Source organism: uncultured Streptococcus sp. (genome assembly GCF_963456385.1).
Lineage (GTDB): Bacteria > Bacillota > Bacilli > Lactobacillales > Streptococcaceae > Streptococcus.
This window is the reverse complement of sequence record NZ_CAUOLF010000001.1, coordinates 1-115343: the sequence shown is the minus strand read 5'-3', so window position 1 is coordinate 115343 and position 115343 is coordinate 1. Positions and strand designations below refer to the sequence as shown.

Sequence of the window (115343 nt, the reverse complement as noted above, 5' to 3'; positions counted from 1 at the left end):
CGGCCTTGAGACTGCGCTTGGACAAGAACATCTTTTCGATACGATCTCCGCTGGAGCCTGATACGTAGTTGACACTGACCGTTGACCCTTCTGTAATCTTTAAATCCCGACGAACGATGACAAAAGGTACATTAAGTACATTGGCTACTGCATTGGCCAAAGGAACACCCTTAGTCGCAACCGTCATGACCGCATCAATCTGTTGATCCTTAAAACTTTTGGCAATGATTCGGCCGATATTATTCAAAATGGATGGAGTGCTGAGCAGATCAGATAGGTAAATGTAGCCCCCCGGAAGAATCCGATTGCTTTCAGACAGCTGATCACAAAGACCTTGTACAATGGTCTTAGCTTCTGTATCGGAGATGGATGGGCTAAAAATGACTCCTCCACCAGCACCAGTAATCGTTTCGATAGTCCCAATTTCAATCTCTTCAAATGCACGCTTAATAATGACAATATCTTCTGAAATAGAAGATTTGGCAGATTCATATTTTTCTGCAAATGTATTTAAGCTCGTTAATTCATAAGGATGGTTAATCAAATAATTAGAAATAACCACCATACGCTCACTTCTTCTTAATTTCATTTTTTCACCAATTAAAGTTATTTTATTCATTATACCATAACAGAAACAAAAAAACGAACATTCTTTTCCAAGTAATGTCCATTTTTCGTATTTTACTGTTCAAGTTTTGGTTTGTAGAAAGAACGGCCTTCAAGAGCGAATATTTTATTGCTCATTTCACCTGGATCAACAAGTCCTAAGGCAGCAGTCATCATCATCATCTCCGCATCCAGATTATCAATCATGTGCAGAATTTCTGCCTCCATAATCTTAGGCCGTACAGGACTGCCATATTCCAAGAGACCGTGGTGGCTGAGAAGGACATGCCGCAGGACAATAACCTCTTCCTTACTATCGTCAATTTTCAGCTCCATCAGGGTCTTGGTCAACTCTTCATCAATCAAAGCAATGTGCCCAATCAGATTGCCTCGCACAGTGTACTCTGTATTTTCCGGACCAGTGAGTTCAATAACCTTGGCCAAGTCATGAAGCATGATCCCAGCAAAGAGCAAGCTTTTATTAAGCTGAGGATAAATGTCTCCGATAGCATCGGCCAGCTTGACCATAGTAGCGGTGTGAAAGGCCAGACCAGACTCAAAAGCATGGTGATTGGTCTTGGCAGCTGGATAAGAATAAAACTCCTTGTCGTACTTGCTATAAAGCGAGCGGACCACGCGCTGCCAGACCGAATTCTCAATCTTAAAAATCATCTGAGATAAATAGTCTCGAATTTCTTTCTGGTCAACTGGCGGTTTTTCCTTGAAATCCGCTGGATCATTGGGCTCTCCAGCCTTAGGAAGACGCAGGGTCAGTTGATTTACCTGGGGTGTGTTATTGTAGACTTCTCGTCGGCCTTGCATGTGCACGACCTTGCCAGCAGTGAATTCTTCAACATTATGTGGCTGAGCATCCCAGAGTTTGCCTTCAATTACCCCTGTATCATCTTGGAACGTAAAGGCCAGATAATTTTTTCCAGCCCTTGTCTGACGGACTTCTGCTGACTTGATCAGATAGAAACCTTCAAACAGTTCATCTTTTTTCATTTGATTAATCTTCATTGTTTTCCCTTTCTTCTGAAAAATCAAGTAAGTTCAAATCGAGGTCTCGATCAGACAGCTCAATATGGCGTAAGGTTCTTTCGATAGCTCCTGTCCGCCGGGTTAAGAGTTCATCAATGTTACCCGAAGCATGTTGCAAGTGTTTTTGTGCCTTGGTCAGAATGCCACCGAACTTGTTAAACTCGGATTTGACTGAGCCCAGAACCTTGCTGATGTCGTCCGCACTTTTTTGGATATTGAGCGTTTTAAATCCGACAGACAGTGAATTAAGCAAGGCAGAAAGGGTCGACGGACCCGCCACCACAATCTGCTCCTCCCGTCGCAAACTGTCAAAAAAGGCTGGATTGCGGACAACTTCCGAATAGAGACCTTCCGTTGGCAGAAACATAATTCCAAAATTGGTCGTAGCCGGCGGTGCCAGATATTTACTCTTAATATCCTTGGCAAAGCGCTTGACACTTGCTAAGAGAGACTTGCGGTAGAACTCAATCTCTTCCTTGCTGCCAGACTCATAAGCATCTTCCAAACGGTAGTAATCAGCCAGAGGGAACTTAGAATCAATGGGCAGATAGACATATTCATGCTCCGTCTGTCCCGGCAGTTTAATAGCATATTCGACACGCTCACTGGAGCCGGCCACTGTCACAAACTCTCGCTCATACTGACTGGCCGTCATGATGTCCTCAATAATCTGCCCCAGCTGCAGTTCCCCTAGAATCCCTCGTGTCTTGGTGTTGGAAAGAACTTTATTCAGCGTGCCGACATCTCGAGCAACACTCTGCATTTCTCCCAGACCGCGATTGACAGACTCCAACTGCTTAGAGACGGTTTCAAAAGAGGTCTGAAGACGAGTCTGAAGTGTTTTTTCCAATTTTTCTTCAACGGTCTGCCGCATCTGCTCTAGACGAGTTTCATTGGACTCTTGGATTTGCCGCATACGCTCGTCAGTTTTATCCCGATTCTTGGTCAGGTTATCGCTGATTTCCAAGCGCAGCTCTGTCAAGTTGCGGTGCAAATCTGTCCTGACCTCGCTCAAACGGTCTCCCAGAGCTAATTCCAGCTCTTTCTGAGCCGTTTGCTTTTTCTGGCTTTCCTGCTCCAAGCGATAGTCCAGCTGATCCGATAGATGATCTGCCTGATTTTCCAAGGCTTGCTTTAGCGTCTCAGTCTGCTGACTAAGCTTTTGCCATAGGAAAAAGGTCAGCACTAGATTTCCCAAAAGAATGAGGATGATTATAAACTCCATATCAGCTCCTGTCTTTGCTGTAAATGACGACTGTATAGCCGCTATCAAAGTCCAAATAAATGGGCTTATCTATAAATTCGTTAGAAGCATACACTTTTTTGAAAAAAAAGTTATCTTTATTGAGCGGATATTTAGCGCCCTCAATCGTTAAGGCAGCATCATCTGACGGCAGAAAGGCTAGATAGCGCATGCCAGCTACTGGTTTGATTTCATGACACCCCTTAGGAACATAGGTCAGCAGATTCTGCTCATCTTCCAAAAAAATCTTTTCCATATAAGGTGCAATTTTTTCATTACTGGGCAGGAAGACATTGGCCAAGGCATGATCCAGACGGCCGCCAAAGGCTCCAAAAATAGTTAGACAAGCATCTGGATACCGCTCAAAACAAGCCAGAACAGCTAACTCTAGGTCTGTATCATCCTTTTCAGGATGGGCCTGAACGACTTCCTTGGCTCTATCTGTTATACGCAGCAATTCTTCCTTGCTCACAGAGTCAAAATCCCCGACAGCCAAGTCAGGACAAACTCCTTGCTCAAGCAGAAAGAGGCTTCCTCGGTCTACTCCGACCAAAAGATCAAAATCTAAGCTAAAATGCTCCAAGTTCCCGCCAGCAAACAGTGCAACCTTAATCATGCAGGGCATCCCGTAAGGTCTGAACTTGATGGTTGACATCGCCTTTGAAGACATAGCTGCCAGCCACGAAGACGTTGGCACCGGCTTCTTTAGCAATTCCAATGGTCTTGTCGTCAATACCGCCATCCACTTCAATATCAAAATTCAGCTGATTGACTTCGCGCAAAACGACCAGTTCACGAATCTTATCCATGGTTTCTGGCAGAAAGGCCTGACCGCCAAAGCCTGGATTCACTGTCATCACAAGGACTTGGTCAACCAGATTTAAGACATTTTTGACTGCTTCGACTGGTGTTCCTGGATTAATCACAACACTAGGCTTGACTCCTGCTGCCCGAATCTTCTGCAGCGCTCCGTGGATATGAGGTGTCGCTTCGGCATGGATGCTGATAATATCTGCACCAGCACGAGCGAATTCTTCGATATGGTGCTCAGGGTTGGAAACCATCAGATGGCAGTCAAAGACTAGCTTGCTGTGAGGACGCATACTGGCAACAACCCCAGCCCCAAAGCTGATATTGGGTACAAAATGACCATCCATAATATCAATATGGGCATACTCAGCGCCTGTTGCTTCTAACTTTTTCAATTCTGCTTCAAAATTAGCATAGTCCGCACTTAGAATTGAAGGGGCAATTTTGAATGAAGTCATAGTTCTTCTCCTTATTTAGAATTTTTTTTGGCAACTTTTTTATAGGTTTCCCGACGATTCTCAATCTCACTGAGAAATTGCAGGTAATTATCAAAGCGGAATGACGCTATCTGGCCGGCCTCAACTTCTGGCTTGACTGCACAAGCTGGCTCGTGGGTATGAGTGCAAGTACGAAACTTACAGGACTGGCTGACCTCAGCAATCTCTGGAAAAGCTTGATTGAGATCTTCAGCTGTAGTCACCTCGTAATCCAAAGACGAAAACCCTGGTGTATCAGCAATCTTCCCACCGTTTAGATTGTAAAAGCTGACAGCCCTTGTCGTATGGCGGCCACGGCCAAGACTTTCAGAAATCTCTCCTGTTTCAAGCTGCAAGTCCGGGGCAATCTTATTGAGCAGAGTGGACTTTCCAACCCCTGTCTGTCCCATGAAAACAGTAATTTTCCCTGTCAGCAGCGGTAGCAACTCCTCAGTGGTTTTAACGACCTCATAACCGATGGCCTGATAGGACTGCACATAGACATCCAAACTCTGCTCATCCTCAAGCAGGTCTAACTTGCTGATGTAGATAATAGGATGAATCCTCTTATGCTCTAAAAGCACCAGAAAGCGATCCAACAGATTGGCATTGAAATCTGGCTCTTTCGCGCTCATGATTACAACTGCCTGGTCAATGTTGACAATGGGAGGTCGAACCAGGCTGTTTTTACGCTCTGCTATTTTTAAAATATAGCCTTCCGAGTCTTTTTCTGCTGAAAATTCGACTTCATCACCGACATAAGGTGTCTGCCCTTTTTTGCGAAAATTACCCCGCGCTCTGGTTTGATAAACCTGTCCATCCGACTCTACATAATAGAAACCAGCCAGAGCCTTAATGATTTTTCCTTGCAAGATTGCTCCTTAAAAGTTAATACACTCATTATAACAAAAAAAGCGAGATTTAGCTTGCTTGTTTTGCATAGAAGGCATTTCTTAAGGTTGGGGTCATTTTTCATAGAAATCAACTGCTTTAAAATACTTGAAAATAAAACTAACATGATAAAAGCGAACAAGTCCAAAAGAACCTGTTCGCTTTTTTATATCGAATGAGATGCTCACTTTATTTTTCAGTAAGTCACAAAACTGATTAGCTGCGTTTCGCCTTAGCCATCAGCATGCCTCCTGCGAGAAGCGCTGCTAGGAAGCCAAGAATAGTAACAAGAAGACTTTCTTCCTGTCCAGTACGAGGAAGAGCTTTTCCTCCGCCTTTCGGAGCTTGACCGCCTGGCTTATTAGTTGAAACCTTATCTTCAACACTCTCTTTCTTAGCAGGGATATGACTGAAGGTCAGCTGAGTACCGTTGATCTCAAGCTTGTAGCCATCTACTGGATCAGCAGCAACGCTATAGATAATTTCCTTACCGTCCTTGTACTTAGGAAGGCCGCTAAAGTCATACTGCCAACCATTTTCTCCTGACACAACCTCTTCTTTGATTGGTTTGCCATCTGCCAAGAGGCGAACAGTAACCTTAGAAGGTCGCACCTTATCTTGATTTTCAGCATCTGACCATACCGCAGTTCCCTTAACAGCAATCTGTGTTGGTTTATAGCTGTTAGTCAAAGTGAAGCTGCCATCTGTTGCTTGTTCTTGGCTGCTGCTATAACCCTCAACCGTCACTTCTTCAAGGACTGTATAGTTGATTTTCTTGCCCTTCTTATTCTTAGGCAAATCCTTGGACTCAAACTTCCAATCAGTAGCAGCTGTCACTTCCAGCTCGTCTACCACCTTGTCTCCGTCCAAAATCTTTACCTTGATAGATGCTGGGCGCTTGCCATCTTGATTATTAGCATCATCCCAAACCTTTTGACCAGAGACTTTAACAGTTTCTGGAGTGTAGGAGTTGGTAACAGTGAACTTATCAATCTTAGTTTCATACTGAGCAACAGCATCTTCCTTAAGTGTGTAGGCAATCTCTTGACCATTTCTATATTTAGGCAGGTCTTTAGATTCAAACTTCCATCCGTTAGCAGCTGTTACTTCAAGCGTATCAACAATAGTGCTTCCATCCATTACCTTAACTGTAATAGATGTTGGGCGTTTGCCGTCTTGATCGTCTGCATCATCCCAGACTTTCTGACCAGAAACTTTAACCTGCTCTGGAGTATGAGAATTGGTAATCGTCTGACCTTCTACTTTCGGACTGTAACCTTTTTCTTTCAAAGCGGCTACTGTTGCATCATCCTCTTTGACAGAGTAAGTAATCTCCTGCCCCTTATCAAACTGAGGCAGATTGGTGAAGCTTGCTTTCCAAGTGTTAGCAGCTGTCTTATTATCAGCCGTCAAGGTTAATGTCTTACCTGCGACAGCAACTGGCTCTTGACCATTTATTGAGCTATACAGTTGCACTGTGATAGAAGCCGGACGCTTACCGTCTTGGTTATCAGCATCTTCCCAAACCTTAGTCACAGCATATTCTGTACTTTGAGGAGTGTAAGAATTAGTAATGGTAAACTTATCAATCTTAGTTTGATAGTCCGCAACTGCTTCTTCAGTAACAGTATAGGCAATCTCTTGACCTGCTGCATACTTAGGAAGGGCTTTCGACTCAAACTTCCAATCGTTAGCAGCTGTTACTTCCAGCTCATCTACGACAGTATCGCCATTTTTTACCTTAACCTTAACAGAAGCTGGACGCTTGCCATCTTGGTTATCAGCGTCATCCCAGACTTTTTGACCGGAAATCTTAATCATCTCTGGAGTGTAAGAGTTGGTAACTGTGAAATCTTTGATTTCTTTAGTGTAGCCAGCCACATCATCTTCCTCGATAGAGTAATCAATCTTCTGACCATTTTCATAAACTGGTAGATTTTCAAATTTGGTTTGCCATTGATCAGCAGCTGTCACTTCCTTGCTAGCGACTTCTGTCTTGACACCGCCGACGGTCTTCATCAGCTTAATGCTAATCTTAGTTGGACGTTTGCCGTCTTGATTGTCGCTGTCATTCCAAGTCTTGCTGGCAGTGATTTCTGTCTTCTCTGGTGTATAAGAGTTGGTGATATTGTAGCCATTAAGATTGGTTGAATAACCTGGTACAGCTTCTTCCGTTACTGTATAGGTAATTCGTTGGCCATTCTTGTAGACTGGCAAGCCAGTAAAGTTGTAAGACCAGCCTTCTGCCTCTCCGACTGTTTGAGTATTGACTTTTTGACCGTCAGCTAGCAGATTAACTGTGATAGAAGCTGGACGTTTGCCATCTTGGTTATCGCCATCTTCCCAAGTCTTGCTTCCAGACACAGTCGTTGTCTCTGGAGTGTAAGAATTGGTGATGTTGTAACCATCCACTTTGCTAGTATAACCTGGTACAGCTTCCTCACTTACGGTATAAGTGATTTCTTGACCTGCTGCATACTTAGGCAAAGCCTTAGACTCATACTTCCATTCGTTAGCGGAAGTCACATTTTGCTCATCAACAACCGTATCACCATTCAGAATTTTAACCTTAACAGAAGCTGGACGCTTACCATCTTGGTTTTCCGCATCATCCCAGACTTTCTGACCAGAAACCTTGACCGTTTCTGGAGTGTAAGAGTTGGTGATGTTGTAGCCGTCCACCTTGCTCGTGTAGCCCGGTACAGCTTCTTCTGCAACAGTATAAGCAATTTCTTGACCTGACGCATATTTAGGAAGAGGATTAGATTCATATTTCCAACCGTTAGCAGCCGTCACTTCCTGCACATCGACAATATCTTGGCCTTTCAAGATCTTGACTCTAGCAGCATTTGGACGCTTGCCATCTTGGTTATCCGCATCATCCCACTTCTTCTGACCGGAAATCTTGATGGTTTCTGGCTTGTAAGTGTTGGTCACTACAAAGCCGTCAGCAGCATTGCCAGTTACCTGAGATTGATAGTGAGGGACCGCGTCTTCTTCCAGAGAATAAACAACTTCTTCGCCCTTTTCATATTTGTTCAAGTTGGTGAACTCGGTTGACCACTGGTCAGCTTCGGTCAGAGTTCGGTTCGCAACTTGAGATTTTTGACCACCGACTTCTTTATAAAGTTTTACAACAACATTGGCAGGACGTTTGCCGTCTTGATTTTCAGCGTCATCCCATTTCTTGCTAGCTTTGATAGCGATTTTCTCTGGCGTACGACTATTGGTCACAGTGAGATTTTCCTGATCTACTTCTGGAGCATCGTAACCATCAAGCTGATCTTCACCGATTGTATAGGTGATTTTTTGACCATTTGCATCAAAGATTGGTAAATCAGTTGTCTGAGCTGTCCACTCCGCATCTGTACTGCCACCAGTTACAGTCACTGTCTTATCAGCCAGCTTTTGACCGTTAGCGTAGACATCTACAGCAATAGAAGCTGGACGCTTGCCATCCTGATTGTTTTCATCTTTCCAAACTTTCTTGACTGTCAGCCTTTTGCTGGCATTTGGATCTACCGTATTCTTGACTGTTTTGACTGCACCATCAGCCTTGATGGTCACTTTCATCGGATTGCTGTCCAGTACATAGCCTTCCGGAGCTGTTACTTCTTCTACAGTGAATTGACCTTTCTTGATTTCTTCACTTGAGAAAGGTTGTGTAGAAACCCGACCGTTAGCATCTGTTGGCGGCAGAGTAATCTCTTCACCGCTAGGAGTTGTCACCTTAAAGACAGCACCTTCCAGCATTTTGCCAGTCTTAGAATCTTGCTTGTAGAGAACCAGACTGTTGCTGATATCAGCTGTGATGACACCGCCCTCTGTAATCCGGCTGCTGCGCTCTATCGTAGAACTCGTCTGACTAGGACGATCGTCTCTGAATGGCAGTTTTGTATTATCAACTTCCATCTCAGCCGTATTGGATACTAAAGAACCATCAGCTGGTGAAGTAGTCATATAGTTCAACATAAAGGCACGATTGCCTGGGTTATTGATGGTTAGAGTAAACTCTGTATAAGTGTCATTATAGGCAACTGTATAATCTTGACCTTCTTTCAAGATAACAGAATTCGCAATACTTGATAAACTCTGCGTGTACTCCCCTTGGCGAAGGACAAATTGCTCCGGAACGAATTGCATTGGCGCACTGCTATCTGGAATGACATCCTTGATAACAATCGGAGAATTATAAGTCTTTTGCTGAGTATTGATACGAACAGTCCAGTTATGGGAGTAGTCTCCGCTCTTGCCAAGAATAGCCGAATTATATGGCTTCTTAGCAATGACCCCTCCAATCTTAGCGTAGTTTTCACCGGCTGTTGAAAAACTGCTTTGTTTGCGCTCGTTAATGGTTACCTTATGGCTCATCGCGCCTTGAGTTTCCTCGGGATTATAATTCCAGTCCTGATCAGCGCCTACTGTCGTCGCCTGAAAGTCAAAGAAGAAGCTCCCTCTTACTCCACTAGCAGTTGTCTTAGACTTGTAATCTGCCAAATTCTGAATAGTAACTGTGATCAGACCGCCCTTACCTGAACCATTCGATGTCATCTTAGCAGCTCCGAGCTGGACCTGCGTTTCATTATCCGTCAGAGTAAAAGTTGTACCATCAGCAATGGTTGCACCGTTCGGTACTGTAAAGGTAAAGGTATCCCCATCCTTGAGCTGGTTATCGTAAGCAGACAAATCAAAAACTAACTCATAGCGATAATTTCCCCCTTGAACCAAATTGTAAGCACCGTTAACCTTGGTTGCTTCGCGGCCATTAGAGTGGTCCCAGATTTTAATATCTGTGATTGCATTCTTCAAAGCATCCGCTTGAGCAGTTGCTGTAAACAGCTTCAAATCCAGCAAAAACAGAAGGGGCAGCATCAAAAATAGCAGCCATTTTTTCAGTTTCATAACATTCTCCTTTTTTATTTCGTTACCTAAATAAGTAATTAATCTAATTGTAACAAATACTTGCTATAATGGCAATATTATAGAACTATTTTAGTAAAGAAAAAATAGAAATTTTTCTGCTTTTTTCATACAGTGAAAAAAACTGATATTCTCTATTGGCATTTTCACAAAAATAAGTTATAATAGAATCTCAAGCGGAGGTGGTGGAACGGCAGACACGCATGCTTCAGGCGCATGTGCCCGTACGGGTGTGAGGGTTCAAATCCCTTCCTCCGCATAAAAAGCAATCCTATCATGATTGATAGGATTTTTTGTTATTATGAAGTAGAATTACACTGCAGAGAAAAGCCAGAAATTTTACTTTCATATGTACCTCATTAGCAAAATAGAAGACCAGCTATATAGAGCAGATCTTCTATTTTTTTATAATCCCTCAGACTTCAAAGCGTCTGCCAAGCGAGCAAATTCTTCTAAACTCAGAGCTTCTCCCCGAACACTTGGAGATAACTCCGCTCGTTCTAAAGCAGCTGTTAACTTGTCTTTGGTCTCCTCTGACTTCCCAAAACAACTGGTCAGGTTATTCCAGAGAGTCTTTCGGCGATGGACAAAGCTGGCCTTGGAGACCTTGAAAAAGAATTTCTCGTCCTGTACCGCAACAGCTGGCTGGTCTCTGCGCACCATCTTGAGAATAGCCGAATCCACATTTGGCGCTGGCACAAAGACTGTCCTCGGCACAATAAAGGCAACCTTAGCTGTCATGTAATACTGGACCGCAATTGACAAACTGCCGTAGGCCTTGGTATTCGGCTGAGCCGAAATCCGATCTGCCACTTCTCTCTGCATCATCACGACAAACTCACTAAAAGGAATCCCGCTCTCAATCAAATGCATGAGAATCGGCGTCGTGATGTAGTATGGTAAGTTAGCCACTACCTTGATAGGCAGGTCTGGATTCTTAAACTCTGCTATGTACTGAGCCAGATTAACCTTGAGAATATCCTGATTAACCACTGTCACATTGTCAAAATCGCGCAGAGTATCCGCCAAAATCGGCACCAGCCGATCATCAATTTCAAAGGCCATGACCTCTGCAGCACTTTCGGCCAAAAATTCTGTCAAAGCCCCAATACCAGGCCCAATCTCGATGACATTGACATTTTTGTCAATCTCGGCTGTATCCACAATCTTCTGGAGAATGTTGGTATCTGTCAGGAAATTCTGACCGAAAGATTTTTTAAAAGTGAAACCGTGACGCTCCAGAATGGCACGGGTCACACTATGATCTGCAATACGCATGTATCGTCTCCAATTCTGTATATCCCTATAGAAATGCAAAATATTTTCTGTATATATTTGTTAAATAAACAATTTTACTTAAATATTCTGTTTTTTTCTAGTATTTTATACTATTTTTCCTATACCAGAATCAATATTTTTGATTCTACAAACTATATAACAGGATTAATCATTAATATTCTGATAATCTAAAATATTATTTCTTATGCCGTCTAGCAATGGAATAAACTCAGTAAAATCAAATTCCTTATAATTCTTCAGAACATGCTTTGAAAGAATTTCTTTTCCATAATAGTCGCCTCCTCCATTTTTATCAAATTTCTTCCCTTTTAAAACAGGAACTGTATTTTGAGATAATAATAAATCTTCAATATCAGAGGACTCACCGTTATTCATCTTAGGTACTAAAGGTGTTGCAATTATATATAAGCTATCCCTTTTATTAATGCGACAAGGTTTCTCTCTTCTAACTTTTTCTAAATTATCTGAAATTTCCGATTCTAAAACCTTTGAAGTCTTCGAGACTTCATTTTGAGGAATCATCAAGTCTTTTGCATGCTTTGCAAAAGAAAATAAGGGAGATTGATCTTTATCCTTTCTATTATTCGGTTCGTTATCAAACAAAAATATAGTAGGATTTTTGGGCTTTCTTGATGCTAATTTAGAAAAATACTCCATATAATTAGGGTAAAATGGCTTTATAGCTTCATTCATTTGATATTTAATATCAGAGAAATAATTATACCAATATTTAAAACCTTCTCCCCCTTCTGGAACATTAAAAAGATACTCTATCGTATTAGTATGATTTAGAAATTTAATTTTAAATACAAAATTATTCCCTACTTTTTCAATAAGTTCTGGATATTTTTGATAAAGGTTTTTTAAAGCTGCTTTAATATATCGTGGATCGGTCTTTCCCTCCGTTACAATTATAGGTTTGTCATTTTCGAAAAAATATTTATAAAATAGAAATTTCTTGTACTCTTTTTCTCTAGAATTAAATAGAGACATGTACATTTTCTTTTGTTCCTTACCTATGCTGTAAAATTCTCTAGGTAAATTATATGTATTATGTTCTGTATTATCGAATAATTCTTTTCGTAAATCTTTATTATAAAAGATATATTTCCAAAAATATTTCGATTCAGATTTTTTTGATGAATTTCTTCCTAATAAGTATTTTTGGGAATCTAGATTATTTTGTATCAGGGATTTTTTATAAAGTAGGTAGTTGTTGTATTGATCTATTTGAAAAATAAAAGCAAATCTTCCCGTTAATTGATTGAGTGTTCCTGGTTTTGTATCTATTTCAAAAGCTCCATCTTTATATAATTGAAAAGCCATTGCTCGAGTATTTTTTACGTATTCTCTTTTCACATTTATCTTCTTGTTTACAACTAGTCCAGTAACTTCTTGGCGTTGCATGTTATTACTCAATCGTGTTTTTTTAGGATTGATTTCAAAACCAGATGAGATGATTACCTCCTCTAATTCAGCTAAAAAGTTTTTTAGCTCTTTGCTTGTTCTCAATTTATTAGAGTTTAATTCACGATTTGTTGAAAAAGTCATATCATCAGCATATCTAGAATATGTAAAACGATATTTTTTAGCAATTTTGACAATCCGATAATCTAAAATTCTAGTAATTAAGTTTGTGATGATGGGAGAAGATGGAGCTCCTTGCGGTAGCTTACCTTGATAACATGCAATTTGTGTGATTACAGTAGCAATTTCTGGTGAAACGGCAAAATCCCTATCTTTTATAAAGAAGCCTCTTACTCTTCCAAAATTAAAAGAATCAAAAAAGTTTTTCAAGTCAATGTTCAGAATGTATTTCTTGTTTCGATGCATCTGAGAGTTGGTAATAATGCTTTTCCCCTTTTCAAATGCATGAGACAGAACAGGTGTTTTAAAGTTCTTGTCCTTAGATTTAGATTCTATGCTTTCAAGGTAACATTCCCATAAAACATTAGACAGTTTTTTCTGAAGGAACTTCAACTCTTTTTTGGGGGCATGTATAACTCTTTCTCCACCATTCTTTTTAGGGATAGTGAAAGAGTTATATAAATTATCAGTTTGTATATTGTACAATAAATAATTGATGTATTTAGCACTTTTCAAACCAAGTAGCTTAGCAAAATCATCTTTTGTCTGTAGTTGATTAAATTTAGTCATCATTTTTCCTCATAAAAAAAGCGTATGATAACTCTTACGCGAACAAGATTGTCAGTAGAAATTCTAATGTATCCTGAAGCTATTAACACCAGGTGAAGCCAAACATTCCTATAACATTGTTGTTAATACTTGCGAACACACAAGTCAAAAATCTAATCATACGCCTCTATATATTACCATAAAAGCTTTGCGTTTACCAATAATTATATCATTAGTACGTTGTGCAATCTCAATATCGACAAAAACATAACTCTAACGCATGTTTTCTCACAGGCTTGCTCAGCTGCTTCTTTCCGACGGCAAAATAGGGTCACTGACCAACCTTTCTCAGCTAACTGTTTTGCAGTCTGATAGCCAATCCCACTATTGCCGCCCGTAATAATTACTTTTTTCATTTCTTACTCCGTTAGACTGAATATTTGAGCATGGCTTCTTCCACTTCCGCCAAAGTCACCCCAAACAATTCCAAGCGTTTAAGCAGCTGCTTGCCGTTAGAATAGCCGATGCGGAGCTCTTCACCCAAATACTCTCGACGCTGACGGCTGTCACTTCCCATAAGCAGACCTAGTCGCACAAGATCGCTTTTGGTGATGTCAAAATTATCCTCATCATCAAAATATCCGACCAGCCCAGCCAGAGCCTGCTGTAAATCATCAAATGATGCATGCTCTACTCCAAGCGATTTACCTTTGTTTTTAGACTTAGGAGCCGCCTCATCTCGACGGAGAAAGGCATGCTGAGCAGTTGGTACTGCCTCCATAATCATTCGACGGATACGCTCGCCATTGTAGTCTGGATCGGTAAAGACAATAACCCCACGCAGCTGGTGCAGTTTCGCTATCCGCTCTAGGTCTTTTTCATTGATAGCGGAACCTCTCGTCTCGTAAGTGTCAACATCGTAAAATCGCTGCAAATTGGCTGTGTCATCCTTTCCCTCAACGACGATTACCTGAGGGATTTTTATCTTCTCAGTCAAGCCCAAACACCTTCTTTGCATTTTCATAGGTCGCTTGCGCTACTTCTTCGACAGTCAACTCACGAAGCTCAGCAATTTTCTCTACCACATAGCGAGTATAGGCTGTTTTATTTTCTCGGCCACGCTTGGGAACAGGCGCCAGATAAGGTGCATCAGTCTCGACAAGGATTTTATCCAAAGGCAAGTTCTGCGCAGCCTCCTGAATATCTGTCGCTTTCTTAAAGGTGACAACTCCAGAAAAGGAAATCATCATTCCTAGCTCGATAAAGCGCTCTGCCATTTCCAAAGAACCGGAATAAGAGTGCATGATACCACCACGAGGACTGACACCTTCACTCTTGATAATCTCATAGGTATCCTCCAGCGCATCTCGCGTGTGTACGACAAAGGGTAGGTCTAGTTCTTTAGAGAGTTGGATTTGGCGTCGAAACACCCGCTCCTGAACATCCTTTGGCGCTGTCATCCAGTGATAATCCAGCCCAATCTCGCCCAGAGCTACAACCTTGGGGTGACAAAGCTTATCCAGCAGATAGGCTTCTACCGCCTCATCATAAGTCCCCGCCTCAGTCGGATGCCAGCCAATCGTAGCATAAAGCTGATCATAGTTGTCCGCCAACTCCAAGGCGCGCTCAATGGTCGGTCGGTCAAAACCGACAATATTGTGTGCAACAACACTCATTTCTTTGGCTAATTGGAGCTCCTCTGCCTCTCGACCAGCAAATTCTTCCACATTTAAATGCGTGTGTGTATCAAAAATTTTCATACTTTACTTCCTTGTATTTCCTGTCCTTTATTATACCAAAAATGACCTGAAAAATCAGAAGTCTCTTTAAAGCAGAAAAAATAAGATAGCTGCCATTCAACAGCTATCCGAATCTGCCTTCAAGTTCTCCATTGGAATAATCAAGTAGAAAGACAGTGCCAGCATTAACACAAGCGGGAGGAGAATATAAATAACCCCCAAACTGCTAGCAAGAGCTATTAACAGCATGGATAAAACACTCGGAACAGCCATGCTAAATAGATTAATAGCTGACTGGATGGCTCCCATCGCTTCTTCTGGAATCATACTGAATACAGATTTCTGCAATCTTGGACTCAGAAGACCGACTGTAACTGAGCAAGCAAAGCTTGCTATCAGTACAAGTAAAAAGTTTTGCCAGAAAAAACCGCAAAGAATAAAAGCTTCAAATACTTGGCTTGCATACATAGCAAGCTTAGTCGAAATTTTTTTCAGCAAACTGCCACTCAAAATATTCCCTAAGATCAGACCAGCGGAACTTAGAATAACTAACACGGCAATGGACTGACCGATCTGCAGATTCCAAAAAGGCTTTTTCAGCAATAAAAGAGTCGCTACTGGCGTCAAAATATTCAGAGTGACCTGCTCAAAGGTTAAAACCAATAACAACCTCACAACGTTTTTCAATCCCAGCAAGACTTTAAGAGAATCCAATAAATGCTGCCAATAATTCTCTTTATTTAGCTCCTTGGCACTGCTAAACTCCGGTTCTAAGTTCTGTAAGCTTTTACTAATATGCCAAAAACCAAGGTAAGCTAGCAAGAATGTCAGAGCATTCAGACCTGCCAAAGCTCCGATACTCATCCAAGCGATGAGAAAACCGCCAGCTAGATTCCCCAAAATATGAACCAGACTTATACTAGCCTGCCGAAAGCCCATAGCAGAGGTCATATCTTGCTCAATCACTTTTACATAAATTGGGGTCAGCATGGCACCTGAAAAATAACTCAGACTATCCGACAGAAAGTTAATCAAGCAAATCATAAGCAGAGTCAAGAAAGAGAAGTCTTGTCCAAGCAGCAAAAACGTTACCAAGATATATAAGAGCACCTTACTAAACTGTATAAACAGGTATTTATGAATGCGATTCTTCTGAAAATCCGCCGCGACTCCAGTAAAAACTTGAATTAACTGAGGCAGCGTTTCAGAAAGAGAAATCAATAAAATCGCAAGTGGAGCAAAAGAATAAACAGAAACATAATTCATCAAAGCCAAATAAAAAACTATGTCCCCAAAACCTGAAATCCATTGATTGATGAGCAACTGGCGAAAATTTTTATTTTTTGCAAAAACGATCATACGACATCCCCTTTACTCTTGTTAGATTTTTGTTTAACAAATCATAACAACAAATTAGGTGTTTGTCAAATTTTTATTAGATTTTAATTTTACAAAAAGAAAGACCTAGAATGAATCCAGGTCTTCTGAAACTATATTAGGTCCTGTTTGAACTTCTCTATAATCTTTCGAATCAGTTCTTTATTGACCGTGTATTTTACAGAATCGTCATCCACCACAAGCTCCAGCAAGCCAGAATTTAGCAGCTTCTGCGTATGGAATGAGATAGAGGCTCTTGTAAGCCCCAGTTTTTTAGCTATATCTTTATTCTTGGCATGCGGCTGAATCAATTCAATCAATACTTTATAGCGGGTTTCATCTCCAAGAGTTTTTAAGGTCACAGCCAATGTTTCATCGTTAAGCTCCGATTCCGCCTTTGATAACTGGGAACTTCTCGTCGAAAGGACTAAGGAATAGGAGGTGAAATCAGGAACCTTTTCGAGAAAAGAGTCAATAAACATAGGTGACAGAACAAAGACTTGTGTGTCCTTTTCAAGAAGCTTGGCATTCTGTTCTTCATCATCCATCGCATCAGATAGGCTAAATTCTTGTTCAAAAGCTAGAACTTCCTGCTCAAACTGCTCATAAATAGGCTGATAGAGCTCGAACACTCTTTCCAGCAAGGAAACTAATTGGTCCCGAAGCTTCTCTGGATGCTGAATAGCTTGGTACCAGTACCATTTATTTTCCGGAGACTTGTCACTATTCTCTATAAAAGCCAGCAGATCTTCAGGATGTCCCTTGATGACTTCCCCTTTAGAAAGCTTAAGTGATAAGCAATAGATGATTTGCTCTGCATCTAGTTTTTTCAGACATTCTAACAAGTCATGCGGATTGGCCGGATCTTCTCCTTTTTCTAGCAAGTAGAGGTAGAGGAGCGGAGCCAGTCCCACCGTAGCTCCTTCAAACAAACTAACCGCAACAAGCTCGCTTTTCAAAGGAAGTAAATCCTGATAAAGCTTATCATAGTGCGGCTGTACATCAAGAAGCAGCTCCTTTTGATTCTGCCGTAAATCCCTCCACATATGTTTATCATCCCTTGAAACGATGGCAGGTACCATGAGAAATTCATATAACTTACTACGATAATGGACAAGCTTTACACCCACAGATTCTTCCCTCCTTACACATACTCCGCTTCTGACCAGAAAGAGTATACAATTCCTGTTTTTCATTATACCAAAAATCAAGCGAAATATTCATCCCATTCCACTCTGTTTATCTCCTGACAAGAAATCCATCTCTATAAAATAAGAACTTTTTAGAAAATTTCACCTAGTCCTTAAGACTGATTTTATCATTTTTCAATATTTTCTTATTGATTATCGATAAGATTCGTGCTATAGTTACTAAGAAATGAAACGTTAGTCGGAGGAAATTATGACAGACAAAATGAAAAAGACTGCTGAAGATATGAGCATCACTCTTACAAAAATCAGTATCAGCCTTTTATTTATTGCTTCCATTATCTTGATAGCCCTAGGACCTTGGGTCGTCAACCTAGTTATCGAATTTCCCTCTCCTTTCTTTCAAGGAGAGACGCGCTTTTGGATCTTGCTACTGCTTGGCTATGTCCTAGGCTGCCTGGCTCTGGCCTGCATTGTCCATCTCTATCGACTCCTTAGCCGCATCGGTAAAAATCAGGTTTTTATCACACAAAATGTTCAGTACATGCGCTATCTTGGCTGGGAAGTCGGCACTGTCGCTCTTATCTCCCTCTTTATGGGGCTGACAGCTTACTTGCCCATGCTCTTAGTCACTGTTTCTTGCAGTATCTTGACCCTGATTATCCGTGTCATCCGCAACGCCTTTGGCAAGGCCATTGAGCTACAGGATCAAGTGGACTACACTATTTAGGAGGTCTTATGATTCAGATAAATTTAGACCTTGTCATGGCGCAAAAGCGCATCAGCGCTGGACGTTTAGCAGAGTTGATTGACCTAACACCAGCCAATCTATCTATCCTAAAAAATAATCGAGCCAAGGCTGTCCGTTTTTCAACACTCAACGCTCTCTGCCGTGAATTAGACTGCCAGCCTGGCGATATTTTGGAGTATATCCCTGACGAGGAGGAGAAATAATTATGGAATATCCAGCACAAGAAGAGATGAATGTCCAGCCTTGTCTGCCCGCAGAAGCAGAACGACAGACTATCTTCACAGGCCTAGAGGACAAGCAACTGCGATTCTTTAAAATCAGCTATCTAATCCTCTATCTCTTAACCTACTTTTACTCTGCTGTATTTTTTAATTATCAAACTGCATCCTTTTTCCCTTTTGCAATTGGTCTTATATTGCTAAGCGAAGCCCTAATCAGGAAATTGGCCTATCCATCACTGCAGATAAAAAATCTTGGCAGCAGATTAGAGGCTAGAAGCTTTCTGATCATGACGCTAGCTCAAGCTCTGGCTTTAAGTCTCTGGGGGCTTCATCGTCAGCTAGAATTGTTCCAATTTCTAGCCATCCACATCTCATTCGCTTTCTATATTCTGTCCCGCACAGGCTGGTTAAGCCAGGGACGTTTGGGAATCCTGGTCTGGTTTGATGCCATTCAAGCCTTCTGCATCCTGCCCTTTAAAAATTTCATTGCTGCTATTCTAGTCTTTATAGAAGGCAAGCAGCAGGACTATTCCGCCAGCTCTGACAGTATGTCTTCGAAGAAAGCCCAACAGCTCGCGATTATCGTCAGCAGCTTCTTTGTCGCAGGAATCTTGGTCTACTTTGTCTGGTCCCAGCTGAGTCAGGTTTCAGACAGCTTCGCCTCTTTCTTCAGCAATACCGCTGATTTCATTGAGAATCTACTTGACTCCCTCTTTTCAAGTCTTGATAGTAGCATGATTCTATTCAAGGCCTGCCTGGCTATCCCTGTCAGTCTCTACTTGTACGGCCTCCTAGCCGGCAGTCTGTTAGGCAAAAAAGATACTAAACTTAACTACAAAAAATTTCAAGCAAGTATCCGCCCTTTGCGAGTAGCACCCGCTTTCACAGCCTACATTATCATCGGCAGCCTCTGCCTGACCTACGCACTCTTCTTCCTGACGGGGCTAGGTGAACTCGGTCAGCTCCTGAGCGCCGGAACAGTAGCTCAGTCTATTTCTCCCCAGAATGCTTCGACTGTTGCCGTAGCTGGCTTCTGGCAGCTGGTTCGGGTCTCTATCCTTAACTTTGCAGTCCTAGGCGTCTTCTATCTGATTGCCAAAAAGCCACTCTGGGATCAGAAAGGAACGCGATTCGCAGCTACTATCCTCTTTATCTTTACTGGTTTGCTGGCCTTGCTAGCTGGCTGGAAATTATTTGGTATCTACATCTACCTTTACGGACCAACACCGCTGCGCTTGATTTCAGCATGGTTCATCCTAGTCCTCTTGGTTTGGTGCCTACTGACCCTAATTCGTTTCTATAAACCTATCCAAGCTATTCGCATCGGTATCTTTTACGCCCTGATGAGCTTTACCTTGCTCTGCTATCTGTATCCAATGCTTTTACCAGTAGCAAAATAAGCAACTGTACTTAACTATACACAAAAAAACCAGAAAGAAACTGATTTTCTTTCTGGTTTTATTCTCCTTTTTATATCATTTACCGGCATTCAATAATAGACTGCTCACCTTTCTCGTTCAAAGGAAAAATAATTATATTCTAAAATCACAGGTCAGCAAATGATCATTGACCATGCCAATTGACTGCATAAAGGCATATACAGTCGTAGAACCAACAAAAGAAAAACCTTTCTTTTTGAGTTCTTTACTAATTTTATCGGATAGATCCGTTCGAGCGGGCACCTCTTCAATACTGGACCATGAATTGACAATCGGGTCATTCTTTACAAAAGACCAAATATAAGAATCCAAACTACCATATTCTTCTTTTAGTTTTAAATAGGCTTTAGCATTTTTTATAACTGCCTTTATTTTTAGCCTATTTCGTATCACTCTTTGATCACTAAGCAATTCTTCAATCTTTCGCTCGTCATAATTGGAGAGTATTTCAGGATCGAAGTTTTCATAAGCATCTGTCATAGCATCCATTTTTGACAAAATAGTTTGCCAGCTCAAGCCCGCCTGCTGACCTTCTAAAATCAACATTTTAAAGAGTTTATACTCGTCATGCACAGGTCGCCCCCAGTCATGGTCATGATAATTTCTCTCAAGCTCACTATTTTCAGCCCAATCGCATCTTTTCATCTCAACCATCTATTTTCTCCTTATAGTTTGATTTTCTCAACTTGATTATTATCTAAAACCAAGAAAGCATCAGAAAAAGAGACTTCAAAAAGTTGCAAGGAGTTGCTATGCTGTTCAATAATATCTTGATAATAAGGATACTTCTGGATAAAAACGCTTCTTATATCCTCAATAGAAAGCTGGCTTTCTTTGACTCTCCCTTGAATTCGGATATACCTCCCATCACCTTTCGGAATTGTTGTAAGAGCTATACGATTATTGATTGCCAGCTCTTGGATTTTATGACTATTTTTAAATGAGATAAAGAACAAATTCTTTGTCTCCTCATCATAGTAAAAATTTACAATTCTTACATTTGGGGTATCTTTTACAGAAGTAGCTAGGGCCATTTCTGTCTGTTCTGCCAAAAAGGCCTTAAAATATTGATTCATATTTGACTCCTTTATTATTTTCTCTAAAACTAGTATAATATAAAAAGGTATCATTTTTTGAAACCATTTAATAAAAATATGGAGTTTGGCATGAATAAATCTCAAAGAATTAACGATATGCTTATTTTTCTCAATAAGAAAAGACAATTCAATCTAAAAGATATTATGAATCGATATCATATTTCAAAAAGCACTGCCCTTCGTGATATTGCCAGCCTTGAAACGCTGGGAATTCCAATTTATTCTGACTTAGGCCGGAATGGCAGTTATAAAATTCTTAGCAACGACTTGTTATCTCCTATTATTTTCTCCATAGATGAAATTTCTGCCTTGTATTTTTCCATGCTGACTCTGGAAAACTACAATATGTGCCCTTTTGATATTGACCTGCAAAAATTAAAAGAAAAATTTGAAAACTCGATTTCAGAACAGCAGTTAAGCAAGATCACAAAAATTGAGAAAATCCTTCAACCAGAAGTCAGGAAAACAATCAACAACTCTCAGTTGCGAATCATTCTTGATATTTTATTGCACAGGCAGGGAGAATTTTTTCCAATTAAGTATGAACAGCAGTCTCTTCTGGTTCAATTTATCAAACTATTTAGCCACAAAGGGGACTGGTATGTTGAGGTCATAAATAAAGACACTGGACAAAGAGAGGAACTTTCCTGCCAATCTATCGACTTTAGTCAATAAATTTAAGACAAAAAAACCAGCGGTCTCGAGTCTCCGCTGGTTTCTTGATAAATCGTTTGGATTAAGCAGCCAAAACTTTGCGTCCTTTACGACGGCGAGCTGCCAATACACGACGACCGTTTTTAGTTGACATACGGTGGCGGAAACCATGTTTACGCGCACGACGGATTTTACTTGGTTGATAAGTACGTTTCACGATGAATACCTCCTCTTAGATTCTTGTATTCGTTTAGCCGGCTAGTTGTGATCAGTTACTAAACATACTTTACTATTCTATATGATTCTGGGGCTTTTGTCAATACTTACTTAAATAACTTTCTCTTTGTAAACGTAATCATATAACCCGAGTCGCTTCATAAAAGGGAATCAAGGCTGTCATGGCCTCCTGCAGCTGGGACAGCACTTGCTCTCTTGAAGCAGCCTGAGAAAGGGGAATATCGTATTTGACTAAGACCTTACGAACCTGACCGGCCGCTAACTGCCGAGTAAGGAACTGGCGATTTTCCTCTGTTCCTTCAAAGCGCTGACTCACACCATCTATCTGAGCAAAATAGTAAGCTGGCGACTGAATAGGCAACTCCAAGACCCGATTTTGCTTGCTGAGGCTGTGCTCATCTTTCTTGCGCTCCATGAAGCTCACCTCCAGCGATACCCCAAAATCTTCTGCAGTTCCATACAAGCGCAGAGCAAACATCGGTTCTGTGATTTCTCCATAGCCTTTAAGATAATTCCAAAAATGGGGCCGCAGTATCTGCGCTTGATTCATCCACTGGCTGGTTCGCTCCAAGGTCAGCTTAGGATAGAGGCTCTGAAAATCCTTGACCAAATCCGCAAATTCCTTGCGTGCCGCCTGGCCCTTAGCTCTTAGCTCCAACATAGACTCACGCAACTGCTCTGCCTTGTCTGGAGATATATACTTAGCCCCTTGATGAGGCAGATAACTTTCAATAGCTGGAAAAAGTGACATAAAAAATCCTTTCTTTTTTACTCTTTATAATAGAATACTTCTGACTTATTAACGTTAACACTTTGCGTGATAAGAATCCTGTCCCTCTTACGATTAGAAGCATCCATTATTTTTTGATTATCCAAAGTCATAGTCATATCTACACCAGCAGGAATAAATAATATTGCTGCACCCGGACCACCATAGGATACACCACCCTCTAAATAGGAGTTGACCATTTTAAACTGATTTCCTAATTTTAGCCCATTAGTCACCAAACCATTTTTATCAAAGGTCAGCTCTTCTCCATTTCCATTTTTCCACGTACCTTCAATACTTGAGAAATCACCGTTTTGAATGCTCGATAAATCCATTTGATTTGAAATTTCTGGATTGTCCTCTGCTCCTATGGAGCTTTTTGATTGATAAGATTCAATATCTTTCCAAGTTAACGAAGATAGATCAACTTCTTTTTTAGAAGCTAACCCAAAAACTGAATCTACGCTTTTTTCAGAATTTGAATCTACACCTGCTATTTGAAAATCTGCTTCTTTTAGCACATCTATACCACTATTATCAGATCTCAGTCGATAAAGATAACCCTTAGCATCAGGACTTAGAGAGTGCCATTGAGCATAAAAGACTGTTCCATCTGTATATATTGTGGCGCTTTCTCGACTTCCACCTGCTGAAGCTACTTTTGATTGAGCTAAATAAGTTGATGTTCCTTGATTCAAATAATAAATAGCCGCTAAATAATAAGCCCCGTCAGAATGATGTCCTGTGATTAGTTCATTCGTCCCATTTTTATCAATATCATAGAATGTGTATATCTGCGCACGGCCTTCAGAAGTATCTTTTGTTAATTTATCCAAAGTCGAAGCATATAATTTTTCATCTTGTTCTACTGAAATCGAAGAACTCTTTTGCTCTTTGTCCAATGCACTCTTACTCGAATCAGGAGTATTATCCTGATTCTCTATTTTCTTTTGACCACAGGCAGCAAGTAATGCTAACCCTAAAATAATTAGAAAAACTCTCTTCTTCATAATTCTTTCTCCTAGTTTATTACTACAAAAACCAGCATCTCTGCTGGCTTTCTTTTTATTCGCTGTCAATATCCACAACGACATAGCGGTTTGGCTCGTCGCCTTCGGAATAGCTAGTCACGCCATCGATGCGAGATATGATGCGGTGGATAATTTTGCGCTCGCTGTTAGACATAGGGTCTGTGTGCTGACCGCGTCGGTCTTCCAAAGCCCGCTGTGCCAGTTTCTGCGCATAGCTTTGCAGCACTTCAGCCCGATGCTCAACATAGTCATTGACATTAATGGAAATATAAAAGCTCTTAGAGTATCGGTTATAAAGATAGTTTTGCGCTAATAGCTGCAGAGCTTTCAAGACTTTTCCGTGGTAGCCAATCACGCGCCCCGGTTCATTGGTATCAATCTGCATGTTAATGGTACGGCGGTTGTGGCTGCTGGAAATGCCCGCTTCAACATCCATCTCATCAACAATTTTCTGAACATAGTTCGTTACGTTGTCAACCACTTCTTCAATATCGTAGTCTGCTTCGACTTGGATGCCTAAGTCAGCAAAAGAGCTTTCTTCTGTTTCTGTCGGCTCAGCCTTGTCTTTAGCCGCTTGTTCAAAAGAGATAACCTTGCTATCGTCCGCTTCTGCTTGAGCAACTGCCTCATCAATAGCTTGATTGGTCTTGAGAAGATCAATGGTGCCCGTCTCTTCTAAAATCGTATTAGCTTGCTTGTCATTTTTGAGAATTTCAGCCTTGACCTCATCTGAGATAACTTCGCCTTCTCCTTCGACCTTCTTGATAGCAGCTACCACACGGCCCAAATCAACCGTCGCTTCACTGACAGACTGCACAGGTTCATTCTGAGCGTTAATCTCTTCGGGAACACCTTTTACAGCCTTTTGATTGGCCTTAACAACTGTCGTCTCAGCAATCGGCTCGACATCCACCTGAGCTGGCTTCTTGCCAAACAAGCCTAAAAAGCCTTTTTTCTCACGTGAAATAACAGTGATATGCGCTCTCATACGTGGAATATCCAACGTTTTCAAACCATTTTGAATGGCTTCTTCAACACTTGCTCCTGTAAAAATAACCATTGCAAGAGTCCTCCTTCTTACTTACTTTTTCTTTTTCTGTGCTTTTTTCAGGGCACGTTTCTTTTTCTGTTCCAATTGACGCTCTGATCGTTCCTTAGCTTCCCGCTCAGCAATGATTTTAAAAGGATTGCTCAGCAGCAAGGTCTGAACCACCTGATAAGCATTTGAGACCGCCCAGTAGAGGGCTACCCCGCTCGCCGCATAAAGGGCAAAAAAGAAAATCATCACTGGCATCAGGTACATCATGACTGTCATCCCGCCATTTCTCTCAGGCAAGGCCTTGTTTGAAAGCCACGTACTGAAGAAAGTGAAGAGAGCTGCCAACAGCGGAAGAATAAAGGTCGGATCTGTCGCTCCTAGATTGAGCCAGAGGAAGTGACCTGTTTTCATAAATTCAACCCGAGTCAGGGCTTGAAACAGAGCCAAGAGCACTGGCATCTGGATAAAGAGCGGAATGAATGAGGCATAAGGATTGACACCCTTTTCTTTGTAGAGCTTTTGAGTTTCCTCAGCCAAGGCTGTTCTGCTCTCCATATCCTTACCAGGATACTTTTCCTGCAGTTGTTTAATATGCGGCTGTACTTCCTGCAGCTTGCGTGAAGAAGTGGTCTGGAATTGGAAGACTGGCAGGAGAACTGTCCGGATAATCAAGGTAAAGAGAATAATCCCAATCCCCTTGCTTCCACCAAAGGATAGAAAACGAATGGTGTCCGCAAAGAAGTAGACCAGCTTCTCCCAGAAACCATGTGAATCGGCCGTTACTTGACTAGTTCCGCAGGCTGTGAGAAAGAGCAGCGAGGCAACCAGCAAAATCCCTAATTTACTTTTCTGTTTCACAAATGAATCCTTCCTGATAAAGTTTAGCAATTTTTAATACATGCAATAAATTTTGTTCAACTTGGTGGTAGTCCAACTCTTCCACTCCTTTGCGAGCAATAACGACGAAGTCTGCCTGGACTAACTGTTTTTGATGCTGCATCAAGACATGGCGAATTTTTCTTTTAATACGATTACGAACTACTGCATTCCCTAGCTTTTTACTGACGGAAATTCCAACTCGAAAATGCTTTTGCTCTTTTTCTAACATGTAAACGACAAATTTTCGATTAGCAAAACTCTGCCCTTTTTTAAAAATCGCATTAAAATCTTTTTCGCTCTTGACGCGATAGTTTTTTCTCAAAACTCAACTCCATCCACCAAAATTATATCTATTATACCATATTTTTCGAAAATGCCAATAAGAGCCGCTATGACGCCGTTTTTGCAAATATTTAAAAGGTCGATTCACTTAAAAAACACCGCAATTCCCTTACGATGTTCCCTATATCTTATCCCTTTTCCAGCTGTTTCTTCGCTCTTTCCAACTCCTGACGGATCTGTGCAAATCCAGTTCCGCCAAGGGAATTCCGCTTTTGTACAGCAGTCTGCGACTCAAGCGCTTGATAAATATCCTCCTCAATCAGCGACGACACTTCCTGATAACGGCTCAGCGGGATATCCTGTAGATAATAGCCTGCCTTGCTGCATTCCAGCACCAACTTTCCGACAATCTCATGGGCTTCCCGGAAAGGCAGTCCTTTTTTGGCCAGATAATCAGCCAACTCCGTCGCATTGGAGAAATCCTGCTGAGTTGAAACCAGCATTTTTTCTTTGTTTACTGTCATACTAGACAGCATACCCGCCATAATATCCAGCGATTTTTGGATGGTATCTACTGTATCAAACATGCCTTCCTTGTCTTCCTGCAGGTCCTTATTATAGGCCAAGGGCAGGGATTTCATAACCGTCAGAAGACTGAAGAGATGGCCATAGACCCTGCCGCTCTTGCCCCGAATCAGCTCCGCCATGTCCGGATTTTTCTTTTGCGGCATGATGGAAGATCCAGTACTAAAGGTATCTGATAAGCTGACAAAACCATATTCATAGCTGCACCAATTAATCAGCTCCTCGCAGAGACGAGACAGATGCATGATGAGAATGCTGCTGTTAGATAGAAACTCCAAGATAAAATCTCGATCACTGACCGCATCCAAGGAATTGTGGTAAAGTCCTTTAAAGCCCAACAAATCAGCCGTCAGCTCCCTGTCAATCGGAAATGTTGTCCCCGCCAGAGCCGCTGCTCCCAAAGGAGATAAATCGGTATGCTCTAGATTAAAAGCAAAGCGCTGACTATCCCGGCTGAACATCTGATAATAGGCCAACAGATGATGGGCAAAGCTAATCGGCTGAGCATGCTGCAGATGGGTATAGCCTGGCATGATAGTCTCTACATGCTCTTCTGCCAAGTCCAGCAACACCTGACGCAAATTCAAGAGTTTATCCGCAATCTGACCGAGCTGATCCTTGAGATAAAGGTGCATATCTGTCGCCACCTGGTCATTACGGGAGCGAGCCGTATGGAGCTTACCAGCTACTGGCCCAATCTCCTCGGTCAGAAGAGCCTCCATATTCATATGAATATCTTCATTACGCACATCAAACTCAAGTTCTCCAGACTCATAACTTGCCAGCAGCGTTTCCAAGCCTGCCTGAATAGCAGCCGCTTCCTCTGGAGCAATGATTCCTGTCTGCCCCAACATTTTGACATGGGCTAGGCTGCCCTGCAGATCATAAGGAGCCAGACGATAGTCAAAGCCAATGCTAGCGCCAAACTCTTCTACCCATCCCTCCAGAGAGGCTTCAAAACGTCCGCCCCACAGTTTATGATTCGCCATAGGAAAGCCCCTTTCTATTCGTCCTTGTGAGCCTGAACCTCTGCGTGAACCTTAGATGGAAGCCCCCACAGCTTGATAAAGCCAATCGCGGCATCCTGATCAAAAGTATCTGCACTGGTATAGGTAGCCAGACTTTCGTCGTAGAGAGAATTCTCAGACTTACGTGCTACGACTGTCGCAGACCCCTTATAAAGCTTCACCTTAGCTGTGCCATTGACCACCTGCTGGGTGGACTTGAGATAGGCAATCAAGGCTTCTGTCGCTGGATTAAACCAGAGACCATTATAGATGAGATTAGACAGCTCATTTTCGATAATCGGCTTGAAATGAGCCAATTCTCTGACTAGAGTCAGATCCTCGATTTCCTTGTGGGCAGCCAAGAGAGTCACCGCCCCAGGGCATTCATAGATTTCCCGAGACTTAATCCCTACCAGACGATTTTCCACATGGTCAATCCGCCCAACACCGTGTTGTCCTGCCAAGTCATTCAGCTCAAGAATCAAGTCCGCCAACTTCATCTTTTTACCGTCTAAAGCAACTGGCACGCCAGCCTCAAAGTCAATATTTACATAGACTGGGCTGTCTGGCGCTGCTTCTGGCGCAACCGTCAAATCATAGGCGTCTTCCGGTGCTTCATTCCAAGGGTTTTCCAAGACACCACACTCATTGGCCCGTCCCCAAAGGTTTTGATCGACTGAGTAAGGACTATCCAGATCTGCAGGAATTGGCACACCATTAGCTTTGGCATAATTGATTTCTTCTTCCCGAGACCATTTCCACTCCCGAACAGGAGCAATGACCTTGAGGCTGGGATCTAAGGATGCGATAGCGACTTCAAAACGTACCTGATCGTTTCCTTTTCCCGTACAGCCATGGGCAATGGTCGTCGCTCCTGTCTTGTGGGCAATTTCAACCAATTTCTTAGAAATCAAAGGGCGGCTCAGAGCGGACACTAGAGGATATTTTCGTTCGTAGAAGGTGTGTCCTTGCAGAGCAACCAAGACGTAGTCTTCCGCAAACTCGTCTTTAACATCAATAACATGTGATTCGATAGCGCCAACTTTCAGCGCCTTGTCATGAATGAAATCCAAATCATTTCCTTCACCTACGTCCATACAGACCGCGATCACATCATAATCCTTGTCCAGCCAAGTAATGGCCACCGAAGTGTCCAAGCCGCCGGAATACGCTAAAATGACTTTCTCTTTAACCATGCGATTACCTCTATCCTTCTACATTTTATTTTTAAACATTCTACTGTATGAAAATGCGAATGTCAAGAGTAAATTTAATATTTATTAAAATAAAAGCGTTTTATCGATTTTTATTCAAAATCAATATATTATATACTGGACTCAAAACAAGAAAAAAAGAGTCCGTCAAGACTCCTTATTTTACACGGTAAAAAACATCGGGATGTTCGGAAACGCTCTGGGTGATGATGAAACGATCTTGACTGGTATCAGTCGGATCAGTTCCATTGACAGTCTCCCCTGCTGGCAGACTCTTTCCTGCTGGAATTATAAGAAAGGCAGCACCGGTTTGGTTTTTCCAACGAATTCCTGCTCGAAAAATCCCATTTTCATCTGGCCCAGCGTAATCTCCTGTCTCAAGCTTGGCAACATCTGACTCAATACCAGATGCATCGAATGTATAGCTGTTCCCTTTGGCATCCTGCCAAGTACCAATCATGCTGGAAAAATCTCCAGAAGCAATAGCCTTCATATCCAAACTAGAAGTTGATGCCGTCTCTTTCTCTTCTTTGCTGGCTCCCTTGGTAGACTTTTTGCTTTCTGTTTCCGAATTCTGCTGAGGGCCTGTATCAGAAGCTGCTTGACTATCTGCGTCGCTAGAAAGTACGCTCGAACTGGCCCCTCTTTCAGACTTTTTAGAAGATGCAGAACTAGTCGAACTTACTTTAGAATTGTTGGAAGCAGGATTCGTCTGCTCTTTCTTTTGGTTACAGGTTACTAGCACGAGTAAGGCTACTAGCCCTCCAATCAAGATAATGATCCATTTTTTCATTTTTATCGCCTTAAGGTATTTTATTATTACAATTGTGACATAAAAACAAAAATTTGCAAAGTAAAAACCAGCTCGAAAGCTGGTTTATCTTATTGAATTTGATTCAGCATGTTTTCGATATGCTGGATGGATTTTTCGCGGCCCAGCAGGTAAATCGTATCTGGCAGCTCTGGTCCATGCATTTCACCAGAAACGGCAATCCGAATCGGCATAAAGAGGTTTTTGCCTTTGATTCCTGTTTCTTTTTGGACAGCCTTGATCTGTGGGAAGATATTCTCCGTCACAAAATCTGCATCAGACATGGCTTCTAGCTTTTCTTTGAAGGCTGTCAACACGGTCGGTACCGTTTCACCAGCCATGACCTCACGCTCCGCATCTGTCAACTCTGGGAAGTCCGCAAAGAAGAGGTCTGTCAGCGGCACGATTTCGTCTACAGACTTCATTTGTGGTTTGTAGAGCTCCACAAGCTTTTCTGCCTTATCTGTCAAACGGCCCGCTTCTTCCAGGTATGGCTTAGCCAGAGCGAATATTGTGTCAAAATCTGCATTCTTGATGTATTCGTTGTTCATCCAGTCCAGCTTCTTCTGGTCAAAGGCAGCTGGGGACTTACTGAGACGTTTTTCATCAAAGAGCTCAATCAATTCTTGGCGAGAGAAAATCTCATGCTCGCCACCAGGATTCCAGCCCAGCAGTGCAATAAAGTTAAAGACTGCTTCTGGTAGGTAGCCTTTCTTGCGGTAATCCTCGATGAACTGGAGGGTATTGGTATCGCGCTTGGACAGCTTCTTACCTGTTTCAGAGTTGATAATCAGGGTCATGTGCCCAAATTCTGGAGCTTCCCAGCCTAGAGCTTCATAAACCATGAGTTGCTTAGGCGTGTTGGCAATGTGGTCATCTCCACGAATAACATGTGAAATTTCCATCAGATGGTCATCAATAACCACAGCAAAGTTATAGGTTGGGTAGCCGTCTTTCTTCTGGATAACCCAGTCACCACCGATATTGCCGCCCTCGAACTCAATTTCGCCCTTGACCATGTCAGTCCACTTGTAGACACCAGCTTCATTGACAGCCAGACGAACCGTCGGAATGATCCCCGCTGCTTCTCGCTCAGCGATATAGGCTGCCTTTTCTTCCTCTGACATACCTAGAAACTCATTGATATAACGCGGTGTTTCACCAGCTGCTTCCTGACGTTCACGTTCAGCCGCTAATTCTTCCTCAGTCACATAGGACTTGTAAGCCAAACCCTTTTCCAAGAGTTCATTGACGTATTTTTGGTAAATATCCAAGCGCTCAGACTGGCGGTAGTTTTCGTGAGTCTCAGGACTTTCATTCCAGTCAATACCCAACCAGCGTAAGTTTTCAAGCTGTGAGCGTTCCCCGTCTTCTACATGGCGCTTGCGGTCTGTATCCTCGATACGGATAATGAAGGTCCCGCCATAGTGACGAGCATAGAGGTAGTTAAAGAGCGCAGTCCGCGCATTTCCGATGTGTAAAAGTCCAGTCGGACTTGGTGCATAACGCACTCGAATCGCTTTTGTCAAAGTTCCATTCTCCTATTTGTATTTCGGGGAATTATTCCCACTCCGATTTTCAAACGTAATCATTATATCATACTCTGAAGGCATAATACGACTTTACAGTCTATTTTTAAGACAGGCGCTCTTCCAGCTGGAAGTCAATAGGAAGCCAAGCCAGCACATTCTCCATCTGCTTTTCCCAGTAATACCACTCGTGCTTACCTGGACTGTGGCTGTAAGTAATATCCAAGCCCAAGTCTTGCAGGTTTTTTACTGCCTCCTGATTAGCCTCGTAGAGAAAATCCTCTTCGCCGCACCATGCCCAAAGCTTGGTCTTTTTATCAGATTGCTTGGCTATGCTTTCCAGCGAATGAGGGCTACTGGTCCAGTCTTTATAGTCTCCAAAGACTCCCCGCCAATAGGCTGGTGTTGCCATTTCAGCATTATCTGGTCGAGCATCAAGAAAACTCAAAGCGCCAGAAAGGCTAGCCGCGTATGAAAAGCGGTTAGACTTGAGAGCCAGCTTAAAGGCTCCGTATCCGCCCATGGAAAGACCAGCAATGAAATTCTTCTCCCGCTTATCTGACATATTTGGGAAAAAGCGCTTGAGTACCCGAGGCAGCTCCTCAGCGATGGCTTCGTAATAGTTAAAGCCGTACTGAGTATCGGTGTACCAGCCGTTGCTGGTATTAGGCATGACAACAATCAGGTTAGTCGAGCGAACCAGACGTTCAATATTTGAGCGCTTGAGCCAGCTATTGTGATTCCCGTTCATACCATGAAGCAGGTACAAAACAGGAATGTCCTTATCATCCGGCTTGTCCACACGAGCTGCGTCCGGATAGAGGATATTGACACCCCATTCCATCTCCAAAGCCTCAGAATAATACTCTATTTTCATCACTGCCATTCGCATTTCTCCTTCGTATCTTCCTGACAAGAAAAAGCCGAAGCCCGACTTTTCTTGTATTTGTGTTCAGATTTTTACCGCACTTCCATAACGACCGGCAAAATAGCTGGGCGACGCTTGGTTTGGTCAAAGAGATATTTGGCCAGACTGTCACGGACAGCACCCTTCAGCTCACCCCAGTCAAAGCTATCCTGCGCCAGATAATCTTCCACTGTTTTATTGATAATATCAGAGCTTTCGCGCAAAATATCTCTGCTCTTCTTCACATAGACAAATCCACGGGTGTGTACTTTAGCCTTGGAAATGATTTTCTTTTCCTTACGGTTAACCGTGAGTGCCACGATGAAAATACCGTCTTCAGACAAGACCTTGCGATCACGCAGGACGATATTTCCCACATCGCCAATCGCATTTCCATCAATCATGACATCTCCAGCTGATACTGCACCAGCAGGCACAAAATCACCATGGTCGTATTCCATGATGCTGCCCCGCTTAGGAATGAAGATATTTTCCGGCAGCATGCCAACTTCCATGGCAGCCTTGGCATGAGCATCCAAGCCGCGGTACTCACCCTGAATCGGGAATAGGTACTTAGGCTGCAGCAGGTTAATCATGAGCTGCAAATCACGCGCATTTGCGTGACCTGAAACCCGCAGGTTTTGGGTAATCAGCTTGACAATGCCACCCGCTTGATAAATCATATTTTCCACGCGAGCCACGACCGCTTCCTTGGCAATTGACGGCGTCGTTACGATGTAAATCAAATCGCCTTCCTTGATTTCCACATAGCGGTGACGTCCGATCGACATCTTGCGCAGGCCATTGATAGGCTCACCCATCCGGCCAGTCTCCAAGATAATCAGCTCATGATCTTCAAACTTAGACATTTCCTTGGGCTTGATCAAGAGGCGTTCGTCCACCAAGGACAGCTTCTTGAGGCGGATAGCCGTACGAACGATATTTTCAATATCAAAGCCTGTCAAAACTACTCGGCGGCCAGTCTCAGCAGCTGCATCAAAGACCTGCTGGATACGAGACAAGTTGCTGGCAACCGCCGCCACAATCACGCGGCCATCCCAGTCGGCAATCGTATCTTCGATTTCCTTGCCAACCTCGCTCTCGCTAGCCACCTGAACACTACTGTCCGCATTAGCTGAATCACTGAGCAAGGCCAGAACACCCTCGCGGCCAATCTCAGCCAGACGGCCAAAATCTGTCGCATAGGACGGACTGGCAGACTGGTCAAACTTGAAATCACCTGTATAAACGATACTGCCTTTTCTGGTCTTGATGACAACTCCCAAACTCTCAGGAATCGAGTGAGTCGTCCGGAAGAAAGAAACCACGGTTTTGCCAAATTCAATCTCGGTATTTTCATCAATCACATGGAAATCATTGAACTTCTTAACCGCATCATTGTTTTTGACAAACAGCTTAGCTAGCTCAATCGTCAACTCTGATCCGAAAACCGGCACCTTAGCATCTGCTAAAAGATTAGGCAGAGCGCCAATCGCATCTGCGTGGCCGTGCGTCAGAAAGACACCCGCAATCCGCTTCTTGTTTTCAAACAAATAGTCCATGTTGGGAACGACATAATCCACACCCAACTGCTCATTTTCTGGGTACTTCAACCCAACATCCAATACAAAAATGGAATCATCCACTTCGGCAACGTAGAGGTTTTTACCATTTTCACGTACGCCGCCTAAAGCAATCAGTTTAATATTGCTCTTGCTCATTTTTTCTCCTATTCAATTTTCAGAACCTCACTTTTATCAAAGATTCTTTATTTTATTACTAACGGTCCTTGGCTAGCCAAGTCGAATTACAGTCTTGCAAACCTAAGGTTCGCATATCTAACCTATTATAGCATTTTTTCATGTTTTTTCAAAACAAAGAAAAATTGTTTTTCCATTGTCACTTAGAATGAAGCTATTTTTCTAACCACGAAAAAACACACCGACAGCAAAAAAGAAACAGCCGCAAACTGTCCCTTTTTAGGGTTAGGCTTTGCCAGTCAGATTAAAACGGACAAAATAAACCATTATCGCAGCTGTAACCAAGAAAGCCAGCCCGACCGTTGCCAGAGCATGAGCAGAAAAGAACAGCAGGCTAGCTATCAAGCTTAGAATCGGAAGCGCTACCTCTATAAGCAGAAACCTCATTGAAAATCTACGTTCTAGCTTATTACAAGGAGTGTAGGGCAGAAGGACAGACAGGGGGGAGAAATTTTCATTTCCGAAATACTCGGAAAGCCCAATCAACTTCTACCCAAAAGTGATAATGTCCAGAAGAAACAGCCGCTCAATCAAATGAGGAAAATCGATGGGGCTGAGATCAGCCGAAACAAAATCATGATTGGGATTACTGAGAAAGTCGGGCAGGATTTAGGTCGCCAAAATTCCAATCACTGCTACCCAAAGACCGATATGGCAAGGAAAGATCAGAGGCAGAAAGAGGCAGGCCGTACAAATGACATAGTCGGCTTCATAGTCAAACAGTTGGTGGCGGCATTTTGTTTTTTTCATATCTACTCTCTTTCCTGAATCCTAAAATCGATTAACCCGTATAGCCAAGCGCTGGTAGAAAAAGAGCCAGCAGTCTGCAAGAAAATTAAGGCCCAGCACAATGTAGAGGCCGCGAAGATTTTCCTTAGCATAGACCGCGCTAGCGTAAATCAGTTCCTGACCACCTAAGTGATAATTCAACAAGTCCATCTGTTCTAAATAAATAAGCTTACTCCAAAATTCACTGCCTAGATAAATTAACAGAATATAATTTGCTACTCTGATTACTGGATACAGATATGATGCCAAATAGTAATGTGCATGCTTTTGAAGATGCCAGCGTCTCAGCCATTCTCGTCTATCAAGCTGAGGTCCTGCAAGAATAAAAGTGAGGACGGCCGCTGTCTCTACAACATCTTTGAAGGGGTAGAAGCTCCATTTGAGAATAGGCTCAAAAGAATCAATACCTGTAATCCCGTAGCTTTTAATCACTAAACTATCCAAGAATTGATAATTGAAGATAATGAATAACATTAAAAATAATATTAAAAACAAGAAAAAGAAATAACCTTTTTTCCACCTTAAAAATCTTTTATACTTCCGACTTCGCCGAATCATCTGCAGCTTGAAATTGGGATTATTCGGTATATTCTCCGCAATAGGCTCACCGCAGGCCGGGCAGATGACATAGTCGGCCTCATAGTCAAACAGCTGGTGCCGACATTTTTCTTTTTTCAGCTTCATTTTCTCTTTACCTTTCCAAAAACCCGAATATCAAGCTGTATGATATTCGGGTTTCTCACCTTTTATTGGCTCACATGGTCTTGCAAATTGCTTATCACCAGTCAACACCATAGTATCGGAGCATCCGCTTGCTGACCCGCATGCCATTGTACTGAATCAGCGAAATCCAGCGGTATTTGTCAATCAAATCTTTAGACACCATTCTGCCACTATTCCGCAAAGACAATCTGACTTGGCAAGACACTGTTCAAAGAGAAAAACAGAAGCAAAAGATACACTTGAACTTTTCTTATAATCGGCATAATCATACCCTCCTAACTGCTAATTGTTTTCCAATCATCATCCCTAATATAAATATACAATGAAAACCCTTTCCCGTCAACGGTATCTTATACTTGCAAAGTACAAGAAAACAGGCCCCAGAGGGCTCTCACCCCAGATACACGGCATGCCAATCGTAGCAAAAAAACGACCTCTAGCTTTACTCGGCTAGAGGTCTGGTTTACTTCGCTGGTATGAGAGCAATCAGTTCATCCAAGGTGTAACTGAATAACAATTTTCTATTTATTGTTTTTATTATTTTTTATAAACTTTTAATTCCTTCAACCGCTAATGATTTTCTTTTTATCTTAGCATTGGAAATCTCTATAACATAATAAAGCACTATTGATTGAATTCTCGAAGTTTGAAAACCATCTAAAAGCTTCTACTTTCTATACTATCGTTACAATCAGGCAAGCTAAGCAGGCCTGTCTGACAATTCAACCAATATGTCAAGTAAAGCAACTACTTATGTATTACAAACAACTATACCAACAAAGTAAACTTAAAAGCGAATGAATTTGGTTTCCTTTCTTTCTATTTCCTTAACTCTATTATAGTACTCTATTTAGATTTTTGCAAGCGTTTACACATTAAAAATACAAAAATATTTTAAGAATTTTGAAAAAGTAGTTACACAAAGAAAAAAGGCCGTGACAAACTAATTTTTGTTATTTGGTTAATAATTCAGTATATGTTGCTTTTTTAATCCAGTAAGAATGTTAAGAAACCTCTTCTCAGAAATTAGATTCTAATCGTAATATTTTTATGTTAAAATAAATAACGGTTATATACCTCTTCCGGTATTTTATTTGGAATATTACTTATTTCATTCATTGCTTTGCATGAATTTAGATTTTAGAGAACTTTAATAAGGGGAATACTATTATGAGAAAAATTTTAAAAGAGGATAAACTTTATTCTTTAGTTGAATTTAGAGATAGGCTCTACGATGATTTAGATTTATCAAGAAGCGATTTAGCTACCTTGTTATGTGCAATGTTGATTGCATCTATTGGCTTAAACATGGATTCCACTCCAGTTATCATTGGGGCAATGTTGATTTCTCCATTAATGACACCTATTATTGGAATTGGTTTTTCATTAGCAATACTAGATATGAAACTGCTCAGAAAGTCGTTTAAAATTCTTTCTATTCAAGTTTTCTTAAGCCTCTTAGCATCTACGATTTATTTTTTTATTTCTCCAATTTCTTATGCAAGTTCAGAAATTATTTCCAGAACTTCACCAACAATTTGGGATATAGTTATAGCTTTTGTGGGTGGGGTAGCTGGAGTTATTGGAGCACGAAAAAAAGAAGCAAATAACATTGTACCTGGAGTTGCTATCGCAACAGCTCTTATGCCCCCAGTATGTACTGTCGGTTATGCTATAGCAACGGGAAACTTTGAGTTTATGTTAGGAGCATCGTACTTATTTTTCATTAACTGTAGTTTTATTATGCTTGCTACATACATAGGGACGAGCTTAACTATGGTGAAAAATCATTACATTAAACACAATCAAGAAGCCTATAAAATGCGAAAAATATTAATTCTAGTTTCGCTTATTCTTATTATTCCAAGTTTGGTTTCAGCGACTACCTTAGTGAGAGAGACCTTAATCAATGAATCTATAAATAAATACTTATCTGATCAGTTTAAAGACAACACAATCCTAAAAAAGAACTATGATAAAGAAGATAATACTTTAAAGTTAACTATTTCAGGAAACTATCTTTCAGATGAGAAAGTGAAAGAAATTCTTAGTAAACAAAACGATTATGGTTTGAAAAATATTTCAATTCAAATTTCACAATTATCCAATGACCGCTTAACCGAAAAAGACATCGTTGAGTATATTATTCAATATAAAAATGACCATGAACTTCAAAAAATTGATAAGGAGAAGGAGAAGAAAGAAACTCCAACTAAAAACAAGGAATAGAAACAATTTCCCTTGCCAAATACACAAAAAAGAGAGAACAGGATTAAATGTTCTCTCTTTTTAGTTACTATAGTTAACAAAGACTTTTTTATAAGGAAAATCAACTATTGGTTTTATTTTTCGTCTTTTTTAACCATGTTTTTAACGCCTTCGATTGCGCCTTCAACAGCATCTTTGGCATCTACTGCAACTTCTTTAACTTTAGAAACTACTTTTTCAGCAGCTCCTTCTTTTTCTGTTTTTTTATCACCAGTTAATTTGCCTAGGCCTTCTTTAACAGAACCTTTAGCTTGGTTGAATTTTTCTTCTGTAGACATAATTGATACCTCCGTTGTTAGTTTCCATTTTTAAAGCAATGAAAGAATATAAGAATTCCTAATCTTGGTTAGAGAATTAACGAACGCGAGCTTTTTCATTTGATGCAGCATCTTTAACAGCCTCTACACCATCGCCAACTTTTTCTTGAACAGCTGAGAAGCCACCGCTAATGCCAGATTTTGCTTTTTCGAATTGCTCTGAAGCAAATTCACCTGTTGATTCAGCAACATCTGTCACTCGGTCTTGAAGGCTTACTGAATCCGCTTCGTGTTGTTCTTTCGTTTTAATATCAACAACATTGACATTTACTTCAACAACTTCCAAATCAGTCATCTTAGAAACTTCTTCTACAACAACTTTCTTGATTTCTTTGTATAAAGCAGGAACATTCTTTTGATATTCTGCAACAACATTCAAGTCAACAGCTACTTGTTCTTTACCAACTTCAACATTGACACCATGAGTCACATTGTCAGAGTTGACCAATTTATCTTTTATATTAGAGAAAAAGCCACCGTCAACAGCCAGTAAACCTGAAACTTTTTCTAAAGAGAGACCGATAATTTTTTGAATGACCTTATCATCGTAAGTCAATTCACCTTTTACTTCATGAGCTGCTTGAGCAACTTCTTTTTTTGCAACATCTTTAACATCTTTATTTGACATGTTAAACTCCTTTATTCTTATTTAAATATATTTTTGTTTTGAATATAATATCCGATTCCTGCCCCTAGAGTAGCGCAAATCAAGACAAATAGAGTCTTAAAGAAGCCAAAGGATAGGATAAAACACGCTAGAATAATGCCTGCTAATCCAGACAAGATTGGATATTGATATTTTTTAAACCATTCCATTTTTTACTTCCTTACTTTACACGACTAGTAGTTTTTTTAGCCGCTTCTTTTGGCTTGAAGTCTGAGACAGAGATTCTAAGCTTGACATTATGATTGATTCCGAAGAATTCTGTCAATCCAGACGCAATTTCTTCTTGAATCAACTGACTTCTCTTGATGATGTTTTCCGAAGGAACGATTGCCCCTTTAACAGAAACCATGCATTTGTTTTTACGGCTATTTACTGAAACTGCAGGATCTTTAATTAAACCGTGTTCTGTTAACAGACTACGAACAAACCCTTCAATGGCTGAATTTTTCAGCATCAGTTTCCCATCCGCATCAGCTAGCTGAATTTCCAAACGTCTCTTAGGATAAAAAACTATCACTAACATTAGTAGTAAGATTAAGCTTGCTAAAACCACAGTGCCCCAGAAAACATACCTAGAAAGATAGTAACCCACAAAAGGAATCTGCTTCCAAGTGAATATCTTCCAGCTAAATAACTGGAGCCCCAGACCGCTGACTTTATGAAAGTCTAGCAAAACAGGAATCAAAATTGTCAAGATTAAAATACAGAAAATAAGGGAAAGTATTTTTCTTGATTTTGACATATTGAATCCTCACATCATTAAATTTTAAATTGTATTTTGAAAGTAAAAAGACAATTTATGCATTTTTACCTACAAAAAATGATACAACAGCTACTACAATAACTGCACCAATGATAGAAGGAAGCAAGGCCATACCAGCCAAACTAGGACCCCAAGTTCCCAAAAGTGACTGACCGACAGCAGAACCAACTAAACCTGCAACAACGTTTGCAATAACACCCATTGAGCCGCCTTTTTTAGTGATTGATCCAGCAATAAGACCAATAACTCCTCCAACAATAATAGACCAAAGCATATTGATTCTCCTTTCTAATTTTTTCTAAATCAAAATTGTTTAATAATATTTTTTACTATTATTTTTTGATTAACATAATTATATAATTTTCCAACTTGGAAACATAATAATTCAACTTGGTTTTCTTCCCGTTTATTTGCACTATAGATACGTTAAAATGAGAATGCATTGTTCTATAGGCTTTTATCAGCATTTTTATATATTTTAAAGTTGTTAGACGAGGTTAAATGCATAAAATATGGTATAATTGCCTGATAATAAAACAATATATAAAGAAAGATAATATTTTAATGCGAGAATTACTGTCTAAAAAGAGCCACAGACAATTAGAACTATTAGAGCTACTATTTAAAAACAAACGCTGGTTTCATATTTCTGAGTTGGCTGAACTATTGAATTGTACAGAACGTTCAGTAAAAGATGATTTATCTCATGTCAAGTCTGCGTTTCCTGAATTGATTTTTCACTCGTCTACTAATGGCATACGTATCATTAATACCGATGATAGTGATATTGAGATGGTCTATCACCATTTTTTTAAGCATTCAACCCATTTTTCAATTTTAGAATTCATCTTCTTTAATGAAGGATACGAAACTGAGAGTATTTGCAAAGAGTTTTATATAAGCTCTTCCTCACTCTATCGTATAATCAGTCATATTAACAAAATTATAAAAAAGCAATATAATTTTAAAATTAGTCTCAATCCTGCTCGGATTATTGGAGATGAGATTGATATCCGTTATTTTTTTGCACAATATTTTTCGGAAAAATATTATTTTCTTGAATGGCCCTTTACAGATTTTTCAGTAGAACCTTTGTGTGAGCTGTTAGCACTGGTCTATAAAGAAACTGCATTTCCTGTCAATTTCGCAACTCAAAGAATGTTAAAATTGCTCCTAGTTACAAATTTATATCGAATAAAGTTTGGTCATTTCTTGGAAGTTGAGAAAGATTCTTTTAACAATCAATTGTTAGAATCTTTCATGCAGGCAGAAGGAATCGAAGACATTGTAGAGAGCTTTGATTCTGAATATCATATCTCTTTGAATAAAGAAGTGATAGGCCAACTATTTGTCTCCTATTTTCAAAAAATGTTTTTCATTGATGAAAATCTATTTATGAGCTGCGCAAAAACAGACAGCTATGTAAAAAATTCGTATCAATTATTAAGTGATTTAATTGATCAGATAGAAAGCAAATATAATCTAAAAATAGACAATAATGACAATCTTATTTGGCATTTGCATAATACAGCACATCTGCACCGTCAGGAACTATCTACAGAATTTATTCTGTTTGATCAAAAAGGGAATACAATCAAGAACTTTCAAAATATTTTCCCTCAATTTGTTTCAGATATTAAAAAAGGGATTGAACATTATCTAGAGACTTTGGATATCCATAGCACACCAATGAAAGTCAACCATCTATCCTATACTTTTATTACTCACAGCAAACATTTAGTGCTGAACCTTTTACAAAATCAGCCTAAATTAAAAGTTTTAGTCATGAGTAATTTTGATCAGTATCATGCAAGATCAGTAGCAGAGACACTTTCTTATTATTGCAGCAACAATTTTGAACTTGAGGTTTGGAATAAATTAGAATTATCAATCGATTCTTTAAAAGAATCACCTTACGATATCATCATTTCTAATTTTATTATTCCACCCATTGAGAACAAAAGACTGATCTATTCCAATAATATTAATACGGTCGCACTCATCTCCTTACTTAACGCAATGATGTTTATTCGCTTAGATGAGTGATTTAGACTATTTTGATAACAAAAAAACCGCAATCTAGCGGTTTTTATTAATCTATGAGTGCCTTTTGAGCATTAATTGTCTAACTTTGTGGGAGCAGTACATTATTTAGCACATATTCTTTTTCTTGTTTTTACAAAACTCTGAGAAAGCCTATTCAAACAAGCCATAGTAGTCTGCGATGGTCATCTTGGCTTTCTCGTCTTTATTTAAGTCCTGAATAATCTGCCCGTCTTTCATAACGATTAGTCGGTTGCCGTATTTGAGGGCATCCTCCATGTGATGGGTAATCATAAGGGCTGTGAGGCGGTCACGACTGACAAACTCATTGGTCAGCTCCATCAAGGCTACACTGGTCTTAGGATCCAGTGCTGCAGTATGCTCATCCAGAAGCAAAAGCTCTGGTCGCTTGAGCGTTGCCATGAGCAGGCTCAAAGCCTGTCTTTGCCCGCCAGAGAGAAATTCAATCGGCGTATCCAGATGCTTATCCAGACCATTACCGATTTTCTCAATCGTCGCCTGAAACTCTTCCCTATAACTGTTGAGCCCACGGGGCACCAAGCCACGCTTTTCACCTCGGAATTTGGCAATGAGAAGATTTTCCGCCACTGTCATCCGCGGAGCCGTTCCCATCTTAGGATCCTGAAAGACACGGGACAGGTACTTGGCCCGCTTTTCTGGTGAAAAATGAGTGACATTTTCACCCAAGATATGAATGCTGCCGCTGGTCAGAGGCAGAGTGCCGGCGATGACATTGAACAGGGTTGACTTTCCGGCTCCATTGCCACCTAAAATCGTAATAAAATCATGCTCGTGAATGTCTAGCGAAACATCATTTAGGATGATTTTTTCTTCATCAAAGCCGCTCTTTACAAGCTTGGTTGCATTTCTTAATTCTACAATCGCTGTCATTTGCTTAACTTGGCTCCTTTAAAGAATTTATTTTTCAGGGTCGGAATCATGAGACAGACGGCCAGAATCACCGCGCTGTAGAGACGGAGATAGTTGGTATTGAAGCCGAGAGCAATGACGCCCCAGATCAAGAACTGATAGGCAATCGCACCAACTACAATGGTAATCAGACGCTCTGCCAAGGTCAGACTCTGGAAGAGCACCTCGCCGATGATAAGACTGGCCAGACCGACAACGATTACTCCAATCCCGCGGGACACATCTGCATAGCCTTCCTGCTGGGCAATCAGCGCCCCAGCCAGAGCAATCAAGCCATTTGACAGAATCAGTCCCATCAATTCCATACGGCCGGTATTGATACCAAAACTGCGAGCCATATCCGGATTATCTCCGGTCGCGATATAGGCTTGTCCTAGCTTGGTATCCAAGAAAAAGAGCAGGGCCACAATCACTAAGCTGACAAAAATTAAACCAGTCAGCAGGTCATTGACTTCCCCTGAAAATGGTAGAACATCCTGAATCTTACTGCTGCCTAAAAGCCCTAGATTGGCACGACCCATCAGCATCAGTATGATAGAGTGGCAGGAGGTCATGACCAAAATCCCAGAAAGTAAGGTCGGAATTTTCCCCTTGGTATAGAGCAGACCTGTCACTGCACCCGCAGCACAGCCCGCTAAAACGGCCGCTGCTGTTGCCAGAAAAGGATTGACTCCCTTAGTAATCAAAGTAACGGCCACCGCCCCGCCCAAAGGGAAAGAGCCTTCAGTCGTCATATCAGGAAAGCCCAGAATCCGGAAGGTCATAAAAATACCTAGACCTAAAACGGCCCAAACTAGTCCCTGAGAAATAATGGAAAGAATCATAACATTGTCCTAACTAATTAAAATCGTTTCTCTATTTTAACATAAAAAAGGAGCCAATTTCAATGCCGATGCGCAGACAAAGAAATTGACTTCCCAACTATTCCTCAACAACTGTCATCCGACCAGTATCTACATCGTAAACCGCTCCAGAGATTTCTACATCAGCTGGAATCAGCGGTGACTGCCGCAGCAAGACCATATCCTCGCGCACACTTTCCTCTACATCTGTAAAGGGCAAAAAGTCCTGATCACTGACATCCACACCTAGTTCTTTATGAAGATAGGCCGTAAACTCCTCATTCTTGAATGTCTGTGCCCCGCAGTCTGTATGATGCAAAACTACGATTTCCCGCGTTCCTAGCTGTTGCTGCGAAATAACCAGCGAGCGAATCATGTCCTCTGTTACCCGACCGCCGGCATTGCGCAAGATATGGGCGTCTCCTAGTGCCAGTCCTAGAGCCTGAGCCACGTGGAGCCTAGAGTCCATGCAGGTTACAATGGCTACCTTGGTCTTGGGCTTGATCGGCAGATGTGCCGTTCCATGCAGATCGACATAAGCTTGATTGGCCTTCATAAAGTTTTCAAAATATGACATTCTTTCCCCTTACTGGTACTTTGACCTTCAAATAATTTTATATTATCTTACCATCTTTTCTGCTATTTGTCAGTTCTCGACTTTGTTGTAAAAAAATAGGACAGATAAATCCAGCATCTAGCCTGATTTTCTGTCCTAGTTTTATTTCTTATGAGCTTCTTGGAATAAACTTGCTGAGTGAGCCTGCAAAGGTTTGAAGATTGAGACTTTGCACATAGACTTCACCAGTTCCTTGGAAGGTGTTGACCACTCCTTCACCTGTTCCGATAGACTGCCAGAAGCCATTTTCTAGATGGATATTATAATTCAAAGACTGGCTCCAAGCTACTACATGGGCATTGTCAATTGTCACTTCTTGGTTATGAAGCTCAATTTTCTTAATAGATCCAAAGGCATTGGCCAAAAGAGTGCCCTGACCTTGGGTCGTCATAACGAAGAGACCACCTTGGCCGCCGAATAGTGCTTTCCCAACAGACTGGCGCTCCATGGTATAGTAAGCCGTACCATCAAGGGCAAGAAAGGCACCGTCATTGAGCCGGTATTGTTTTTCGCCTAGCTGAAGAGGAATAACCTGACCAGGAGAATCTGGCGCTAAAGCAAGGTAGCCATTATCAGACTGGGCAACAGCCTGAGTAATAAAGGTACTTTCACCAGAAACCATTGACCGTCCTACAGCCTTGACAAAACGTCCCAAGCCAGAACCGCTTGCATTTAGCTGGGTATTCAGGGTCACATTAGGCGTGTGGTAGACCATGCTGCCACGCTGGATAAAGACGGTTTCTCCTTGATTGAGCGACAACTCGACCAAAGGAAACTGCATATTACTATCCATAGAAAATCGCATAAGAAATACCTCCTTCTTATTATGACTTGATTATAACATTTTCATATATTTTGGACAAAGGAAAACTGAAGCATCAAAAAAAGAAGAGACAGCCCGAGTCTCTCCTAGAAATTTTCAAGAATTATTAATATTCAGGTGTGGGCGAAGAACATTTGCAAAGGTTTCAATATTGAGACTTTGGATGTAAATTTCCCCAGTTCCATAGAAGGTATTAACTACTCCTTCCCCAGTCCCCATGGATTGCCAGAAACCATTTTCTAAATGAATATCATATTCCAGCTCTCGACTCCATGCTACTACGTGGGCATTGTCAATCGTTATCCTATCATTATGCAGCTCGACCTTTTGAATCGAGCCAAAGGAATTTACCAAGAGTGTCCCCTGACCTTGGGTACTCATCACATAAAAGCCTCCTTGACCACCAAAGAGAGCTCGACCTACCGACTGCGTCTCCAAGGTATAAGAGGCAGAGCCATCCATAGCCAGAAAAGCCCCATCATTCAGGCGGTACTGCTTTTCTCCTAACTCCAGAGCAACAATCTGACCAGGTACATTAGGTGCTAAGGCTAGACGACCGTTATTTGATTGGGCAGTTGCTTCAGTGATGAACACTCCTTCGCCAGAAGCCATAGAACGGCCTACAGCTTGGATTGCCTTGCCAAAGATTGATTGAGATTCTGCATTCACTTTGGCATTCAGGACAACGTTGGGAGTGTGGTATATCATGCTCCCAGTCTGAATACGAACAGACTCTGATACATCTAAGGCAATCTCCGCCAAGGGAAATTGAGCATTATTGGTAATAGAAACATTCATACGATGATCTACCATAGTTAATGAACCTCCTAAAAAGTCCGGAAAAACAACTTATAGGAGCTTTCCAGACAAATCCTAATTTTTTCTAGCAATATTATAGCACGCGCAATAACTTTTCGCAATACTGTTAAATCAGGAAAATACTTTCTTTAAGACTTCCCCAATCGTCGTCACACCGATGACTTGGATATTGTCTGGAACTTTGAGACCGTTCAGAGAGTTTTTCGGAGCGTAGACTTTGGTGAAGCCCAGCTTTGCTGCTTCGTTGATGCGCTGCTCGATGCGGTTGACCCGACGGATTTCACCAGTCAGGCCAATTTCACCGATAAAGCACTCTTGGGGATTGGTAGGTAAATCCTTGTAGCTGGAAGCAATGGCAACCGCTACCGCCAAATCAATAGCCGGCTCATCTAGCTTGACGCCGCCAGCAGACTTGAGGTAGGCATCTTGATTTTGCAGGAGGAGTCCTGCCCTCTTTTCTAGAACCGCCATGATGAGGCTGGCTCGGTTAAAGTCCAGTCCAGTCGTGGTTCGCTTGGCATTGCCGAACATGGTCGGTGTCACCAAAGCCTGTACCTCTGCCAAAATCGGCCGCGTTCCTTCCATGGTCACAACGATGGAAGAGCCTGTCGCGCCGTCCAGCCGTTCTTCCAGAAAGACTTCACTGGGGTTGATAACCTCAACTAGCCCACCAGATTGCATTTCAAAAATGCCAATCTCATTGGTTGAGCCAAAACGGTTCTTGACTGCTCTCAATATACGGAAAGTGTGCTGACGTTCGCCCTCAAAATAAAGCACGGTATCCACCATGTGCTCTAGCGTCCGAGGACCAGCTAAGGTTCCTTCCTTGGTCATGTGACCAACGATAAAGGTCGCGATATTATTGGTCTTGGCCAGCTGCATGAGCTCAGCTGTCACCTCTCGAACCTGAGAAACAGAGCCTTGAACACTGGAAATTTCCGGCGACATCACCGTCTGTATAGAGTCGATAATCAGAAAATCTGGCTTGATTTTCTCAATCTCCGTACGGATATTTTGCATATTGGTCTCGGCGTAGAGATAAAATTCACTGTCCATATCACCGAGCCGTTCCGCCCGCAGCTTAATCTGCTCAGCTGATTCCTCCCCGCTGACATAAAGGACAGTGCCCTGATGAGACAGCTGAGTGGATACCTGCAGAAGCAGGGTGGACTTCCCGATACCGGGATCCCCGCCAATCAGAACTAGACTACCAGGCACTACTCCACCACCCAGCACACGATTGAACTCATCCATTTCCGTCTTGGTCCGATTGACATCAATCGAAGTGACCTCAGCCAGCTTCATGGGTCGAGTCTTTTCGCCTGTCAAGGAAACACGTGCATGCTTGACCTCTACAGCTTCTACTTCCTCAACAAAAGAAGACCAAGAGCCGCAGTTAGGACAGCGGCCTAGATACTTGGGCGAATGATATTCACAATTTTGACAGACAAAGGTCGTTTTTTTCTTAGCGATGGTGATTCTCCTTATTTTCTAATAATCCAAACAAAAGTAGATAAGACCTGACACACTTGCTCTATGTTAGTAAAGCCAGCCTCTTCTAGTAGGTTTACAACTTCTTGAGGTGAGAGGGAATTCATCAAACTAGCTTGATTCTTATAAGTACGCTGAATTTGCTGCTGATTGGCTCCCAATTCAGAAGCAAGTGTTTTCCAATAGCCTAGTTGCTGGTTGGAAAAAAAGCTAAGAATCAGAAGGCCACCTTCACTTAAAGAGTCATAAATTTTTCGAAGAAAAAAGCTGGGATTTTCAACAAACTGCAACACTAGCAAGCAAGAACAAATCTGGTAAGCAGAGGGCAGTATTGCTTCTTCAAATCGACTATTAAGATACTCCGCTTGAGGCAGATGAACCTGTCTTTTAAGCTCTTGTAGCATCGCCTCACTTGGCTCCACAACCGTCAACCCTGCCTTAGGAAATAAGGATGCCAAACCATTCAACTCATCCGTCTGGCTTGCTAAAGCTAACACCTTATCGACTTTTAAACTGGGTGCTAATCTAAGCAATACTCCTCGGAAAATCACATCTAGCATCACATCGTAGCCTGGAATTTTCTGACGAATTTCTGTTGCATAATCCTTGTTCTTAAATTCTTTCATATTTTCTTCTATCTCTAAATCCTTTTGTTAAGATTCTTTTTACGACGAAACATTAAAACTTCAGTTCATATTCAACAAACTGGCAAAAATCAATCTGCTCATCAGCTACAAACTGACGGATGAGCATGCGATGGGCTACAAGAGCTACCGTCTCGTAGTCTCTGTATTTGCTTAAGGCACAGAAAAAGCGGGCTTTCATCTGCTCAGCCGTTTCATACTGGACAGGACTTCTTGCAGGAAGACAACCATTATTTTCAAAAAACATCTCCCGAGCCTGCTCAAACTTTTCTATCCCACTCTCATATACCTGCCATTCATGTAGCAAAGGCTCCACAAAAAGCGGCAGTTGGCGGTTTCGAATCAAATAGGAGGCCGTCTCCAAAGCCCGCGTCACAGAAGAGGAGATCAGAATTTCCGCCTGTTCTAGCAAAGGATTAGCAGCGGCCTCTGTCGCCATCTGGCGACCAGAAGCCGACAAGGGAGCCAAATCTAGTCCAAAGCCACTGTAACCAGCCTCTTCCAAAAGTGAATAATTTGGCTCTCCGTGGCGGATAAAAATGATTTTCATACTAATGTCCTGTCGACCCAAATCCGCCAGTCCGCACGCCTTCTGCTTCATCTCCATCTGCAATCAGAAATGGTGCAAAGACAGCCTGAACTACACGTTCGCCAACTTCGAGGATTACTTCCTGATCAGTGATGTTTTTCATCTGAGCAAAGATATGCCCTTCGTTTCCAGGATTACCATAGTAATCGCCGTCAATGACCCCAACTGAGTTAATCAAGACCAAGCCTTTTTTACGAGGATTGGACGAGCGGTCATAAAGATAGAGCACCTCGCCCGGCTGCATATAGGCCTTGACACCAGTCGGAACTAGCTTAATATCTTCTGGTGCTATGACGGTGCGCTCTGCCACTTTCAAGTCGTAGCCAGCTGCGTGAGCCGTCTCTCTCTTGGGTAGCAAATCTTCATTTGTAAAGCTGGAAACCAGCTCGAATCCGCGAATTTTCATGCATTTCTCTTTTCTATTTTTGCTGTCCCTATTATACTAAATTCGTAAAAAACAAGCAAAAAAACCGCCAATTGGGCGGTTCTCCCTAGTATAGATTTCTGATGATCTCTCCATTATCCAGATAGGTAAACTGCTCCGTCAAATCTGATGTGAAAACTTGATACATTTCTTTAAAGCTCAAGGCCAGCGAGTGGTAATCAAGATCCTCGCGTTTAATCCAGAACACTTCTCCTTCGTCGGACGAGACCAGCTCTCCTTCAAAACGATTGGTTTTGTAAAGAAAAACGACGTAACGTTCATCCTTTTCGGTATAAAACTGCTTGACACCGCATAACCTAGGCTCATAGATGGTCAGACCTGTTTCCTCCTTGATTTCCCGTATTACTGATTTGACAAAGGATTCATGATTTTCAACATGGCCGCCTGGAAAGCAAAGGCCGGTCCAATCATCATTTACTTTATTTTGTACTAAAATGCGGTCCTCATCATAAACCATACACATATTTGTTAAAATAACTCGCTCCGCTCTTGACATCTCTGCTCCTCCATCTACCGACCGATTCGCTCGGCCTACTTGTGACTCATTATAACATAAAAGACATCAAATTGATGAAAATCTAGATTTCTCAGCCTTTTCAACAAAAAAAACCGCCAATTGGGCGGTTCTTATAGGGAGATTATTATGAAAAAGAAAAGTTTTAGGATTTCTAAACAAAGTTAGGAGGTCTTTGTTTATGATCTTAGTATAGGACACTTATCTTAAATTTTCCTAAAAGTAACTTAAAAAAATGAAATAATTTTTTACAGCTCTTGCAATAGGTACTGAAACAGCTCCAAATTGCCCTTTTCTTCGTTTATTAAAAACTCCGGATGCCATTGAAGGCCTATGATACGATGATTGTCAACCGATTCGATCGCTTCGATGGTATTGTCTCTTGGATCAAAAGCTGTCGCGCGGAAATTAGGTGCCAAGTCCTTGATACTTTGGCGATGGACCGAATTAATCTGGCTAGCCTGACCAAACAAGCGCTCCACAACGCTATCTTTCTCCGTACGAATGGAGTGCGAAGTCCCAAATGGCAAGCCCTGCCAGTGATTTTCGATATGCTGATTGAGAGTTCCGCCAAAAGCAACATTTACCAACTGCAGACCGCGGCAGATGGCCATGACTGGCTTGTTTTGGCGCAGGGCTTCTTTCAAGAGTGCCAACTCAAACTCATCGCGGACAAGATTGTAGTCGTCACTGTCAATGGTCTTTTCTTCCCCATAAAACTGCGGATGAACATTTTGCCCGCCTGACAAAATCAGCTTGTCAATTGTTTCTACATAATCCTGAACTAAACTTTTATCCCCAACGGGAATCACCATCGGCAGGCCACCAACCATTCGTACGCCGTCCACAAACTTGCGTGAAACAGAGGTGTGAATATTTTTTCCAGCTTCATCTACTGGACAAAGATTGGCTGAAATTCCAACAATCGTTCTGCACATACCGTGATTCCCCCTTATTTTGATATAGTATATCTTACCACTCCTTTTCTCAGTCGTCCAATAGATTTTTTTTAAGCTAGTTATAAAAATTTTTTATCAAAGACTCTGCATGTCTCTCAAATAAAAAACTCTCGAATGTACTATAAGCACAAACGAAAGTTTGGAAAAATGTCTCAGCTTTCTACTCAAAGACAAACTGGTTGTGATAGAGTTCCGAGTAGAAGCCACCGAGTTTGAGGAGCTGGTGATGATTGCCCTGTTCGATAACCTCTCCATCTTTGAGAACGATAATCTGGTCAGCATTGAGAATCGTCTTGAGGCGGTGAGCAATGACAAAGCTAGTTCGGCCAGCCACAACGGCTTCCATGGCTTGCTGAATCTTACTCTCCGTCACCGTATCGACATTGGAAGTCGCTTCGTCCAAAATCAAGACTTGCGGATCCGTCAGCAAAGTTCTAGCAATGGAAATCAACTGTTTCTGCCCAGTTGAGAAGATATTTTGATCATCATCAACGATGGTATCGTATTTGTCTGGCAGACTTTCGATATAGTCATGAATATGGGTCGCACGCGCAGCCGTTTCTACCATCTCCTGACTAGCATCCGGCACACCGAAGCGGATATTGTCCCGAATCGTGCCACTAAAGAGCACCGAATCCTGCAAGACAATGCCCACATGGCTCCGTAAGCTGTCCAGCTCATAGGCTCGAATGTCACGACCGTCAAACTCAATGCTGCCACTATCTACATCATAAAAGCGATTGAGCAGGTTCATAATAGTCGTCTTACCTGATCCAGTCGGGCCAACAACAGCCGTCATCTTGCCCTTAGGGGCTAAAATAGATACGTCTTTGAGAATGGGCTTGCCTTCCACATAAGAGAAGTCCACATGCTTGATCTCAACGGAGTCTGTGAGCTCAGTGAAAGCAGGGGCATTCTCCGGCCGAACTTCCTCCGGCGCATCAAACATCTCCTGAATCCGGTCAGCCCCTGTAAAGGCCAACTGCAGACTGCCCCAGCTGGCTGCAATCTGGATGATAGGCTGATAATACTGCTGGGAAAACTGAGTAAAAGTAGTAATCAGGCCAACTGCAACTGCCGTTTCAACATTGGAATCATTCAGTAAGACAGCCGAGCCAACAAAAATAACAATAGCTGTATTAATCAAATTCATCCCGTTCATAATAGGGAAGAGAAGACCTGAAAAGGTTCGGCCTTTAAAGGTCGCCGAGCGTACTCGGTCATTCTGCTCAATAAAACCTTTAATGACCTCCTCCTGCATTCCCTGAACGATAACGGTTTTCTGACCGGAAATGGTCTCGTCCATATAAGCATTGAGGCGGCCGACTTCTTTTTGCTGAAGATTAGTGTATTTTCGAGCCAGCTTAACAATAACCACTAGGAGAAGAAAAGCAACCGGTGTGCTGGCTACCGTTATCCAGGCTAATCTAGCATTTTGAACAAACATGATAATCACGAGGCCCAGATAGAGCAAGGCATTGCTCATAACCTGGATCATACTCTCATTTAGAGCTTGCAGGATATTGTCCAAGTCACTGGTAAAGCGCGATAAAATGTCGCCGTCCTGATGGCGGTCAAAGAAAGCAACTGTCATCTTGGATAGCTTGCCAAACAGGCCCTTGCGCATCTCATTGGTCGAATGGGCAATAACTCGGGTCATCAAAAGCATGTAAATCAAGCTGGAAACAGACAGGCAGACAAAGGACACCAATACACTGCCCATGACGCTGCCAAAAGTTGACAGAATCTGATCAGTCTCACCCTTCTCCGCAAAAGCCCGTCCCAACTCAACCAAATGCTGAACAGCCTGACCGACATAAACCGGAAAAAGGACCTGAAAAACAGTCGCTGTTACCATCATCAAAAGGACAATGACAAAGGATAATTTGTAACGCTTAAAATATTGCCAGAAAAATGCAATCGTCCGCATCTTAGTCCTCCTTTCCTTTCTGAGTTTCGTAAATTTCGCGATAAACATCGTTAGTAGCGACCAATTCCACATGCGTCCCTTGACCAATCAGCCGTCCTTGATCCAAGACCAGAATCTTATCTGCATGAACAACGGAGCTAATCTTTTGAGCAATGATAATTGTCGTCGTTCCTTGCAGATCTTTGTTCAAGGCTTCTTGAACCAGCTTTTCTGACTTGGCATCCAAGGCTGAGGTCGAATCATCTAAAATCAAAATATTCGGATTGTTGACAACACCTCTGGCAATGGACATCCGCTGCTTCTGACCGCCAGAGAAGTTGCTGCCACGCTCCTCCACTGCACTGTCAAAACTCTCTTCCATACGGCTGATAAATTCACTGGCTTGGGCAATGCGAGCCGCCCGCTCCATCTCAGGCAGTGAAGCGTTGAGCTTGCCCTGACGGAGATTGTCTGCAATGGTCCCGCTAAATAGAATCGCTCGCTGGAGCACGATGGAAACATTTCTTCGAAGAGTTCCCTGACTAAGCTCTCGCAGATCCCGACCGCCAATCTTGACAGAACCTTCCTGCGGATCAAAAAGACGGGGAATCAGCTGAGCCAAGGTAGACTTACCAGCACCAGTCGCACCGACAACACCAATCATTTGCCCAGGCTCAACCTCAAAGCTGATATCCTTTAGTATTGGCTCGTCATCGTTGGGATAGGAAAAAGTCACATGCTCAAAGCTGAGGCTGCCTTCTAGTTCTTCATCAGGTGAGTCTGGGAAAGTCATAGCTGGCTCCGTTGCCAATACTTCCTTGATCCGACGGATAGAAATGATCCCCCTCGTCACGCCATTTCCCAAGAAGCCAACCATAATGATGGTGAAAATAATCTGGCTAAGATAACCGATAAAAGAAGCTATAGAGCTAACCAGTCCTGGCTCCGCCTGAATCATGCCAGATAAAGTCCAGATAGCCAAGTAAACAGAGCTGTAGCCGACCAACATCATCATTGGCTCAATGATTGAAAATGCATAGCCAATATAGAGATTCTCTGATAAAAGTTCATCAGACACCTGACTGAACTTATGAAACTGGTCTTCCTCCCGAACGAAGGACTTGACCACTCGCACACCACGAAGATTTTCCTTGGCAATGGCATTAATCTTATCCAAAAGAGTCTGGAATTTCTTAAAACGAGGACCCATCATCCCCATCATGACAGCCGTTAGACCAGCTATGAGCACAATCAGCAAGAAGATAATCCACCAGAGAGAGGGCATGGTCACAATGGCCAAGATGACTGATCCGATAAAAAGAATGGGCAAACGAAGAAGAATTTGAAAGAGCATCATGGTCACATTTAGAATCTGATTGATGTCATTCGTCATCCGCACGACTAGATTTCCAGCGTTGAATTCCTCGATATTGGCATAAGAAAAGGTCTGAATCTTGCGGAAAGTCTCCTCACGGAGATCTGATGAGACAGCTTGGGCAATATAAGCCGCCAAGGTCACATTAATCCCTCCTGCCACCAGTCCGACAAAACCGATGCCAATCAGCCAACCGCCCATACTGTAGATGGTCTGGCTATTTTGCTCCTGCAGAGCATCTAAGATGTGCTTTAAAAACCAGGGCAGTAAAAGAGAGCTGGCAATCATCAGCGAGGTCATCAAAAACGAACTCAGGGCATACCATTTATACCGTAATAGACTTTTAAAAAACATGCTTCCTCCTACTTTTTTCATATTTGACTTAGTTTCCTTACTATATCACAGATAAAAACAATGTCAAGCAAGAAATTTCTTATATTATATGGTAAAATGAGATATAGAACTCTAAAACTGATTTAAATTCAGACTCGGAATTTCATCATAAGGAGAAGATATGGATAAACAACGAGTTGCTGTGATTGGTCCTGGTTCTTGGGGAACGGCCTTATCACAAGTGTTAAATGACAACGGACACGAGGTTCGTATTTGGGGAAATATCGCTGAGCAAATCAACGAAATCAACGACGAACACACCAATAAACGCTATTTCAAAGATATTGTACTGGATGAAAAAATCAAGGCCTATCATAATTTGGAAGAAGCTTTAAAGGATGCGGATGCTGTGCTTTTTGTCGTGCCGACCAAGGTAACCCGTCTGGTAGCCAAACAAGTGGCTCAAGCCCTAGACCACAAGGTGAAAATCATGCACGCCTCCAAGGGACTGGAGCCCAATACACACGAACGGATTTCAACTATCCTAGAAGAAGAAATCCCTGCAGAGCTACGCAGCGAGATTGTCGTCGTCTCAGGTCCCAGCCATGCTGAGGAAACCATTGTACGCGATATTACCCTAATTACTGCTGCTTCTAAGGGCCTAGAAACAGCTAAGTATGTGCAGGAGCTCTTCAGCAATCACTACTTCCGCCTATACACCAATACCGATGTCATCGGAGTCGAGACTGCAGGAGCTCTGAAAAACATCATCGCAGTCGGAGCTGGTGCTCTCCACGGATTAGGCTATGGTGACAATGCCAAGGCCGCAATTATCACACGCGGCCTGGCCGAAATCACACGTCTAGGTGTCAAGTTAGGAGCCAATCCTCTGACTTATAGCGGCCTATCTGGTGTCGGTGACCTGATTGTCACAGGGACCTCTGTCTACTCCCGCAACTGGCGGGCCGGCAATGCTCTAGGACGTGGCGAGAAATTAGCTGATATCGAAGCCAATATGGGCATGGTTATCGAAGGAATTTCCACCACCAAGGCTGCCTATGAACTGGCCCAAGAGCTGGATGTTTATATGCCGATTACTCAGGCTATTTACAAGGTTATTTATCAAAATTGTAATATCAAAGATGCCATTTATGAAATCATGAACAATGAATTCAAGGCAGAGAACGAATGGACTTCGTTCTAATAGAAAGGAAATAATTATGTCAAAAGTTAAGAAAGCCGTCATCCCTGCAGCTGGTTTAGGAACCCGCTTCCTGCCAGCTACCAAAGCACTGGCCAAAGAAATGTTGCCAATCGTTGACAAGCCAACCATCCAGTTTATCGTTGAGGAAGCTCTCAAATCTGGAATTGAAGATATTCTAGTTGTCACAGGTAAGTCAAAACGCTCAATCGAAGACCACTTTGACTCAAACTTTGAATTGGAATACAACCTCAAAGAAAAGGGTAAAGACGACTTGCTCAAATTGGTCGATGAAACCACTGGTATCGGTCTGCATTTCATCCGTCAGAGCCATCCGCGCGGACTGGGAGATGCTGTCCTTCAAGCTAAGGCTTTCGTAGGAAACGAGCCTTTCGTTGTCATGCTGGGCGATGATCTTATGGACATCACCAATGATAAGGCTGTGCCGCTGACCAAGCAATTGATTGATGACTATGAAGCTACCCATGCTTCTACCATCGCTGTCATGCAGGTCCCTCATGATGAAGTTTCCTCTTATGGTGTGATTGCCCCTCAAGGCGAAGGTGTCAAAGGTCTCTACAGCGTGGAAACTTTTGTCGAAAAGCCAAAACCTGAAGATGCACCGAGTGATTTGGCTATTATCGGCCGCTACCTGCTGACACCGGAAATTTTTGAAATTTTGGAAAAACAAACACCAGGTGCTGGAAATGAGATTCAGCTGACCGATGCAATTGATACTCTCAACAAGACGCAGCGCGTCTTCGCTCGCGAATTCAAGGGAGATCGCTATGATGTCGGTGACAAGTTCGGCTTTATGAAAACTTCTATCGACTATGCCCTCAAGCATCCGCAGGTCAAAGACTCCTTGAAGCAGTATATCATTGACTTAGGCCATACATTAGAGAAAAAACAAGAGAAAAAACAAGAGAAAAAATAATGGCTTCAAACAACTAACGTTGAAAATAAAATTTCAGCTATAAAAAAGAGGTTTTCTACCTCTTTTTTTGATATTTCGTCAGTTATTTTCTAAAGATTTGTTAAATCAAGGAATGATGAAAGCCTAGAAAAATAAGAAGGGCAGCCAAGGCTAGATAGCCAAATAAGACTAGCCAGCGCTGAGCAGGTTTAAAGGCATTGCTTGAGCCTTTGACAGGAAGAATAACCACGCAGAGTATGCCGCCAATCAAACCGCCCAAATGCCCCGCCAGGCTGATACCAGGCATGAAACTAAAGATGATATTGACCACAATCAAGGTCATATAAGACTGCCCCAGCTGCTGAATGTAGCTGTCTCGGACGACATAGTGCAGGGTCACGATAGAGGCAAAAAGTCCAAACAAGGCTGTAGAGGCTCCTGCTGACAGAGTATCCGGACTGAAAAAGAAGACAAAGATATTTCCCATCAGACCTGACATCATATAGAGCAGAAAGAAATTTCGCGAGCCAAAAATATCTTCTGCCTGCCGTCCAATAAAATAAAGAGTAACAGCATTTACCACAAAGTGCTCCAAGCCAATATGCACAAAGATAGCAGAAAAGAGACGCCATATCTGAGTAGGATACATGATAATGGTCGGAGAAAACACTGCTCCAAATTCAAAGACCGTTTGTGCTTCAGCATAAGAAAAGCCACGTAAAATAAGCATCCCCACAAAGACAAGTGTTGTCAAAATTAGCAAAATACTGGTCACAGGATATTTTTTATCATAGATGTAGTTCATAAGTCAACACTTCCTTTACTGCTATATCGTGATAATCGGGTTCAAAATCAAACTGTTGAAAACTATAGATGCTGCTGATAGACGCCCCAGCAAAATCAGCCAGATAGCGATCATAGTAACCACCGCCGTAACCAATCCGAAACCCTTGAGAATTGAAGACCACACCCGGCACATGAATCAGATCAATTTCTGTCTTGTCCACAGCCTCTTCACTTATCGGCTCCATAAGTCCAAAAGAGCTTTTTTGCAGGCAACTTTCATCATAATCCACAAATATCATCTGACCCTGGCCATAGGTTTTGGGCACTAAAACCCGCTTACCATCTAACTGAGCCTGCTTGATAAAGGCTGCAGTTGAGACTTCATGCGGCATAGAAAGATAGGTAGCAATAACCTGAGCTTTTTGATAAGCTGCCGAACTGAGCAAGTGCTGGGTCAGCCAGTTATCTGCCTGCTCTTTTTCTTTTCCTGACAGTTTCTTCATCTGGTTCAGTACAGTTTGTCTCAGCTCTTTTTTCATGCAGCTCGTCCACCTTTTTCTTATCTTTCGTTGATTTTATAATCTAGGAATTTCCCAATCTTTTCAATAGCAAAGGGCAGTGCTGCCTCGTCCGGTGTCATCTTGGGATGATGGAGGGCATAGGGACTGTCCACTCCCAGCCAGAACATGACGCCCTTAACCTTGCTGAGCAGATAGCCGAAATCCTCGCCTGTCATAGCCGGCGCAATATCAATCATCTGCACTCCTTCTTCCTTCTGGAAGAAGTCCATCAATTCGTCTGCCAGATCAGGATGGTTTTCTACAGGTAGGTAGCCACCTTGTTTAAGCTCCAAGTCCAATTCCAGACCGAAACTTTGGGCTATGCCCTCTGCTATTTCCCGTAAGCGCTTCTGGGTCAAGAGGTTCATCTCCTGAGTCAGAGTCCGAATGGTGCCATGCAAAAAGGCCGTTTCTGCAATGACATTATTGGTCGTACCAGCATGGAGTGAACCAAAGGTCACAACTGCCCCTTCGATAGGATCGACATTGCGGCTGACAATGGTCTGCACCTGGGTGATAAAGTAGCTAGCTGCCACCAAGGCATCATTTGCTTCATGAGGAAAAGCCGCATGGCCTCCCTTCCCCTTAAAGGTCAGCTTGACCTCACAGGTACCAGCAAAGAGAGTTTCTCTGTTAGTCGCAATATCACCAACTTTGAGATCCGGCCGCACATGAAGTCCGTAAAACTCATCCGGCAGCCAGTCGCCAAAAGCACCGTCTTCGTACATGAGCATACCGCCAGCTTCATTTTCCTCAGCAGGCTGAAAGAGAAAGAGCAGATTGTGTATAGGCTGAGCGCTCACAGCTTGCTCCAGCAGGCCTAGGGCAACCGTCATGTGCATATCGTGTCCGCAGGCATGCATCCGGCCTTCATGGGTACTGGCAAAGTCCAGACCCGTCTCCTCCACAATCGGAAGGCCATCAATATCTGTCCGCCAGCCAATCGTCTTATCCGGTGAACTTCCCTTGATAAAGACCAAAATACCAGTCCGCCAAGTTCGAATTTCCACAAAGGCTAGGCCTGCTGTCAGTCCATCAATGACCTGCATCAAGTAAGCATGGGTCTTGTATTCTTCCAGACCGATTTCTGGTATCTGGTGTAAATCACGGCGAATTTTCAGATAATCAAGCATTGTTTCTTTCCTTTAAAATCTTGTCAGACTTGTCAAAGTTTTGGGCTAGGCCCAATCAATTCATCTTTATGCCATTTTTAAAGAGTACGCAGAGCATCTTCCAGAGCTGTCTTCTGCTGGGTCTTCTCGTCAATGGTCTTGATAACTCGTGCCGGAACACCAGCAACCACTACGTTTTCCGGAACATCCTGGGTCACAATCGCACCGGCCGCAACAACGGAACCACTGCCAATTTGTACACCTTCAATCACAACCGCATTGGCACCAATCAGCACATTGTCTCCAACCCGAACTGGCTCAGCACTAGCAGGCTCAATGACTCCCGCCAGAACCGCACCAGCACCAACATGACTGTTTTTGCCGACAATCGCTCGGCCGCCCAGAATAGCACCCATATCAATCATGGTCCCAGCACCAATCTCCGCACCGATATTGATAACCGCCCCCATCATGATGACAGCATTGTCGCCAATTTCGACTTGGTCACGGATAATAGCGCCCGGCTCAATACGGGCATTGATATCGCGCTTGTCCAAAAGCGGCACCGCTGAGTTGCGGGCATCCTGCTCTACGACATAGGTCTTATTCTCCTCTAAGTTCGCTAGGAGCGGCTTAATTTCTTCCCAGTCTCCAAAAAGAACATTGCCTAACTTCACAACAGACCAAGGAATCGAACCGTGCAATTCTCCATCAAAGGTCACCTTGACCGGAGTTTTTTTCTTGGCATCAGCGATAAATTTGATAATTTCTTGAGCGTTCATTTTAGTAGCAGACATGATTCTTCCCTCGATTCGTGAATAGTTTAGCCTTTTAGTTTATTTATCTCCTCAATCTGCAACAACTTGAAGAACAATTGAAGTAAACCAAGAAGCTTGATTAGACAATATTATAACACAAAAAAAGGGATTGCAAAACTCCTATAAAATTCTCTACATGAGATACGGATTGCAAAAAGGCACGAACTCTCGTTCGTGCCCAACAAAGCAATTCCAAACTATATACCAACGATATTATTTAATTCTTTCGTTCAAACTGACCACTGTTGGCATCAATGGTCAGTTTGATCTTTTGCGTACCGTTCAGAGTTTCTAGCTTGTAAGACAAGAACTCCTATTCATTTATTCTATTTAGAAAGATTACTCAATAGATACTGTCCATTTTCCTGACGGATAAAAGTCAAAGTTATCTCCTTATTTGAAGAGGTTTCATAGTTTACAAGCATCTTCGGCTCTGATTCACCATCCCCATAAACTGAGATATGTTGATATTCTGGGTATTCCTTGATTACTTCTTTAAAGGAAGAACCGCCCTCGCCTGTTTCCGCGTCACCCGTCTTTAAGTTCTCTGTAATCTGGCTAGATACCTTTTGATTATAATCATCACTGCCGGGCATAATACTCATACCCTGAAGATGGTAGCTGCCATCCTCGTGTTTCATAAAGGTCAGAGTGGTATAACTAGAGTCAGGTAACCAAGACAATGAGAGCCCTTCTTCCTGAAACGTCACACTGCTGGCCAAGCCAAAATCTTTGACTACTTGTTCTGGGCTCAATCCTTCATCATCCGCACTAACAATGCTCAGCTTTTCAAGGTCTTTCACTTCCCACTCATATACATCCTCTTTTGACGGAGCCACAAAAGAAGCAACATCGCTTTGATGTCCCTTTCGAGACAGACTTGGCACATTTCCCCCACCCATAAAATCATTTAGGAAATAGCCGCCAAGACCTCCTAACAATAGTCCCGCTGCCAGACCTATTCCTAAAAATCCTATCAGCTTGCCCGTACTATTTTTCTTTGGCTCTGGACTTAGCTGGCCAGCGAAGTTTGTAGCTTGCTGTGGTCCGGCAAAGTTCTGACCAGCTGGATTAAATCCCTGAGGAATTGCTCCTTGAAAAGCGGGATTTCCCCAATTATCCTGCTGAGGCATCTGTTGTTGAGGAGCATCAAAAATTGGTTGCTGAACACCAAAATCTTGATTAGGATTCATCATTTCAGGACTGTCTCCTTCTGTTGGGAGAGACTGCCCCTCTGTTGAGTTAGCTACAAATTGTCCTGAGTCTGATGACTGGACTTGCTGTGGATACGGAGCCAATCCTTCTAAAGATTGTTCCTGCGGTTTATTTTGTTCTGACATCGTTTCTCCTTTTATTATTTGAGTTCTATTTTATTTATTGGCAGTAGTGGACAAAAGATAGTTTCCGTCCTCCTGCTGAACGAAGAACAACCTATAAGTACCATCATTAGGAGCGTTATAAGCCGCCTCCATAATGGTTTGACTAGTATCCTCACTAAAATCTTCATCTACACGAATAGAGATACTTCGCGGACTGCCATATTCCTTAAAAACTTCCTTATAGGAAATGCCATCCTTACCAGTCTTTGCATCGCCTTTTTTCAATTTTTCAAAGTAATCAGTCGCCATCGCTTCGTCCTCAGCATTATGTTTGCTTCCTTCAAAGCGAATATTATAGATATGAAGGCTATTCAAATAGAAACCATCTTTTTTCTTCTCAAAATCCAGAGAAGCAGTTTGATCTGTATAATAAATTGGACCGTCTTCCTCATCATCAGAATCTTGAAGCGTTCCCCACTCTAAATCAAGGCTGTCACGAGAGATCTCTTCTTTTAAAGCCTTGCCATATTTATCAAGAATATCTTCCACAGAAGTACCATTCATATCTGTCTGAATAGTATTGAACCGTAACTCTGACAAACTATCAATATCCCACTTGAACTCAGTAGTATCGGGATCAATGTAGCGGTCTGATTGATCCCTCTTTGATCCCCCAGCATCTGCTAAAGGATGTAGCACAGGATATTCCCCTTTGATGACCTCCGCTACTCCCATTCTATAGCCCCAGATTCCCCCTCCGATTAGTCCAAGACCAAGAGAGAGCAAGGCTCCGCCTATCAGGATTCCTTTCCAAGATTTATTCTTGGCCAAAGGTGGGGTTGGTCCCTGCGGACTTGAAACATGGCCTTGCTGAGGTTGAAAATGATGCGGGAATTTCTCTTGCGACTGAGCATTCCTTGAAGGCTCAAAAGAATGCTGTGTTTGCTGTTCTGTCAATCTTCTTTCCTCTTTCTTGTTTATTTTCAATAGTCTTATCAGTTCTCTTTTAATAACGAAATGCTTTGAAATCAATCAGTCACAAAAGATAAACTAAATAACTAAAAACTTACATTTCCTCTGACTTTATATATAAGAAATTTCCATCTGGCTGGCCTACAAACAGAAGATAGTTATAACTATCTTCTGTTTTATAAGTCACCTCAGCAATCAGACGGTTGGAGATAATCTTATTATCTACGTCACGCTCGGTTGCGATGACAATTTCTGACGGAACAGGATGCTTCTTCAGGACCTCTGATAAAGCTGTTCCTCCTTCACCCGTTTCCTTGTCTCCTTCTTTCAAACGTTCAAGGTCTTTGGGAGATAATACGCTCCAATCTGTCGTTTCCTTCCCTTTTCTATATTCTTTAAAAGAATCTCCAACTACCACTTGTCTCAGATAGTAGTTCTGGTCAACTTTATCAAATTGAAAAGAAATATTTTGCTCCTTGTCCCTGACAGAAGGGCCCCATCGGAGTAACAGACGATTACGATCATATTCTGCTGAACTAGCCAAGCCATAAGTTTCAACGATTTGATCAGCCGTCAGACCTAATCCCTCATCATTTGTATAGCTCAACCGTCCCAAGTCTTTCAAAGTCCAATTAAACTGAACCGACTGCCCGTCTGTAGTAAAACTGTCGCCATTTTCTTTGGCTTCCTCCTGAGCCTTACTTAAGCGTTTAATCCTTTGCATATCCTTATTTGTCTGCGCCTGCTTGCCGATAAAATAAGCTGAACCGCTACCAATCAAAAGACCAATTATGAGAGCAAAAATTGAAAGTCCTATGACTTTTCCGATATTGCCCTTCTTATCAGGCAATCCTTGCGGCTGAATCTGCTGGAAATTCCCTTGCATTGGCTGGCTAGGTTGATTTTCTTGCCAAGCCCCTTGCACTTTACCTTGTCCATCTTTATCTGACATGGTTTTCTCCTTATAAATTTTATTGATTTGTCATATTGCGAAAACATTGAAAAATAATGACAAATTTTACAATATTATAACATAAATTATTCTTCCAATCAAAAAGGGAGTGGGAAAGAACTTCAAACAAGTTAAAAAGTTCGTCTTCCCACCCCCGCACAGTTGATCAGGCAATCTTTGGGGCTTAAAAAGCGAAGGAAGATGCCAATCAACCACTGCGTCATCTATTTTTTCTAATTTAGACCCAAAAGCCTGGACTTTTGCCCAGGCTCTGAATCAAGTTTTTAGACTCTTATTTTTCTAGTATTCTTATTTAGATATTTTATCCTACTTGAGCTACTTCAAAAATCTGAATGGTAGAGCCCTTTTCAATTACTACTGCTTGGTCTGCTGCAACATGGAGAGTGCCCGGCAGGCTCCCCTCTTTTGAACCATCAAAAGAAATAGTGATATGGCCCAGTCCAGTTAAATTTTTTTCTACTACATTTCCTACGGCAGTAATCGAATATTCCTGACTATCTACGACCAGCTTTCCACCTTCTAGTATTGCACCTAGAAGATTTTTGTTATCGATTTTAAAACAATACTCTGCTAAGTCTTCCGGAGCTTCTTCTCCAAATAAAATGAGCATATTGGCATCTTGAATCATATTCTGAGCTTCAGGCCCCACTTGAATTACTTTAGCTTCAAAAATTTTCTTCATCTAATTCCGATTCATCCTTTCTCAAATCTGTCATAAACTTATGCTTATAGATAAGTTTAACATAATAGTTGCTATGTTTACGTGCATCTATCATAAGGTTTACTGATAAAGGCCAATACTAGCTATCCAAGCTACTAGCACCCGCGGAACACCATTGAGAAAGCGTGAATAAAGCACAGAAGGGACACCAACCTCAACTGTTTCAGACTTGGCTTCAGATAGACCGAGTGCTACAGGAATGAAATCACAACCGTTTTGAGTGTTGATAGCAAATATAGCTGGTAGAGCCATTTGGGGCGGAATATTCCCTTTTCCGATTTCGACTCCAATTAAGGTTCCGATAATCTGACTGATAACAGCTCCGGGGCCTAACAAAGGAGATAGGAATGGCAAGGAACAGATAAAGCCAATCAAAATGAGTCCCCAGATGTTCCCCGCTAGGGGAACCATTAATTTTGCCAGCCAATTTCCAACACCTGAACCTTGAATAACCCCAATCAGCAAGGAAACAAAGGCCATGAAAGGAATGATTGTGTTGAGCATTGTTTGGATGGCTTCACGAGCAGCCTGGTTGAAGGTTGCAACGACTTTACCAGCCCCCATCCCAATTCGTGCTACAATACTTGTTTCAGCTTTTTGCTCTGTAATTTTTTTACTAGTATCGTAAGTTGGCTTTTCAGTTACCACAGTTGTCGCTTTTTCGTCTTCATTAGCAGCAGAAATTTGATTAAGGCCAACTGCTGACACATAGATTTCCTCGGTGATATATTGTGCTAGAGGGCCACTTTTCCCTGTAGCGACAATATTGATTGTAGGGATCCCCTTTTTAGGATAAATACCGCAGCGAAGAGTACCGCCGCAATCCACGATCGCTAAAGCAATTTCCTCATCAGGGATAGAAGTTTTAAACCCGTTAACAGCTTCCATACCGGTCAAATCAGCAATTTTATCTACAATATCTGGCTTTTCTCCGCCGCCAGTGATATAGATAAATTTATGCTTAGCCTCACTAGGTGTAATGACCAAAGGGCCTCCGAAACCACCATTTCCTTTAACAACTTTTATACTCTTATATGACATAATTTCACTCTTTCTATCAATCAAATGTTTTACTCAAGGTAACACCTTGCTGTTTTGCAACATAGGCAGTCGTAAAATCTGTTACCCATCCACCAACAAAGTTCATGATAATTCCTACAAGCATGTAACGGATTGCCAGGTCCATCTGACTTAAACCTAAAGTTTGAATTCCTGTCGCAATTCCCATCCATACAAACAATTCCCCAGGATTGATATGTGGGAATACACCATTTGAAGTATGGCAGAACTGCATCTGAGCTGCTACAAAACTAGGTTTATAATATTCTGGCAAGAAGCGTCCCATACTGATCGCCATCGGATTCCCCAGCATAAAGGCTGAAATGAAAGGTAAAATCATATAACGGCTAACAGGATTTTTGGCAGAAATCTTAGCCAAGGAATTGACCTTTTCTTCTCCCAAGAAAGCGATAAGGGTATTCATTGCAATCAATAGCATTAAGACAAGCGGTACAATATTTGTCATCCAGCTAATAAAGGTTTCTCCACCTAATTGGAAGAGTTTCATAAAACTCTCTGCAAATTTTGTAATGTGATTCATAAGGAACTCCTTTTCTTATTTTTTTTAAATAACTGTTTAATAGATAATTGTAAGTAATTCGCATAAAAGCCGAATCCCAGAAAAGAATCAGATGAACTTGTCTCTTTCTCAATACCTGCCTCATGCCAAAGATAGACTTTTCTAGCATCTTCTATGGCTGATTGCATCAACTTATTTTCTTTTCTCACAAGAGGATTATACTTGTCAAAATAATGGATGTCTTCTCCAACATAATCGTCCATATTTTGAAAACGCGCTAAGATTGTGACTCCTTGCATTTTGCTAGCTTTAAGAACCCGACCGTTTTCATCAACCGCGAACATGACAATCGTACCGGATTTTATTCTTCCGGACTTCCTGCCAATCGCTACGCGCCCCAGTTTTCGGAGCATCGTATAGGTCTTATTGAAGTCTTTGAGTTGCTGCCAGCCGAGGAACATTTGAAATATATAAGCTGCCATGACAAATACAGCGAAAATTATTAGCGAATTCATTAAAATACTCCTTTGCTCTTAGAAAATGATAGAAACTCTATCTCTGTTTCTACAGCCCTCAATGCTTCTTTTAGAGAAGGCTCTCCTGCAATTCGAAAAATGTCGTCATACAATTCCAGCAATTCACTTTCCATTTTTCTTTCGATTTCTGAGGGTATGGCGACTAGAAAGATAAATTCAATCCATTCATCTCCTTTTTGATAAGGCTCTTCTAGTTTTCCAAACATTAAAATAGTCTTTGCATAACCCTGGTTAATTGTATGGGGGAAGGCAATTCCTCCACCAAAAATGGTTGATTGCTTTTTCTCCCTATCAATTATCCGATTTCTAAAACCTTCATCAATCATCTGAAGTTTCTCTAACTCTGCAACCATATTTAGCAAGTATTGCTGATAGGTTTTTTGGGGGCTCAACCGAAGAAAACGTAAGCTGACTGTTTCTAGATTTTTTTGATGAAAAGCATTGGCCCTCTGCCATTCTTCCTGCAGCCATTGATCATCAAAAAGATGATTAACTTGAATGACTGGAGATTTAGAATCTTTATATTTTAGAGGAACTGTCGTAAAAATCGCGAAATAGTCCTGATTTAAATCCACATTAAAATCCTCTTCGGAATACTGAGTAATGTCTACATCATTTCCAAGGACTCGTCTGAGTTGCTGAATAATCATCGCAGCAGTTCCTCTTCCTGTTGTGCAAACTACAGCTATCTGCTTGCGAGAACCCTTAACAGCAGAATTTTGCTTTCTTAAAATCATTTCAAAATACAAAGCCAGATATCCAATTTCAGATAATTCCAATTCAGAACCAAAAATTGCAGATAGTTCTTCTCCAGCTATTTTTGCCATTTCAAAAGCAAAAGGATATTGAGTTTGAACCTCGCCATGAAATATATCATTAGCTTGCACATGGAAAATCAGTCGATTGATTAAGGGGCCTAGATGAGATTTGATTTCTTCAAATAATTCTTCATCATCAAAGTGAACCAACATTGTTTCTTTGACTTTCTTGACAATCCCTTGAAAAATCTTTGCAAGCTGTTCAGATTGATAAGATGTCTTGCTTAAAGTGTCAATAAAACGGACATTAAACGGAAAACACAAAAAGTCTATCTCAAACTGACTGAGGGAAATCTTATAAGTCATTTCAATATGATAGATTAATTTCTCAGCTAAAGGTGTCTCTGTTAAATCATTCCTATAGTAAGGAATAGGACAATTCAACACTCTAGATGTATGAATACGCTCCACCATAATTGAAATGGTCTTTCGAAGGAGTTCCTGTGTTTCTTTAGGGATTTTATAGTCCTGAACTAGCGTCTCCAGAAAAGAAGATGTTGCCTCAGTGAGTGTCCTTCCTTCAAAGTAAGGAGCCACTTGGTGAATATATAGCAAGCGCAAATTCAGCTCGCTCCCCAAGACCTCCAGCCCACGGTTGGGCTTTCCTGAAATAGTGATAGAGTAACTCTCTGCCAAAGATTTTACTTGTTTTAAATCCTTATTAAGGGTACTTCTACTAACACCTACTTCCTCAGCCAAGTCGTCAATAAGAAGAGGGGAGGTTGACTCAATTAAACGTTTTAGCAAATAGGCAATTCTTTTACTGGAAGAATTGAAGTCACTCTCCTGTTTTAAACTACCAGATAAAATCCTTTCCAACTCTGTATAGTCATACACTTCTAACATTAACTGATCATCTTGTGCGATAATCTGGATATTAGGAGCCAAAACATCATTTAATTGTTGGATACTCTTTTGCAAGGTTTGCAAGCTAATATCCAGTTCTGAGCGCATATCTAACAAGGAATAAGTTGGCTGCGAGACCATTTTATCTAAAATATTATACCACCGATTTACTAAGGTCAACTCTCTTCCCTACCTTCATTGTTTTAACCGCGAGTTTTACCTCCGGCAATATTTGTAGTGACACCTGTTATATAGCTAGAACGGTCTGAAATATAGAACGCTACAAGATCAGCTACTTCCCGTAGTTTCCCACTCCGTCCCAATGGAGTCGTTGAAGTTGAAGCATAACCAGCTCGAATATCTTCTACCGTCTTTCCACGGGTATAAGCAAGAGCTTCCTCGTAAGAAAGAGTTCGAAGACCCGTAGCTTCCATAATTCCTGGAGCAATTCCAACCACACGTACACCATGTTTACCAAGCTCTTTCGCCCATGAACGAGTGTAACTATAGACTGCCGCTTTCGTTGCAGCATAGGCACTTTGTCCTTCAGAACCTTCCAAGCCTGCTTCTGAAGCCATGTTCACAATTACACCTTTTCCATTTTTCACTAAAATACGTCCTACTGCCTGACTAACCAGATACAAACCTTTTTGATTAATCATTGTTACTTTTTCGAACGTCTCATCGTCCAACTCGTAAGGACCTTTAGGATTTTCTGCATCGATTAATAATCTAGGGACATTAATCCCCGCATTATTGACTACCGCATCAATATTGCCAAATCTTTCCACTATTTTGGCAACACCCTCTTCTACTTCAGAGCGAGAAGTTACATCAACTTTTACAAATAATAGGTTCGGGTGACGCAAATCGTTGTCGCTAAGATCAAAATTCGCTACATTGACTCCTAATTCCAACAATTCTTCGACGATTGCCTTACCGATCCCAGATGACGCACCCGTCACAAGAACTGTTTTGCCTTTAATGTCTAACCAATCATTCATTTTGATACCTCTCAAATTTTATTTACAAGGCAATTATACAGCGCTTCCATAAAAGAATTAAGACACTCTTTTTTACACTGTTCAAAAAAATAATAAACTAATTAAGAGGCTTGTACTAAAAAATCCACAAGAAATGAACTTGTGGATCTTTTTATATTCTAAATGAACTCAAAGCATATGAGAATCAAAGACGTGCATTCAACTCAGCCCCCAGCTCTTCAAAGCCTGGTTTCCCAAGAAGAGCAAACATGTTTTTCTTATAAGCCTCAACTCCTGGCTGGTCAAATGGATTGATACCATTCAGGTAGCCAGAAAGAGCAATAGCTAACTCAAAGAAGTAAATAGTATAGCCCAAAGTGAACTCATCTTGCTCAGGCAGGGTCACAAACATATTTGGCACTCCGCCGTCTGTGTGAGCTAACAGCACTCCATCTGTTGCTTTCTTATTGACAAAGTCAACATCTTTTCCTTGCAGATAGCCAAGGCCATCCAAATCTTCTGCTAATTCAGGAATCAACACATTTTTGCGAGGCTTATCTACACGAATAACTGTTTCAAAGAGGATACGAGTTCCTTCTTGAATAAATTGCCCCAAAGAGTGCAGGTCTGTTGAGAAGTTGGCTGAAGTTGGGTAGATACCTTTTTGGTCTTTACCTTCTGACTCACCAGCCAGTTGCTTCCACCATTCTGAGAAGTATTGCAAAGATGGTTCGTAGTTAGCTAGAACTTCTGTCAAATAACCTTTACGGTACAAGATATTGCGTACAACTGCATATTGATATGCTTCATTTTCAGCCAACTTATCAGAAGCATAAGCCTTGCGAGCAGCATTTGCTCCTTCCATCAACTTGCTGATATCAGCCCCTGCAGCTGCGATTGGCAAGAGTCCCACTGCTGTCAATACTGTAAAACGACCACCAACACTATCAGGCACTACAAAAGTATCCCAGCCATTAGCATCTGCTTCAACCTTAACTGCACCTTTAGCGCGGTCTGTAGTTGCATAAATCCGTTTATTTGCTTCTTCCTGACCATACTTCTTAACCAAGAGTTCTTTGAAGACACGGAAAGCAATAGCAGGCTCTGTAGTTGTTCCTGACTTAGAAATAACGTTGACAGAGAAATCCTTGTCTGATACATAGTCTACCAAATCAGCCAAATAGCTTGAAGAGATAGAATTTCCAGCATAGAGGATCTGAGGTGCCTTGCGTTCTTCTTTGCTTTGCAAGTTTACAAATGAATTATTCAAGAAATCAATAGCTGCACGTGCCCCTAAATAAGATCCTCCAATACCGATGACGATTAACACTTCACTATCAGATTGGATTTTAGCAGCCGCCTTTTGAATACGAGCAAATTCATCTTTATCATATTCTTCAGGCAAATTCAACCAGCCTGTCATTTCTGCTCCAGGACCTGTTCCGTTTCGTAGAGCATTATCTGCTGCAGTCACTTGAGGCTGCATATAATCTAATTCATGTGGTGCTACAAACTTATCCAGTACCTTTGAATAGTCAAATTTAATATGTGTCATGTTTATCCTCCAATTGTTCTTTTCTTTTATGATAACGCTTTAAGAAAAAATAAGCAAGTGCTTTTACTATTTTAAAACGTTTACATTTTTTATTCTATACTATTTTTCTAAATAAGCTAATCCTAGGATATAACTGAAAGCAATCGTTTGCGTAAGTCAGCAAATTTTAACCCTATTGAGAAGAATAATTTTGATTCACAAGAAAGCCAATACGCTTCTTAAGATTGAATATCAGCTGAATTCATTTCAGGTCCGTTCAAACTAGATTCACTGCTCCAATATTCATCTGCGCCTTTCAGGCTTAACTGATTCAACATTGGAACCTAGTTTTCGCTTCGCTTAAACTGCGTCAATGTACCTAAGTTCTTCTGCGTCTTTTGGACTTGATTCACTAAAAGACTTTATATGGTTTACAAATTTTTCCCTTATGGGAAAAACTGCATCCATTGCTCTAAGATTCATCTGCGCCTTTCAGGCTTGTTTCATTCAACATTGGAACCTAGTTCTCGCTTTGCTCAAACTACGTCAATGCCTCTAAACTCATCTTCCTCCTTCAGAGTTGATTCGTTAAGAGGCATAGAAAAAGAGCACACAGCTTACTTCGCTTAGGGCTGCTGGATTCCTCCCCTGACCCGCTTCACGCAAAACTGTTGCTCCATTAATTAGTATAACACAAACTTTTGATTTTGGCTAATTTTATTTTTTCCTTCTCTGTCTGAAAAATTCCTGCATGATTTGAGCGCACTCTTCTTGGAGAACGCCAGTCTCCACCTCTACACGGTGGTTAAGACGCTCATCTGTCAAAATATCATAGAGGCTGCCAGCTGCTCCAAACTTTTGATTTGCTGCTCCATAGACAACGTGAGGAATGCGCGCTAGACCGATTGCTCCGCTGCACATGACACAGGGCTCAATGGTTACAAAAAGCGTTGTATCCAGCAAGCGCCAGCTATTTTCGTGCCGATTCGCCTCTTCGATAGCCATAATCTCCGCATGCATAACAGCCCTTTGCAGCTCCTCCCGTGAATTGTGACCGCGGCCGATAATCTTCCCCTCTTTAACCAAAACACAGCCGATAGGAATTTCATCATGAGCTAGGGCAATCTCCGCCTCCTTTAAAGCTTCCCGCATAAATGCTTCTTTTTCTTCAATCGTATAATCCATCATTGTCTTTCTAAATATGTAGTCGTCTATTCCATTATACCACAAGCCTGCCGTACTTCTCAGAAAAAGTAAAAGCCACCACTGGGGTGACTTTCAGGAGATTATTATGAAAAAGTTTAGGATTTTTAAACAAAGTTAGGAGGTCTTTGTTTATGCTGTTAGTATAAAATATATATCTTAAATGAGTCTTAATATGAAATTTTCCTACAAAAAAGCACAAGAAACAATTTCCTTGTGCTGACTCTTTTATAAATTAGACCAAACGCTTTCCAAGATATTGGTCTGCTCGCGGCCAGGACCGACCGAGAAGGTAGAAATACGAACACCAACCAACTCACTCACTCGGCGAACATAGTTGCGGGCATTTTCTGGCAAGTCTTCCAGACTGCGGACACCGGTGATATCCTCTGACCAGCCTGGTAGCTCTTCGTAAATCGGCTTGCAGCGCTTGAGCTGTTCCAGACTAGCTGGGTAATGATCAATTCGCTGACCATCCAAGTCATAGGCTACACAAATTTTCACTGTATCCAGACCGCTCAAAACATCGATGGAGTTAAGCGAAAGATTGGTAATCCCTGACACACGGCGGCTATGGCGCATGACAACAGAGTCAAACCAGCCTACCCGACGCGGACGGCCAGTGGTAGTGCCATATTCGTGGCCGATATCACGAATGCGGTCACCAACTTCATCGAAAAGCTCTGTTGGGAATGGTCCATCTCCGACCCGACTGGTGTAGGCCTTGCAGACACCGACTACCTTGTCAATTTTGCTCGGACCAACACCGGAACCGATGGTGACTCCCCCTGCAACTGGATTAGAAGAAGTTACAAATGGATAAGTCCCTTGGTCAATATCCAGCATAACCCCTTGAGCTCCTTCAAAGAGCACTCGCTTGCCTTGATCCAGCGCATCGTTGAGGATAACAGAGGTATCGGTCACATACTGCTTGATTTGCTGTCCATATTCATAGTATTCTTCAAAAATATCATCAAAGCTGATTGCTGTACTATCGTACAATTTCTCAAAGAGGCGGTTTTTCTCAGCTAAATTCCGCTCCAAGCGCTCTCTGAAAATATCTTTATCCAAAAGGTCAGCGATGCGGATACCGACACGGGCAGCCTTGTCCATATAGGCAGGACCGATTCCCTTGATTGTCGTCCCGATTTTATTGTCACCTTTTGCTTCTTCCTGCAGACGATCCAGCTCGATATGGTAAGGCAAGATGACATGCGCTCGATCAGAGATACGAAGGTTATCCGTCGTCACACCCTCTTCATGCAGGTAGTTCAATTCTTTGACCAGAGATTTGGGATTGACCACCATTCCATTTCCAATGACAGAGATTTTTTCTGGAAAGAAAATCCCTGACGGAATCAGGTGCAGCTTGTACTTCTTGCCGTCAATCACGATAGTGTGTCCGGCATTGTCACCACCCTGATAGCGGGCAATCACTTCGGCATTGGCTGAAAGGAAATCTGTAATCTTCCCTTTTCCTTCATCTCCCCACTGGGTTCCTACAACAACTACTGATGTCATAATTTTGTCTGAGCTGAAGCAGCTCTTCCTTTCTTGAAAAGCAGGCAGGAATCTCACCTGCGATTATGTTTTATACCTCATTATATGAAAAATTTAACAATTTTTCAAGATGGGATCCATTCTTGATTTGCTTTTTTCCTTTTGAAAACGAATTAAATTTTCACAAAATCTGTATTTTCTGAAATTTAGCAGTTTATTAAAAATAAAAGTTCGGAATTTTTTTAAAATCGTAGCGGAAATTTGTTTTCTTTTTCCGTTTGTAATAGACTAAAATTACTACCATAGGACGGTGAAACGATGACGATTAATCAATTACTGCAGAAACTGGATACATCAAGCCCTATTCTCCAAGCGACCTTTGGTCTGGAGAGGGAAAATCTGCGAGTGACAACTGATGGACACTTAGCTCAAACTGCTCATCCAAGTCAGCTTGGTTCCCGCAATTTCCACCCAACCATCCAAACAGACTTCAGCGAGCAACAACTGGAACTAATTACACCTATCGCTCACTCGACTAAGGAAGCACGACGCTTACTGGGAGCTATTAGCGATGTGGCTGGTCGCTCGATTGACCAGAATGAACGCCTCTGGCCTCTGTCCATGCCACCACAGCTGGCGGAAGAAGAGATTGCCATCGCCCATCTGGAAAACGACTATGAACGCCACTACCGAGAGGGCTTAGCGAAAAAATATGGCAAAAAACTACAGGCTATCTCTGGCATCCACTACAATATGGAACTAGGGAAAGATCTGGTCACTGCTCTCTTTCAAGCCAGCTCCCACCATTCGCTCAAGGACTTTAAAAATGACCTCTATCTCAAGCTGGCTCGAAACTTTCTGCGCTTCCGCTGGATTTTAACCTATCTCTACGGGGCAGCCCCTTTGGCAGAAGCTGGCTTCTACAGTCAGGACATTCCCCAGCCTATCCGCTCTTTTCGTAACAGCGACTATGGTTATGTCAATGACGAGAATATTCAGGTGTCCTACGCTTCTTTGGAGCAATATGTAACTGATATTGAAAACTACGTTCAGTCAGGCGAGCTCAGCGCTGAAAAGGAATTTTACTCAGCCGTTCGCTTCCGAGGACAGAAGCACAATCGTGCCTATCTGGAGCAAGGCATCACTTATCTGGAATTCCGCTGCTTTGACCTCAATCCTTTTGACCATTTAGGCATTAGCCAAGAGACCTTAGATACCGTCCATCTCTTTTTACTGAGCCTGCTATGGTTAGATGATGTAGAAAATGTAGATACGGCATTAAAAGCTGCCCACGACTTGAACCAAAAAATTGCTTGTAGCCACCCGCTGACTGCCCTGCCAGATAAGGCAGATAGCTCAGCCCTGCTCCAAGCCATGGAAGACCTCATCCAGCATTTTGGACTGCCGACATACTACCAAAGCTTGCTTGAGCAGCTTAAGGAGGCACTTCTGAATCCTCAGCTAACCCTATCTGGCCAGCTCCTGCCTCATATTCATCAGGATTCCTTAATAGCCTTTGGACTAGACAAAGCGGAGGAGTATCACCGCTACGCTTGGACTGCTCCTTATGCCCTCAAAGGCTATGAAAATATGGAACTGTCCACCCAGATGCTGCTCTTTGATGCCATTCAGAAGGGGCTGAATGTCGAAATTTTAGATGAAAATGACCAATTTCTCAAGCTTTGGTATGGTCACCATGTGGAGTATGTCAAGAATGGTAACATGACCTCCAAGGATAACTATGTCATCCCTTTGGCCATGGCCAATAAAACAGTCACCAAAAAGATTTTGGCAGCAGCTGACTTTCCCGTTCCGGATGGAGCAGAATTTTCTTCCCTAGAGGATGGACTGGCCTACTACCCTTTGATTAAGGACCGACAAATTGTCGTCAAACCCAAGTCAACCAACTTCGGACTGGGCATCTCCATCTTCCAAGAACCAGCTAGCCTGGAAGCTTACCGCAAGGCTTTGGAGATTGCTTTTTCAGGAGACGCTGCCGTCTTGGTGGAGGAATTTATCGCTGGAACGGAGTACCGTTTCTTTGTCTTAGACGGTCAGTGCCAGGCAGTCCTCTTACGGGTGGCTGCCAATGTCGTCGGAGACGGTCAGCATACTGTGAGAGAATTGGTTGCCATCAAAAATGACAATCCTTTGCGGGGCCGAGATCATCGTTCACCACTTGAAATCATTGAACTGGGCGACATTGAACTCCTTATGCTGGACCAGCAAGGCTATGGACCCGACGATATCCTGCCTGCTGGAGTCAAGGTTGACTTGCGGCGCAATTCTAACATTTCTACCGGCGGAGACTCGATCGATGTCACAGACAGCATGCACCCGTCTTATAAGGAACTTGCTGCGGACATGGCAAAGGCTATGGGAGCTTGGGCTTGTGGCGTTGACCTAATCATCCCTGACAGCTCTGCTATTTCCACAGAGGAAAATCCCAACTGTACCTGCATCGAGCTCAACTTCAATCCCTCTATGTATATGCACACCTATTGTGCTGAGGGACCGGGACAAAGCATCACCCCTAAAATACTAGCCAAACTTTTCCCAGAAATGGACTGATAAAACACGAATCGCAGGGTATTCCTTGCGATTTTTGTTTGAATATGAATACTTGAGAGAAACGAAGAAGCTTTCGTTCTAGAAACAACGCTTGCTTTATTGAGAGGAAGCAAATGCCTTCCTGAATTAAGCAAATATAAAAAATGGTCTCAATATATAAAATCATTTCAATCTTTATCCTTCAAAAACCAGCTTTTATGTTAAAATAGAGATATCACATTGAGAAGAAAGAGAAACGTCCATGTCTAGGAGAAATGATGATTCCAACCAGCAACCAGAATGGTTTAGCTGGATTTGGATACTTGTATTTGTATTTGGTTCTGGAGCTGTAGCCAGCTATCTAATTCCCATAGCTATTCTGGGGGCTATTGGATACGGACTCTATCGCCACCAAAGCCAGAAAAAAGTTCGGATTGAAGCAAAGCAAGCCAGCATTGGCCGTATTGAAGATTTAAAATCAGAGATTGGTCATGCTGACCGCCGCATTAAAGAATTGGAAGGCTACCAAGAAGATGGGGACCAAGAAAGCTATCAGAATTTAGCACTAGAAATTCTTCCCCAGCTAACCTATATCAAAAATGCTGCTAACGACCTACGGGGAGAAATTCCTACTTCGGTCTACCAGCGAATCCAGACCAAAATTCGTACTGTCACCGATGAAATCGATGAACAACTGAAAAAGATTGAACGAGAGAAAAAACGAAAAGAGGCTCAGCCTAAGAAAACTAGTCTAGAAGAGCTAGCCCCAGAATTGGTCGCTACAGTTCACAAGATTCAGATTGACCATGAAGCCATTCTTCAAAAAATCTCTCAATCCGAAAGCAACAACAAGGAAGAGCTGACTGCCATTCATCAGTCCCAGATGGAGCACTACGAAGATATTTTAGAAGGCTACCTCAAAATCAAAGCTTCTCCCAAAGATTTTTACAATGCAGAGGAGCGGCTATCCAAGGCCAAAGCAGCTATCGAGCAGTTTGACTTGGACCTAGACGAAGCGCTGCGTCAGTTAAATGAAGCTGATTTGAGGGACTTTGACATTAGCCTGCGCATCTTAGACAAAGAAAAGCAAACAGACACTGGTCTTTAAGCTATATAAACCAAAGGAGAAACTATGAGCCAAGAATTTAATTTTGACATTGATAAAATTGCTAACAATGCCATCAGTAAAAGCGACAAAACAACAGAAATCATCGAAGCCAATACGACTCAAGAAAATGGCCAGCTAACTTTTCTGGAAAAACTGACTCCTGAGCAACAGAGTGCTATTACGGCTAAAGCTCCACAGCTGGTGGATAATTTCGCATCAGACCAAAATGCCTTGCTGGACTTTGGTCAATCTGCTGTAGAAGAGGTCAACGGTACTGTCAATCGTATCTTAGCCGAGCAGAAAAAATTACAGATTCCCCAGGTAGATGAGCTCTTAAAAAACACTAACAAAGAACTCAATGGCTTTGTCACAAAATACAAGGATGCTCAAGTAGCGGAACTGGACAAAAAGCCTAATTTCCTGGAAAAACTCTTCAAACAGAGCAAAAACACCCTTCAAGAATTCTATTTCGACTCACAAAATATTGAGCAGAAAATGGACGGCATGGCTGCAACCGTCGTCAAGCAAGAAGACGTTCTGGCTCGCAATATTGTTTCTGCTGAAATGCTGATTGAGGACAATACCAAATCGATTGAAAACCTAGTCGGAGTTATTTCCTTTATCGAAGCTGCTCAGCAAGAATCTGGCAATCGAGCGCTCAAACTGCAGGCTGAAGTTGCTCAGTTAGATATGACAACCGTTGACTACCAAGTCAAATCGCAAGAATTAGCTCGTATGACAGAGGTGGTCAATACCCTAGAGCAGCAACACACTGAATATGTCAGCCGTCTCTATGTGGCTTGGGCGACAACGCCTCAAATGCGTAATCTGGTCAAGGTTTCCTCTGATATGCGCCAAAAACTTGGAATGCTCCGTCGCAATACCATTCCAACGATGAAACTGTCTATCGCCCAGTTAGGCATTCTCCAGCAATCGATGAAGTCTGGTCAGGTAGCTGACGCTATCTCTAATGCGAATAACGCTGCCCTGCAAATGCTCGCCGAAACGAGCAAGGAAGTCATTCCTCAGCTGGAACGGATTTCCCAAAGCCCTACTATCGCTGTTGAGTCTGTCACTAAGCTGGCAGAAAGCCTCGTCGCACAAAATCAAGGCATTATCGAAGCCATTGATAAAGGACGGGAAAAACGCGCTCTGCTAGAAGCTACTGTTATCCAGTCTGCAGAGACCATCAACAACTCTGTCAAACTGCGTGATCAAAAGATTATCCAAGCCCTGTTGGACCAAGGTAAGGAAGCCCAGAAAGAATTAACTACAGAATAAGTAAAAGAGCCTAGATGGCTCTTTTACTGTTTTACTTTTTAAATGATCAATACAGTCCTGTCTTCCGATTATCCCTTTAAAACAAGCAGCTTTCCAGTAGTTCTTTATTGCGCAGCTGGGCTAACCAGTTGTCAGGAATCCCTTCCAAATCATAGATGATACCAGCCAGGCCGCCAGCAACTGCTGCTACTGTATCAGTGTCATCGCCCAAATTAACAGCTTTCAAGACAGTTTCCGGATAAGAAGTGCTAATCAGCAGACACCACAGTGCTGCTTCCAAGGTATCCACCACATAGCCACTAGAGCGAATGTCGTCTTCTGCTAACTCTGCTAAAGTTTGCAAACGAGCATAGGTCGTACTAGTCTCTAAGCCTGATAGTATTTCCTCTAGTTGCTGGCCTTTTAAGAGCCTACGAGCAATATCCACATAAAGCTGGCAGGCCTCTACGGAAGTCGCATGGGCATGTGTAATACTGGAAACAGCTTCAATATCAGACGGACTAGCTGCCGTAAAGGCTAGGGGCAGAATCCGCATCAAAGAACCATTTCCATTGGAATATTCATCAGATAGACCGTATCCCCTTGTCAATGCTTCGCGAGTCGCATTTCCTACATCGAAAGTCAAACCATCTGGTGTGTATGCTCCCTCGAAGAGCCAATTTTTAAACCGCTGCTGCATATCGGCAGGGTCAATCTTACCTTTTTCCCTGATAGAATCACAGGTCGCCAAAACAAGGCTAGTATCATCTGACCAAGTTCCAGCTGGCTGCTGATGGCTGCCATAACCCACCATCTCAATCGCTTTAAAACTGCTTCGGGCTAGAAATTCGTAGGGAACTCCTAATGCATCAGCTACCGCCAGACCATAGATAGCCGCTTTCAAAGATTGGTTCATACTAGCCTCCTTTGTTTTATTATACTATTTTTGATCTTAAAATGCTTCCTAACCCCAAAAAACAAGCGCAGCCTCGCGCTTGTTTTTCTATTTTGTGTTAAAATAAAAGGTATGGACAAAATTATCAAAACTATCTCAGAAAATGGTTCTTTCCGCGCTTACGTGCTGGATAGCACAGAGACGGTTCAGACCGCTCAAGAAAAACATCAAACTCAAGCAAGCTCTACCGTTGCACTTGGCCGTACACTGATTGCCAGCCAGATTCTGGCTGCAAATGAAAAAGGCCAGACCAAGATTACCGTCAAGGTCCTCGGGACTAGCTCACTAGGTGCGATCATCACAGTGGCAGATACTGAGGGCAATGTCAAAGGCTATGTGCAAAATCCCGGTGTAGATATCAAAAAGACAGCTACCGGCGAAGTTCTGGTTGGTCCTTTTGTCGGCCAAGGAGAATTTCTCGTCATCACGGACTACGGTACGGGCAATCCTTACAACTCCATGACTCCTCTCATCTCTGGGGAAATCGGCGAAGACCTAGCCTTCTACCTGACCGAAAGCCAGCAAACACCTTCCGCAGTTGGCCTCAATGTCCTCTTGGACGAGAATGACAAAGTCAAGGTTGCTGGCGGTTTCTTGGTACAAGTTCTGCCTGGTGCCAAGGAAACTGAAATTGCCCGCTTTGAGAAGCGGATTCAAGAAATGCCTGCTATCTCAAAACTGCTGGAATCCGATGACCATATCGAAGCTCTACTGGCTGCCATCTATGGTGATGAGCCATACAAACGCCTGTCTGAAGAGGAAATCCGCTTCCAGTGCGACTGCAGCAAAGATCGCTTCATGAATGCCTTGGCTACTCTGCCAAAGGCTGACTTAGAAGAGATGCGTGACCAAGACCAAGGAGCTGAAATCGTCTGCCAATTCTGCCAGACAACCTATCACTTTGACCAAAATGACCTGGAGGAACTGATTCGTGACAAATCTTAATACCCCTTTTATGATTGGGAATGTTGAAATTCCCAACCGCACAGTTCTGGCGCCTATGGCCGGCGTAACCAACTCTGCTTTCCGAACCATTGCCAAAGAATTAGGAGCAGGCTTGGTCGTCATGGAAATGGTCTCTGACAAGGGCATCCAGTATAACAACGAAAAAACCCTCCACATGCTCCATATTGATGAGGGAGAAAATCCCGTTTCTATCCAGCTTTTCGGTAGCGACGAGGACAGTTTAGCCCGCGCAGCAGAATTTATCCAAGAAAACACCAAGACGGATATCGTCGATATCAATATGGGCTGCCCAGTCAATAAAATCGTTAAAAACGAAGCTGGAGCTAAATGGCTCAAGGACCCTGAGAAAATCTATAAAATCATCAACAAGGTCCAGTCCGTTCTGGATATTCCCCTGACAGTCAAGATGCGGACGGGTTGGTCCGACAGTTCACTGGCTGTAGAAAATGCTCTAGCAGCCGAAGCCGCTGGAGTCTCTGCCCTAGCTATGCACGGTCGCACCCGTGAGCAAATGTATACTGGTCATGCCGACCTTGAGACCTTGCACGATGTGGCCCAAGCTCTGACTAAGATTCCTTTCATCGCTAACGGAGATATCCGGAGTGTGCAAGACGCTAAACAGCGTATCGAGGAAGTCGGCGCCGATGCCGTCATGATAGGCCGAGCTGCTATGGGAAATCCTTATCTCTTTAACCAAATCAACCACTACTTTGAAACCGGCGAAATCCTTCCAGACCTCAGCTTCGAGGACAAGATGAAAATCGCCCACGACCACCTCTCCCGCTTGGTAAATCTCAAAGGAGAATATGTGGCTATCCGCGAATTCCGGGGCCTAGCTCCGCACTATCTGCGCGGTACTGCCGGAGCAGCCAAGCTCCGCGGTGCTATTTCACAAGCTGAAAGTCTGGCTGAAATCGAAGAACTCTTACAAATTCAAAAATAAAAACGAAAGGAAGTCAATTGGACTTCCTTTTTTGTTTAGGGTTGGGTCACCACAACGCTTGTTACTGAACCATCTGCTCCTGTTGTAATCTGCAGATTGGCATTGCCTTGGCCGCTTAACTGCGCATTGTATTTTCCATCATCCAGCGTATAGGAGTAGGAAGCGATAGAATAACTATCTGTCTTTCCATCTGCAGACTGGACCGTGAATTGACCATTACCTGATACGGTCACCGTATTTCCACTGGCATCCTTCCAAGTACCAGCAGCCGCTGAGAAATCCCCATCCACCATTGTCAAGACACCTTTATAGCGAGCATTGCTAGCTGCCTGTTTATTCTGAAGTTGGCGATTGCTTTCGGACGCTTGGGCTGGTTGAGCAGGTTGAGACTGAGTATTTTGTCGACCTGAAGCTTGCTGCGGCTGCGTTTGTTGGGCTTGAGGCGCTTCTACAGTAGACTGTTGCTGACTGGCAGGAGCTTGGGCTTGTCCAGGCTGGCTAACTGCTCCTTCTGAAGAAGCGCTATTGCTAACCTTAGGAGAAGCGCTGGCCTTGCTGGATGACGCAGCTTTTAAGCTAGAGGAAGTCTGAACAGTCTTGCTAGAACTAGCACTTGTTGTACTTTCTTCTTTCTTACCACATGCCCCTAAAAACAGACTAGAAGCCAAAACTGCACCTGCCATCATTTTTGTATAAGTACGTGTTTTCATCTTTTTTCTCCTTGTAATATTTAGAAATCTTTTTGTAACATTATTGTAACGCTATAGATTTACTATGTCAATCATTTATAAAAAAATTTTCAAAAATTTTTTACACAAGCGAAGTTCTGTTTCTTTTATCATGAGAAACTCGCCCCTACTTATCTATTCGTAATTAAAAATGAAAAACAGGACAAATTTGTCCTGCAGAGAAATATATGATCAGCTTTCTTTTAATCTGATTTTTCTGCCTTCAGCCGATACACTTTTCTCGGCTTCTTCTTTGGCACGCGCTTAACGCCAGCCTCCTCTAGGTATTCTCCAAATTTCACTAGAAAATTATTGCTGACAATAGGTCGTCTAGGAGTGATGAGATTGACCAACTCAGTCCCTTCATAAACAGTAAACGGTGATTCCAGCAGATGGAGAAAAGTTGGATTCCAGTCCAGTCTTCCCTGAATCCGCTTGATAGATTCCAGCAGGATTTGGTAGTGGTCAAAGGCAAAGTCCTCTGCTGTCAGGAGCCGCTCACCGTCTCTAAAACTCCTTGTCTTAAAGTCTACATCAAGAAAGGTGACTTCCTTAGCATCATCCCCAGCTTGTGCTTGATCTACTGCTATGGCCGGCAGATAGACCAGATGGGCAATGGTGATGACCCATCCGCGTGGATCACGCCCTGGAGTAGATACCGTCATCAGCTGTTCCACCTTTTCCAGCGGTATCTCCAGCCCCACCTCTTCCTTAACTTCCCGAATGCAGGCCTGATAGGCATCCTCATACTTGTCTACAAAACCTCCAACTAGGGCATATTTATTCTGATAAGGGTGGGCCTTGCGCTTGATGACCAAAAGTTTTATCTGCCTTTCCACGAAGCAGTATGCCACCATATCCGCTGTTACGCTGGGCGTCTCGTACTTGGGCAAATCCTGTGTCTTGTACCATGCCAAAAAGGCGGACTCATCCGCCATGGTTTCATAGTACTCTTTTTCCGACATTCCCGCTGGGATATCCTGTTTGGTCATGAGTTTCTTCCTTTCCTAAGCTATTTTTTCTATCAAAAAATCTCAAATTTTAATCTAAGCTTTCTTCACCGCCTTGGTCCACTGATACCATCCAACGATACTATTGAGGGTATAGACCCAGTACATGGCCTGGATATGAAGGTTGCTACCCCACCAGAGATAAATACTGAAGAGATTGGTCGCAATCCAGAAGATCCACTGTTCGCGGTAGAGACCAGTCATGAGAAGCTGACCGATACCATTGGTCGCATCTGTCACGCTATCACGGAAAGGCCGGTGACTGTGAATGCTCTTATAAGCAAAGCCCATACCAATCCAAATCAAGGCAGTCAAGGCCAAATATTTAAGCCAGCCACGCCAGTCTAACTTCTTAGCTTCAAAATGAGATGGCTCTTCCTTATCTTGTTCATTGACCCGGTTGGACAGCCAAGTATAAAGGCCGATTGGCTGCATGATAAAGAAGTAGACCGTAGTCAACACTTCTCCGTAAAAGCTAGCCTGAAAGGACAATAGGAGGTAAATTGCCGAATTAACCGCTCCAAAGAGGTAATTGCTGGCCCGCCCCTCGGCTACTAAGATCACGCAGACGATGCCTGTCCAGGAAGCAAAGAGTCCCAGCCAGTCATGCTGCTTCTGACCACTGGTAAACTCCAGAATGAAAGGCAGACTGGAAAGAGCAAGCAAGTAGAGCCATTGAGCCAAGCTGCGCCTGCCAAATAAATCCTGCCAGAACAATTTCGCTATGCCGCTAAAACCTTGTTTTTTAGCTGCCGAACAGACATTGCGGAAATTCTGAACAAAGGTTTGAGATTTTTGTTTCAGTCCTGCGTAGATAGGTGCAGGAGAGAGTTTTTGATTTTTTACTACCATTCTATTTTACCACTTTCTTTTTTAATCCGCTTGATAAATCATATCGATCGCTTCTTTGGCCGCCTGATAATTATCCAAATAACTACCAGCTAGATAGACCGTCGGAATATGAGCCAAACACTGCTCTTTCAGCCTTTTTAGATGGCTTGAAAAATCACTGCGGATAGCCTCGTCCGCCATGCTCATATCACGAAAACCATCGTTAACATAGGTGCCGACCGGCTCAGCAAAGAGAATCAAATCCCATTTTTCCTTGGACAAAATACTGGCAAAGAGATTGTCAAAGGTATCTGTTTCTTCGTCCTGAACTGGACTTTCTTTCAGATAGTAATCATAGTAAGCCTTGGTTACCAGAGAATTTGTATCAGCCACGACCAGACCACGGTTGGCGCTGCTGTCAATTAATCTGGAAGTCTGAGCATATTGTCCTAAGAGCAGATAATAGTAGTCTTTAGGAGTCAGCTCATCGTCTCGCACGTTATTTTGAATCTGGTATTCTCGAGCATATTCCAGACTAACCGGAGCATCATAAAAGCGAGCCAAATCCTTGGCCAAGGTCGTTTTACCATTGCTGGCGCTACCCATAATCAGCACTTTCTTAGTAAAGTGACGGCGGAAAGGTTGGGCGATATATTTCCAATAACGACTAGGATTTTCCCGAATCATCGTAGCTGAAATCCCAAACTGTCGCTCCTGCAAGGAAGTTTTGAAGTCGCGCTTTTCTAACTCTTCCTGATAGTCAGCCTCACCAACAAAGAAAATCAGTTCCTCCCGTTCTGCATCATAGCTCACCAACTCTAATAGAGCTGACAGCCACTTGTCCCAACCTAGAGGATATCGGGGAAAGGAAGTTTCATCTAGCTTATAAACCTGTGTTAACTCATCATCTGCGAAAGTCTCCCGCGTATAGCGGAATCGCTTCTGCAGAGACAGACCCACTTCCTGCCCACGGTCTCCCTGATAGCCTGAAACCACCACGCGCACCTTATCGTAAGAACGCTTAGCCTTCTGTATCAAGTCGATATGCCCCTGATGCAAGGGAGCAAATGTTCCAAAGACGATTGCAATTTTTTCTTTCATACGTTTAACCTTTTTATTGTTTTTTATATTTTATTATTTCTATGATTTTATTATAAACTATATTTTTATTTTGTCAATAGTTTTTTATAAAATTTTATAAAAATATTTTCAAGACACTTTAAAACTGTATTAAGCGCAAAAAAAGAACCTAATGTCTTAAGCATCAGATTCTTTCTATAAAAGATTTATTGCTGATAGACTTCTTGGTAGAATTCCAGCTTGTCTCCATCCTTGACAGTGATTTGATTGGCTGCCTTAGGAGCCATTTCTCCGTTGACCTTAAACATCCAGTAGAGGCCCTTTGCTTCATCCTGAGCATGACCGTCAATAGAAGTGATAAAACCATCTTTTTCTTCGACCTTATAGGCCTTCTTCAAAGCATCCATCGCTGTCTTTCCTTCTTCAACAGCAACCGTTTTCTCGCTCTTCTCCTGACCTTCTGGCGCAACACTGATGCTGATTTTCAGTTCCTTTTTGACAGAAGAATCAGCGGAGCTAGAGCTCTTGTCAGTATTGGTCTGGCTGCTGCCGCAACCAACAAGGAGAAGGGCAAAAGCAAGTGTGAGCAAACTAAAGATTTTTTTCATTATAGAGCCTCCTTAAAATAGGGTACAAGAGTGGGTAAAAAAACAAGGTCGACAGTCCGTGCGCTATATTGAAGGTCAAAGCATTGATAATCGCATAAGACCACCAGTGATAGTTGTACAGCAAGGCTGTCAGTGTATCGATGGCAATGCCATAGCCAAAGGATAGGAGAGCTGCTACTATTCCCTGTCCCACTAGATTTAACCGAGGATAGAGCAGCCACCAAAGGCAAAGAATCAGTCCAAAGGACAGCAACTGAAAGAGGACGATCGGACTCATTCCCAAAAGAAAGGCTGATGTAAACATCGTCACAGCCATCACTAGAAATGAAGTCTGCAAATCCTCAAAGATAACTATCAGGAAAAAGATAGCTGAGATAGGCTGCACATTGGGCAGAAAGGAAAATGCATAGCGAAAGGCCACACATAGAGCCGATAGGATGGCAATTTTAGCCATTTTACGAGCGGACAAAGGTACCTTCCTTTCTAATTGAGTGAATCAATAGAAGTTGGACTAGGTATGCAGCTCAACAGCATCCCAGTCCTGGGCCGTATTCAGCCCCAGCAGCCAGTCAAGACCAGACCGCCTCTCCAGAACAACACTTTCATCAAGGCCAGCCGGTGCTGGCTGGTCATGAATCCGAGCCTCAACACAGGCCCAGTGATAACGATAAATCAAGTCATCCTCATCCAGTAACTCTTCTAAGCTGCGCGGTTGGCATTTTCCCAGAAATTCCTGAAAGTCAACCGCACTAGCGACTGCGTCAATAGCAGCATCACAATCACAAATTTTATCTGGAAACGGTAAAGTATCGACTAGACCTAAGTACCAAATCAGCGACCAATAGGCCTCGTATTTCCAAACCATATTGATGATAGCTGCCGAGTCGGCACGATCTTCCAAGACCGCCCTTTCTTTGGGCGTCAACTCTTCCTGCACCCCGTATTGCTGCAGTTTATCCTGCAGCCACTGGCGGCTCTCCTCATTATAATTATTATTTTCGATATCCAAGGCCGCCTGAATAATCAAGAAGCTGCTAATAGCTCGACGCGCAATTTCTTCTAGCGAGCGCGGCCTTACTTGCTCAGCACTTTCGATGACCGGCAAATGCTCAATGTAAGGAATACCTCCCTTTTTCAAGCGCTGGATACTAGCCGCCTTGCGCTCTTCTGGTGTTTTCACGCTGGCTTTCTTGCCAGCAAACAAATCTTTAAAAAACGACATATCAGCCTCCAATCCTTCAATTTCCCAATTTCATTGAATGATGAAATAACTGTTCAGTATAATTGCTATCAGGGATTAACCGCGAGCACACAACTTTCCGTTGAAAGACTTCGATTTCTAAGCCACTTCGAACTTGAGCTGGCCAGCCTTGACCCCGATCTTAAGTGTTTGGCCAGTAGCTAAATCACCTGTCAAGAGGAGTTCAGACAGCTTGTCCTCTACCTGGGTCTGTAGAGTTCGGCGCAATGGCCGTGCACCCATTTCCACATCGTAGCCTTCCTGAGCCAGCAGCTTAAGAGCACTAGCCTGAAACTTCAGCTCAATTCCCTTCTCAGCAAGACTGGCAATGAGCGGTTTGACCATAACCTTGACCACCTCCTGCATATCTTCTGCAGATAAGCTGTGGAAGACTACCTTCTCATCGATACGGTTGATAAACTCTGGTCTATATGCTTTCTTGAGTTCTTCCAGCATCCGTTTTTCCATATTGGCATGGTCCAAGCGAATATCCCGCGCCCCAAAGCCCACCGTCTTATCATCCCGCAAACTGGTCGCCCCCAGATTGCTGGTCATGATAATAATCGTGTTGGAGAAGTCCACCTTGCGGCCCTTGCTGTCCGTCAGCTGACCATCATCCAAGACCTGCAGGAGAACATTGAAAATATCTGGATGCGCCTTTTCTACCTCGTCAAAGAGCAGGACAGAATAAGGTCGGTTGCGCACCTTTTCCGTCAGCTCTCCTCCCTCTTCGTAACCTACATAGCCTGGAGGCGCTCCGTTGAGGCGGCTAGCCGCGAATTTCTCCATGTACTCACTCATATCAAAGCGTATGAGTGCAGATTCGTCATCAAAGAGACTTTCGGCCAAGGCCTTGGCTAGCTCTGTCTTCCCGACTCCTGTCGGACCGAGGAACATAAAGGAGCCAATCGGCCGCTTGCTGCTGCGGATACCAGACTGGTTGCGTCGGATAGCTCGGCTGATAGCTGAAATCGCCTCGTCCTGTCCAATCACGCGTTTATGCAGTTCTGTTTCCAAGTTGAGGTATTTCTTCGCATCTGTCTGAGTCAGCTTCTGCACTGGAATACCAGACAAAGCACTAAGAGTAGCCAAAACATCGTCTTCTTCCACTTTCAGTTGATAGAGCTTGGGTTGCTGCTCTTGCTCAAGCAGTTGTGAAACCTTTTTAAAGTCCGCTGCCATCAAGGCTTGATCCACTGGCGTCAAATCCGACTGCTCGTAATTCTGCGGTCCTCTGTTCTGGACTGTCGCACTAGCCTCGTCCAAAAGATCAATGGCAGAGTCCGGCAGATGCTTGCTAGTCAGATAGCGATGGGCGTATTTCACCGCCGTCTCAATAGCCTGATCGCTAATCTGTACCTTGTGATGGTCCTCATAGCTCTTTCTCAAGCCTTGCAAAATAGCAATGCTGTCAGCCACATTTGGCTCTTCTATGCTGACCTTGGCAAAACGCCGAGAAAGAGCCGCATCTTTTTCAATATGTTTCTGGTACTCTTCCTGCGTCGTAGCGCCAACTGTCCGCAGAGTTCCGCGAGCCAGAGCCGGTTTCAGGATATTGGCCGCATCCAAGGTCGAGTCAATACCGCTGCCAGACCCCATGATAGTATGCAGCTCATCGATGAAGAGAATGACATGACCATCTTCTTCAATGTCATTGATGATGTTGTTCATCCGCTCCTCGAAATCTCCACGAAAGCGAGTGCCAGCGACTACATTCATCAAGTCCAGCTCCAAAACCCGCATCTTGGCAAGTTCAGCCGGAACCTGACCAGCCGCTACAAGCTGAGCCAGACCTAAAGCCAGAGCTGTCTTACCAACCCCAGCATCTCCAACCAGAACTGGATTGTTTTTGGTCTTGCGACTGAGAATCTGAACTATCCGTGAAATTTCTTGATCGCGGCCAATGACTGGCTCCAATCGGCCATCTCTAGCCAGCTCCGTCAGATCACGAGTGTAATCTTCCAGCCCCCCGCTAGTAGAAGCCGGCATACCCATCATATTGGCCATGGTCTGCTTAGCAGCCATTACTCCCTTATTCAGACTGCGGATAGCCTTGATATCTTCCTTGCCCCAGCCAGCTCGCTGCTCCAAGACCTTACGCAAATCACTGATTTTCGGCCCCTGCTCCTTGTCCTCGTAGCTAAAGCCGGTAAATTCCAGAATACGAGAGGCCAAGGTCCCCCGGTCAAATAACATGGCCAGCAACACATGCTCAGTACCTACATGCTTAGCGCGAACAGCTTCTGCAATCTGGCCCGCTTCCTCAAACAGCTCCTCTAAGCGATAAGAAAAAGGCAGCAGCTCGAAGTGGCCGTCTTTCTGATAAGCCTGACCAGTAATCTGAAAAGCCGCTTCTTCAAATCCATCAACTTCCACGGGAAACTCATTGAGGACTGAGCCAGCGACGCTGTAGGGATTATTAGCCAGAGCAATCAGCAGATGCCATGATTCCAGATAATCTGTCGTAAAATGGCCGGCCAAGAGCTGGGCTGCTTCCAAGCTTTCTATTAAGGCTTTTGAGTATTTCATTTATGATTCCATTCCTTTTCTGTCTAGTTGTTGTAAAATCTTTTTTAATATCCGGGCACGAATCACCGCAGCTCCATCGCCCAAAATCGAGTCCGATGCTGTTGACAAGATTAGATTGCCCTCACGTTCAGTCATAATCTTCTCGTCAAAAAGAAGCTGAATAACATCTGTGAAAACCTGCTGGCTGACTCGCTCTCCCACACTGTCGTACAGGCCGCAAAGCATCTGATGCCGGTCGGAAAATTCTATCTTTCCAATCCGAATATAGCCGCCGCCACCACGTTTACTCTCGACGATATAGCCCCGACTTTCCGTAAAACGCGTCTTAATCACATAGTTAATCTGACTGGGAACCACCTGAAAAACATCAGCCAGTTCACTGCGTTTCAATTCAACCATCCCAGCCTGAGCCAGAATCGACTTGATATATGCTTCAATACTGTCCGATGTGTTTTTTGCACCCATGACTTCCCTTTCCAGTTGAGAATTTCAGAATAAATTTCTTTTTCCTTGCTTCTCTAACATTGACTATCTTTGACTAATATTATACCGGAAAAGTCTCTATTTTGAAAGAAAAAGGGATGACTGAAAGGTCTGACAATTCAAACTAGTGAAAAAGCTTTGCCAGACTTGTGTAACCGCTTGCTTTTTGCTTTTAAAGCGTTATAATATAGGTGGAAATCCACAAGGAAAAGACAGACAGAAACTCCTGCCTGCCAACTATCATCTAAACAAGGAGGATAATCCAATGAAAATGGATTGGCTCAGCTATTCTCGTCATGTACTCAAATGGCTCTTTGCAGCTCTGAGTATTTTCACCATCTTTTCTGCTGATTACGTTGATATTCCTATCGGAGCTCTCATCGCCTGTCTTTATGCTCCCTTGCTCTTCGAACAGGAGCTGGTCAGCAACCGAGTCAAATGGTATAGCTTTCTGATTATGATGGTGGTTACTCTGCCCCTTTTGTTTATTACCAAAGTCTACCAGTTTAGCCTGACTTACCCCCAAACGACAGTGCTTCTCTTCATATTGGTAGTCTTGATTTTTACCAATGGTTTGATTGCTCATAAGGAAGAAAGAGAAAAAGCAGCTAAGTGATGCTGCTCACCATTCTAAACTTGATGTTTAAAAACCTATAAAAAAGGTCTGAGAAAGAATCTCAGACCTTTTTATCATTCTATTTCTAAGCTAAAAACAATTAGTTTTGACCAAGAGCAGCAGCCATTGTTGCAGCTACTTCGTTTTCAAAGTCGTTGGCAGCTTTTTCGATACCTTCACCAACTTCAAAGCGAGCGAACTCAACTACTGAAGCATTTACTGATTCAAGGTAAGCTTCAACTGTCTTGCTGTCATCCATGATGTAGACTTGTGCAAGAAGTGTGTATGCTTGGTCAACTTTAGTATTGTCAAGCATGAAGCGATCCATTTTACCTGGGATGATCTTGTCCCAGATCTTTTCTGGTTTGCCTTCAGCAGCCAACTCAGCCTTGATGTCTTCTTCAGCTTGTGCAACAACTGCATCAGTCAATTGAGCTTTAGAACCGTATTTCAAGTGTGGAAGTGCTGGTTTACCAACCATTGCACGGCTTTCATTGTCTTGATCGATGACGTGGTTCAATTGTGCCAATTCATCTTTGACAAATTGCTCATCCAATTCTTTGTATGAAAGAACAGTTGGCTTCATCGCAGCGATGTGCATAGAGATTTGCTTAGCAAGAGCATCGTCTCCACCGTCAACAACTGAGATAACTCCGATACGGCCACCGTTGTGTTGGTAAGCACCAAAGTGTTGAGCATCTGTCTTTTCAATCAAAGCAAAGCGACGGAAAGAGATTTTTTCTCCGATAGTTGCAGTTGCAGATACGTATGCAGCTTCAAGAGTTTCACCTGAAGGCATTGTCAAAGCAAGTGCTTCTTCGTTGTTAGCTGGTTTGCCTTCAGCGATTACTTTCGCAGTAGCGTTTACCAAGTCAACAAATTGAGCATTTTTCGCAACGAAGTCAGTTTCAGCATTCACTTCAACAACAGCGGCAACATTACCGTTTACGTAAACACCTGTCAGACCTTCAGCGGCAACACGGTCAGCTTTCTTAGCTGCTTTTGCCATACCTTTTTCGCGAAGCAATTCAATCGCTTTTTCGATGTCACCATCTGTTTCAACAAGTGCTTTCTTAGCGTCCATGACACCAGCACCAGATTTTTCACGCAATTCTTTGACAAGCTTAGCTGTAATTTCTGCCATTTTTCTTCTCCTATTTTTTAATGTAAATAAAGGAGCTGGGCTGAGCCCCGCCCCTTTAGGTTAGTTTACTGATTATTCGTTTGAACCTTCAACAACTTCAACAATTTCTTCGATAGAATCTGCTTGAGTTTCAGTTGCAGCCAATTCTGCTTCTACTGATTCAACGCTATCTTCACCTTGACGGCCTTCGATAACAGCATCAGCCATTTTCGCAGTGATTAATTTAACCGCACGGATTGCATCGTCGTTAGCTGGGATGATAACATCGATATCATCAGGATCAGTGTTAGTATCAACCATGGCAACCACTGGGATACCTAATTTCTTAGCTTCCTTAACAGCGATTTGCTCTTTATGAGGGTCAACTACGTACATCACATCTGGGATGCGAGGCATATCTTCGATACCGCCCAAGAATTTTTCAAGACGAGCACGTTGTTTGTTGAGAAGAGCGACTTCTTTCTTAGGAAGAACTTCGAAAGTTCCGTCTTCTTCCATGCGTTTGATTTCTTTCAAACGAGCTACACGTTTTTGGATAGTAGACCAGTTTGTAAGAGTTCCACCCAACCAACGGTGGTTGATGAAGTATTGACCTGAACGTTCTGCTTCTTCTTTTACAGCGTCAGCAGCTTGCTTCTTAGTACCAACGAAGAGGATAACTGCATCGTTAGCAGCAGCATCACGCATAAAGTCGTAAGCTTGGTCAGCATACTTTACAGTTTGTTGCAAGTCGATTACGTGGATACCGTTACGCTCAGTGAAGATGTACTTAGCCATCTTAGGGTTCCAGCGACGAGTTTGGTGACCAAAGTGAACACCAGCCTCAAGAAGTTGTTTCATTGAAATTACTGCCATGAGTAAATTCTCCTTTTTGTTTTTTTCCTCTTTTAGATTTCAGCTCGCAGGACCACCCGAGGGCAACAGTTCCACAATTCATCTAAAATGAGTATTTCGCCATTTACACGGCACCCCCTATTATAACAAAAGCGCAGCTCTTTGACAAGGCATTTACTGGATTTTCTGCCACTAAGTACGAATTCAACTTCTCAGCTGAACATTTGTTCCCGAAGCGTTCAGAATGGCAGCGTCTAACATTTTCTGCTTTGACTATGAAAGACTCTTGACGAAAGCAAGTATTTACGATAGAATAATAAGAGTTGCGGCGGTATAGCCAAGTGGTAAGGCACGGCTCTGCAAAAGCTTGATCGTCGGTTCAAATCCGTCTACCGCCTTCGTAAATATATTTCTAGAAGCCCCTCAAAGGGCTTTTTTATTGCATTTCCTATTGTTTCTAGCAAACTTTGCTGATATAATATTATAAAAATATCATTCATCATCAGCGAAAGGAAAAAAGATTGATTATGAAAAAAGTTGGCTTCTATGCCCTCAGCCTTCTCTCTCTGCTAGCTCTCTCAGCCTGCATGCCTGCCAAGCAGACGCAGCAAAGAAAAAAGACACCTAGCTCCCTCAAAGCCTCAAAAAGTTCATCCTCAACAAAGGAATCTAGCAAAAAAAGCTCCTCTTCCAGTGAGGAAGATGAAGACTACTCTACTTCTTCTAGCTCTAATACTCGCAAGGACCCTAATGCTCAAATCAGCCTAATTGACCAAGGAGAAGCTCTGGAAGCCCTTGGCGATATCCCCGAAATTCCAAAGTGGGCTGAATTTAAAACCATAAAAGTTGAGTCACTTATCGGATCTGCTGGTCCTACTCCTAGTACCAAAGATGAGGTTGTCAGCAAAATGGGACCCGCTGACTCAGATATGGGAAGTGGTGGCTTTTGGAGAGGAACTGATTACAGCATCTTGATAAGTTTTAGTGATCAGGGAGCAGTAACTACCAAGACAGCCAGCCTACCCAATCCTAAGAAAATCAGCAATCTCAAGGATGTAGAACCTGGGATGTCTGCACAGGAGGTCGTTGCTAAACATGGACGGCCAGAAACAATCGCAGTCTTTGGCCACTCAACCGTTTTTGGATGGGAAGGTCAGGATGGCAAAGATTACAGCGTCATGTTCGATCAAGATAAAGTCTATCAGATTGTTGAACCATAAACAGTAAGCCTCCATTACTTCTACAAAGCAAAAAATCCAAGACGAAACTAGGTCTTGGATTTTCTTTTGGACAAGAGTAGTGAAGAATCCCCCACTACTTTCGTCAATTAAAGCTCTGCAATTTGGCTAAGATTAACTTCGGCCACGGTGTCATTACCAAACATGGAAATAATCATCTTGACCTTGTTATTATCAATCTCCGTAATCTTACCTGTATAGTCAGTGAAGGCACCATCGATGATACGAACAGTATCCCCAACCTTAACGTCCAAGTCAAACTCCTGCACTGTTTGACCCATAGAAATGAGAATATTGCGAATTTCTTCTTCCAAGAGTGGCGTTGGTTTAGAGCGGTTCCCGTGTGAGCCGACAAATCCTGTTACATTCGGAGTATTCCGCACGACAAACCAAGCTTCGTCTGTCATTACCATTTCCACCAAGACATAACCAGGGAAGCGATTTTCTTCGATTTCCTTGGTCTTGCCATTTTTCTCGACTTGCACGGTCTGAGTAGGGATTTCCACGCGCAAGATATTTTCAAGCATATTATAAGTCTGAGCGCGCTGCAAAAGATTTTCTTTTACCTTGTTTTCATAGCCTGAATAGGTCTGCAATACAAACCAGCCTTTGTCAAAACTGTCCATGAGTTCATCCTTTCCTAAATAAAAAAGCCTGCGGGCTTCTGCTTCTTTCTAGCCCTATTATACCATAAATTCCTCAAATGCAAAGGAATTTATTAACTATTTCCCATACAAATCAAAACCTTGTAATCTGATTACATTTTTTGAAAAATAAAAGAACGAGTAACTAGTGATATACGCCAAAAGTCCCACCTACTCACAATAGATGGGACTTTGAATGATATGCCTGTTATAGACTTTTTTCTACTTAAGTTAGTTATTAAGAGAAAATATTCAGAATCTGGAAAAGACCGCTTGCCACTACTTTGTCAAAGATGTAGATAATCACTACAAAGAATGCAGTGTATTCCATGACAGAAATAAAATCTGTCCATCTTTCTTTTCGTGTAGGCCAAGTTGTATCTTTCAATAATTTAAAAACATCTTTAAAAAATTTCACAACAATCTCCTATCTAGTTTCTTTATGCAGGGTGTATTTACTGCAATGCTTACAAAATTTATTAACTTCTAAACGCGTTGGTTTTGGAGTGCTACTGAGCTTAACCGAGTAGTTCCTAGAACCACAGACTGTACACGCTAGACTCGCTTTTTTTAATGCCATAACGCCTCCATCTTTCTTATTATAGCAGGATTCTATGCTTTTGACAAGTCGTTCAGCTCTTTTAAATCCTATTGAAACCAGCTGGTAACAGTATCCCAGAGATTCTTAGCTTTCTCAGGAATACCAGTGTCATCAATGGCTTTCTTGGCTTCATCCACCAGATTTTGAGCTCGGTCCTGAACATCCTGCAGGAAGTCTTTGTTTTCAGTTGTAGTACCCGTTTCCTCCGTACCATAGGTGTCCACAGGGGCAATGCCGTTGGCAGCATAGGCATTCTTCTGCCCTTCAAAGGAAGTTCCGTCTGTATATGGCAGGATGCTATTGGCAACATTTCGGAAAACCGCCGAGGCTTCATTCGCACTGGTTCCAGTCAGATAGTGGGTCTCATCAGTTTTTGGAAAGCCTAGCCACTGGCTGATAACCACATCTGGCGTATAACCAATAACCCATTGGTCACCAGATAGATCTGGGTTAAAGTCCGTTTCAGTCGTACCGGTCTTACCAGCCATAGTATAGCCATACGGAGCCGCATAGATACCTGTACCATTCGAGAAAGTCCCCAGCATCATGCTGTTCATCTTGTCAGTCGTTGAGCTATTGAGGACCCGAGTAGAGGTTTGGCGATGGGTCTTGACGACCTGACCGCTGGCATTTTCAATTTTTGTAATGAGATGGGCATCATTCATCACACCGCCGTTGGCAAAGACTGAATATGCTTGCGCCATCTGCATTGGATTGGTTGTAACTCCGCTTCCTAACGCTACTCCCAAAGTTTTATCAACCTTGTCCATATTCAGACCAAACTTTTTCCCGTACTCAAAGGCTTTGTTGATGCCTAGCTCGTCTACAGTTGAAACAGCTGGAATGTTCAGAGATTCTGCCAAGGCTTGATACATTGGAACTTTAGGGGAGCTTTGGATATTGCCGTAATTGTTGATGGTATAGTCGCCAAAGGTAGTTCTGGTATTATCCAGCTCCTTATCTGTCGGCCAACCAGCTGCTACGGCTGGACTGTAAGCAACCAAGGGCTTGATAGTAGAGCCGGGGCTGCGGGAAGACTGGGTTGCATAGTTAAAGCTTCTGAAGGTCGAGCCTTCTGCACTATTGACTCGTCCAACTAATGCCCGGACACCGCCGGTTTTTGGATCCAAGGCAACACTGCCCGATTCAGCCATAGTGCCATCTTCTGCTACAGGAAAGAGAGAGACATTGCTGTAAATAACCTGCATGCTGGCTTGGTAGTTCTGATCCAGTTCAGTATAAATGCGATAGCCATTATTGACAATCTCTTCTTCTGTCAAGCCGTAGTCATTGACCGCTTCATTGATGACCGCATCGAAATAGGATGGATAGCGATAGTCTTCTGACTTACCGGCATAAGCATCAACCAGCTGGCCACCGATTCCTACAGCGGCAGCCTGATCAGCTGTCCCCTGATCAATAAAGCCTGCAGCAACCATATTTTGCAGCACCGTATCGCGGCGATTGGTCGCATTTTCAACTGAGTACAGCGGATTATAAATCTCTGGTCCCTTGAGCATACCAGCCAGAACAGCAGACTGGTCCAGACTAAGCTGACTAGCCGAAACTCCGAAATATTTCTTAGAAGCATCCTCCACACCCCAGACCCCATTCCCAAAATAGGAATTATTGAGGTACATGGTCAGGATTTCCTGCTTGCTGTATTTCTTATTGATTTCCAGAGCCAGGAAAAATTCCTTGGCCTTCCGCTCGATGGTCTGGTCCTGAGACAGATAGGCATTCTTGGCCAGCTGCTGGGTAATGGTAGACCCCCCACCCGAGCGACCAGCTGTCAGAATAGCTAGGATAAAACGACTGTAGTTAATCCCGCCATTCTCATAGAAAGTCCGGTCCTCTGTCGCGATGACAGCATTCTGCAGGTCTTGACTAATCTCAGTCAGCTCGACATAAGTCCCTTTCTGGCCAGACAGACTTCCTGCTTCATTGCCATCCTTGTCAAAGATGAGCGTGGTAGCTTTGAGGGCATTCTGCAAATCCTTGACATTGGTCGTCTTAGCCACATAAAAGAGATAGCCACCGACCACCAGACCAAAGGTCAAGCCGAGAATCAGGAATATCTTGGTCAGATGAAACCGGCGCCAAAAACGGCGGATAGGGTGCTGAGAGAGAGGTTTCTTCTTGGTCTTGCCTGAACGGCTGAGACCAGACTTAGCCTGCTCTTCTGTCAGCTCTACCTCCTCTGCTGCTTCTTTTTGAGGTTTCTGTATGGTAAAATAATCAACTAATTTTTCAAACAAATCTTTTAAATTCTTCATAAACCTTATTTTATCACCTTATTTAGGTGCAGACAAGAAAGTACCCTATTTCCCATCTGATTTTTAGTTATTTTTAAGAAAAAGAGTATATTAAATAGCCTTTTAAAGCCCTCTGCAGCAAGTCTTATCCGACACTGCCTATTTCCAAAGTTCTAGCTTTCTGCTACAATAAATGTATGAAATTTACACTGACTATCCCAGATGGACTGCCCGCCATGACAGTCAAAGAGCTGCTGGAAGAACAATTTCTCATTCCGCGAAAAATCCGGCACTTTCTGCGAACCAAAAAGCATGTGTCCGTCAACGGCCTAGCCATTAACTGGCAGACTGTAATCAAACCTGGAGATGATATCCGCCTGATATTTGATGAAGAGGATTATCCTCAAAAGACAATCTTGCTTGGAAATGGCGAACTCGTAGAAGAACTCTACCAAGACCAGCACCTCATTATCGTCAATAAACCCGAGGGTATGAAAACCCATGCTAATGAACCAACGGAACTAGCCCTGCTTAATCATGTTTCTGCCTATGTCGGCGAGACCTGCTATGTCGTTCACCGGCTAGATAAAGAAACCAGCGGTGCTGTCCTCTTTGCCAAGAATCCCTTTGTCCTACCCATCCTCAATCGACTGCTGGAAAAGCGAGAAATCAGCCGCGCATATTGGGCTTTGGTCCAAGGCAAGTTCCCAAGCAAAAAGCTTATCTATAAAGACAAGATTGGCCGCGACCGCCATGATCGCAGAAAACGGCTGGTTGACCCCCGAAAAGGACTCTATGCAGAGACCCATGTGACTAGGGTCAAGCAATTTGGGCAGGCTGCCTTGGTCAAATGCCAACTCAAGACTGGCCGCACCCATCAGATCCGTGTTCATCTAGCTCACCACGGACACCCACTTATCGGTGACCCCCTTTATCATCCGCAGCCCCAAGGCCGGCTTATGCTCCACGCCCATCGACTGACTTTCATCCACCCTTTTACGCTAGAAAAAATAACCGTCGAAGCCCGCTCTGACAGTTTTGAAAAAGTATTGAGCAGTCTGAACGCAAGATAGACTAAAAAAAGCAACAGTATGGTCTGTTGCTTTTGGTTTGGAGTGAATGCGAGAATAAGCTCTGCTAGCTTACATCACTGAGCCGGAAGTGCACTGATAAGTCTGGGCCTGATGACTTTCTGAAAAGCTATGCTCAGCAAGTAAGATAGCAAGAAAATGATAAAAAAGCCAAAACTATAAATGCTATTCCGAGGCATTATCGACCTGAAAATGAAGATAATGAAAGGATGAATGATATAAATCATGGTCGCGTATCTCTTAGCGATATTATTCAAAATCGGAATGTCAATATCGCTCCCATTTCTGACCGCATAGAGGAAAATCGCACTGGATGAAAAAAGAGTGCTGGGATAGAGGTCATATTCCGTACCCATGAAACAGTACTCGAGCAAAATCAAACCAGTTATTCCTAGACCGATCGCCCATTTCCTGACAGACGACAAGTCATAGGCTAAAATCCGATCCCGATGCTTAGCAAACTGCATCCCTAGAATGAAAAAGGGAAGACCCATAAACAGGAAGTTGCGATAGTAAAATTCGCTATCTGTATTGAACTCGATACAAAAGGCCAGGATCAACAAGAACAATGACACACCCAAGCTAGTTAAGCGGTGAAAATGCTTATAAAAAACCAGATAAAGCGTGTAGATATAAGAAATAGCCAGCAAATACCAAGTCGGCGTAGCAGCCGAGCCAATCAAGTCTCTGGGACTGTTAAAGAGGAAAAAGTCCGCAAAATCAGACAAGTCTATAGCTGCCATCTTTTCTGTTAACTCTCTTGTCAGCAGCAAGTTGACAAAATGCACAATCGTGTAAAACATCAGACTGGCAGCTGTCAAAAGGAGCATCTGCTTGAGACGATACTTGACCTTATCTCTGGAAATATTGAAGGAAAAATAGCCCGACAGCATCATGAAAAAAGGAACTGCAAAGCGGGCCACAATTTGATAAAAAACGCCAAATTGCCCCGGCAGCAGAAAGTGTAAGGAAACAATACTAAAGCAAGCTAGGGCCTTAAAAGCGTGCAAAGTTGTGTTTTCAGTCTTCATGCAGACATTATAGCATGTTTATTATTACAGCTCATCAAGACCAGATTACATGCCCATTAAAAAACATATCAATTGATGACATGCTTTAAAAAGTTTTGCATCTGTAGGAGAAAACAGCTCTTATATAGAAAAACTCTTCTGCACTATTACAGAAGAGTTTTATTCACCTGACTGGTATTCTACATTAGCCTTCATAGCCATTAGGATTTGAGCTTTGCCATCTCCAAGAATCTCGCATCATATCTTGGAGAGTTTTCTCAGCTTTCCAGCCCAAAATGTCATTTGCTTTACTTGCATCAGCGAAGCAAGTCGCCACATCTCCAGGTCGCCTATCCTTTATAGTATAAGGAATTTTCACACCATTGACATTTTCAAAGACTTTAACCATATCCAGTACACTATAACCAATCCCTGTACCAAGATTGAAAACAGCGACCCCCTTGTTTTCTAAATTATGTTTCAAAGCCAAAACATGGCCCTTGGCTAAATCGACTACATGGATATAATCCCGCACTCCTGTACCGTCATGCGTATCATAATCATTTCCGAAAACGCTAAGCTCTTGTAATTTACCGACCGCAACCTGAGTAATATAAGGCATAAGGTTATTAGGAATTCCATTTGGAGCCTCACCAATCAGACCAGACTCATGGGCACCAATTGGATTGAAATAGCGAAGATTGGTTACAGACCAATCTGAATGTGCAAGAGCAAGATCCGTCAAAATCTGTTCCATCATCAGCTTGGTGTAACCATATGGATTGGTCGCTGAAGTAGATAAATCTCCTGTCAAGGATGAACAATGATTCATTCCATAGACCGTGGCACTGGAGCTAAAGATAATATGTTCTACCTTGTGCTCTTTCATAACTTCAAGAAGAGCAATACCAGCACTGACATTATTTTCGTAATATTTAAGTGGTTCTCGCACCGATTCTTCTACTGATTTATAGGCCGCTAAATGAATGACTGCATCAATGTGATTATCTTCGAAAATCTGGTTCATCAGATCTTTATCAGAAATCGAACCCTTGTAAAACGGGATGTTCACACCAGTGATAGTTTCTAAGCGCTCTAGTACTTCTGGAGAGCTATTCGAAAAGTTATCCACGACAATAGCTCCATAGTCCGCGGCGACCAGTTCAACCACTGTGTGACTTCCTATATACCCCGTTCCGCCTGTGACTAAAATTTTTTTCATAGGACACCTCTTTTTGCTAATCCTCAAGTTCTCTTTAATTTTACTATTGCAACTAACAGGTATTTCTCTTTCTAAAGTTGACCGCCGAATTCTGCACTTACTTAAAATACCAAAAACCAGCCTAATTTGCTATCCTAGTAGCTCTGCTCTCCTGATGCCTTTTGAAATCTCTTCATGGTAGAATAACTTGCAAAACCATTTATATTCTCAGGCATAAAGAACGGAATTATTTTAGCTAATTTCTAATTATTCTCAAAAAATACCATAATCCGCAATAAGTTACTGGAAAAATTGTCTTTCATTTCCGCTATATACAATATATAGTTCAGCAAACTGATTGTAGCCAGAGTAACTTTAGTAAGTAGCTTTGTATGTTAACGCTACATTACAAACGTAAAAAGCCCGGACAGGGCTTAGTATTTAGATTGTTAAACTATTTATAATTTATCAAGCATCAACGAGCCCGCAATTGTTGGAGCAGACCTTTCAAACTTTGGTATTTGTAAATGCTGTAGGTCAGATAGACAAATCCGTAGGCTGCTGCAGCTAGATAAACTGATAAAAACCAATTCGAAGTAATAAACACAAGTGTCATTAACAACTCAACCCAGATATCTTTGACGACATCAATCTGCATCCTCTTGGCTAAGATTAGCTCTGCCAATATACTCCTAGTCGCCAGCAACAGCACGATAGACAGAACTGTAGCATTCAGATTGCGCAGAAAAACTGCAAAAATCAAGGTAGTAGCGAAACTTAAGAGCATGGCAATTACATTTACTTTAAAAATCTGCCTCTCCATTCGCAAGGCTTTTAAGTAGGTATTGATAAGCAGTGCCATCTTACCCTCGTAGACAGACATAGGAAAGACTAGAGCCATAAATATCAAGGACTCTCTGTAAGCCGGTAGCCAGCTGTCCAAAGCTATTTTTAGGGGATAATACAGCAAAAGCACACCAAACATAAGAACCATAAGGACATTCCGCAACTGATTGTAAATCTTAGGCAACTTGCTTTCGTCCGTCCGTTTCAAAATCGGAAAGATGACCAAACCGATAGCGTTGATAAAGGTCATAAGTAGATTGGAAATGCTCAGGGTTAAGGATACTTTCCCAAATGTAGCAATGTTCCATACCTTTTGAATCCCCATTCGAACCGTTCCGATAATGAGCATACTGGCTACATTTGATAGCATCAGATTGATACCGACAGCAATATTGCGAACCGTTTCCTGTATATCAAGCTTAAATTGATTGAGAGGTCGCAGGGCCATATCTCGGCACAGATACATGGCATAAAAAAGCGAAACAACTCTACCAATCAAATCTGCATATACCATAATCTTGAAGTCTCGAAAACCCACGAAAATAAAGACCAGTAAAAGCAGTAAATAGAGGAGTCGGTCTCCACTGACAACATAAGAACTTTCCTTCAGTCGATTAGTCATCTGCAAAACGTAAACAAAGAGAAAGCGCAGATTGGTGACCAACATGGTATAAACCAAAAGTATAAAAACAAACCGACTGCTCTCATCTCTAATAAAGACAGAAGTCCCTAAGAAAAATAAAATTCCAATCCCTGTCAAATAGATCAAAAGCATGAGAAACTGAGAGAAAAACTTTTCTTTATCCAGATCATCATACTCCAAACCACCGTAGCGAAGGTAGATTCCGTCCACCCAGCCTAGATGAACAAAACCGGCATAAGATAAATAAAAAATATAGAGTTGCCAGTATCCATACTCCTCTACACCCATAATCTTAGGCAAAATCAAGACAACCAGAGAAGAAACTATTACTGTCAGCAAATTGGACAAGACGACATAGGAAAAATTAGCTACTATTTTTTTAAATCCACCAGACAAATTTGCCCTCCTATTTCTTCCTATCTGACGCCATGCTCTCAATCAAACGTAAAAACATGGTTTCTAAATCAGTATGAGCTTGCCAGCCCAAACTTTCAAGCTTGTCCGTATTGAGACGAATCTTAACTGTCGGATTATAGCCTAGCTTTTCCACATCCTCTGCCAAATCAAAGACCAAATTCGATTCATTGCTATCGCTTCGTTCAATAACCATCTCCGCCATCTCACGAATGGAAATAGCCGTTTCTTTATTAGCGACATTATATGCTTGACCTGCTTGGCCTTTCAGCAGAATGTAAAAAATGGCTTCAATAGCATCTTTGGTATAGCAGTAGTTCCGAACAGTTTCCCCTTTAGTTCGGAGGATGATATCTCTTTTTTCAAGGACAGCACGCGCAAACTGCGCAAAAACTCTGTTGTCTTCATAGCTCACACCTGGACCAAAGGTTTGTGACAAACGAGCCATTTTCACTGGTACCTTATACTGATGACAATAGCCTACACACAAGGATTCTGCCATGCGCTTGCTTTCCGAATAACTGCTACGGACACTGGTTGGATCCAAATAACCGTAATCTTTCTCGTTAATGTTGGAAGCATCTGGATTTGTCGTCCCATAGACTTCCAGAGAAGAGAGATAGACCATACTGTGAACCTGCTTATTTTTAGCCAGATCCAGCAGTTTTTTCGTTCCATTTACGGCTAGATCAATCGTCTCCACAGGATGCTTAACGAAAAAAGAGGAGTCCGTCGCACTGGCTCCATGGATAATATAATCCAAATCCTCCTCTATCTGCCAATCTGACAGCAAGTCAGCATACACTAGCTGCAGATTCTCGCTATGTAAAAAATCTTGAAATAGATCTTCCGCTTTTTTCTGATTTCGTGCCAAGGCTACTACTCTGACATTGGCATCGTACAAATCATTTAAAGCCAGCAAAGTGGAAATGCAGTGTCTGCCTATAAGTCCCGTTGCTCCGGTTACCAAGACTGTGACATTTCTCAGTTCTCTGAGAATAGGACTGACAGTAGCTAGGTCTTCCATATCCTTTTGTAAAATCGTATTATTTGCCATATCAACCAAAAATTTGTGCATTTTCACGCGCTTCGTAAATTGCTCTAAAAATATAAAAATCAGATGGAGTCGTAATTTTAATATTTTCGCTGCCCCCCATAACTGTATGCAGAGGGAGTCCAAAATAACGAGCCAGTGTCGCAGAATCCGTCATATCAAACTGATTCTCTGCCTGAGCTTTTAAATGCAGGGAGTGAATCTTCGAAAGCGCGAAGGTTTGAGGGGCGACAGCTGTCTGGCAAGTGGAACGCTCGATAACCTGATTAATAACATCCGCCTCATCGACCTGAATAACTGTTTCGATAACCGGCTTAACCGTAATAGCTGCCCCATACTTTTTTGCTGCCTCAATATTTTTAGAAATGATTCCCCCGTCAATCAAAGGGCGAACACCATCATGAATCAACACATAGTCGTCATCGTTCTTGTACTTTTCCCGTAAGACAGCGAGACCATTAAAAATAGACATTTGGCCAGTCTCTCCACCAGGAACTACTTGACTGACTTTTTTAATATTGAATCGAGCTAATAAATCTCTGCAGTAGTCCAGCCAGCCGTCTACACAGACAACCACAATGTCCGAGACTGCTGGATGGTCTTCAAAGTGCTCAATCGTATGAATAATAATTGGCTTACCGTGCAACTCTAAAAACTGCTTGGGTAAGGTCTTGGTATTCATGCGGCTGCCTGTGCCGCCTGCGAATATCAGAGCTGATGTCGTCATACCGATACTTTCCTTCCTCTCGTTGTAAATCGCACTCTACTCAGTAAATCAGCTGCCATATAAATCACAAAAGCATAGATAATCCGATTAATATGGGTTGTCAACAATGACAGCAACGTTTCCTGAAAGAATGAAATGACTAAAGGATACGCAAATAAAGCGAAAACAATAACCTTTAGCGGGGTGAAATAGCGTTTTTTGATAGAATAGTAGAAACTTCCGTAAAAGAAGCCATATAAAAGCTGAAAGATAAGGACTGAGAAATAGCCAAAATCCTTGATAAAATAGTAATAAATTGTGTAAACATTGGTTTTATCGTCGTTAAAATGAACAACAGGCAAGAAAGGTGTCAGCTCATGGCTAGACAGACCGAGGGATTTCAATGTTCCATAGATAGCAATAAAAGTATTTTCTCCAAAGACTTGATTATCGCTATAAAGAGTAGGATTTTTCAGATAGTAGTCTAAAGCCTGAATGGGTGAACCCATATATTTAACCAAATTATCCAAAATTCCGAACTCTGCCCGACTATCCACTCGATTGAGAACAAAGGTTCCAACCGCCATGAATAAGACAAGGAATACAAAGCCAATTATCAGCAAAGAGCGAAAAAGCTTTACACCATACCTGTTGTCTCTCCACGAATAATACTTCGAGAAAAACAGCATATACACAATAGCATAGCCTGCAACCAAGCCCAGCAACTCCGTACGTCCGGTAGACAAGAGGGAAACACCTAAAGAAATCAGACTAACCAGCAATAACTTGCCCTTGTAAAAAATGCCATCTTTTCCCGAAAAAAGAGACTCACAGAAAAAATAGAAGAAAACAATTCCTAAGGAAAAGTTAACCCGCAACAAATTGAGGCTAAGACGACTAAGAGAGAAATCATAATTTGTAGTCATATGCCGAGCCAATTCAATGGTTTTAAACAATCCACCCGGTACCTGCTTGCTCTGCGCCGCCAAGTAAAGCAAATCGGAATAAATAAATCTGACCGCATAAGCCAAAAATAAGAGAACTAAAATAATGAAAAAATTACTCACCTTTATTTGACTAGGTTTGGCGTCCAACTTCCTCTCAGCAAACAAATTCGATGACAAAAGGACTCCCATTAAAAAAATGGCATTCCCAACAAAGATAACAGTGACCGTTATCAGAGAAAGTCCCTCTCCCCATTTGGATGAATAAAATGCAGTAAAAATGCTTGCTATCATCCATATTGCCAAGTATATAAAAGCCGGGTTAGCATAGTCTCTTCCTACTGTTTTGATTGTCAAAAACAATAGGAAAAGGCCTCCCAAAATTAGTAAAAAAACCATTATCTTCCTTCTATTAATTCAACCCAATTATCTCTCAGTCTGACATGACGTTCTGTCTGTTCTTTTCTTTCAGGCGGTGTCATGTAATCACCGTAGCGATTAGTCAGATACTTGTCCGCATCATTAGGTCCATCGAACTCATAGCCTTCAAAGGAATACTTCTTAGCTGGATAGAAACTTTCATAGTCAATAGTCTCTCCCAAATAGCCTTTTACACCATAAGCAATTGTTATTTTTGAAGTCTTCTTATTAGACTGAATGAGTTTTTCCATCAACTTATACATATTAGCCGGCCCCATGATAAAAGAAGGGAAGCCTATCAGTCTTCTGATCCAAAGATTTTGTCTGAGTTCTTTGGATTCTTTAGCCATATAGGTCAGATGCGGAGTAAACTTTGTATAGCAGCGTGAGCTATTGTGTGACAAATCCAAGGCTCTGAATAGAAGGCCCTTGAGCTTGCGAAGCATGTTATTCTCTGGGACAAAGTCAATTGGCAGCATATCAAGATAAAGATGTTTCTTTTTACTGAAACCTTCTCCCAAAACATCATAGTAGGTCAGTGACTTGCTCTGCAGCTTTAGAACCTTAAAGACACTGTCTGTCGCATCCGCAGGAGAGATCAGCTCGAAGTCCTCGCTGTCCGCAAAGATTTCCTGCAGACGATTGTAGTCCTCTCGGAACATCACTAAGTCGATATCATCGTCCCAAGGGATGTAGCCCCCATGTCGCAAAGAACCAATCAAGGTCCCTGCAACCATGTAGGAATGAATATGATGCCGACGACATTCTGCATCAAATTTTTTGTACATTTTTAAATAGGCTTTTTGTAAAACCTTTAATTTATCATCCGTAATTTTTTGATACATGGGACTGAAGCGTTCTCCCAAAGCCAACTCCCATTCAATCTTACTGGTTCCTCTCATTTTTCTTACCTCCCAAACTTTTTCAATAATCTCCTAGCAAGTCCATTCAGTGAATAGGTGTATACCAAATCACTAATGAAATCTTTTATTGTTCGATACTCCCTTATTTGAAACATCAGGCCCAAAGCCCAAAATGGATTTCTAGACTGTAATAATTTCAGTCTAAGATTGGTCAAGACCAAAGCCCTAGCAACCTGGCGATGATCCGCCTCAGAAATCTGTCGCTCCTCTGCGATTTTTTTCACAGATTTATAGCGACTGATGACCTTCTGTAAATAGTTAATCCTAGATAACCTTGTTTTGTTAAAACTGAGCGACGACGCAGACTGGGTTACATTTGCCTGATGAATGCGGTGCTGATCCAGAAGCTGGTCCAAGCAAACAACTTTTCCATACAATGGAGCCAGCATACCAAATAAAACATCATGATAGTCAAATCCAGGATAATCCGTATACTGCTGCTGCAAAATATCAGCCAGTACCGACTTTCTAAAAGCTGTCTGATAACCTGACGGCCATTTTTTCAGAAGCCAAGCTAGATTTCTTTCTTGCCTTTCTCCTGAAACCTTGGGCTCCTTGATGACCTGACCATTTTGATCAATCAAGTAAGACTGGCCATACACCATAGCAGCGTCTGTTTCTAACAGCACTTTCTGCAAGGCAGCTGTTTTATCAGGAAGCCATTTATCATCCTGATCAGCGAAAAAAACACTATCGTGCTCAGCCAAACTCGCTAATTTTATAAAAGTTCGATAATGACCCAAATTTTCCTGATTTTCAATCAGCTGCCAATCAGTCAGTTGGTGCTTGGTGATGTAGTCCCTGATTAACACCACTGTCTGATCTGTCGAACAGTCATCACAGATAATGACCTGATCAGGCTTCAGCTTTTGAGTGCGGATAGAGTCTAGTTGCTCCAAAATAAAATCCGCCCCATTATAGGTCGCCATCACGACAGAAATCATTTCTCCCTCCTTCCTAAACTTTTCATTCTATATCCCCCTAACTCCTAGCTTTCTCCCTATCTAAGCTAGACTGCTCTGTCTGTGAAGAAGATTACTTTCTTCTAAGCAGATACTTATAAATAAACGCTTTTATCCAAATAGGTGTTCCCACAAAAGCGCGAATCATCAACATATTTTGATAATATTGCCCTCGGTTTAGCATACCATGTGACAGCAAAAAAGTGTTGACTACTTTCCAGCTGGCAATCTGCTCTGTCTGGCTTCTTCTCGTATGCATGCCGTTTCCGACTCGAGCATAAACCAAGACCCGATTAAGATTGGCGAAACGACAGCCCTGAGCAGCCATTCTCGCCCAAAGATAATAGTCTTCCACTAAAGGCAAGGGCTTGTAATTACCAGCTTTTAAAACAGATGATTTCTTGAAAAATACCGTCATGTGACAGAAAGGATTTCTCCGCTGCAACCTTTTGATAATCTCTTCATGGGAAAGCGGCATTTTTTTCTCTGCCATTATTTGATCTGGTTCCATGTCAAATTCTATGATATTGCCACCCAAAACATCTAACTGCGGATGCTGCTCAATATAGTCCACTTGTTGCTGGAAACGGTCCGGTGTCGCAATGTCATCTGTATCCATTCTAGCAATCCAGTCATAAGAGCAAGCCTCAACTCCCCGATGCAAAGCTTCTCCCAATCCGACATTTTCCTTTAAAGGTAGAACTTTCACCTCTGGAAATGTTTCCTTGAAATCTTGAATCGTCTGATACAACTCTTCTGTCAGCGGCCCATCCTCTACAAGGACAAGCTCATCTGGCTTGCGGCTCTGCTCTATAAGAACGCTATTTAGGCTCTTTCTTAAGAAATCCGGATTCTCCTTCTGATAGACAGACATCAATACCGAAAATTTCACTAACAATCCCCCCAATCATCCTAAACTAGTTTCCCTTCTCCGTCCTCTCAATAGACCTCCTAAAATCTGCCACCTGATAAGACTGAGGATAGCTAGACATCTCTTTTTCATAAGTTAAATCCGAAAACAGTTTATTCAGAGTCGAAACATGGCGGGACAGTCTTTTTAAAATCCAGTTAAATGCAGGCAGCAAGACTACTCTCTGGCCATGAGTCCTTTTTATTTCTCTGACTAGCTGAGAGGTATTGACATAGTCCTGATTTTGAGGATAGAAGACACCGCTGTCTTGATTCTGAACAATCAGTCTGATAAACTCACAAAGGTTATCAATATAAATCATACTACGTTCATTCTGGACCAAAGGAAAAACTGGTAGCTTCTGAGCCAACTTTGACAGTCGTTTATAGTTTCCCTTAGCTTGATGACCATAAACCATGGGCGGCCGTAAAACTGCCAATTTGAAATCTTCGCTCTCCAATTCCGCCAGAAGTTGCTCAGCAGCTAGTTTGCTTTTGCCATAAAAAGAATCAGGACCTTCTTGCGTGTCTTTTGTGATAACCCGGTCTCCCAAAACTTCTCCGTAGACACTCATGCTGCTCATAAAGATAAACTGTTTGACACCTTCGCGTTTAGCCTTTTGAGCCAATTCATAAGGTAGCTGAGTATTGACCTGATTATATACCGATTCCATCTCTTTTGATGGGTTGGAGATATGGACAATCGCCGCCAAATGCAAAATTACATCAAAAGACGAAAAATCTTTCTCCTTCCAGGTTTCTCCGCGGACGTCCAGCTCATCAACCTGGACATCCTCCCGTGAAGAAACATACCTCTTAAAGCTCCGGCCGATATAGCTACCCTCTCCCGTAATTAATATTCTTTTCATCAGCCTTTAATCTTTCTTTTCCATATTTCCCGTGCCGCCTTCGACAACTCCTTCGCTCTTGGCAACACTCTTAATGGTGCCAAAGAAACAGCGGACATCCAATCCAAAAGACAAATGCTGGACATAGTAGCCGTCCAATTCAGCTTTCTTAGCAATCGGCAACTCATCTCGCCCGTGAATCTGAGCCCATCCCGTCAGACCTGGCAAAACATCATTTGCTCCATAGCGGTCTCGCTCTTCAATCAAATCATACTGATTCCAAAGAGCCGGTCTTGGACCTATGATACTCATGTCACCGACAAAAATATTCCAAATCTGAGGCAACTCATCCAGAGACGTCTTCCTAAGAAATTTTCCAACCTTTGTAATCCATTGCTCAGGATTTTCCAGTAAATGAGTTGGGGTATCCTTAGGTGTATCCATTCGCATCGTTCTGAATTTCAAAATATAGAAGTGTTTCTTATGCAGACCAATCCGCTTCTGTTTGAACAAAACTGGTCCTTTTGAATCCAATTTAATAGCAAGTACTAGAAGCAGAAAAAACGGTGATAAGACAATCATTCCTAAGAATGACAGGACTATATCTAATGTTCGTTTAAAAAATTTATACATGATTATCCTAAAAACTTATTGCTGTGCAAACTTTACCAGGCTGTCCTTGAGGTCATTTGCACCAAGAGTCAGAAGAGAGTCCACATAGGAATCCACCTCGGTCTTGGGTAACGACTGAACATTCCCTACAAAAATCTTTTCATAGACTTGATCATTGACCTTTTCCTTGGCAGACAAGAGCTCTTCATAAAGCTTTTCGCCCGGTCGAATGCCTGCTTCCTGAATCTGAATCTCCTCTTCAGTATGGCCGCTGAGCGTGATCATCTTTTTAGCTAGATCCAAAATTTTCACAGGCTCGCCCATATCCAAGACAAAAACCTCTCCCCCTTGCATCAAGGCCCCAGCCTGAATCACCAAGCGGCTGGCTTCTGGTATGGTCATGAAATAACGTGTCATTCGAAAGTCCGTCACGGTGATAGGACCTCCCTTAGCAATCTGTTCCTTGAATAAAGGAACGACACTACCTCGGCTACCCAAAACATTCCCAAAGCGAACAGCTGAGAAAAGAGTCTTTCCTTCTTCATTTAAACTGGTCACGACCATTTCTGCCACACGCTTAGTTGCCCCCATAACATTAGGCGGGTTGACTGCCTTATCTGTAGAAATCATGACAAATTTCGCGACACCAGCTGCCTTTGCTGCTTCTGCTACATTTCGCGTGCCATAGATATTATTTTTGACCGCTTCTGTCGGATTGTACTCCATCAAAGGAACATGTTTGTGAGCCGCTGCATGATACACTCGATCAGGTCGATAGGTTTCCATAATATGGAAAATCCTCTCTCTATCTTGAATATCTGCAATGATTGGAATCAACTCAATATCATCTTTATAACGGCTTGACAGCTCCTTGTGAATCAAATAAATTGAATTTTCTCCATGACCTAGAAGCAGGAGCCTAGCTGGGCAGAATTGAGCAATCTGACGGCAAAGTTCCGAGCCGATTGACCCACCAGCCCCCGTAACTAGAACTGTCTTGCATTTAATATTGGACTTCAAACTTTGCTGATCCAGCTTAACTTCTTTACGCCCTAACAGATCTGCAATATCAATTTCCTGAAGTTTGCTGACAGATAGTTTCCCCGTAATCACCTGTTCATACTTAGGCATGGCATTGACCTTGACCTCCGTCTGTTGGCAATACTCTACGATTCGTTCGTAATCATCCGGAGCCAACGAAGGAATGGCAATGACAATTTGTTCGACTTCATAATTCCCTACAATTTCAGGTATCTGCTCAGTTGTTCCTACAACTTTTACTCCATGAAGATACGTATTTTGCTTATTCTTATCGTCATCTACAATCGCGACTATCTTTAAATCTTTTGATTTTTGCTGGGCCGTTTTGATAAAGAGACTAGCACCATCCCCTGAACCAACAACAAGGGTCTTTGTCCCATCTACTTTCTTACCCAGTAAGGCTGAAGGGTGCTGCACGAATTCATGAATCTCCCGCCAAGTCAGCCTTGAAGCAATAACCAACAAAAACGATAGCAGCATAGAAAGGACAATATATCTACTGTTTGTGGATTCATAAAAAATTTTCTCTACAATGTATACAATTGAGTAAGCTCCTAAAATTGAGCCCCCTACTCGAAACATTGTTTTGTAATCTGTATACCTTGTAATGGTAGAAAAGACATTCGATAGTGTTGCAAATGTCAAATACAGTACAATAATCCCCATTAAAATAGAGACAAAAGATAAATCCGTTATCCCGACATATTTTGCTAAGAAGAATTTTGAAATCCCCTGACTTATACTGAGCAAAATAATATCAACAATAATTAAGATGACTCTTTTTCTCGCTCTTGTCATGTTCCTAATCTCCCAATTATCCTAAAACTCTTTATTCCCTATTTCCCATAATTGCCATAGCTGCCATATCCCCCATAAGTTCCGTAGGCACCATAGCGTTCCAAGTCAATGTTATATTTATTGAGGACAACACCCAAAAAAGGAGTTCCTGTTTGTTCCAACTGCTCTTTAGCTTTCATGACTGCTTTTCGTTTGATATGTCCTGCTTGTGTCACCAAGAAGCTAGCATCACATTTCTGAGCGATGATAGCCGCATCAATAACCAGACCAATCGGTGAAGTATCTACGATGATGTAGTCATAGCGGACACGCAAGTCAGTCAAAAGTGCATCAAACTGCTTGCTTTGCAAAAGCCCCGTCGGATTAGGTGATACTGGACCAGATAAGATCACATCCAGGTTGTCCAGATCTGTATCGTTGATGACTTCATGCAGGGCAGCCTGTCCTGACAAATAGTCCGTCAGTCCTGATACTTTTCTCTGACTGCTAAACACACCGGACATGACTGAGTTGCGGATATCCGCATCGATCATCAAGGTCTTATGACCAGCTCTGGCAAAGGCGGCCGCGAGATTCACTGAGGTTGTAGACTTTCCTTCATTTGCCGTCACCGAGCTTATTTCGACCATCTTGATATTGGCGCCGCTCAGCTGTACATTAGTACTTAGAGCATTGTAGTATTCCTCGGTTAGTTTGACAAGGTTCCTTTTTTTCCTAACTAATTCTAAGGTTGCCATTTTCTCTCCCTTACATTCTGTTCATATCTGGGATAACGCCCAACAGCGTCAAGCCCATGACTTCTTCAATGTCCTCTGGCTTCTTCACCCGATCATCCAGGATTTCTACAGCGATGATAAAGATCGACATCAGGACGCTGCCCCCTAAAAATCCTAAGATAACATTACGTCGAATATTTGGTGAAGAAGGCTCTGCTGGGACTGTTGCTTCTTCCAAAGTCGTCACATCAGAAACTTTTGTCACCTCGATGATTTTCTCAGCGGCGATATTACGAAAGGCATTGGCAATGCGAGCCGCTTCCTCCGGATTGTCATCTTTAACTGTAATCGAAACGATACGAGTATCCGCCGGAACGGAAACGGTGATGTGACGCGTCAGCTCTCTTGGTGACGTTTGCAGTTTCAACTCACTAATTGCCTGTGATAGAACCGCCTGTGACAGAATGATTTCCTTAAAGTCCTTAACGAGGTATGAACCCGCCTGCAGGTCCTGATTAGTCAAAGCTGCCTGCGTTTCGTTCTGACGGCTGACCACATAGATGCGCGTGGTACTCTGATACATTTTCTTAGCAATAAAGACGCTGTAGCCAAAAGCCAGCAAAGAAAAGAGCACAGCTCCCAACACGATGGTGAACTTTTTCAGCCATAAGGCTCTCAGCAAGGACAGAATATCGATTTCTACGATTTGCTTTTCTTGTTTTTCCATTTTTCCCCTAAATCAATTCATTTTTCAATAATAATGCTTGGTTGCCGCCAAAGAGGGCTCCTGCCCGGCGGGAACCGTATTTCTTAGCGACAATGTCAAAGGCCTCCTTCATAAAAGGCGGTCTCTGACTTAGATTGTGCATGTCGCTGGCAACAAAGTGGACCAAGTCCTTCTCCAAAAAGAACTGAGCCCGTTTTTTCATAAATTTATGCGAGTCTCCAAGCAGCTTAGGCTTTAGAACACTGGAGCTATTAATTTGAGTATAGCAGCCCATATTAATGAGTTCCTGCACCTTCTTTTCATCATTTTCCAGGCAGTGATAGCGCTCAATATGAGCCACGACTGGTGTCAAGCCAAGTCGCAAAATCTGAGCTAGACCTGTATGGATGTCTTTATAAGGCGTCGCCATGCTAAACTCAATCAGCACATAGCGTGTACCAGCTAGACTGGGGAAAATCCCCTTTTCCAACTTATCCGCCACATCACTGGTGTAGTATACCTCTGCCCCATAGAGAACCGTCAAGTCAGGCGCTACAAGCTCTGCCAGTTCTTTCACCATTTTAAAGTTAGCGCTAATGGTCTCTTCAGGCGTTTCAAACATGCCCTTTCTGCGATGAGAAGTAGAGATGATAGTTCGAACTCCCTGTCGATAGCTTTCTTCCAACAGTTTTTTGGAATCCTCAAAGGTCTTAGGACCGTCGTCCACATCAAAGATAATATGAGAATGGATGTCAATCATGGTGTTTTTCCTTCCATTACCTGCTGAATCGCTGCCTTAGCATTGTCAAGGCTTTCTGGTTGGATTTCCATCATGTAGAGATTGGAATCTGGCATAGCGTAGGATGGTAGATCCATGCGGCCGTTTCCGCTGATGGCTTGTGACTGAACTTGATAGCTCCCCCCTGACTCCAGCTGAGTATTGACCAGATTCATAAGAACAGGCAGCTCCATATTGGTCTGGATAGAGTCCTGCAAGCCGGAAATAATCTCGTTGTAGTTCTTCAAAGCACTGGTTGAAGTCAGCTTTTTAATGACTGCTTCGATAACCTTTTCTTGATTTTTCCCGCGGTCATTGTCGCCCCCCTGAAGGGAGTAACGCTCGCGAACAAAGCCTAATGCCTGATCTGAGTTCATATGGACTTTCCCTACTGGGAAATGATGATTACCATGTCGGCTGGTAAATTCTTGGTCATTTTCAACATCAATCCCTCCCAGTAGGTCTACCAGCTTGAGGAAAGAAGTGAAGTTCAGACGAACATAGTAGTCAATGCGAATGCCGTATAGATTTTCCAGCGTGTGGACAGAAGCATCCACTCCGTAAATCCCTGCATGGGTCAGCTTGTCCATCTGCCCAGCCCCTCCGTCTGCAATCGCCACATAAGAATCACGAGGAGTTGTTGTCAAGAGGACTTTCTTGGTCTTGCGATTGACCGTCATGATGATATTGACATCTGAGCGTGAGACAGATGAGATAGAGCCATAAGTATCGATACCGCTGACATAGATATTGAAGACATCCGCATTGGCATCATCCCTGCGTTTGCCGGTCTCTACTTGACGAGTAATTTTATAAGTATAGATTTTCTTTATCTTTGAAGCATAGTCAGCATCGTGAGAAGCCAGCATATCTCCAAACGAACTATTGAGGGCAATGGCCTCGGTCTCTTGATTGATGAGGGCCTTGTAGGCTGCGATATAAGACGAGCTGTTTTCCACTGTGAGTTCTGTCTTTTTAGTCTTCTTGATGTGAGCCAGAAGAGCCGCTACATTGTCCTTGTCCCCATTTTCAGTCGGAGCTGTCAGCTTCTGCAGCTGAGTCACATCTGATTTATCGCTGTCTGTCCGGACATAAACGGCCATTTCAATTTCAGAGTAATTTGAGGTGGAGTTCACAACTCTAGATAAGTCCATCAGCTCCTTGACCCCGTACATAGCTCCTGAGGATACCAGCAAGGTCACAAGCAAAAGTAAGGTTGTCAGGACTTTGAACTTATTTTTCCATATAAAGAAGGCTGCCAGTAAAATAACAGCCGCCAAAAGAGCAGACAAAATAAGGTTCAGGTGATGAAACGCCAGAACATTATTTTTAAATATAGAAAAAACAAGCAAACCTGAAACCAAGCTTACCAATGTCAGTAAAGCTGCATTAAAGAGCCTAAGCTTCTTCCCCTTTTTAGAAGCAGGCACATTTCTCCTATGATGATTCATAATTCTCCCTTTTTCTCCCCTGAGATATAAATACATTTTATTATATCATAAATGCATTATGATACAATAAAATATTTAAAAATACTTTAGTTTTTTTCAAATTTTGTTGACAAAAAAGGACAGTCTGTATTAATTTTCAGTAAATTCCTTCTCCCTTCTCGAAAAACCGATATTTTATACTGTTTTTGGCAACAGAAAAAGAGGTGAACCCTCTTTTATATCAGTATTTTGCTTGTTTTTTAAAGCATTTTATCTCTGTCAACTTGCTCATAGGCCTGGAGGCCATCATTCAGCTTGTCCCAGATGACTACCTGGCCTGCCTCAAGGGACTTCTGCACATCAATGATGCGTTGATTAGAAGAGCCGCGGAACTGTAGCATGAGATTCTTCTTGGTAAGGTCAAAACGGCCGTCCACCAGAATGTCAATCAAACTCAGCAGCTCCAGCTTATCCTCCGTTTCCAGCATCATCTCCTCCCAGGTGTAGCCCGTCCAAGACCAGATATCCTTGTCCGGCAACTCTCTCCGAATCCGCTTGACCAAGGGCAGGAGAATGCCTGTATTGAGAAAAGGCTCGCCGCCTAGGAGGGTCAACCCCTGCACATAGGGTTCCGCCAAGTCTTTCATAATCTGATCCTCCAACTCTTGGGTATAAGGAATGCCAGCGTTAAAAGACCAGGTTGCTGCATTATAGCAGCCCTCACAGTGAAACATACAGCCACTGACATAGAGGGAGTTGCGGACGCCTTCGCCATCTACAAAGTTAAAGGCCTTATAGTCAATGATTCGCCCCTTGCTCAGCTCCTCACTTTTCCATTCTTGAGGTTTGGGATTGTTCATCTTCATCCTCCAAATCAATCCAGTAGCGCTGACTTCTGTCGATTGTATTTTCGTAAACACCGCCAGCAGAGAGAATCGTGCGTCGACTGGCTTCATTGTCTTCATCGCAGGTAATCAGCACTCGTTCCAGTCCTTGCTTTCGAGCCTCTGCTAGTCCTAGCTCTAGCTGCAACTTAGCCAAGCCCTTTCTGCGTTGACTAGGCCGGATAGAATAACCAATATGCCCACCCTCCACAAATAATTTGTCATTCAAGGATAGGCGCAGGGCTAAAAACCCCAGAGGCAAGCCAGTCTCATCAAAGGATAAAAATTTGATGGCAGGAACCCAACCTGCTGGCAGGTTGGCAGCATCCTCCTGCTGCTCTACAATCTTTAACCAATCCTCATAATCCTTTGCTTGCTTCCAAGCGGAGCCCATGCCACCGTGCATATAGGATTTTGCTGCATCGAACTCCGCAATCATCTCTAAAATCGCATCTTTATCTTCCAAAGTTGGTCGTCTTAGCTCCATGCTCCCTCCTTAATCAATATCAATCCAGTAGCGCTGACTTCTGTCGATTGTATTTTCGTAAACACCGCCAGCAGAGAGAATGGTGCAGCGGCTGGCTTCGTTGTCTTCATCGCAGGTAATCAGCACTCGTTCCAATCCTTGC

General features: G+C 42.5%; 114 protein-coding genes, 2 tRNA genes, 1 other RNA gene and 3 pseudogenes (1 of these 120 running past the window's edge). 18 read left to right on the top strand and 102 right to left on the bottom strand.

Annotation, left to right across the window (positions count from 1 at the left end; all coding sequences use genetic code 11):
- The 7 genes from purR to RP262_RS00565 form a co-directional block, all read right to left on the bottom strand.
- Positions 1 to 589 carry the 5' portion of a pur operon repressor gene (gene purR / locus RP262_RS00595; protein ID WP_032905583.1) on the bottom strand. Its footprint begins 227 nt before the window's first position, so only the first 589 of its 816 coding nucleotides appear in the window; it begins with the start codon at positions 587 to 589; its stop codon lies beyond the left edge, outside the window.
- Between the two features lie 92 nt (positions 590 to 681).
- Entirely contained in the window at positions 682 to 1626 is a 945-nt protein-coding gene (locus RP262_RS00590; protein ID WP_227965421.1) for a 3'-5' exoribonuclease YhaM family protein, read from the bottom strand.
- Positions 1616 to 2872, bottom strand: a complete 1257-nt coding sequence (rmuC, locus tag RP262_RS00585) for a DNA recombination protein RmuC (protein WP_311153948.1) — start codon at positions 2870 to 2872, stop codon at positions 1616 to 1618. The genes RP262_RS00590 and rmuC overlap by 11 nt, the downstream gene beginning before the upstream one ends.
- Before the next feature lies 1 nt (position 2873).
- Positions 2874 to 3506, bottom strand: a complete 633-nt coding sequence (locus RP262_RS00580) for a thiamine diphosphokinase (protein WP_311153947.1) — start codon at positions 3504 to 3506, stop codon at positions 2874 to 2876.
- Positions 3499 to 4158, bottom strand: coding sequence for a ribulose-phosphate 3-epimerase (gene rpe, locus RP262_RS00575; protein WP_049552868.1), 660 nt, complete (start codon positions 4156 to 4158; stop codon positions 3499 to 3501). The genes RP262_RS00580 and rpe overlap by 8 nt, the downstream gene beginning before the upstream one ends.
- Positions 4159 to 4169: 11 nt before the next feature.
- Positions 4170 to 5048 (bottom strand): ribosome small subunit-dependent GTPase A, encoded by an 879-nt coding sequence (rsgA, locus tag RP262_RS00570; RefSeq protein ID WP_311153946.1) that lies wholly within the window; start codon positions 5046 to 5048, stop codon positions 4170 to 4172.
- 235 nt (positions 5049 to 5283) lie between these two features.
- On the bottom strand, positions 5284 to 9969 hold the full coding sequence (locus RP262_RS00565; protein WP_311153945.1) for a Cna B-type domain-containing protein: 4686 nt from the start codon (positions 9967 to 9969) through the stop codon (positions 5284 to 5286).
- 194 nt (positions 9970 to 10163) lie between these two features.
- Here RP262_RS00565 and RP262_RS00560 point away from each other — a divergent pair.
- Positions 10164 to 10246: transfer RNA gene (locus tag RP262_RS00560), tRNA-Leu, on the top strand.
- Between the two features lie 146 nt (positions 10247 to 10392).
- Here the strand turns inward: RP262_RS00560 and rsmA are convergent.
- From rsmA to RP262_RS00525, 7 genes and pseudogenes are all read right to left on the bottom strand, one after another.
- A complete protein-coding gene (rsmA, locus tag RP262_RS00555) occupies positions 10393 to 11265 on the bottom strand; it encodes a 16S rRNA (adenine(1518)-N(6)/adenine(1519)-N(6))-dimethyltransferase RsmA (RefSeq protein WP_311153944.1) in 873 nt (290 codons plus the stop codon).
- A 165-nt stretch (positions 11266 to 11430) separates the two neighbouring features.
- On the bottom strand, positions 11431 to 13443 hold the full coding sequence (locus RP262_RS00550) for a retron Ec67 family RNA-directed DNA polymerase/endonuclease (protein WP_311153943.1): 2013 nt from the start codon (positions 13441 to 13443) through the stop codon (positions 11431 to 11433).
- 263 nt (positions 13444 to 13706) lie between these two features.
- A pseudogene (locus RP262_RS00545) lies at positions 13707 to 13838 on the bottom strand (SDR family NAD(P)-dependent oxidoreductase); the annotation flags it as partial.
- An 11-nt stretch (positions 13839 to 13849) separates the two neighbouring features.
- A complete protein-coding gene (rnmV, locus tag RP262_RS00540) occupies positions 13850 to 14419 on the bottom strand; it encodes a ribonuclease M5 (RefSeq protein WP_399553050.1) in 570 nt (189 codons plus the stop codon).
- Entirely contained in the window at positions 14412 to 15182 is a 771-nt protein-coding gene (locus RP262_RS00535) for a TatD family hydrolase (RefSeq protein ID WP_311153942.1), read from the bottom strand. Before RP262_RS00535 ends, rnmV begins: the two co-directional genes overlap by 8 nt.
- A 96-nt stretch (positions 15183 to 15278) precedes the next feature.
- Positions 15279 to 16520 carry a hypothetical protein gene (locus tag RP262_RS00530; protein WP_311153941.1) on the bottom strand — a complete coding sequence of 414 codons (1242 nt, stop codon included), beginning with the start codon at positions 16518 to 16520 and terminating at the stop codon, positions 15279 to 15281.
- Positions 16521 to 16651: 131 nt separating this feature from the next.
- Positions 16652 to 17734 (bottom strand): winged helix-turn-helix transcriptional regulator, encoded by a 1083-nt coding sequence (locus RP262_RS00525; RefSeq protein ID WP_311153940.1) that lies wholly within the window; start codon positions 17732 to 17734, stop codon positions 16652 to 16654.
- Positions 17735 to 17939: 205 nt separating this feature from the next.
- Here RP262_RS00525 and RP262_RS00520 point away from each other — a divergent pair, with 205 nt between their 5' ends.
- Genes RP262_RS00520 through RP262_RS00510 form a run of 3 tightly spaced genes read left to right on the top strand, consistent with a single transcriptional unit; the run spans position 17940 to position 20058 of the window.
- Positions 17940 to 18416 carry a DUF2975 domain-containing protein gene (locus RP262_RS00520; RefSeq protein ID WP_002917772.1) on the top strand — a complete coding sequence of 159 codons (477 nt, stop codon included), beginning with the start codon at positions 17940 to 17942 and terminating at the stop codon, positions 18414 to 18416.
- Positions 18417 to 18424: 8 nt separating this feature from the next.
- The gene (locus RP262_RS00515; protein WP_002893895.1) at positions 18425 to 18640 is read left to right on the top strand and encodes a helix-turn-helix transcriptional regulator; all 216 of its coding nucleotides are present in this window, start codon (positions 18425 to 18427) and stop codon (positions 18638 to 18640) included.
- Positions 18641 to 18642: 2 nt separating this feature from the next.
- Positions 18643 to 20058 (top strand): DUF4153 domain-containing protein, encoded by a 1416-nt coding sequence (locus RP262_RS00510; protein ID WP_311153939.1) that lies wholly within the window; start codon positions 18643 to 18645, stop codon positions 20056 to 20058.
- 132 nt (positions 20059 to 20190) lie between these two features.
- Here RP262_RS00510 and RP262_RS00505 read toward each other — a convergent pair whose 3' ends face one another.
- Together RP262_RS00505 and RP262_RS00500 are read right to left on the bottom strand one after the other, a co-directional pair.
- Positions 20191 to 20751, bottom strand: coding sequence for a DNA-3-methyladenine glycosylase I (locus RP262_RS00505; protein ID WP_311153938.1), 561 nt, complete (start codon positions 20749 to 20751; stop codon positions 20191 to 20193).
- Positions 20752 to 20762: 11 nt separating this feature from the next.
- The gene (locus RP262_RS00500; protein ID WP_311153937.1) at positions 20763 to 21227 is read right to left on the bottom strand and encodes a pyridoxamine 5'-phosphate oxidase family protein; all 465 of its coding nucleotides are present in this window, start codon (positions 21225 to 21227) and stop codon (positions 20763 to 20765) included.
- Positions 21228 to 21251: 24 nt separating this feature from the next.
- Here RP262_RS00500 and RP262_RS00495 point away from each other — a divergent pair, with 24 nt between their 5' ends.
- On the top strand, positions 21252 to 21869 hold the full coding sequence (locus RP262_RS00495) for an HTH domain-containing protein (protein WP_311153985.1): 618 nt from the start codon (positions 21252 to 21254) through the stop codon (positions 21867 to 21869).
- Positions 21870 to 21930: 61 nt separating this feature from the next.
- On the opposite strand, the gene rpmH is transcribed toward RP262_RS00495, so the two are convergent.
- From rpmH to RP262_RS00420, 15 genes are all read right to left on the bottom strand, one after another.
- Complete coding sequence (gene rpmH, locus RP262_RS00490) at positions 21931 to 22065, bottom strand: 50S ribosomal protein L34 (protein WP_002893904.1); 135 nt, start codon at positions 22063 to 22065, stop codon at positions 21931 to 21933.
- A 138-nt stretch (positions 22066 to 22203) separates the two neighbouring features.
- Complete coding sequence (locus RP262_RS00485; protein WP_223337714.1) at positions 22204 to 22836, bottom strand: ribonuclease P; 633 nt, start codon at positions 22834 to 22836, stop codon at positions 22204 to 22206.
- 17 nt (positions 22837 to 22853) lie between these two features.
- On the bottom strand, positions 22854 to 23948 hold the full coding sequence (locus tag RP262_RS00480; protein ID WP_311153936.1) for a DUF6287 domain-containing protein: 1095 nt from the start codon (positions 23946 to 23948) through the stop codon (positions 22854 to 22856).
- Positions 23920 to 24945, bottom strand: a complete 1026-nt coding sequence (gene jag / locus RP262_RS00475; protein ID WP_311153935.1) for an RNA-binding cell elongation regulator Jag/EloR — start codon at positions 24943 to 24945, stop codon at positions 23920 to 23922. The genes RP262_RS00480 and jag overlap by 29 nt, the downstream gene beginning before the upstream one ends.
- Positions 24946 to 24966: 21 nt before the next feature.
- A complete protein-coding gene (locus RP262_RS00470) occupies positions 24967 to 25782 on the bottom strand; it encodes a YidC/Oxa1 family membrane protein insertase (RefSeq protein WP_311153934.1) in 816 nt (271 codons plus the stop codon).
- On the bottom strand, positions 25766 to 26125 hold the full coding sequence (gene rnpA / locus RP262_RS00465; protein WP_002928077.1) for a ribonuclease P protein component: 360 nt from the start codon (positions 26123 to 26125) through the stop codon (positions 25766 to 25768). Before rnpA ends, RP262_RS00470 begins: the two co-directional genes overlap by 17 nt.
- Before the next feature lie 148 nt (positions 26126 to 26273).
- Positions 26274 to 27659, bottom strand: coding sequence for an argininosuccinate lyase (gene argH, locus RP262_RS00460; protein ID WP_311153933.1), 1386 nt, complete (start codon positions 27657 to 27659; stop codon positions 26274 to 26276).
- Positions 27660 to 27673: 14 nt separating this feature from the next.
- Positions 27674 to 28873 carry an argininosuccinate synthase gene (locus RP262_RS00455; protein ID WP_311153932.1) on the bottom strand — a complete coding sequence of 400 codons (1200 nt, stop codon included), beginning with the start codon at positions 28871 to 28873 and terminating at the stop codon, positions 27674 to 27676.
- 175 nt (positions 28874 to 29048) lie between these two features.
- On the bottom strand, positions 29049 to 29684 hold the full coding sequence (locus RP262_RS00450; RefSeq protein ID WP_311153931.1) for a DUF6287 domain-containing protein: 636 nt from the start codon (positions 29682 to 29684) through the stop codon (positions 29049 to 29051).
- An 89-nt stretch (positions 29685 to 29773) separates the two neighbouring features.
- A complete protein-coding gene (gltX, locus tag RP262_RS00445) occupies positions 29774 to 31231 on the bottom strand; it encodes a glutamate--tRNA ligase (protein WP_311153930.1) in 1458 nt (485 codons plus the stop codon).
- A gap of 106 nt (positions 31232 to 31337) precedes the next feature.
- Entirely contained in the window at positions 31338 to 32117 is a 780-nt protein-coding gene (locus RP262_RS00440; RefSeq protein WP_311153929.1) for an alpha/beta hydrolase family protein, read from the bottom strand.
- 74 nt (positions 32118 to 32191) lie between these two features.
- Entirely contained in the window at positions 32192 to 33859 is a 1668-nt protein-coding gene (locus RP262_RS00435; protein WP_311153928.1) for a ribonuclease J, read from the bottom strand.
- Positions 33860 to 34123: 264 nt separating this feature from the next.
- Entirely contained in the window at positions 34124 to 34285 is a 162-nt protein-coding gene (locus tag RP262_RS00430) for a hypothetical protein (protein WP_002908616.1), read from the bottom strand.
- A 222-nt stretch (positions 34286 to 34507) separates the two neighbouring features.
- Positions 34508 to 34648, bottom strand: coding sequence for a hypothetical protein (locus RP262_RS00425; RefSeq protein ID WP_311153927.1), 141 nt, complete (start codon positions 34646 to 34648; stop codon positions 34508 to 34510).
- A gap of 21 nt (positions 34649 to 34669) precedes the next feature.
- Entirely contained in the window at positions 34670 to 35371 is a 702-nt protein-coding gene (locus RP262_RS00420; RefSeq protein ID WP_002926219.1) for a hypothetical protein, read from the bottom strand.
- A 1209-nt stretch (positions 35372 to 36580) separates the two neighbouring features.
- Here RP262_RS00420 and RP262_RS00415 point away from each other — a divergent pair.
- The gene (locus RP262_RS00415; RefSeq protein WP_004185237.1) at positions 36581 to 37639 is read left to right on the top strand and encodes a TIGR00341 family protein; all 1059 of its coding nucleotides are present in this window, start codon (positions 36581 to 36583) and stop codon (positions 37637 to 37639) included.
- A 113-nt stretch (positions 37640 to 37752) separates the two neighbouring features.
- On the opposite strand, the gene RP262_RS00410 is transcribed toward RP262_RS00415, so the two are convergent.
- The 5 genes from RP262_RS00410 to RP262_RS00390 all read right to left on the bottom strand — a co-directional run bounded on the left by RP262_RS00410 (position 37753) and on the right by RP262_RS00390 (position 39699).
- On the bottom strand, positions 37753 to 37956 hold the full coding sequence (locus RP262_RS00410) for a CsbD family protein (protein WP_002908609.1): 204 nt from the start codon (positions 37954 to 37956) through the stop codon (positions 37753 to 37755).
- Between the two features lie 76 nt (positions 37957 to 38032).
- The gene (locus tag RP262_RS00405; protein ID WP_002907890.1) at positions 38033 to 38623 is read right to left on the bottom strand and encodes an Asp23/Gls24 family envelope stress response protein; all 591 of its coding nucleotides are present in this window, start codon (positions 38621 to 38623) and stop codon (positions 38033 to 38035) included.
- A 17-nt stretch (positions 38624 to 38640) separates the two neighbouring features.
- Positions 38641 to 38811: a DUF2273 domain-containing protein gene (locus RP262_RS00400; RefSeq protein WP_002899156.1), complete on the bottom strand. Its 171-nt coding sequence runs from the start codon at positions 38809 to 38811 to the stop codon at positions 38641 to 38643.
- Positions 38812 to 38822: 11 nt separating this feature from the next.
- Positions 38823 to 39404 (bottom strand): alkaline shock response membrane anchor protein AmaP, encoded by a 582-nt coding sequence (gene amaP, locus RP262_RS00395; RefSeq protein WP_311153926.1) that lies wholly within the window; start codon positions 39402 to 39404, stop codon positions 38823 to 38825.
- Between the two features lie 55 nt (positions 39405 to 39459).
- A complete protein-coding gene (locus RP262_RS00390) occupies positions 39460 to 39699 on the bottom strand; it encodes a GlsB/YeaQ/YmgE family stress response membrane protein (protein WP_002920347.1) in 240 nt (79 codons plus the stop codon).
- A gap of 290 nt (positions 39700 to 39989) precedes the next feature.
- On the opposite strand from RP262_RS00390, the gene RP262_RS00385 reads away from it, so the two are divergent.
- The gene (locus tag RP262_RS00385; protein ID WP_311153984.1) at positions 39990 to 41471 is read left to right on the top strand and encodes a M protein trans-acting positive regulator PRD domain-containing protein; all 1482 of its coding nucleotides are present in this window, start codon (positions 39990 to 39992) and stop codon (positions 41469 to 41471) included.
- Positions 41472 to 41621: 150 nt separating this feature from the next.
- On the opposite strand, the gene RP262_RS00380 is transcribed toward RP262_RS00385, so the two are convergent.
- From RP262_RS00380 to RP262_RS00320, 15 genes and pseudogenes are all read right to left on the bottom strand, one after another.
- Positions 41622 to 42380, bottom strand: coding sequence for an ABC transporter ATP-binding protein (locus RP262_RS00380; protein ID WP_002926225.1), 759 nt, complete (start codon positions 42378 to 42380; stop codon positions 41622 to 41624).
- Complete coding sequence (locus RP262_RS00375) at positions 42377 to 43243, bottom strand: ABC transporter permease (protein ID WP_002911559.1); 867 nt, start codon at positions 43241 to 43243, stop codon at positions 42377 to 42379. The genes RP262_RS00380 and RP262_RS00375 overlap by 4 nt, the downstream gene beginning before the upstream one ends.
- A 97-nt stretch (positions 43244 to 43340) precedes the next feature.
- Positions 43341 to 43838 carry a carbonic anhydrase gene (locus RP262_RS00370; protein WP_293826231.1) on the bottom strand — a complete coding sequence of 166 codons (498 nt, stop codon included), beginning with the start codon at positions 43836 to 43838 and terminating at the stop codon, positions 43341 to 43343.
- Between the two features lie 148 nt (positions 43839 to 43986).
- Positions 43987 to 44682 (bottom strand): TIGR00266 family protein, encoded by a 696-nt coding sequence (locus RP262_RS00365; protein WP_002920350.1) that lies wholly within the window; start codon positions 44680 to 44682, stop codon positions 43987 to 43989.
- Between the two features lie 114 nt (positions 44683 to 44796).
- The gene (locus RP262_RS00360) at positions 44797 to 45513 is read right to left on the bottom strand and encodes a TIGR00266 family protein (protein WP_311153925.1); all 717 of its coding nucleotides are present in this window, start codon (positions 45511 to 45513) and stop codon (positions 44797 to 44799) included.
- A 117-nt stretch (positions 45514 to 45630) separates the two neighbouring features.
- Positions 45631 to 46998 carry a DNA repair protein RadA gene (radA, locus tag RP262_RS00355; protein WP_311153983.1) on the bottom strand — a complete coding sequence of 456 codons (1368 nt, stop codon included), beginning with the start codon at positions 46996 to 46998 and terminating at the stop codon, positions 45631 to 45633.
- 5 nt (positions 46999 to 47003) lie between these two features.
- A complete protein-coding gene (locus RP262_RS00350; RefSeq protein ID WP_311153924.1) occupies positions 47004 to 47636 on the bottom strand; it encodes a methyltransferase domain-containing protein in 633 nt (210 codons plus the stop codon).
- 52 nt (positions 47637 to 47688) lie between these two features.
- A complete protein-coding gene (locus RP262_RS00345; protein WP_311153923.1) occupies positions 47689 to 48204 on the bottom strand; it encodes a histidine phosphatase family protein in 516 nt (171 codons plus the stop codon).
- A 1-nt stretch (position 48205) separates the two neighbouring features.
- Positions 48206 to 48649, bottom strand: a complete 444-nt coding sequence (locus RP262_RS00340; RefSeq protein ID WP_311153922.1) for a dUTP diphosphatase — start codon at positions 48647 to 48649, stop codon at positions 48206 to 48208.
- Between the two features lie 85 nt (positions 48650 to 48734).
- Positions 48735 to 49184 (bottom strand): 8-oxo-dGTP diphosphatase, encoded by a 450-nt coding sequence (locus RP262_RS00335; protein WP_311153921.1) that lies wholly within the window; start codon positions 49182 to 49184, stop codon positions 48735 to 48737.
- Positions 49185 to 49450: 266 nt separating this feature from the next.
- Entirely contained in the window at positions 49451 to 50140 is a 690-nt protein-coding gene (locus RP262_RS00330; protein ID WP_311153920.1) for a gamma-glutamyl-gamma-aminobutyrate hydrolase family protein, read from the bottom strand.
- 181 nt (positions 50141 to 50321) lie between these two features.
- Positions 50322 to 51110, bottom strand: coding sequence for an ABC transporter ATP-binding protein (locus RP262_RS11195; protein ID WP_399553051.1), 789 nt, complete (start codon positions 51108 to 51110; stop codon positions 50322 to 50324).
- Between the two features lie 138 nt (positions 51111 to 51248).
- Positions 51249 to 51977: pseudogene (locus RP262_RS11190) on the bottom strand (ABC transporter ATP-binding protein); the annotation flags it as partial.
- A pseudogene (locus RP262_RS11185) lies at positions 51953 to 52091 on the bottom strand (ABC transporter ATP-binding protein); the annotation flags it as partial. The pseudogenes RP262_RS11185 and RP262_RS11190, both read right to left, overlap by 25 nt.
- Before the next feature lies 1 nt (position 52092).
- Positions 52093 to 53799 carry an ABC transporter ATP-binding protein gene (locus RP262_RS00320; RefSeq protein ID WP_311153919.1) on the bottom strand — a complete coding sequence of 569 codons (1707 nt, stop codon included), beginning with the start codon at positions 53797 to 53799 and terminating at the stop codon, positions 52093 to 52095.
- Between the two features lie 160 nt (positions 53800 to 53959).
- Between RP262_RS00320 and RP262_RS00315 the strand changes: the two genes are divergently transcribed.
- Both RP262_RS00315 and galU read left to right on the top strand, forming a co-directional pair.
- Complete coding sequence (locus RP262_RS00315; protein WP_311153918.1) at positions 53960 to 54982, top strand: NAD(P)H-dependent glycerol-3-phosphate dehydrogenase; 1023 nt, start codon at positions 53960 to 53962, stop codon at positions 54980 to 54982.
- Positions 54983 to 54998: 16 nt separating this feature from the next.
- A complete protein-coding gene (gene galU / locus RP262_RS00310; RefSeq protein ID WP_293826247.1) occupies positions 54999 to 55916 on the top strand; it encodes a UTP--glucose-1-phosphate uridylyltransferase GalU in 918 nt (305 codons plus the stop codon).
- Between the two features lie 100 nt (positions 55917 to 56016).
- Here galU and RP262_RS00305 read toward each other — a convergent pair whose 3' ends face one another.
- The 17 genes from RP262_RS00305 to RP262_RS00225 form a co-directional block, all read right to left on the bottom strand.
- Positions 56017 to 56700, bottom strand: coding sequence for a rhomboid family intramembrane serine protease (locus RP262_RS00305; RefSeq protein WP_311153917.1), 684 nt, complete (start codon positions 56698 to 56700; stop codon positions 56017 to 56019).
- Positions 56684 to 57220, bottom strand: coding sequence for a 5-formyltetrahydrofolate cyclo-ligase (locus RP262_RS00300; protein WP_311153916.1), 537 nt, complete (start codon positions 57218 to 57220; stop codon positions 56684 to 56686). The genes RP262_RS00305 and RP262_RS00300 overlap by 17 nt, the downstream gene beginning before the upstream one ends.
- Positions 57221 to 57240: 20 nt before the next feature.
- Positions 57241 to 58374, bottom strand: a complete 1134-nt coding sequence (locus tag RP262_RS00295; protein WP_311153915.1) for an N-acetyldiaminopimelate deacetylase — start codon at positions 58372 to 58374, stop codon at positions 57241 to 57243.
- A 77-nt stretch (positions 58375 to 58451) separates the two neighbouring features.
- Positions 58452 to 59150: a 2,3,4,5-tetrahydropyridine-2,6-dicarboxylate N-acetyltransferase gene (dapD, locus tag RP262_RS00290; RefSeq protein WP_002905478.1), complete on the bottom strand. Its 699-nt coding sequence runs from the start codon at positions 59148 to 59150 to the stop codon at positions 58452 to 58454.
- 347 nt (positions 59151 to 59497) lie between these two features.
- Positions 59498 to 60511: a hypothetical protein gene (locus tag RP262_RS00285; RefSeq protein WP_311153914.1), complete on the bottom strand. Its 1014-nt coding sequence runs from the start codon at positions 60509 to 60511 to the stop codon at positions 59498 to 59500.
- A gap of 30 nt (positions 60512 to 60541) precedes the next feature.
- Positions 60542 to 61477 carry a hypothetical protein gene (locus tag RP262_RS00280; RefSeq protein WP_311153913.1) on the bottom strand — a complete coding sequence of 312 codons (936 nt, stop codon included), beginning with the start codon at positions 61475 to 61477 and terminating at the stop codon, positions 60542 to 60544.
- 79 nt (positions 61478 to 61556) lie between these two features.
- Positions 61557 to 62414: a hypothetical protein gene (locus tag RP262_RS00275; protein ID WP_311153912.1), complete on the bottom strand. Its 858-nt coding sequence runs from the start codon at positions 62412 to 62414 to the stop codon at positions 61557 to 61559.
- Positions 62415 to 62736: 322 nt separating this feature from the next.
- Entirely contained in the window at positions 62737 to 63117 is a 381-nt protein-coding gene (locus RP262_RS00270) for a PTS glucitol/sorbitol transporter subunit IIA (protein ID WP_125352450.1), read from the bottom strand.
- Between the two features lie 99 nt (positions 63118 to 63216).
- A complete protein-coding gene (locus tag RP262_RS00265; protein WP_009660130.1) occupies positions 63217 to 64197 on the bottom strand; it encodes a PTS glucitol/sorbitol transporter subunit IIB in 981 nt (326 codons plus the stop codon).
- Positions 64198 to 64213: 16 nt separating this feature from the next.
- Positions 64214 to 64756, bottom strand: coding sequence for a PTS glucitol/sorbitol transporter subunit IIC (locus RP262_RS00260; protein ID WP_002893982.1), 543 nt, complete (start codon positions 64754 to 64756; stop codon positions 64214 to 64216).
- Positions 64753 to 65250, bottom strand: coding sequence for a transcriptional regulator GutM (locus RP262_RS00255; protein WP_002893984.1), 498 nt, complete (start codon positions 65248 to 65250; stop codon positions 64753 to 64755). Before RP262_RS00255 ends, RP262_RS00260 begins: the two co-directional genes overlap by 4 nt.
- Positions 65250 to 67076, bottom strand: a complete 1827-nt coding sequence (locus tag RP262_RS00250; RefSeq protein ID WP_311153982.1) for a PRD domain-containing protein — start codon at positions 67074 to 67076, stop codon at positions 65250 to 65252. The genes RP262_RS00255 and RP262_RS00250 overlap by 1 nt, the downstream gene beginning before the upstream one ends.
- Before the next feature lie 62 nt (positions 67077 to 67138).
- Positions 67139 to 67939: an SDR family oxidoreductase gene (locus tag RP262_RS00245; RefSeq protein WP_002902100.1), complete on the bottom strand. Its 801-nt coding sequence runs from the start codon at positions 67937 to 67939 to the stop codon at positions 67139 to 67141.
- Positions 67940 to 68123: 184 nt separating this feature from the next.
- Positions 68124 to 69473: a glucose-6-phosphate isomerase gene (locus RP262_RS00240; protein ID WP_002917809.1), complete on the bottom strand. Its 1350-nt coding sequence runs from the start codon at positions 69471 to 69473 to the stop codon at positions 68124 to 68126.
- A gap of 576 nt (positions 69474 to 70049) precedes the next feature.
- Positions 70050 to 70135, bottom strand: an RNA gene (gene ffs, locus RP262_RS00235) — signal recognition particle sRNA small type.
- Between the two features lie 34 nt (positions 70136 to 70169).
- Positions 70170 to 70640 carry a tRNA adenosine(34) deaminase TadA gene (gene tadA, locus RP262_RS00230; protein WP_311153911.1) on the bottom strand — a complete coding sequence of 157 codons (471 nt, stop codon included), beginning with the start codon at positions 70638 to 70640 and terminating at the stop codon, positions 70170 to 70172.
- Positions 70641 to 70883: 243 nt separating this feature from the next.
- On the bottom strand, positions 70884 to 72176 hold the full coding sequence (locus RP262_RS00225) for an adenylosuccinate synthase (protein WP_002899212.1): 1293 nt from the start codon (positions 72174 to 72176) through the stop codon (positions 70884 to 70886).
- A gap of 297 nt (positions 72177 to 72473) precedes the next feature.
- Here RP262_RS00225 and gshAB point away from each other — a divergent pair, with 297 nt between their 5' ends.
- From gshAB to RP262_RS00210, 3 genes are all read left to right on the top strand, one after another.
- Positions 72474 to 74726 (top strand): bifunctional glutamate--cysteine ligase GshA/glutathione synthetase GshB, encoded by a 2253-nt coding sequence (gene gshAB / locus RP262_RS00220; RefSeq protein WP_311153910.1) that lies wholly within the window; start codon positions 72474 to 72476, stop codon positions 74724 to 74726.
- 241 nt (positions 74727 to 74967) lie between these two features.
- On the top strand, positions 74968 to 75813 hold the full coding sequence (locus tag RP262_RS00215; RefSeq protein WP_311153909.1) for a hypothetical protein: 846 nt from the start codon (positions 74968 to 74970) through the stop codon (positions 75811 to 75813).
- A gap of 24 nt (positions 75814 to 75837) precedes the next feature.
- Positions 75838 to 77094: a toxic anion resistance protein gene (locus RP262_RS00210; RefSeq protein WP_311153908.1), complete on the top strand. Its 1257-nt coding sequence runs from the start codon at positions 75838 to 75840 to the stop codon at positions 77092 to 77094.
- A gap of 76 nt (positions 77095 to 77170) precedes the next feature.
- Here RP262_RS00210 and RP262_RS00205 read toward each other — a convergent pair whose 3' ends face one another.
- Complete coding sequence (locus RP262_RS00205; protein WP_311153907.1) at positions 77171 to 77989, bottom strand: ADP-ribosylglycohydrolase family protein; 819 nt, start codon at positions 77987 to 77989, stop codon at positions 77171 to 77173.
- 111 nt (positions 77990 to 78100) lie between these two features.
- On the opposite strand from RP262_RS00205, the gene hslO reads away from it, so the two are divergent.
- Positions 78101 to 78973: an Hsp33 family molecular chaperone HslO gene (hslO, locus tag RP262_RS00200; protein WP_311153906.1), complete on the top strand. Its 873-nt coding sequence runs from the start codon at positions 78101 to 78103 to the stop codon at positions 78971 to 78973.
- Positions 78960 to 79937, top strand: a complete 978-nt coding sequence (gene dusB / locus RP262_RS00195) for a tRNA dihydrouridine synthase DusB (protein WP_311153905.1) — start codon at positions 78960 to 78962, stop codon at positions 79935 to 79937. Before hslO ends, dusB begins: the two co-directional genes overlap by 14 nt.
- Positions 79938 to 79972: 35 nt before the next feature.
- Here dusB and RP262_RS00190 read toward each other — a convergent pair whose 3' ends face one another.
- From RP262_RS00190 to RP262_RS00150, 9 genes are all read right to left on the bottom strand, one after another.
- Positions 79973 to 80647, bottom strand: coding sequence for a DUF6287 domain-containing protein (locus RP262_RS00190; protein WP_311153904.1), 675 nt, complete (start codon positions 80645 to 80647; stop codon positions 79973 to 79975).
- Positions 80648 to 80868: 221 nt separating this feature from the next.
- The gene (locus tag RP262_RS00185; RefSeq protein ID WP_311153903.1) at positions 80869 to 81657 is read right to left on the bottom strand and encodes an NUDIX hydrolase; all 789 of its coding nucleotides are present in this window, start codon (positions 81655 to 81657) and stop codon (positions 80869 to 80871) included.
- 54 nt (positions 81658 to 81711) lie between these two features.
- Positions 81712 to 82527 carry a nicotinamide riboside transporter PnuC gene (gene pnuC / locus RP262_RS00180; protein ID WP_311153902.1) on the bottom strand — a complete coding sequence of 272 codons (816 nt, stop codon included), beginning with the start codon at positions 82525 to 82527 and terminating at the stop codon, positions 81712 to 81714.
- A 21-nt stretch (positions 82528 to 82548) separates the two neighbouring features.
- Positions 82549 to 83607, bottom strand: a complete 1059-nt coding sequence (locus RP262_RS00175; protein ID WP_125377902.1) for an AAA family ATPase — start codon at positions 83605 to 83607, stop codon at positions 82549 to 82551.
- 185 nt (positions 83608 to 83792) lie between these two features.
- Entirely contained in the window at positions 83793 to 84194 is a 402-nt protein-coding gene (locus tag RP262_RS00170) for a DUF4430 domain-containing protein (protein WP_175859366.1), read from the bottom strand.
- Positions 84178 to 84663: an ECF transporter S component gene (locus RP262_RS00165; RefSeq protein WP_311153901.1), complete on the bottom strand. Its 486-nt coding sequence runs from the start codon at positions 84661 to 84663 to the stop codon at positions 84178 to 84180. Before RP262_RS00165 ends, RP262_RS00170 begins: the two co-directional genes overlap by 17 nt.
- 42 nt (positions 84664 to 84705) lie before the next feature.
- Positions 84706 to 85416 (bottom strand): DUF4272 domain-containing protein, encoded by a 711-nt coding sequence (locus RP262_RS00160; protein ID WP_311153900.1) that lies wholly within the window; start codon positions 85414 to 85416, stop codon positions 84706 to 84708.
- A gap of 117 nt (positions 85417 to 85533) precedes the next feature.
- The gene (locus RP262_RS00155; protein WP_311153899.1) at positions 85534 to 87963 is read right to left on the bottom strand and encodes an ATP-dependent Clp protease ATP-binding subunit; all 2430 of its coding nucleotides are present in this window, start codon (positions 87961 to 87963) and stop codon (positions 85534 to 85536) included.
- Positions 87964 to 88428, bottom strand: a complete 465-nt coding sequence (locus RP262_RS00150) for a CtsR family transcriptional regulator (RefSeq protein WP_002899234.1) — start codon at positions 88426 to 88428, stop codon at positions 87964 to 87966.
- A gap of 145 nt (positions 88429 to 88573) precedes the next feature.
- On the opposite strand from RP262_RS00150, the gene RP262_RS00145 reads away from it, so the two are divergent.
- On the top strand, positions 88574 to 89062 hold the full coding sequence (locus RP262_RS00145; RefSeq protein WP_311153898.1) for a hypothetical protein: 489 nt from the start codon (positions 88574 to 88576) through the stop codon (positions 89060 to 89062).
- A gap of 100 nt (positions 89063 to 89162) precedes the next feature.
- Here the strand turns inward: RP262_RS00145 and tsf are convergent, their stop codons facing one another.
- Together tsf and rpsB are read right to left on the bottom strand one after the other, a co-directional pair.
- Entirely contained in the window at positions 89163 to 90206 is a 1044-nt protein-coding gene (gene tsf, locus RP262_RS00140; protein WP_009660251.1) for a translation elongation factor Ts, read from the bottom strand.
- A 72-nt stretch (positions 90207 to 90278) separates the two neighbouring features.
- Positions 90279 to 91061, bottom strand: a complete 783-nt coding sequence (gene rpsB, locus RP262_RS00135; RefSeq protein ID WP_002894015.1) for a 30S ribosomal protein S2 — start codon at positions 91059 to 91061, stop codon at positions 90279 to 90281.
- 306 nt (positions 91062 to 91367) lie between these two features.
- On the opposite strand from rpsB, the gene RP262_RS00130 reads away from it, so the two are divergent.
- Both RP262_RS00130 and RP262_RS00125 read left to right on the top strand, forming a co-directional pair.
- Positions 91368 to 91438: transfer RNA gene (locus RP262_RS00130), tRNA-Cys, on the top strand.
- A gap of 129 nt (positions 91439 to 91567) precedes the next feature.
- Complete coding sequence (locus RP262_RS00125) at positions 91568 to 92260, top strand: hypothetical protein (protein WP_311153897.1); 693 nt, start codon at positions 91568 to 91570, stop codon at positions 92258 to 92260.
- A 107-nt stretch (positions 92261 to 92367) separates the two neighbouring features.
- Here the strand turns inward: RP262_RS00125 and nusG are convergent, their stop codons facing one another.
- From nusG to pbp2a, 4 genes are all read right to left on the bottom strand, one after another.
- Complete coding sequence (gene nusG / locus RP262_RS00120) at positions 92368 to 92904, bottom strand: transcription termination/antitermination protein NusG (protein ID WP_002894018.1); 537 nt, start codon at positions 92902 to 92904, stop codon at positions 92368 to 92370.
- A 256-nt stretch (positions 92905 to 93160) separates the two neighbouring features.
- Positions 93161 to 93340: a preprotein translocase subunit SecE gene (gene secE, locus RP262_RS00115; protein WP_002894022.1), complete on the bottom strand. Its 180-nt coding sequence runs from the start codon at positions 93338 to 93340 to the stop codon at positions 93161 to 93163.
- Between the two features lie 9 nt (positions 93341 to 93349).
- Positions 93350 to 93502, bottom strand: coding sequence for a 50S ribosomal protein L33 (rpmG, locus tag RP262_RS00110; protein ID WP_002894024.1), 153 nt, complete (start codon positions 93500 to 93502; stop codon positions 93350 to 93352).
- Between the two features lie 68 nt (positions 93503 to 93570).
- A complete protein-coding gene (gene pbp2a, locus RP262_RS00105; RefSeq protein WP_049542163.1) occupies positions 93571 to 95799 on the bottom strand; it encodes a penicillin-binding protein PBP2A in 2229 nt (742 codons plus the stop codon).
- Positions 95800 to 95975: 176 nt separating this feature from the next.
- Here pbp2a and RP262_RS00100 point away from each other — a divergent pair, with 176 nt between their 5' ends.
- Positions 95976 to 96851, top strand: coding sequence for an RluA family pseudouridine synthase (locus RP262_RS00100; RefSeq protein WP_311153896.1), 876 nt, complete (start codon positions 95976 to 95978; stop codon positions 96849 to 96851).
- Between the two features lie 74 nt (positions 96852 to 96925).
- Here the strand turns inward: RP262_RS00100 and RP262_RS00095 are convergent, their stop codons facing one another.
- The 18 genes from RP262_RS00095 to RP262_RS00010 form a co-directional block, all read right to left on the bottom strand.
- Positions 96926 to 97900 carry an acyltransferase gene (locus RP262_RS00095; RefSeq protein WP_311153895.1) on the bottom strand — a complete coding sequence of 325 codons (975 nt, stop codon included), beginning with the start codon at positions 97898 to 97900 and terminating at the stop codon, positions 96926 to 96928.
- A 184-nt stretch (positions 97901 to 98084) separates the two neighbouring features.
- Complete coding sequence (gene galE / locus RP262_RS00090) at positions 98085 to 99101, bottom strand: UDP-glucose 4-epimerase GalE (RefSeq protein WP_311153894.1); 1017 nt, start codon at positions 99099 to 99101, stop codon at positions 98085 to 98087.
- 454 nt (positions 99102 to 99555) lie between these two features.
- Positions 99556 to 100965 carry a hypothetical protein gene (locus tag RP262_RS00085; protein ID WP_311153893.1) on the bottom strand — a complete coding sequence of 470 codons (1410 nt, stop codon included), beginning with the start codon at positions 100963 to 100965 and terminating at the stop codon, positions 99556 to 99558.
- Positions 100966 to 100975: 10 nt separating this feature from the next.
- Positions 100976 to 102061 carry an NAD-dependent epimerase/dehydratase family protein gene (locus tag RP262_RS00080; RefSeq protein ID WP_311153892.1) on the bottom strand — a complete coding sequence of 362 codons (1086 nt, stop codon included), beginning with the start codon at positions 102059 to 102061 and terminating at the stop codon, positions 100976 to 100978.
- Positions 102042 to 102764 carry a 2-C-methyl-D-erythritol 4-phosphate cytidylyltransferase gene (gene ispD / locus RP262_RS00075; protein WP_072074728.1) on the bottom strand — a complete coding sequence of 241 codons (723 nt, stop codon included), beginning with the start codon at positions 102762 to 102764 and terminating at the stop codon, positions 102042 to 102044. Before ispD ends, RP262_RS00080 begins: the two co-directional genes overlap by 20 nt.
- Positions 102761 to 104086, bottom strand: a complete 1326-nt coding sequence (locus RP262_RS00070) for an O-antigen polymerase (protein WP_311153891.1) — start codon at positions 104084 to 104086, stop codon at positions 102761 to 102763. Before RP262_RS00070 ends, ispD begins: the two co-directional genes overlap by 4 nt.
- Positions 104086 to 105009, bottom strand: a complete 924-nt coding sequence (locus RP262_RS00065; RefSeq protein WP_227965283.1) for a phosphorylcholine transferase LicD — start codon at positions 105007 to 105009, stop codon at positions 104086 to 104088. Before RP262_RS00065 ends, RP262_RS00070 begins: the two co-directional genes overlap by 1 nt.
- Before the next feature lie 5 nt (positions 105010 to 105014).
- Entirely contained in the window at positions 105015 to 105974 is a 960-nt protein-coding gene (locus RP262_RS00060; RefSeq protein WP_311153890.1) for a glycosyltransferase family 2 protein, read from the bottom strand.
- 91 nt (positions 105975 to 106065) lie between these two features.
- A complete protein-coding gene (locus RP262_RS00055; RefSeq protein ID WP_311153889.1) occupies positions 106066 to 106899 on the bottom strand; it encodes a glycosyltransferase in 834 nt (277 codons plus the stop codon).
- Between the two features lie 10 nt (positions 106900 to 106909).
- A complete protein-coding gene (locus RP262_RS00050) occupies positions 106910 to 107770 on the bottom strand; it encodes an NAD-dependent epimerase/dehydratase family protein (RefSeq protein WP_311153888.1) in 861 nt (286 codons plus the stop codon).
- Positions 107771 to 107776: 6 nt separating this feature from the next.
- The gene (locus RP262_RS00045) at positions 107777 to 108382 is read right to left on the bottom strand and encodes a sugar transferase (protein WP_072074733.1); all 606 of its coding nucleotides are present in this window, start codon (positions 108380 to 108382) and stop codon (positions 107777 to 107779) included.
- Between the two features lie 15 nt (positions 108383 to 108397).
- On the bottom strand, positions 108398 to 110200 hold the full coding sequence (locus tag RP262_RS00040) for a nucleoside-diphosphate sugar epimerase/dehydratase (protein WP_002928279.1): 1803 nt from the start codon (positions 110198 to 110200) through the stop codon (positions 108398 to 108400).
- A gap of 38 nt (positions 110201 to 110238) precedes the next feature.
- On the bottom strand, positions 110239 to 110937 hold the full coding sequence (locus RP262_RS00035) for a polysaccharide biosynthesis tyrosine autokinase (RefSeq protein ID WP_002911466.1): 699 nt from the start codon (positions 110935 to 110937) through the stop codon (positions 110239 to 110241).
- Between the two features lie 10 nt (positions 110938 to 110947).
- Positions 110948 to 111643, bottom strand: a complete 696-nt coding sequence (locus tag RP262_RS00030) for a Wzz/FepE/Etk N-terminal domain-containing protein (protein WP_002894051.1) — start codon at positions 111641 to 111643, stop codon at positions 110948 to 110950.
- 7 nt (positions 111644 to 111650) lie between these two features.
- Positions 111651 to 112382, bottom strand: a complete 732-nt coding sequence (cps4B, locus tag RP262_RS00025; protein WP_311153887.1) for a capsular polysaccharide biosynthesis protein Cps4B — start codon at positions 112380 to 112382, stop codon at positions 111651 to 111653.
- Positions 112379 to 113887, bottom strand: a complete 1509-nt coding sequence (locus RP262_RS00020) for an LCP family protein (RefSeq protein ID WP_311153886.1) — start codon at positions 113885 to 113887, stop codon at positions 112379 to 112381. Before RP262_RS00020 ends, cps4B begins: the two co-directional genes overlap by 4 nt.
- Before the next feature lie 203 nt (positions 113888 to 114090).
- Entirely contained in the window at positions 114091 to 114690 is a 600-nt protein-coding gene (gene nrdG, locus RP262_RS00015) for an anaerobic ribonucleoside-triphosphate reductase activating protein (protein WP_009660213.1), read from the bottom strand.
- Positions 114656 to 115201 (bottom strand): GNAT family N-acetyltransferase, encoded by a 546-nt coding sequence (locus tag RP262_RS00010; RefSeq protein WP_295344327.1) that lies wholly within the window; start codon positions 115199 to 115201, stop codon positions 114656 to 114658. Before RP262_RS00010 ends, nrdG begins: the two co-directional genes overlap by 35 nt.
- Positions 115202 to 115343 lie beyond the last annotated feature (142 nt).

What these genes read in the sequence shown, in the direction of transcription:
- RP262_RS00530 (WP_311153941.1), bottom strand. Translation starts at nt 16,520, where the DNA reads ATGATCGTTTTTGCAAAAAATAAAAATTTTCGCCAGTTGCTCATCAAT.
- RP262_RS00535 (WP_311153942.1), bottom strand. Translation starts at nt 15,182, where the DNA reads ATGAAAATTTTTGATACACACACGCATTTAAATGTGGAAGAATTTGCT.
- RP262_RS00455 (WP_311153932.1), bottom strand. Translation starts at nt 28,873, where the DNA reads ATGGTTAAAGAGAAAGTCATTTTAGCGTATTCCGGCGGCTTGGACACT.
- RP262_RS00215 (WP_311153909.1), top strand. Translation starts at nt 74,968, where the DNA reads ATGTCTAGGAGAAATGATGATTCCAACCAGCAACCAGAATGGTTTAGC.
- RP262_RS00350 (WP_311153924.1), bottom strand. Translation starts at nt 47,636, where the DNA reads ATGAAAGAATTTAAGAACAAGGATTATGCAACAGAAATTCGTCAGAAA.
- RP262_RS00080 (WP_311153892.1), bottom strand. Translation starts at nt 102,061, where the DNA reads ATGCACAAATTTTTGGTTGATATGGCAAATAATACGATTTTACAAAAG.
- RP262_RS00440 (WP_311153929.1), bottom strand. Translation starts at nt 32,117, where the DNA reads ATGGCAGTGATGAAAATAGAGTATTATTCTGAGGCTTTGGAGATGGAA.
- RP262_RS00505 (WP_311153938.1), bottom strand. Translation starts at nt 20,751, where the DNA reads ATGGTTGAGATGAAAAGATGCGATTGGGCTGAAAATAGTGAGCTTGAG.
- RP262_RS00375 (WP_002911559.1), bottom strand. Translation starts at nt 43,243, where the DNA reads ATGATTCTTTCCATTATTTCTCAGGGACTAGTTTGGGCCGTTTTAGGT.
- argH (WP_311153933.1), bottom strand. Translation starts at nt 27,659, where the DNA reads ATGGCGAATCATAAACTGTGGGGCGGACGTTTTGAAGCCTCTCTGGAG.
- RP262_RS00010 (WP_295344327.1), bottom strand. Translation starts at nt 115,201, where the DNA reads ATGGAGCTAAGACGACCAACTTTGGAAGATAAAGATGCGATTTTAGAG.
- RP262_RS00155 (WP_311153899.1), bottom strand. Translation starts at nt 87,963, where the DNA reads ATGAAATACTCAAAAGCCTTAATAGAAAGCTTGGAAGCAGCCCAGCTC.
- RP262_RS00435 (WP_311153928.1), bottom strand. Translation starts at nt 33,859, where the DNA reads ATGAGCAAGAGCAATATTAAACTGATTGCTTTAGGCGGCGTACGTGAA.
- RP262_RS00050 (WP_311153888.1), bottom strand. Translation starts at nt 107,770, where the DNA reads ATGAAAAGAATATTAATTACGGGAGAGGGTAGCTATATCGGCCGGAGC.
- RP262_RS00265 (WP_009660130.1), bottom strand. Translation starts at nt 64,197, where the DNA reads ATGTCATATAAGAGTATAAAAGTTGTTAAAGGAAATGGTGGTTTCGGA.
- RP262_RS00550 (WP_311153943.1), bottom strand. Translation starts at nt 13,443, where the DNA reads ATGACTAAATTTAATCAACTACAGACAAAAGATGATTTTGCTAAGCTA.
- RP262_RS00255 (WP_002893984.1), bottom strand. Translation starts at nt 65,250, where the DNA reads ATGAATTCGCTAATAATTTTCGCTGTATTTGTCATGGCAGCTTATATA.
- RP262_RS00580 (WP_311153947.1), bottom strand. Translation starts at nt 3,506, where the DNA reads ATGATTAAGGTTGCACTGTTTGCTGGCGGGAACTTGGAGCATTTTAGC.
- rpsB (WP_002894015.1), bottom strand. Translation starts at nt 91,061, where the DNA reads ATGGCAGTAATTTCAATGAAACAACTTCTTGAGGCTGGTGTTCACTTT.
- RP262_RS00415 (WP_004185237.1), top strand. Translation starts at nt 36,581, where the DNA reads ATGAGAAAAATTTTAAAAGAGGATAAACTTTATTCTTTAGTTGAATTT.
- RP262_RS00260 (WP_002893982.1), bottom strand. Translation starts at nt 64,756, where the DNA reads ATGAATCACATTACAAAATTTGCAGAGAGTTTTATGAAACTCTTCCAA.
- RP262_RS00125 (WP_311153897.1), top strand. Translation starts at nt 91,568, where the DNA reads ATGAAAAAAGTTGGCTTCTATGCCCTCAGCCTTCTCTCTCTGCTAGCT.
- RP262_RS00210 (WP_311153908.1), top strand. Translation starts at nt 75,838, where the DNA reads ATGAGCCAAGAATTTAATTTTGACATTGATAAAATTGCTAACAATGCC.
- RP262_RS00340 (WP_311153922.1), bottom strand. Translation starts at nt 48,649, where the DNA reads ATGAAAATTCGCGGATTCGAGCTGGTTTCCAGCTTTACAAATGAAGAT.
- RP262_RS00070 (WP_311153891.1), bottom strand. Translation starts at nt 104,086, where the DNA reads ATGGTTTTTTTACTAATTTTGGGAGGCCTTTTCCTATTGTTTTTGACA.
- ispD (WP_072074728.1), bottom strand. Translation starts at nt 102,764, where the DNA reads ATGACGACATCAGCTCTGATATTCGCAGGCGGCACAGGCAGCCGCATG.
- pbp2a (WP_049542163.1), bottom strand. Translation starts at nt 95,799, where the DNA reads ATGAAGAATTTAAAAGATTTGTTTGAAAAATTAGTTGATTATTTTACC.
- RP262_RS00040 (WP_002928279.1), bottom strand. Translation starts at nt 110,200, where the DNA reads ATGACAAGAGCGAGAAAAAGAGTCATCTTAATTATTGTTGATATTATT.
- RP262_RS00095 (WP_311153895.1), bottom strand. Translation starts at nt 97,900, where the DNA reads ATGAAGACTGAAAACACAACTTTGCACGCTTTTAAGGCCCTAGCTTGC.
- RP262_RS00315 (WP_311153918.1), top strand. Translation starts at nt 53,960, where the DNA reads ATGGATAAACAACGAGTTGCTGTGATTGGTCCTGGTTCTTGGGGAACG.
- RP262_RS00370 (WP_293826231.1), bottom strand. Translation starts at nt 43,838, where the DNA reads ATGTCATATTTTGAAAACTTTATGAAGGCCAATCAAGCTTATGTCGAT.
- RP262_RS00245 (WP_002902100.1), bottom strand. Translation starts at nt 67,939, where the DNA reads ATGAATGATTGGTTAGACATTAAAGGCAAAACAGTTCTTGTGACGGGT.
- RP262_RS00030 (WP_002894051.1), bottom strand. Translation starts at nt 111,643, where the DNA reads ATGGAAAAACAAGAAAAGCAAATCGTAGAAATCGATATTCTGTCCTTG.
- tsf (WP_009660251.1), bottom strand. Translation starts at nt 90,206, where the DNA reads ATGGCAGAAATTACAGCTAAGCTTGTCAAAGAATTGCGTGAAAAATCT.
- galU (WP_293826247.1), top strand. Translation starts at nt 54,999, where the DNA reads ATGTCAAAAGTTAAGAAAGCCGTCATCCCTGCAGCTGGTTTAGGAACC.
- RP262_RS00485 (WP_223337714.1), bottom strand. Translation starts at nt 22,836, where the DNA reads ATGTCACTTTTTCCAGCTATTGAAAGTTATCTGCCTCATCAAGGGGCT.
- RP262_RS00335 (WP_311153921.1), bottom strand. Translation starts at nt 49,184, where the DNA reads ATGTCAAGAGCGGAGCGAGTTATTTTAACAAATATGTGTATGGTTTAT.
- RP262_RS00270 (WP_125352450.1), bottom strand. Translation starts at nt 63,117, where the DNA reads ATGAAGAAAATTTTTGAAGCTAAAGTAATTCAAGTGGGGCCTGAAGCT.
- dapD (WP_002905478.1), bottom strand. Translation starts at nt 59,150, where the DNA reads ATGTCTGCTACTAAAATGAACGCTCAAGAAATTATCAAATTTATCGCT.
- gshAB (WP_311153910.1), top strand. Translation starts at nt 72,474, where the DNA reads ATGACGATTAATCAATTACTGCAGAAACTGGATACATCAAGCCCTATT.
- RP262_RS00360 (WP_311153925.1), bottom strand. Translation starts at nt 45,513, where the DNA reads ATGGTAGATCATCGTATGAATGTTTCTATTACCAATAATGCTCAATTT.
- hslO (WP_311153906.1), top strand. Translation starts at nt 78,101, where the DNA reads ATGGACAAAATTATCAAAACTATCTCAGAAAATGGTTCTTTCCGCGCT.
- RP262_RS00380 (WP_002926225.1), bottom strand. Translation starts at nt 42,380, where the DNA reads ATGACAGCGATTGTAGAATTAAGAAATGCAACCAAGCTTGTAAAGAGC.
- RP262_RS00365 (WP_002920350.1), bottom strand. Translation starts at nt 44,682, where the DNA reads ATGCGATTTTCTATGGATAGTAATATGCAGTTTCCTTTGGTCGAGTTG.
- RP262_RS00525 (WP_311153940.1), bottom strand. Translation starts at nt 17,734, where the DNA reads ATGAAAAACAGGAATTGTATACTCTTTCTGGTCAGAAGCGGAGTATGT.
- RP262_RS00020 (WP_311153886.1), bottom strand. Translation starts at nt 113,887, where the DNA reads ATGTATTTATATCTCAGGGGAGAAAAAGGGAGAATTATGAATCATCAT.
- RP262_RS00175 (WP_125377902.1), bottom strand. Translation starts at nt 83,607, where the DNA reads ATGAAAGAAAAAATTGCAATCGTCTTTGGAACATTTGCTCCCTTGCAT.
- RP262_RS00410 (WP_002908609.1), bottom strand. Translation starts at nt 37,956, where the DNA reads ATGTCTACAGAAGAAAAATTCAACCAAGCTAAAGGTTCTGTTAAAGAA.
- RP262_RS00100 (WP_311153896.1), top strand. Translation starts at nt 95,976, where the DNA reads ATGAAATTTACACTGACTATCCCAGATGGACTGCCCGCCATGACAGTC.
- RP262_RS00240 (WP_002917809.1), bottom strand. Translation starts at nt 69,473, where the DNA reads ATGACACATATTAAATTTGACTATTCAAAGGTACTGGATAAGTTTGTA.
- RP262_RS00190 (WP_311153904.1), bottom strand. Translation starts at nt 80,647, where the DNA reads ATGAAAACACGTACTTATACAAAAATGATGGCAGGTGCAGTTTTGGCT.
- RP262_RS00295 (WP_311153915.1), bottom strand. Translation starts at nt 58,374, where the DNA reads ATGCTTGATTATCTGAAAATTCGCCGTGATTTACACCAGATACCAGAA.
- RP262_RS00060 (WP_311153890.1), bottom strand. Translation starts at nt 105,974, where the DNA reads ATGATTTCTGTCGTGATGGCGACCTATAATGGGGCGGATTTTATTTTG.
- nrdG (WP_009660213.1), bottom strand. Translation starts at nt 114,690, where the DNA reads ATGAACAATCCCAAACCTCAAGAATGGAAAAGTGAGGAGCTGAGCAAG.
- RP262_RS00510 (WP_311153939.1), top strand. Translation starts at nt 18,643, where the DNA reads ATGGAATATCCAGCACAAGAAGAGATGAATGTCCAGCCTTGTCTGCCC.
- rmuC (WP_311153948.1), bottom strand. Translation starts at nt 2,872, where the DNA reads ATGGAGTTTATAATCATCCTCATTCTTTTGGGAAATCTAGTGCTGACC.
- RP262_RS00275 (WP_311153912.1), bottom strand. Translation starts at nt 62,414, where the DNA reads ATGTCAGATAAAGATGGACAAGGTAAAGTGCAAGGGGCTTGGCAAGAA.
- RP262_RS00390 (WP_002920347.1), bottom strand. Translation starts at nt 39,699, where the DNA reads ATGCTTTGGTCTATTATTGTTGGAGGAGTTATTGGTCTTATTGCTGGA.
- RP262_RS11195 (WP_399553051.1), bottom strand. Translation starts at nt 51,110, where the DNA reads ATGTTTGATGCGCCGGAGGAAGTTCGGCCGGAGAATGCCCCTGCTTTC.
- RP262_RS00565 (WP_311153945.1), bottom strand. Translation starts at nt 9,969, where the DNA reads ATGAAACTGAAAAAATGGCTGCTATTTTTGATGCTGCCCCTTCTGTTT.
- cps4B (WP_311153887.1), bottom strand. Translation starts at nt 112,382, where the DNA reads ATGATTGACATCCATTCTCATATTATCTTTGATGTGGACGACGGTCCT.
- RP262_RS00170 (WP_175859366.1), bottom strand. Translation starts at nt 84,194, where the DNA reads ATGAAAAAAATCTTTAGTTTGCTCACACTTGCTTTTGCCCTTCTCCTT.
- rpe (WP_049552868.1), bottom strand. Translation starts at nt 4,158, where the DNA reads ATGACTTCATTCAAAATTGCCCCTTCAATTCTAAGTGCGGACTATGCT.
- RP262_RS00150 (WP_002899234.1), bottom strand. Translation starts at nt 88,428, where the DNA reads ATGGGTGCAAAAAACACATCGGACAGTATTGAAGCATATATCAAGTCG.
- nusG (WP_002894018.1), bottom strand. Translation starts at nt 92,904, where the DNA reads ATGGACAGTTTTGACAAAGGCTGGTTTGTATTGCAGACCTATTCAGGC.
- RP262_RS00065 (WP_227965283.1), bottom strand. Translation starts at nt 105,009, where the DNA reads ATGAGAGGAACCAGTAAGATTGAATGGGAGTTGGCTTTGGGAGAACGC.
- RP262_RS00520 (WP_002917772.1), top strand. Translation starts at nt 17,940, where the DNA reads ATGACAGACAAAATGAAAAAGACTGCTGAAGATATGAGCATCACTCTT.
- RP262_RS00225 (WP_002899212.1), bottom strand. Translation starts at nt 72,176, where the DNA reads ATGACATCAGTAGTTGTTGTAGGAACCCAGTGGGGAGATGAAGGAAAA.
- RP262_RS00345 (WP_311153923.1), bottom strand. Translation starts at nt 48,204, where the DNA reads ATGAAAATCATTTTTATCCGCCACGGAGAGCCAAATTATTCACTTTTG.
- pnuC (WP_311153902.1), bottom strand. Translation starts at nt 82,527, where the DNA reads ATGGTAGTAAAAAATCAAAAACTCTCTCCTGCACCTATCTACGCAGGA.
- RP262_RS00160 (WP_311153900.1), bottom strand. Translation starts at nt 85,416, where the DNA reads ATGTCGTTTTTTAAAGATTTGTTTGCTGGCAAGAAAGCCAGCGTGAAA.
- RP262_RS00480 (WP_311153936.1), bottom strand. Translation starts at nt 23,948, where the DNA reads ATGTCGTTGTGGATATTGACAGCGAATAAAAAGAAAGCCAGCAGAGAT.
- RP262_RS00330 (WP_311153920.1), bottom strand. Translation starts at nt 50,140, where the DNA reads ATGTGCAGAACGATTGTTGGAATTTCAGCCAATCTTTGTCCAGTAGAT.
- RP262_RS00185 (WP_311153903.1), bottom strand. Translation starts at nt 81,657, where the DNA reads ATGACCAAACAGGATATCCCAGCGGGAATGTCGGAAAAAGAGTACTAT.
- RP262_RS00035 (WP_002911466.1), bottom strand. Translation starts at nt 110,937, where the DNA reads ATGGCAACCTTAGAATTAGTTAGGAAAAAAAGGAACCTTGTCAAACTA.
- RP262_RS00400 (WP_002899156.1), bottom strand. Translation starts at nt 38,811, where the DNA reads ATGGAATGGTTTAAAAAATATCAATATCCAATCTTGTCTGGATTAGCA.
- RP262_RS00205 (WP_311153907.1), bottom strand. Translation starts at nt 77,989, where the DNA reads ATGAACCAATCTTTGAAAGCGGCTATCTATGGTCTGGCGGTAGCTGAT.
- RP262_RS00590 (WP_227965421.1), bottom strand. Translation starts at nt 1,626, where the DNA reads ATGAAGATTAATCAAATGAAAAAAGATGAACTGTTTGAAGGTTTCTAT.
- RP262_RS00045 (WP_072074733.1), bottom strand. Translation starts at nt 108,382, where the DNA reads ATGTATAAATTTTTTAAACGAACATTAGATATAGTCCTGTCATTCTTA.
- RP262_RS00305 (WP_311153917.1), bottom strand. Translation starts at nt 56,700, where the DNA reads ATGAACTACATCTATGATAAAAAATATCCTGTGACCAGTATTTTGCTA.
- RP262_RS00420 (WP_002926219.1), bottom strand. Translation starts at nt 35,371, where the DNA reads ATGAAGCTGAAAAAAGAAAAATGTCGGCACCAGCTGTTTGACTATGAG.
- rsmA (WP_311153944.1), bottom strand. Translation starts at nt 11,265, where the DNA reads ATGCGTATTGCAGATCATAGTGTGACCCGTGCCATTCTGGAGCGTCAC.
- RP262_RS00285 (WP_311153914.1), bottom strand. Translation starts at nt 60,511, where the DNA reads ATGTCAGAACAAAATAAACCGCAGGAACAATCTTTAGAAGGATTGGCT.
- RP262_RS00430 (WP_002908616.1), bottom strand. Translation starts at nt 34,285, where the DNA reads ATGAGGTTTCTGCTTATAGAGGTAGCGCTTCCGATTCTAAGCTTGATA.
- amaP (WP_311153926.1), bottom strand. Translation starts at nt 39,404, where the DNA reads ATGTCAAAATCAAGAAAAATACTTTCCCTTATTTTCTGTATTTTAATC.
- RP262_RS00405 (WP_002907890.1), bottom strand. Translation starts at nt 38,623, where the DNA reads ATGTCAAATAAAGATGTTAAAGATGTTGCAAAAAAAGAAGTTGCTCAA.
- RP262_RS00250 (WP_311153982.1), bottom strand. Translation starts at nt 67,076, where the DNA reads ATGGTCTCGCAGCCAACTTATTCCTTGTTAGATATGCGCTCAGAACTG.
- RP262_RS00425 (WP_311153927.1), bottom strand. Translation starts at nt 34,648, where the DNA reads ATGAAAAAAACAAAATGCCGCCACCAACTGTTTGACTATGAAGCCGAC.
- tadA (WP_311153911.1), bottom strand. Translation starts at nt 70,640, where the DNA reads ATGATGGATTATACGATTGAAGAAAAAGAAGCATTTATGCGGGAAGCT.
- RP262_RS00515 (WP_002893895.1), top strand. Translation starts at nt 18,425, where the DNA reads ATGATTCAGATAAATTTAGACCTTGTCATGGCGCAAAAGCGCATCAGC.
- jag (WP_311153935.1), bottom strand. Translation starts at nt 24,945, where the DNA reads ATGGTTATTTTTACAGGAGCAAGTGTTGAAGAAGCCATTCAAAATGGT.
- RP262_RS00495 (WP_311153985.1), top strand. Translation starts at nt 21,252, where the DNA reads ATGGAGTTTGGCATGAATAAATCTCAAAGAATTAACGATATGCTTATT.
- RP262_RS00500 (WP_311153937.1), bottom strand. Translation starts at nt 21,227, where the DNA reads ATGATACCTTTTTATATTATACTAGTTTTAGAGAAAATAATAAAGGAG.
- RP262_RS00385 (WP_311153984.1), top strand. Translation starts at nt 39,990, where the DNA reads ATGCGAGAATTACTGTCTAAAAAGAGCCACAGACAATTAGAACTATTA.
- RP262_RS00300 (WP_311153916.1), bottom strand. Translation starts at nt 57,220, where the DNA reads ATGAAAAAAGAGCTGAGACAAACTGTACTGAACCAGATGAAGAAACTG.
- rpmG (WP_002894024.1), bottom strand. Translation starts at nt 93,502, where the DNA reads ATGGCATTAAAAAAAGCGAGTCTAGCGTGTACAGTCTGTGGTTCTAGG.
- RP262_RS00320 (WP_311153919.1), bottom strand. Translation starts at nt 53,799, where the DNA reads ATGTTTTTTAAAAGTCTATTACGGTATAAATGGTATGCCCTGAGTTCG.
- RP262_RS00450 (WP_311153931.1), bottom strand. Translation starts at nt 29,684, where the DNA reads ATGAAAAAATGGATCATTATCTTGATTGGAGGGCTAGTAGCCTTACTC.
- galE (WP_311153894.1), bottom strand. Translation starts at nt 99,101, where the DNA reads ATGAAAAAAATTTTAGTCACAGGCGGAACGGGGTATATAGGAAGTCAC.